92 protein-coding genes (1 of these 92 running past the window's edge) are annotated in these 115,343 nt (G+C 70.5%); 40 read left to right on the top strand and 52 right to left on the bottom strand.

Going from position 1 to position 115,343, the window contains the following annotated elements; all coding sequences use genetic code 11:
* The 3 genes from ACFO0C_RS39035 to ACFO0C_RS39025 all read right to left on the bottom strand — a co-directional run.
* Positions 1 to 1,835: the 5' portion of a caspase, EACC1-associated type gene (locus tag ACFO0C_RS39035; protein ID WP_378071834.1), read on the bottom strand. Its footprint begins 916 nt before the window's first position; the window shows 1,835 of its 2,751 coding nt (coding positions 1-1,835); its start codon is at positions 1,833 to 1,835; the stop codon falls past the left edge of the window.
* Positions 1,836 to 1,846: 11 nt separating this feature from the next.
* A complete protein-coding gene (locus ACFO0C_RS39030) occupies positions 1,847 to 2,233 on the bottom strand; it encodes an effector-associated constant component EACC1 (RefSeq protein ID WP_378071833.1) in 387 nt (128 codons plus the stop codon).
* 292 nt (positions 2,234 to 2,525) lie between these two features.
* Positions 2,526 to 2,939, bottom strand: a complete 414-nt coding sequence (locus ACFO0C_RS39025) for a MarR family winged helix-turn-helix transcriptional regulator (protein ID WP_378071832.1) — start codon at positions 2,937 to 2,939, stop codon at positions 2,526 to 2,528.
* Between the two features lie 164 nt (positions 2,940 to 3,103).
* Between ACFO0C_RS39025 and ACFO0C_RS39020 the strand changes: the two genes are divergently transcribed.
* Positions 3,104 to 4,849, top strand: coding sequence for an ABC transporter ATP-binding protein (locus tag ACFO0C_RS39020; RefSeq protein WP_378071981.1), 1,746 nt, complete (start codon positions 3,104 to 3,106; stop codon positions 4,847 to 4,849).
* Between the two features lie 92 nt (positions 4,850 to 4,941).
* Here the strand turns inward: ACFO0C_RS39020 and ACFO0C_RS39015 are convergent, their stop codons facing one another.
* The 3 genes from ACFO0C_RS39015 to ACFO0C_RS39005 form a co-directional block, all read right to left on the bottom strand.
* Positions 4,942 to 8,046 carry an NACHT domain-containing protein gene (locus tag ACFO0C_RS39015; protein ID WP_378071831.1) on the bottom strand — a complete coding sequence of 1,035 codons (3,105 nt, stop codon included), beginning with the start codon at positions 8,044 to 8,046 and terminating at the stop codon, positions 4,942 to 4,944.
* A gap of 244 nt (positions 8,047 to 8,290) precedes the next feature.
* Positions 8,291 to 8,926, bottom strand: coding sequence for a nitroreductase family protein (locus ACFO0C_RS39010; protein WP_378071830.1), 636 nt, complete (start codon positions 8,924 to 8,926; stop codon positions 8,291 to 8,293).
* 112 nt (positions 8,927 to 9,038) lie between these two features.
* Positions 9,039 to 10,217, bottom strand: coding sequence for a citrate synthase (locus ACFO0C_RS39005; protein ID WP_378071829.1), 1,179 nt, complete (start codon positions 10,215 to 10,217; stop codon positions 9,039 to 9,041).
* 67 nt (positions 10,218 to 10,284) lie between these two features.
* Between ACFO0C_RS39005 and ACFO0C_RS39000 the strand changes: the two genes are divergently transcribed.
* Together ACFO0C_RS39000 and ACFO0C_RS38995 are read left to right on the top strand one after the other, a co-directional pair.
* Positions 10,285 to 11,538 carry a citrate synthase 2 gene (locus ACFO0C_RS39000; protein WP_378071828.1) on the top strand — a complete coding sequence of 418 codons (1,254 nt, stop codon included), beginning with the start codon at positions 10,285 to 10,287 and terminating at the stop codon, positions 11,536 to 11,538.
* A 519-nt stretch (positions 11,539 to 12,057) separates the two neighbouring features.
* On the top strand, positions 12,058 to 12,978 hold the full coding sequence (locus ACFO0C_RS38995) for a hypothetical protein (RefSeq protein WP_378071827.1): 921 nt from the start codon (positions 12,058 to 12,060) through the stop codon (positions 12,976 to 12,978).
* A gap of 504 nt (positions 12,979 to 13,482) precedes the next feature.
* Here the strand turns inward: ACFO0C_RS38995 and ACFO0C_RS38990 are convergent.
* From ACFO0C_RS38990 to ACFO0C_RS38970, 5 genes are read right to left on the bottom strand one after another with little or no spacing between them, the layout of a single operon-like run.
* Positions 13,483 to 14,322 (bottom strand): alpha/beta fold hydrolase, encoded by an 840-nt coding sequence (locus ACFO0C_RS38990; protein WP_378071826.1) that lies wholly within the window; start codon positions 14,320 to 14,322, stop codon positions 13,483 to 13,485.
* Positions 14,319 to 15,194 carry an SDR family NAD(P)-dependent oxidoreductase gene (locus ACFO0C_RS38985; RefSeq protein ID WP_378071825.1) on the bottom strand — a complete coding sequence of 292 codons (876 nt, stop codon included), beginning with the start codon at positions 15,192 to 15,194 and terminating at the stop codon, positions 14,319 to 14,321. Before ACFO0C_RS38985 ends, ACFO0C_RS38990 begins: the two co-directional genes overlap by 4 nt.
* Entirely contained in the window at positions 15,191 to 16,672 is a 1,482-nt protein-coding gene (locus ACFO0C_RS38980) for a flavin-containing monooxygenase (protein WP_378071824.1), read from the bottom strand. Before ACFO0C_RS38980 ends, ACFO0C_RS38985 begins: the two co-directional genes overlap by 4 nt.
* Positions 16,662 to 17,060 (bottom strand): DUF4873 domain-containing protein, encoded by a 399-nt coding sequence (locus ACFO0C_RS38975; protein ID WP_378071823.1) that lies wholly within the window; start codon positions 17,058 to 17,060, stop codon positions 16,662 to 16,664. Before ACFO0C_RS38975 ends, ACFO0C_RS38980 begins: the two co-directional genes overlap by 11 nt.
* Entirely contained in the window at positions 17,057 to 17,749 is a 693-nt protein-coding gene (locus ACFO0C_RS38970; RefSeq protein ID WP_378071822.1) for a TetR/AcrR family transcriptional regulator, read from the bottom strand. The genes ACFO0C_RS38975 and ACFO0C_RS38970 overlap by 4 nt, the downstream gene beginning before the upstream one ends.
* 71 nt (positions 17,750 to 17,820) lie before the next feature.
* Here ACFO0C_RS38970 and ACFO0C_RS38965 point away from each other — a divergent pair, with 71 nt between their 5' ends.
* Positions 17,821 to 18,738 carry an AurF N-oxygenase family protein gene (locus ACFO0C_RS38965; protein WP_378071821.1) on the top strand — a complete coding sequence of 306 codons (918 nt, stop codon included), beginning with the start codon at positions 17,821 to 17,823 and terminating at the stop codon, positions 18,736 to 18,738.
* Between the two features lie 244 nt (positions 18,739 to 18,982).
* Here the strand turns inward: ACFO0C_RS38965 and ACFO0C_RS38960 are convergent, their stop codons facing one another.
* Positions 18,983 to 19,735, bottom strand: coding sequence for a hypothetical protein (locus ACFO0C_RS38960; protein WP_378071820.1), 753 nt, complete (start codon positions 19,733 to 19,735; stop codon positions 18,983 to 18,985).
* 71 nt (positions 19,736 to 19,806) lie between these two features.
* Positions 19,807 to 21,108: a hypothetical protein gene (locus ACFO0C_RS38955; protein WP_378071819.1), complete on the bottom strand. Its 1,302-nt coding sequence runs from the start codon at positions 21,106 to 21,108 to the stop codon at positions 19,807 to 19,809.
* A gap of 50 nt (positions 21,109 to 21,158) precedes the next feature.
* Here ACFO0C_RS38955 and ACFO0C_RS38950 point away from each other — a divergent pair, with 50 nt between their 5' ends.
* The 11 genes from ACFO0C_RS38950 (at position 21,159) to ACFO0C_RS38900 (ending at position 32,812) form a co-directional block, all read left to right on the top strand.
* Positions 21,159 to 21,677: a hypothetical protein gene (locus tag ACFO0C_RS38950; protein WP_378071818.1), complete on the top strand. Its 519-nt coding sequence runs from the start codon at positions 21,159 to 21,161 to the stop codon at positions 21,675 to 21,677.
* Between the two features lie 565 nt (positions 21,678 to 22,242).
* Positions 22,243 to 22,461 carry a hypothetical protein gene (locus ACFO0C_RS38945; RefSeq protein WP_378071817.1) on the top strand — a complete coding sequence of 73 codons (219 nt, stop codon included), beginning with the start codon at positions 22,243 to 22,245 and terminating at the stop codon, positions 22,459 to 22,461.
* Positions 22,462 to 22,592: 131 nt separating this feature from the next.
* Positions 22,593 to 23,690, top strand: coding sequence for a uroporphyrinogen-III synthase (locus ACFO0C_RS38940; RefSeq protein WP_378071980.1), 1,098 nt, complete (start codon positions 22,593 to 22,595; stop codon positions 23,688 to 23,690).
* A gap of 201 nt (positions 23,691 to 23,891) precedes the next feature.
* Complete coding sequence (locus ACFO0C_RS38935; protein ID WP_378071816.1) at positions 23,892 to 24,581, top strand: sirohydrochlorin chelatase; 690 nt, start codon at positions 23,892 to 23,894, stop codon at positions 24,579 to 24,581.
* 95 nt (positions 24,582 to 24,676) lie between these two features.
* A complete protein-coding gene (locus tag ACFO0C_RS38930) occupies positions 24,677 to 26,776 on the top strand; it encodes a molybdopterin oxidoreductase family protein (protein ID WP_378071815.1) in 2,100 nt (699 codons plus the stop codon).
* Between the two features lie 2 nt (positions 26,777 to 26,778).
* Positions 26,779 to 27,126, top strand: coding sequence for a molybdopterin oxidoreductase (locus ACFO0C_RS38925; RefSeq protein ID WP_378071814.1), 348 nt, complete (start codon positions 26,779 to 26,781; stop codon positions 27,124 to 27,126).
* Positions 27,126 to 29,588 (top strand): nitrite reductase large subunit NirB, encoded by a 2,463-nt coding sequence (nirB, locus tag ACFO0C_RS38920; protein ID WP_378071813.1) that lies wholly within the window; start codon positions 27,126 to 27,128, stop codon positions 29,586 to 29,588. Before ACFO0C_RS38925 ends, nirB begins: the two co-directional genes overlap by 1 nt.
* Positions 29,585 to 29,902: a Rieske (2Fe-2S) protein gene (locus ACFO0C_RS38915; RefSeq protein WP_378071812.1), complete on the top strand. Its 318-nt coding sequence runs from the start codon at positions 29,585 to 29,587 to the stop codon at positions 29,900 to 29,902. Before nirB ends, ACFO0C_RS38915 begins: the two co-directional genes overlap by 4 nt.
* A gap of 2 nt (positions 29,903 to 29,904) precedes the next feature.
* Positions 29,905 to 31,254: a nitrate/nitrite transporter gene (locus ACFO0C_RS38910; protein ID WP_378071811.1), complete on the top strand. Its 1,350-nt coding sequence runs from the start codon at positions 29,905 to 29,907 to the stop codon at positions 31,252 to 31,254.
* 243 nt (positions 31,255 to 31,497) lie between these two features.
* Positions 31,498 to 31,962 carry a hypothetical protein gene (locus ACFO0C_RS38905; protein ID WP_378071810.1) on the top strand — a complete coding sequence of 155 codons (465 nt, stop codon included), beginning with the start codon at positions 31,498 to 31,500 and terminating at the stop codon, positions 31,960 to 31,962.
* Positions 31,963 to 32,176: 214 nt separating this feature from the next.
* Complete coding sequence (locus tag ACFO0C_RS38900; RefSeq protein WP_378071809.1) at positions 32,177 to 32,812, top strand: maleylpyruvate isomerase family mycothiol-dependent enzyme; 636 nt, start codon at positions 32,177 to 32,179, stop codon at positions 32,810 to 32,812.
* Positions 32,813 to 32,941: 129 nt separating this feature from the next.
* Here the strand turns inward: ACFO0C_RS38900 and ACFO0C_RS38895 are convergent, their stop codons facing one another.
* Both ACFO0C_RS38895 and ACFO0C_RS38890 read right to left on the bottom strand, forming a co-directional pair.
* Positions 32,942 to 34,846 (bottom strand): hypothetical protein, encoded by a 1,905-nt coding sequence (locus ACFO0C_RS38895; protein ID WP_378071808.1) that lies wholly within the window; start codon positions 34,844 to 34,846, stop codon positions 32,942 to 32,944.
* Positions 34,843 to 35,601 (bottom strand): ABC transporter ATP-binding protein, encoded by a 759-nt coding sequence (locus ACFO0C_RS38890; RefSeq protein WP_378071807.1) that lies wholly within the window; start codon positions 35,599 to 35,601, stop codon positions 34,843 to 34,845. Before ACFO0C_RS38890 ends, ACFO0C_RS38895 begins: the two co-directional genes overlap by 4 nt.
* Before the next feature lie 96 nt (positions 35,602 to 35,697).
* On the opposite strand from ACFO0C_RS38890, the gene ACFO0C_RS38885 reads away from it, so the two are divergent.
* On the top strand, positions 35,698 to 37,581 hold the full coding sequence (locus ACFO0C_RS38885; protein ID WP_378071806.1) for a hypothetical protein: 1,884 nt from the start codon (positions 35,698 to 35,700) through the stop codon (positions 37,579 to 37,581).
* A 244-nt stretch (positions 37,582 to 37,825) separates the two neighbouring features.
* The gene (locus ACFO0C_RS38880) at positions 37,826 to 39,544 is read left to right on the top strand and encodes an MFS transporter (RefSeq protein WP_378071805.1); all 1,719 of its coding nucleotides are present in this window, start codon (positions 37,826 to 37,828) and stop codon (positions 39,542 to 39,544) included.
* 371 nt (positions 39,545 to 39,915) lie between these two features.
* On the opposite strand, the gene ACFO0C_RS38875 is transcribed toward ACFO0C_RS38880, so the two are convergent.
* The 4 genes from ACFO0C_RS38875 to ACFO0C_RS38860 form a co-directional block, all read right to left on the bottom strand.
* Complete coding sequence (locus ACFO0C_RS38875; RefSeq protein ID WP_378071804.1) at positions 39,916 to 40,836, bottom strand: carbohydrate ABC transporter permease; 921 nt, start codon at positions 40,834 to 40,836, stop codon at positions 39,916 to 39,918.
* On the bottom strand, positions 40,836 to 41,813 hold the full coding sequence (locus tag ACFO0C_RS38870; RefSeq protein ID WP_378071803.1) for a carbohydrate ABC transporter permease: 978 nt from the start codon (positions 41,811 to 41,813) through the stop codon (positions 40,836 to 40,838). The genes ACFO0C_RS38875 and ACFO0C_RS38870 overlap by 1 nt, the downstream gene beginning before the upstream one ends.
* A gap of 119 nt (positions 41,814 to 41,932) precedes the next feature.
* The gene (locus tag ACFO0C_RS38865; RefSeq protein WP_378071802.1) at positions 41,933 to 43,306 is read right to left on the bottom strand and encodes an ABC transporter substrate-binding protein; all 1,374 of its coding nucleotides are present in this window, start codon (positions 43,304 to 43,306) and stop codon (positions 41,933 to 41,935) included.
* 389 nt (positions 43,307 to 43,695) lie between these two features.
* Positions 43,696 to 45,060, bottom strand: coding sequence for a UDP-glucose dehydrogenase family protein (locus ACFO0C_RS38860; protein ID WP_378071801.1), 1,365 nt, complete (start codon positions 45,058 to 45,060; stop codon positions 43,696 to 43,698).
* A 301-nt stretch (positions 45,061 to 45,361) separates the two neighbouring features.
* Here ACFO0C_RS38860 and ACFO0C_RS38855 point away from each other — a divergent pair, with 301 nt between their 5' ends.
* The 4 genes from ACFO0C_RS38855 to ACFO0C_RS38840 all read left to right on the top strand — a co-directional run bounded on the left by ACFO0C_RS38855 (position 45,362) and on the right by ACFO0C_RS38840 (position 55,588).
* The gene (locus ACFO0C_RS38855; protein WP_378071800.1) at positions 45,362 to 48,082 is read left to right on the top strand and encodes a cellulose binding domain-containing protein; all 2,721 of its coding nucleotides are present in this window, start codon (positions 45,362 to 45,364) and stop codon (positions 48,080 to 48,082) included.
* A 109-nt stretch (positions 48,083 to 48,191) separates the two neighbouring features.
* A complete protein-coding gene (locus ACFO0C_RS38850; protein WP_378071799.1) occupies positions 48,192 to 51,077 on the top strand; it encodes a glycoside hydrolase family 48 protein in 2,886 nt (961 codons plus the stop codon).
* Between the two features lie 2 nt (positions 51,078 to 51,079).
* Positions 51,080 to 52,189, top strand: a complete 1,110-nt coding sequence (locus tag ACFO0C_RS38845; protein ID WP_378071798.1) for a lytic polysaccharide monooxygenase auxiliary activity family 9 protein — start codon at positions 51,080 to 51,082, stop codon at positions 52,187 to 52,189.
* A 378-nt stretch (positions 52,190 to 52,567) separates the two neighbouring features.
* Positions 52,568 to 55,588: an AfsR/SARP family transcriptional regulator gene (locus ACFO0C_RS38840; RefSeq protein ID WP_378071797.1), complete on the top strand. Its 3,021-nt coding sequence runs from the start codon at positions 52,568 to 52,570 to the stop codon at positions 55,586 to 55,588.
* A gap of 48 nt (positions 55,589 to 55,636) precedes the next feature.
* Here ACFO0C_RS38840 and ACFO0C_RS38835 read toward each other — a convergent pair whose 3' ends face one another.
* Positions 55,637 to 56,269 (bottom strand): L-threonylcarbamoyladenylate synthase, encoded by a 633-nt coding sequence (locus ACFO0C_RS38835; RefSeq protein WP_378071796.1) that lies wholly within the window; start codon positions 56,267 to 56,269, stop codon positions 55,637 to 55,639.
* 23 nt (positions 56,270 to 56,292) lie between these two features.
* On the opposite strand from ACFO0C_RS38835, the gene ACFO0C_RS38830 reads away from it, so the two are divergent.
* Both ACFO0C_RS38830 and ACFO0C_RS38825 read left to right on the top strand, forming a co-directional pair.
* Positions 56,293 to 56,754, top strand: a complete 462-nt coding sequence (locus tag ACFO0C_RS38830; RefSeq protein ID WP_378071795.1) for an NUDIX hydrolase — start codon at positions 56,293 to 56,295, stop codon at positions 56,752 to 56,754.
* A 247-nt stretch (positions 56,755 to 57,001) separates the two neighbouring features.
* Positions 57,002 to 58,486 (top strand): HNH endonuclease signature motif containing protein, encoded by a 1,485-nt coding sequence (locus ACFO0C_RS38825; RefSeq protein ID WP_378071794.1) that lies wholly within the window; start codon positions 57,002 to 57,004, stop codon positions 58,484 to 58,486.
* A 67-nt stretch (positions 58,487 to 58,553) separates the two neighbouring features.
* On the opposite strand, the gene ACFO0C_RS38820 is transcribed toward ACFO0C_RS38825, so the two are convergent.
* Both ACFO0C_RS38820 and ACFO0C_RS38815 read right to left on the bottom strand, forming a co-directional pair.
* Positions 58,554 to 60,098 (bottom strand): alpha-amylase family glycosyl hydrolase, encoded by a 1,545-nt coding sequence (locus ACFO0C_RS38820; protein ID WP_378071793.1) that lies wholly within the window; start codon positions 60,096 to 60,098, stop codon positions 58,554 to 58,556.
* 49 nt (positions 60,099 to 60,147) lie between these two features.
* Complete coding sequence (locus ACFO0C_RS38815) at positions 60,148 to 60,303, bottom strand: hypothetical protein (protein WP_378071792.1); 156 nt, start codon at positions 60,301 to 60,303, stop codon at positions 60,148 to 60,150.
* Between the two features lie 197 nt (positions 60,304 to 60,500).
* Between ACFO0C_RS38815 and ACFO0C_RS38810 the strand changes: the two genes are divergently transcribed.
* Entirely contained in the window at positions 60,501 to 61,928 is a 1,428-nt protein-coding gene (locus tag ACFO0C_RS38810) for an NAD-dependent succinate-semialdehyde dehydrogenase (protein ID WP_378071791.1), read from the top strand.
* Positions 61,929 to 62,031: 103 nt separating this feature from the next.
* On the opposite strand, the gene ACFO0C_RS38805 is transcribed toward ACFO0C_RS38810, so the two are convergent.
* Positions 62,032 to 62,628 carry a GNAT family N-acetyltransferase gene (locus ACFO0C_RS38805; protein ID WP_378071790.1) on the bottom strand — a complete coding sequence of 199 codons (597 nt, stop codon included), beginning with the start codon at positions 62,626 to 62,628 and terminating at the stop codon, positions 62,032 to 62,034.
* 306 nt (positions 62,629 to 62,934) lie between these two features.
* Between ACFO0C_RS38805 and ACFO0C_RS38800 the strand changes: the two genes are divergently transcribed.
* Positions 62,935 to 64,071: a sugar ABC transporter substrate-binding protein gene (locus tag ACFO0C_RS38800; RefSeq protein ID WP_378071789.1), complete on the top strand. Its 1,137-nt coding sequence runs from the start codon at positions 62,935 to 62,937 to the stop codon at positions 64,069 to 64,071.
* Between the two features lie 77 nt (positions 64,072 to 64,148).
* Here ACFO0C_RS38800 and ACFO0C_RS38795 read toward each other — a convergent pair whose 3' ends face one another.
* From ACFO0C_RS38795 to ACFO0C_RS38785, 3 genes are all read right to left on the bottom strand, one after another.
* Positions 64,149 to 64,889 carry an alanyl-tRNA editing protein gene (locus ACFO0C_RS38795; protein WP_378071788.1) on the bottom strand — a complete coding sequence of 247 codons (741 nt, stop codon included), beginning with the start codon at positions 64,887 to 64,889 and terminating at the stop codon, positions 64,149 to 64,151.
* A gap of 11 nt (positions 64,890 to 64,900) precedes the next feature.
* Positions 64,901 to 67,075, bottom strand: a complete 2,175-nt coding sequence (gene helR / locus ACFO0C_RS38790; RefSeq protein WP_378071787.1) for an RNA polymerase recycling motor ATPase HelR — start codon at positions 67,073 to 67,075, stop codon at positions 64,901 to 64,903.
* Between the two features lie 226 nt (positions 67,076 to 67,301).
* Positions 67,302 to 68,282: an ArsR/SmtB family transcription factor gene (locus ACFO0C_RS38785; protein ID WP_378071786.1), complete on the bottom strand. Its 981-nt coding sequence runs from the start codon at positions 68,280 to 68,282 to the stop codon at positions 67,302 to 67,304.
* 66 nt (positions 68,283 to 68,348) lie between these two features.
* Between ACFO0C_RS38785 and ACFO0C_RS38780 the strand changes: the two genes are divergently transcribed.
* Positions 68,349 to 69,593 (top strand): MFS transporter, encoded by a 1,245-nt coding sequence (locus tag ACFO0C_RS38780; protein ID WP_378071785.1) that lies wholly within the window; start codon positions 68,349 to 68,351, stop codon positions 69,591 to 69,593.
* Between the two features lie 138 nt (positions 69,594 to 69,731).
* On the opposite strand, the gene ACFO0C_RS38775 is transcribed toward ACFO0C_RS38780, so the two are convergent.
* From ACFO0C_RS38775 to ACFO0C_RS38760, 4 genes are read right to left on the bottom strand one after another with little or no spacing between them, the layout of a single operon-like run.
* Positions 69,732 to 70,736 (bottom strand): LLM class flavin-dependent oxidoreductase, encoded by a 1,005-nt coding sequence (locus ACFO0C_RS38775; protein ID WP_378071979.1) that lies wholly within the window; start codon positions 70,734 to 70,736, stop codon positions 69,732 to 69,734.
* Positions 70,737 to 70,761: 25 nt separating this feature from the next.
* Positions 70,762 to 71,241 (bottom strand): SsrA-binding protein SmpB, encoded by a 480-nt coding sequence (gene smpB, locus ACFO0C_RS38770; RefSeq protein WP_378071784.1) that lies wholly within the window; start codon positions 71,239 to 71,241, stop codon positions 70,762 to 70,764.
* Between the two features lie 8 nt (positions 71,242 to 71,249).
* Positions 71,250 to 71,543: a hypothetical protein gene (locus ACFO0C_RS38765; RefSeq protein ID WP_378071783.1), complete on the bottom strand. Its 294-nt coding sequence runs from the start codon at positions 71,541 to 71,543 to the stop codon at positions 71,250 to 71,252.
* Between the two features lie 27 nt (positions 71,544 to 71,570).
* Positions 71,571 to 72,002 (bottom strand): DUF1801 domain-containing protein, encoded by a 432-nt coding sequence (locus ACFO0C_RS38760; RefSeq protein WP_378071782.1) that lies wholly within the window; start codon positions 72,000 to 72,002, stop codon positions 71,571 to 71,573.
* 220 nt (positions 72,003 to 72,222) lie between these two features.
* On the opposite strand from ACFO0C_RS38760, the gene ACFO0C_RS38755 reads away from it, so the two are divergent.
* Complete coding sequence (locus ACFO0C_RS38755; protein WP_378071781.1) at positions 72,223 to 72,549, top strand: putative quinol monooxygenase; 327 nt, start codon at positions 72,223 to 72,225, stop codon at positions 72,547 to 72,549.
* Positions 72,550 to 72,594: 45 nt separating this feature from the next.
* On the top strand, positions 72,595 to 75,948 hold the full coding sequence (locus tag ACFO0C_RS38750) for a hypothetical protein (protein ID WP_378071780.1): 3,354 nt from the start codon (positions 72,595 to 72,597) through the stop codon (positions 75,946 to 75,948).
* 170 nt (positions 75,949 to 76,118) lie between these two features.
* Here ACFO0C_RS38750 and ACFO0C_RS38745 read toward each other — a convergent pair whose 3' ends face one another.
* Positions 76,119 to 77,225 carry a cellulose binding domain-containing protein gene (locus ACFO0C_RS38745; protein WP_378071779.1) on the bottom strand — a complete coding sequence of 369 codons (1,107 nt, stop codon included), beginning with the start codon at positions 77,223 to 77,225 and terminating at the stop codon, positions 76,119 to 76,121.
* A 135-nt stretch (positions 77,226 to 77,360) separates the two neighbouring features.
* On the opposite strand from ACFO0C_RS38745, the gene ACFO0C_RS38740 reads away from it, so the two are divergent.
* On the top strand, positions 77,361 to 77,522 hold the full coding sequence (locus tag ACFO0C_RS38740; protein WP_378071778.1) for a hypothetical protein: 162 nt from the start codon (positions 77,361 to 77,363) through the stop codon (positions 77,520 to 77,522).
* Between the two features lie 215 nt (positions 77,523 to 77,737).
* On the opposite strand, the gene ACFO0C_RS38735 is transcribed toward ACFO0C_RS38740, so the two are convergent.
* From ACFO0C_RS38735 to ACFO0C_RS38725, 3 genes are all read right to left on the bottom strand, one after another.
* Positions 77,738 to 79,237: a (Fe-S)-binding protein gene (locus ACFO0C_RS38735; RefSeq protein WP_378071777.1), complete on the bottom strand. Its 1,500-nt coding sequence runs from the start codon at positions 79,235 to 79,237 to the stop codon at positions 77,738 to 77,740.
* The gene (locus ACFO0C_RS38730) at positions 79,237 to 80,547 is read right to left on the bottom strand and encodes an FAD-binding oxidoreductase (protein ID WP_378071776.1); all 1,311 of its coding nucleotides are present in this window, start codon (positions 80,545 to 80,547) and stop codon (positions 79,237 to 79,239) included. Before ACFO0C_RS38730 ends, ACFO0C_RS38735 begins: the two co-directional genes overlap by 1 nt.
* A gap of 76 nt (positions 80,548 to 80,623) precedes the next feature.
* Positions 80,624 to 82,072, bottom strand: coding sequence for an FAD-linked oxidase C-terminal domain-containing protein (locus tag ACFO0C_RS38725; RefSeq protein ID WP_378071775.1), 1,449 nt, complete (start codon positions 82,070 to 82,072; stop codon positions 80,624 to 80,626).
* Between the two features lie 157 nt (positions 82,073 to 82,229).
* Between ACFO0C_RS38725 and ACFO0C_RS38720 the strand changes: the two genes are divergently transcribed.
* The gene (locus ACFO0C_RS38720; protein WP_378071774.1) at positions 82,230 to 82,925 is read left to right on the top strand and encodes a hypothetical protein; all 696 of its coding nucleotides are present in this window, start codon (positions 82,230 to 82,232) and stop codon (positions 82,923 to 82,925) included.
* Between the two features lie 323 nt (positions 82,926 to 83,248).
* On the top strand, positions 83,249 to 85,927 hold the full coding sequence (gene ppdK / locus ACFO0C_RS38715) for a pyruvate, phosphate dikinase (protein WP_378071773.1): 2,679 nt from the start codon (positions 83,249 to 83,251) through the stop codon (positions 85,925 to 85,927).
* A 285-nt stretch (positions 85,928 to 86,212) separates the two neighbouring features.
* On the opposite strand, the gene ACFO0C_RS38710 is transcribed toward ppdK, so the two are convergent.
* A complete protein-coding gene (locus ACFO0C_RS38710; protein ID WP_378071772.1) occupies positions 86,213 to 87,916 on the bottom strand; it encodes a hypothetical protein in 1,704 nt (567 codons plus the stop codon).
* A 190-nt stretch (positions 87,917 to 88,106) separates the two neighbouring features.
* Here ACFO0C_RS38710 and ACFO0C_RS38705 point away from each other — a divergent pair, with 190 nt between their 5' ends.
* On the top strand, positions 88,107 to 88,511 hold the full coding sequence (locus tag ACFO0C_RS38705) for a VOC family protein (protein ID WP_378071771.1): 405 nt from the start codon (positions 88,107 to 88,109) through the stop codon (positions 88,509 to 88,511).
* 524 nt (positions 88,512 to 89,035) lie between these two features.
* Here ACFO0C_RS38705 and ACFO0C_RS38700 read toward each other — a convergent pair.
* Together ACFO0C_RS38700 and ACFO0C_RS38695 are read right to left on the bottom strand one after the other, a co-directional pair.
* Entirely contained in the window at positions 89,036 to 89,449 is a 414-nt protein-coding gene (locus tag ACFO0C_RS38700; protein WP_378071770.1) for a DUF4259 domain-containing protein, read from the bottom strand.
* A 294-nt stretch (positions 89,450 to 89,743) separates the two neighbouring features.
* The gene (locus ACFO0C_RS38695) at positions 89,744 to 89,887 is read right to left on the bottom strand and encodes a hypothetical protein (RefSeq protein WP_378071769.1); all 144 of its coding nucleotides are present in this window, start codon (positions 89,885 to 89,887) and stop codon (positions 89,744 to 89,746) included.
* A 346-nt stretch (positions 89,888 to 90,233) separates the two neighbouring features.
* Here ACFO0C_RS38695 and ACFO0C_RS38690 point away from each other — a divergent pair, with 346 nt between their 5' ends.
* Complete coding sequence (locus tag ACFO0C_RS38690) at positions 90,234 to 90,905, top strand: YceI family protein (protein ID WP_378071768.1); 672 nt, start codon at positions 90,234 to 90,236, stop codon at positions 90,903 to 90,905.
* A 540-nt stretch (positions 90,906 to 91,445) separates the two neighbouring features.
* Here ACFO0C_RS38690 and recQ read toward each other — a convergent pair.
* The 3 genes from recQ to ACFO0C_RS38675 form a co-directional block, all read right to left on the bottom strand.
* A complete protein-coding gene (gene recQ / locus ACFO0C_RS38685; protein WP_378071767.1) occupies positions 91,446 to 93,815 on the bottom strand; it encodes a DNA helicase RecQ in 2,370 nt (789 codons plus the stop codon).
* Positions 93,816 to 93,868: 53 nt separating this feature from the next.
* The gene (locus tag ACFO0C_RS38680; RefSeq protein WP_378071766.1) at positions 93,869 to 95,779 is read right to left on the bottom strand and encodes a SpoIIE family protein phosphatase; all 1,911 of its coding nucleotides are present in this window, start codon (positions 95,777 to 95,779) and stop codon (positions 93,869 to 93,871) included.
* An 80-nt stretch (positions 95,780 to 95,859) separates the two neighbouring features.
* Positions 95,860 to 96,519, bottom strand: coding sequence for a GTP cyclohydrolase II (locus ACFO0C_RS38675; RefSeq protein ID WP_378071765.1), 660 nt, complete (start codon positions 96,517 to 96,519; stop codon positions 95,860 to 95,862).
* Between the two features lie 128 nt (positions 96,520 to 96,647).
* Between ACFO0C_RS38675 and ACFO0C_RS38670 the strand changes: the two genes are divergently transcribed.
* Positions 96,648 to 97,340 (top strand): RibD family protein, encoded by a 693-nt coding sequence (locus tag ACFO0C_RS38670; RefSeq protein WP_378071764.1) that lies wholly within the window; start codon positions 96,648 to 96,650, stop codon positions 97,338 to 97,340.
* A 35-nt stretch (positions 97,341 to 97,375) separates the two neighbouring features.
* On the opposite strand, the gene ACFO0C_RS38665 is transcribed toward ACFO0C_RS38670, so the two are convergent.
* The 5 genes from ACFO0C_RS38665 to ACFO0C_RS38645 form a co-directional block, all read right to left on the bottom strand.
* A complete protein-coding gene (locus ACFO0C_RS38665) occupies positions 97,376 to 98,497 on the bottom strand; it encodes a lysylphosphatidylglycerol synthase transmembrane domain-containing protein (RefSeq protein WP_378071763.1) in 1,122 nt (373 codons plus the stop codon).
* Positions 98,498 to 98,548: 51 nt separating this feature from the next.
* Entirely contained in the window at positions 98,549 to 99,484 is a 936-nt protein-coding gene (locus tag ACFO0C_RS38660) for a class I SAM-dependent methyltransferase (RefSeq protein WP_378071762.1), read from the bottom strand.
* 185 nt (positions 99,485 to 99,669) lie between these two features.
* Complete coding sequence (locus tag ACFO0C_RS38655; protein ID WP_378071761.1) at positions 99,670 to 100,857, bottom strand: glycosyltransferase family 4 protein; 1,188 nt, start codon at positions 100,855 to 100,857, stop codon at positions 99,670 to 99,672.
* On the bottom strand, positions 100,854 to 101,252 hold the full coding sequence (locus ACFO0C_RS38650; RefSeq protein WP_378071760.1) for a 6-pyruvoyl trahydropterin synthase family protein: 399 nt from the start codon (positions 101,250 to 101,252) through the stop codon (positions 100,854 to 100,856). Before ACFO0C_RS38650 ends, ACFO0C_RS38655 begins: the two co-directional genes overlap by 4 nt.
* A 56-nt stretch (positions 101,253 to 101,308) precedes the next feature.
* Positions 101,309 to 102,277, bottom strand: coding sequence for a zinc-dependent alcohol dehydrogenase (locus tag ACFO0C_RS38645; RefSeq protein ID WP_378071759.1), 969 nt, complete (start codon positions 102,275 to 102,277; stop codon positions 101,309 to 101,311).
* Positions 102,278 to 102,384: 107 nt separating this feature from the next.
* Between ACFO0C_RS38645 and ACFO0C_RS38640 the strand changes: the two genes are divergently transcribed.
* Positions 102,385 to 103,149, top strand: a complete 765-nt coding sequence (locus ACFO0C_RS38640) for a CDP-alcohol phosphatidyltransferase family protein (RefSeq protein ID WP_378071758.1) — start codon at positions 102,385 to 102,387, stop codon at positions 103,147 to 103,149.
* Here the strand turns inward: ACFO0C_RS38640 and ACFO0C_RS38635 are convergent.
* From ACFO0C_RS38635 to ACFO0C_RS38615, 5 genes are all read right to left on the bottom strand, one after another.
* Entirely contained in the window at positions 103,146 to 103,706 is a 561-nt protein-coding gene (locus ACFO0C_RS38635; protein WP_378071757.1) for a PadR family transcriptional regulator, read from the bottom strand. The genes ACFO0C_RS38640 and ACFO0C_RS38635 overlap by 4 nt on opposite strands.
* 10 nt (positions 103,707 to 103,716) lie before the next feature.
* Positions 103,717 to 104,514, bottom strand: a complete 798-nt coding sequence (locus ACFO0C_RS38630) for a crotonase/enoyl-CoA hydratase family protein (RefSeq protein WP_378071756.1) — start codon at positions 104,512 to 104,514, stop codon at positions 103,717 to 103,719.
* An 8-nt stretch (positions 104,515 to 104,522) separates the two neighbouring features.
* Complete coding sequence (locus ACFO0C_RS38625; RefSeq protein WP_378071755.1) at positions 104,523 to 106,589, bottom strand: oxidoreductase; 2,067 nt, start codon at positions 106,587 to 106,589, stop codon at positions 104,523 to 104,525.
* Between the two features lie 351 nt (positions 106,590 to 106,940).
* Positions 106,941 to 108,428 (bottom strand): nucleobase:cation symporter-2 family protein, encoded by a 1,488-nt coding sequence (locus ACFO0C_RS38620; RefSeq protein WP_378071754.1) that lies wholly within the window; start codon positions 108,426 to 108,428, stop codon positions 106,941 to 106,943.
* A 125-nt stretch (positions 108,429 to 108,553) separates the two neighbouring features.
* Entirely contained in the window at positions 108,554 to 108,832 is a 279-nt protein-coding gene (locus ACFO0C_RS38615; protein ID WP_378071753.1) for a hypothetical protein, read from the bottom strand.
* Positions 108,833 to 109,008: 176 nt separating this feature from the next.
* Here ACFO0C_RS38615 and ACFO0C_RS38610 point away from each other — a divergent pair, with 176 nt between their 5' ends.
* The 3 genes from ACFO0C_RS38610 to ACFO0C_RS38600 all read left to right on the top strand — a co-directional run bounded on the left by ACFO0C_RS38610 (position 109,009) and on the right by ACFO0C_RS38600 (position 111,439).
* Positions 109,009 to 109,377 carry a hypothetical protein gene (locus ACFO0C_RS38610; RefSeq protein WP_378071752.1) on the top strand — a complete coding sequence of 123 codons (369 nt, stop codon included), beginning with the start codon at positions 109,009 to 109,011 and terminating at the stop codon, positions 109,375 to 109,377.
* A gap of 95 nt (positions 109,378 to 109,472) precedes the next feature.
* Positions 109,473 to 110,363 (top strand): alpha/beta fold hydrolase, encoded by an 891-nt coding sequence (locus ACFO0C_RS38605; RefSeq protein WP_378071751.1) that lies wholly within the window; start codon positions 109,473 to 109,475, stop codon positions 110,361 to 110,363.
* Between the two features lie 170 nt (positions 110,364 to 110,533).
* Positions 110,534 to 111,439: an endonuclease/exonuclease/phosphatase family protein gene (locus tag ACFO0C_RS38600; protein ID WP_378071750.1), complete on the top strand. Its 906-nt coding sequence runs from the start codon at positions 110,534 to 110,536 to the stop codon at positions 111,437 to 111,439.
* Between the two features lie 28 nt (positions 111,440 to 111,467).
* Here ACFO0C_RS38600 and ACFO0C_RS38595 read toward each other — a convergent pair whose 3' ends face one another.
* Complete coding sequence (locus ACFO0C_RS38595; RefSeq protein WP_378071749.1) at positions 111,468 to 112,040, bottom strand: HAAS signaling domain-containing protein; 573 nt, start codon at positions 112,038 to 112,040, stop codon at positions 111,468 to 111,470.
* 165 nt (positions 112,041 to 112,205) lie between these two features.
* Between ACFO0C_RS38595 and ACFO0C_RS38590 the strand changes: the two genes are divergently transcribed.
* Both ACFO0C_RS38590 and htpG read left to right on the top strand, forming a co-directional pair.
* Positions 112,206 to 113,090 (top strand): cobalamin-binding protein, encoded by an 885-nt coding sequence (locus ACFO0C_RS38590; protein WP_378071748.1) that lies wholly within the window; start codon positions 112,206 to 112,208, stop codon positions 113,088 to 113,090.
* Positions 113,091 to 113,149: 59 nt separating this feature from the next.
* Positions 113,150 to 114,997 (top strand): molecular chaperone HtpG, encoded by a 1,848-nt coding sequence (gene htpG, locus ACFO0C_RS38585; RefSeq protein ID WP_378071747.1) that lies wholly within the window; start codon positions 113,150 to 113,152, stop codon positions 114,995 to 114,997.
* 54 nt (positions 114,998 to 115,051) lie between these two features.
* Here the strand turns inward: htpG and ACFO0C_RS38580 are convergent.
* A partial coding sequence (locus ACFO0C_RS38580; protein ID WP_378071746.1) for a carbohydrate kinase family protein occupies positions 115,052 to 115,343 on the bottom strand: 292 nt, incomplete at its 5' end.

Raw genomic sequence — 115,343 nt, 5'->3', positions numbered from 1 at the left:
GCCACCGATAGGTGCGGCGGCCACGGGCGCAGCGGTGCCAGGCCTGTCTCATCGGTGATGATCTCGGTCAGGAACGGCATCCGGGACCCTCCGCCGGTCAGACAGATGCGGTCCGGCGGCTGGTGCAACGAGCGAAGGGCATGGCGCACGTCGCTGAGGAACCGTTGCCTCCAGGACTGTCCGGACAGTTCAGGAAGGGGTTCGCCGAGCGCCGCGGTCATGTCGGCTTCGGTGATCGACCAGCCGCGCAGCAGGATCGCATCATCGACATGTTCGGGGGCGGTGACCCGTACGCGATGGGTTGCGGTCCTGCGGTCGATGAGGATGTTGAACCAGGTCTCCTTCGCCCGCCGGACCACGAGGAGCAGCCTGTCGTGGTCTTGCGGGCGGATGGCGAAATGTGCCACGAAGTCGAGCCCTGAGGTGTCCCGGCTCATGAGACGCCGGAGCAGGGCGACGTCGATGATCGAGGCACCGAGCGACGGCACGTCGGGGCCCGGGATTTCGACCGCTTCGAGGTCCTCGACTAGCGTGATGTCGGTGCTGAACGACCCGACGTCGATGATCACCACGCGACGTCGCAGATCGTCGTCGCCGAGATCGCCGGAGTGCCTCAGCGACAGCAGCACCGCCCGCGACTCGGGCACCAGCTGGAGGTCCAGCGCGCCGAGCCCGTCGGTCAGGGCATTGGCGTAGGCGGTGAGTTCGCGTGAACCGGCCGACCATCGCACCGGGTGCCCAGCGACGAACTGGGTCTGGTCACCGGCGAAGGTCGTGCGCCGGGCGACGCTGTCCCGGATGCCACGGGAGAAGCGCACGATGTCCTGGGTCGTCTCCTCGTCGTCCACGGTGAAGTTCGACTTCAGGCGTGTTCGCAGCGAGTCCGACTCCTCGACGACGGCCGAGGTCCCGATCACCGTGATGGTGCCGGACTCGCCCAGCACGGTGGGAATGCAGGTCTCCCCGGAGTCGAGCTCGACCTCGGCCATCACCTCGCTACGGCCCAGCGGCAGCCGGGTGACCACGGTGTCGCCGTCTCCGAGATCGACACCGAGTACCGTGTCGATCGGTGCCCGGCGTCTGTCCAGATGGGCTGCATTACGGACCAGCGGCAACTCAGCGATCGTGTCGGTGGCGTACGGGCGGGGCGCGTTCAGTCCTCGTGCGCGCATGAGCCGCCTGGTCTGCCCGAATATCTGCCCGAGATTGAGCGTGTCGCCCGCCTCAGGCAGGCCCTGCTGGAGGGTGTCCAGGAGGGCACCGGTGAAGCCGGTGTTGCGGGCACCCGCTCCAGCGAACGCATACTCCTGATCGTTGGCGGCCGCCAGGACGTAGGTGCCTTCCGTGTCCAACGCGCCGTCCAGATCGTCGGCGGCCATGGTGGCGGTGATCGCGGCGCCGGCGAAGCAGCAGTCGAGAATCACCACCCGGCGGCGGGCCGGGAAGCGGCCCTGGTCGACGAGAATCGCCCGCAGGAGGTTGTAGCCGACCGCGGAGAACGCCAGATTTCCCCGATCGGAGTCGGTGAGCAGCAGATGAAGCTCACCGGTCGCCACCGCCTTGGCCCCATGCCCGGCGAAGTAGAACAGCAGAGTGTCCTCCGCCTGTTCGGCCGCGGTGATGAGCGCGTCACTGACCGCGCGGGGACTGGCCGGATCGTAGAGGCGCTGACAGTTCGTGGGGGAGAGGAACCCGATCTCCTGGTCGGTGAGCACCCGGTACAGGTCGTCGAGGTTGCGGCGGACTCCGGGCAGCGGGTTGAGGCTGTTACCGATTCCGTACTTCGATGCTCCGACAAGGACGGCCTGCGATCCCGTCCGACTGGGAAGGTCCATGTCCGCCGCCTCTACCCGGCCTGGCTGGGCGGGACATCGTGCTCCATCGCTTCGGCGACCAGGGCCTCGACACCCCGGATCCGGGCCGCGTCGATCTCGATCAGCTTGCCGCTGCGTCCGGTCAGCCGGACGGTCACGGTGCCGGCCCGTTGACGTTCGCGTTCGATGAGATACTCCGACACCGCCTTCGCGACGCCACGGACGATGCCCAGCAGAACCGTACTCTGGGCCAGCGCCGGCACGATGACCTCGACGTATTGCAACGCGGACATCGTGCCGTCCGGGCCCGTCTCGTCCCGTTCGCGGACACGGCCGCGGAGTTCGGGCTGCGCGCTGAGCGCGGCGAGTAGCCCGCCCGTCGCCCTGTCGTCGTCGGTGCGGAGCTGGAGAGTATCCACGGTCACTCCTCGAATCGATCAACGGACGGCCCGGCCCCATCATCGTGCATGCCGGGGGTATCCAATTAGGATCCACCGGTCGGTCAAGGCGACGACGAACGGGATCCCGGCGAGGGCGGCCAGGGCTATGGTCACCGTCGAGCCGGTGGGCGGTCCATGGACCGGCAGCGTGCCGGCGCCCTGACGGACAGGCTGAACGAGTGTGGGTGCCCGCGGTCGTCGGTCGTGTGCGCTCGTCGACGTTGCCTGACCGCGGCGCGCTGGCTTGTCCGTGTCGGCCGGGTGGGTGCGGTCAGCGGGAGTCGCGGAGCTGGCGGAGGATGCGGGTCAGGTCGGCTCGGTCCGCCGGGTCGAGGCCGGCGAACAGGCGCTCTCCCTCCGCTGCGCGTGCCTCGTTGATGGCCCGCACCGTGGAGACGCCCTCGTCGGTGAGCGTCACCAGGGTGGCGCGGCGGTCCGACGGGTCGGGCTTGCGGACGGCCAGACCTCGTTTCTCCAGATCATCGATGACCTCGGTGGCCGAGCGCGGCGCGATGCGCAGATGCTCGGCGAGGGCGCTGAGCCGCATCTCGCCGTGCCGGGAGAGAACGCCGAGGGCACGGGACTGCGACGGTGACACGTGCCACGGCTCCAGGGCGACCCGGACGTCGATGCGCAGCCGACGGGTCACCGCCCAGAACGCCTCCAGCAGGTTCTCCTCCTCCACGCGGAACAATCTAACAGCGACTACCGTTCCACCCTCATGGTGAGGTAACCTCAGTGTTGTTCCGGGTGACCCGTGCCCGCCTCTTCCGCGATCACGGTGCGCCCCAGCCGTATCAGAGAGGTTTGTTCTTGGCAGATGGAAAAGGCCGCGGCGCGGCACGCACACTGACCCCCGCGGAGAAGGCGCAGGCCCGCGCCGTCCCGCTGCGCCGGATAGGCGCACTGTTCATCGGCCACCGCCGGCAGCTCGCCGTCGTCGTGGCCGTCATCGTCCTCTCATCCGTCATCTCGATGGGTTCGCCGTTCCTGCTGCGCGAGGTCATCGACGTCGCTCTCCCACAGTCCGACCTCCGGCTGCTGTCCCTGCTGGTGGCGGGCATGATCGGCATCGCCGCGGCCACGGCTGCGCTCGGTGTCGTGCAGACGTGGATCTCCACCACGGTCGGCCAGCGGGTCATGCACCGGCTGCGCACCCAGGTCTTCGCGCACCTGCAACGGCAGTCCGTCGGCTTCTTCACCCGCACCCGCACCGGTGAGGTGCAGTCACGCATCACCAACGACATCGGCGGCATGCAGCAGGTCGTCACGTCCACAGCCACGTCCGTCGCGGCCAACCTGACGACGGTGATCGCCACGCTGGTCGCGATGACCGCGCTGTCCTGGCAGCTCACTCTGGTGTCGCTGGTCGCGCTGCCACCGGCGATCTACTGGACACGGCGGGTCGCCCGGATGCGGCAGACCATCACCGCGCAGCGGCAGCGTGAGCTCGCCGACCTCAACGTGATCATCGATGAGGGTCTGTCGATCAGCGGTGTGCAGCTGGCCAAGACGATGGGTGCCGGCGGTCTGCTGACCGAGCGGTTCACCGCGTCGTCGGCCCGTCTGATCGATCTGGAGCTGCGGTCCGAGCTGGCCGGGCGCTGGCGCATGGCCACCATGAGCATCGTGTTCGCGGTCATTCCGGCGTCGATCTACCTGGCCGCGGGGCTGCCGTTCGCCGCTGGGGCGATGAGCATCGGCACGCTCGTCGCGTTCACCGGGTTGCAGGCGGGACTGTTCCGGCCGCTGATGAGCCTGCTCGACGTGGGCGTCACGCTGACCGCGTCGCTGGCGCTGTTCCACCGCATCTTCGAGTATCTGGATCTCCCGATCGAGATACGGGAGCCGGTGGCACCAGTGCGGCTCGATCGGGTGCGGGGCCACCTCAGGTTCGACGACGTCACTTTCGCGTATGGGGACAGTCCCACCGCCGCCCTCGCCGGAGTGAGTCTGGACGTTCCCGCGGGTACGTCACTGGCGCTGGTCGGCGAGACCGGGTCCGGCAAGAGCACGATCGCCGCGCTGATCGCCCGCCTCCACGACCCCACGTCGGGCCGCGTGACCGTCGACGGTGTCGACCTGCGCGACCTGTCACTCGACGACCTGGCCGCAGTGGTCGGCGTGGTCAGCCAGGAGACGTATCTGCTGCACACGACGATCCGGGAGAACCTGCGTTACGCCAAACCCGGCGCGACCGACACGGAGATCGAGCGGGCCGCCCGGGCCGCCCAGATTCACGACCTGATCGCGGCCCTGCCCGACGGCTACGACACGATGGTCGGTTCACGGGGTCACCGCTTCTCCGGCGGCGAGAAACAGCGCATCGCCATCGCCCGGACGCTGCTGCGTGACCCGCGCATCCTCGTGCTGGACGAGGCGACGAGTGCCCTGGACAACGAGACCGAGCGGGCCGTGCAGAGGGCTTTCGACGAACTGTCCCGGGGCCGCACGACGGTGACCATCGCGCACCGCCTGTCCACGGTCCGCAACGCCGACCAGATCGCCGTCATCGACCACGGCCGCATCCTGGAGTCCGGCACTCACGACGCTCTGATCGAGGCCGAGGGTCGATACGCCGCCTTGGCCCGCTGACCACCACCACTGCAGTGGTTCGGCCATCGGTCTTGGTCGCAGACTCGTCCGTCCGTGCGAATGGATTGACGATGTCGGCGGCGTCTACTGGCTCAGTCGTGAGCGATGAACAGCGTCTCCAGCAGGTCCGGGTAGCGTCGGCGTTCCTCCAGCAAGCGTGTCGCGACGGCGAGTTCGATCAGATTGGTGGTGATGCTGTTGTCGATCGTCGTCTGGGCTATCCGGGCCAGTACCAAGGCGGGCACCCGTAAGTTGCGGGCAACGTCCGGTGTGATCAGGCGTTCGCGATTCAGTACCGGGATCGCCGTTGCCACCAGCCGACCCAGCGCCTCGGAGTAACCCGGACCTGCTGCCGCAAACGCGCGGCGGCCGGACATCGCCCGCAACCTGGCCGCGAGACCACTGAGGTCGACGGCGAATGCGTTCTCCTCGACCTGTCGTTTGGGTAACAAGGCGAGGGCGATCGTCCGGACCGGGTCGTCTGCGCGGTCCGGCAGCGGCAGATGGACGTCAGCGTAGGAAATCGGGCTCAGAGCCCGGTCGATCGGAGATGCTCCTGTCACTGGCGCGTGATCCTCCCGTAGGAGGCTTCGGCATCGGGCCAGCACTGTGAGGATATTGCGCAGAGCGGTGTGTACGTCTGTCATCCGTGGGTTCCGGTGCGGCATGTCGGCAATCGCCGCATCGACCCGACGTTGTGCCGGTGCGAGATCGATGCGGTCCAGCACCCCGCTCACCCGGAGGGCAGCGGGGGCCTCTATCCCCGGGGCCGTCGTCAGGATGGTCTTGAGGGAGTTGGCCGCCCGCCGTATTTCGCGGACCAGGCCTGAGAGATGCGCGGTCATGAAGTCGGCGCGTTCCAGGAGGATGTCCTCCTCGCTCGGGGATTCCACACCTGCTACACCGTCGGCCGTGCTGGGCTCGTCAGTGCGTTCGGGATCCGCTCGGAGACCCCATCGCACATACTCGCCGGCGACGAGGGCCAGTTGGTCGGCGATCCTGTGCAGGTCGACCGCGTGCCGGTGAATCGTCGCAGCGTTTCGTGCAGCGAGTTCGCCGAGTGCGATCGATAGCAGGCGCGAACCCTCAAGTTCGGTCATCAGGACTTCGGCCAGCGAGTCGGCGTCAACGATGAGGCGGTTCCGCCATACCCGGCTGATCCGGCCGTCTGTGACCCAGACCGGCCGTATCGGTTTCACCGCCTCTACCTCTGTCCCGGTGGGTAGCCGGAACGTGAGGCCGCCAGCGCCGCGCGGACCCGACCGGATCAGTTCATTGAGCCAGCTGACGAATCTCTCGGCGTCGCGCCGCCAGACTCCGCGTGCAGGTGCTTCCGGATTCGGGGGCTCGGGTCCTTCGATGAACGGTGTTCCGGTCTCTGAGCAGAACAGCTGGTACAGCTCGGTGGTGACCGGTTGGCGCATGATCCGAGTCCCAGCCGATGTGGACACCAGCGTGCGCAACAAACGGCCGATCAGCACGTCTACGGCGAGGATCCGGTCCTGGGCCGCCGCACCCACCCGTAGCCCGCGCTGTAGCGCCTCGTCGAGTTGCGTTCGCAGATTCTCGTCGACCGGTGTGCCGGAATCGACGATTTCGAAAGCGAGGGAACGAGCCGTTGCGGTGCCGGAGCGCAGAGCGCCGGCCACGATCGCGTTCGGGTTGCCATCGGCAGCGTGCAGCAGGATGGTTTCCCGCCACCACGGGTCGTCAACGACCTCGGGAAGCAGACCGTCCATCCCCTCCTCGGTGATGTGCCGGGCGGCGAGATACTCCTGAAAGGTCTGGTGTGTGAAGGTGACGTGCTCCGCGTCGGGTGAAGGCAGCAGCCCGGTGGCCTCCATCTCGTCCAGGAACCGCTCGGCGGACATTGCTGGGGTCACCCCGGCCAGCCACGGCCGTAGGGTCCGCAGCAGGCTCCGGCGATCGGCGCCACGAATGCCCTGGCGCATCCACTCGAAGGCGAGCCGGCCAAGCAGCTGCAAACGATCGTTACCGGACATCGCAACCGGCTGGTCGCGTTGCTCGGCGCGCCGCCACACCATCACGTCACACACCTCGCGATAGAGCATCGCGCGATTCTCCGGCAGCCGGTCGCGGTACCGGTGGACGTTGGCGATCATCGTGAGCAACAGCGGGTTCCTCGTCAGATCGGTCAGACCCGGCATGGTGTTGATCTGCCCGAGTAGGTGGGCGGCTGCCTTCCGCCCACGTCTCTCGGCGCCCGCGAGCTCGCTCGGTTCGGCGTCGTGCTTTTCTGCTGCCACGTACCACTTCCGCAGGAACTCCTCCACCTGGCTGGGGCCGAACGGAAGGATCTGGACGGTGGCCGTGGCCTCGACGAAGGAGCCACGGTAGCCGGGAGGCCGTGAGGTGACGACGACATCGTTCGCCGGATGAGCGGCGATCTGTGTGTTGATCCAGCGAGCGACGACCCGGCGTACCTCCGCCTCACCCGCCTCGTCGAGACCATCGAGCAGAATCACGCAGCGTCCGGCTCGCAGTTGCCGTTCCCACCAGCCGGGCGGTTCGGCGCTCACCGATGCCGGGATCGATTTCCGGATCAAGGCCGGCAACGACACGTCCGGGTCGGCGGCGATCGGCGCCGCTTGGTCGCGGAGCTGGAGAAACACCGGAATGGGGCGTGTTCTCTCCCAGTATGTGGAGGCGGTCTCCCGGGCGACATGGTTGAGCAAGGTGGTCTTGCCGCTTCCGGGTGCGCCGAGTACGGCCAGCACGACCCGCGGTCGCCGGTTGAGGAACTCCCAGATCGAACGATGCCGCCTGGTTGTGCCAGGGCTGGTCACCATGCCGGAGGAGACCTGGCCGGGTGCTCGTGAGGTGAGAACCAGGCGGACCATGACAGCGTCCAGTTCCAGGCTGAACGGCCCTATGATGTCAAGGCCTTTGGCGTCCATGGTGCGGCGAGCCTCGCGGATCCAAGCGCGATAATCTCGGGCGTAGCGTGAGGTCAGCCGATCCGCGAGGGCTTGCAACGACATGCCAGGGCCGGCCCGCTCCGGGTTGTTCTGCCGGTGTTGGAAGAGGCCGGCCCAGACCGTCGCGATCACACACAACGCGAAGACCGGTCCCATGATCCTCAGGTCTCGGGACCAGTGCCAGTGGTCGGGGAGCGCGTTGGTGAGGATGTTGGTTGCCGTTGCGAGGGCGGTTCCGGTGGACAGGGCGATGACCACCGATAGTCGCCCAGAACTGGGGCGGCGGCCGTCTGTCACCGGGCCATGATGGCAGTCCACAGTGTTCGTTTGAAGCTTCCGCCGCAGTTCGGGCCTCGCACCAGGGTCGATTGGTCACATTTAACGGTTTCGATCGCAGATCTGTGGCGACCATACATGCGGGATTGCAGGCAGGCGGTCGTGTTGTGGCCGGGCGCCGCAGCCACCTCTCGGATGGCCACGGCGTTCGGACAACCGTACGAGATCAGGCGGTGGTGAATTTTTCGAAGTGGACGACCTCGTCGAGGGGGCGGCGTTTCGGCTCGGACCAGCGGCCCTTGCTCGGGTGACCGAGAGGGATCAGCGCCATGGTGAGGGCGTCGTCGGGGAGGCCGAGTAGTGCGCGGACCTCCTCCTCGTGGCCGATGTGCAGGGTGGTGAGGGTGGCGCCGAGGCCGTGCGCGCGGGCGGCGAGGATCAGGTGCTGCACGGCTCCGTAGATCGACGAGCCGAGACGCGGGTTCGTCGACTTCGCGGCCCCTAGGAGTACCGGGATGATCCAGACGGGGGCTTCCTCGAGGTGGTTGGCGAGGTGGTCGGCGGCAAGGAAGCTGCGCTTGCTCATCGGACCGCCCTCCGGCGCGCCGAGGATCTGCTCGCGCCGGGACCCGTAGTGGCGCTCCCAGCCTTCCCGGTACCACCCGGCGATCTGCTTCTTCGTCTCCGGATCGCGAACCACGATCCACGCCCAGAACTGGCCGTTCCCGGCCGACGGGCCGCGGATCGCGGCGTCGAGGATCGATCGGATCACGTCGTCGTCGATCGGGTCGGCGGACAGGTAGCGGCGGGCCGGCGTCGAGTGCAGCGCCTCGAGCAGGGGGAGGGCGTTCGGGTCGGTCATGCCCGGAAGCCTACTGGCCGGTAGCCGCAGGTGTGTTGCTTCCCTTCGCGGTCCGGCTCATGGCTGATTTTGATCAGTAACTCGGTGTCCTGTATCGCGGGGCTGGCGGTGATCAGGCGGGCTGGTTGCCGGCGTAGGCGCCGGACGGGCGGAAGCGGCTCGGGCGGTCGCCGTACTCCTCCAGGGCGTGCGCCAGCCAGCCCGCGGTGCGGGCCACCGCGAAGATCGCCTCACCGGCGTCGGCCGCCATGCCGTGATGCAGGGCGAGCGCGGCGAGCGCGAGGTCGACGTTGGCCGGCGTGCCCGATCGCGTACGCATCGCCGCGTCCAGTTGCAACGCGGCATCCTTGACCGGCCCCTCGCCGAGCAGGTCGAACAGGGTCGCGGCGCGCGGATCACCGCTCCGGTAGATCGGATGCCCGAAACCGGGCACCGGCACCCCCGAACGCAGGCGGTCCGAGATGGTGGCGACCGGGCCCGGGCCGTTGACCGCCTCTTCGAGCAGGGGGTACGCGAGACCGCTCGCCGCCCCGTGCAGCGGGCCGTCGAGCGCGGCCAGCCCGGCACTGACCACCGCGTAGGGGTGGGCGCGAGTGGACGCCGCGATCCGGGCGGCCAGCGTCGACGCTGCGATGTCGTGGTCGGCGAGCAGGATCAGAGCGGCGTTGAGCAGGCGCGATCCGGACTCGGAAAGTTTCTCCGAGGTGAGCCGCAGCCACAGCGCGTCGGCGAAGGGCAGCGCCCGGACCGGGGTCACCTTGCGCGGAGGCAGGCCCTGCACCATGGCGGCGAGCAGCTGACGGCCGGTGGCGACCACGGCGGCCGGTGACGTGTCGAAGCGCAACGGGTCGGCGGCCGCCGCGGCGGCGACCGTGACGCGCAGACGGTCGGTGAGACGGGCGGCTTCCGGCAGGCGGCTGGTCACGTCCATGGCGAGGCTGCGCAACTCGGGGTTGACCGGGAACGGGACGTCCTCCAGGTCGCCGGTCCACAGCAGGGTGGCGACCGCCTCGTACGTGCTGGAGCGCGCGAGCACCGTGGCGTCACGCCCGCGGAAGTACAGGTTGTCGTCCTTGATCAGGGTGATGCCGGTCTGGATGCCCGGTGTGGCAGTGCGTTTTCGGCCGGAGAGGAACGCGTCGACGTCGGTTTTCGCGAACAGGCTGTTCTTGCCGTCGGCGTTGCGGCGACTGGTGAGCAGACCCCGGCTGACATACGCATAGACGGTGGCGGGCTTGACGCCCAGCAGGATAGCGACCTCTTCGGTGGTCAGCAGCGCTTGCGCGGTCATGTCGTCATCCTCTCATGTTGACTGGATCAATATTGACATCAACACTTGACGAATCCAGATTGAAGTCATGTTGACAGTCAATCCTGGACTTGCCGGTGTCGTCGCGTTCGACACCGAGATCGCCGAGCCCGACCGGGACGGCGGGGCACTGCGGTACCGCGGTGTCGACATCAACTCCCTCGCGGGATCCGTGTCGTACGGCGACGTGTGGGGCCTGCTCGTCGACGGTGACTTCGTCCGAGGACTTCCGATGGCCGAGCACCTTCCGCCGGTGAAGGACTCGGGCGACATCCGGGCCGATGTGCAGGCCGCCGTCGCGCTCCTGGCACCGCGGTGGGGCCTGCGCCAGCTGATCGACATCTCCGACGAGCAGGCACGTGACGACCTGGCGCGGGTGTCGGCGGCGGTCCTGTCGTCCGTCGCCCGCGCGGCGAGGTCAGCGTTCCCGCCCGTCTCGCGTGCTTCCGGCGCGGCCTCTGTGTCGCACGGTTCGGGCGCGGCTTCCGCCCCGTCTTTCTCGCGTGCTTCCGGTGCGTCTTCCGTCCTGCCTGTCTCGCGTGCTTCCGGTGCGGCCTCCGTTTCGTCGTCACGGGAGGCGGAGCTTCCGGCGGTACCGCGGCGGCTGATCGAAGCCGGACGCACGGCCACGGAGCGCTTCATGATCGAGTGGCAGGGGGAGCCGGATCCACGGCACGTCGCGGCCATCGACCGGTACTGGATCTGCGCGGCCGAGCACGGCATGAACGCGTCCACGTTCACCGGGCGGGTCGTGGCCAGCACCGGTGCCGACGTCCCCGCCTGCATGTCCGCGGCGATCGCCGCACTGTCCGGCCCGCTGCACGGGGGCGCGCCGTCCCGGGCCCTCGGCATGATCGAGACCGTCGAAGCCGGTGCCGACGCGCGCCGTTACGTCCGTCAGGTGCTGGACTCCGGCCAGCGGCTGATGGGTTTCGGTCATGCGATCTACCGAGCCGAGGACCCGCGTGCCCGGATCCTGCGGGAGACCGCCCGCGAGCTCCGCGCACCCCGCTACGAGGTGGCCCGCGAACTGGAACTGGCCGCCCTCACCGAACTGCGCGAACGCAAGCCCGACCGGGTCCTGGAGACCAACGTCGAGTTCTGGGCCGCGGTGATCCTGGACTTCGCCGGAGTGCCGGCCGACATGTTCGCGGCCATGTTCACCAGCGCCCGGACGGCGGGCTGGAGCGCACACATCCTGGAACAGAAACGCCTCGGCAAGATCATCCGCCCGTCGGCCGACTATGTGGGTCCGGGGGAGCGGGACGCCGCCGGTGTGGCCGGTTGGCCCGCGGGCCGGTAGGTCGCGGAGAGGATCGCCACAACGCCGACACTCCGGGCAGCCGCATCCAAATCCGGGACCGCTGGGTTATCGGGTCGGATGGCGCCGCCGAGCACGGCGCTCCGGCCGGCGGTTCACCGGCGGCCTCGCCGATCATGGGGAAGGCGTTCGATGGCTGTCACCTCCCGGGGATCCGAACCCGACGGCCCACGGCCGGACCCGGCCGCCTCCCGGCCGAACGTGACCGCCTCCGGACCGGGCGCGGCGGGGTTGCGGCCGGACGCGGCGGGCCTGGGGCCGGATACGGCGGGCGTGGGGCCGGATACGGCGGGCGTGGGGCCGGATACGGCGGGCGTGGGGCCGGATACGGCGGGCGTGGGGCCGGATACGGCGGGCGTGGGGCCGGATACGGCGGGCGTGAGGCCGGATACGGCGGGCGTGAGGCCGGATACGGCGGGCGTGAGGCCAGACGCGGCGGGGTTGGGGCCGGATACGGCGGGCGTGTGGCCGGGCGCGGTGGGGTTGCGGCCGGATACGGCGGTGTTGCGGCCGCACGCGGCGGGCCTGGGGCAGAGCCTGGCGGGCCCGGGCCCGGGCCGGGGCCGGGATGCGCAGAGTCGGCCGCGTCTGCAGGCGTTGATCTCCGGCCTGGCGGCGTTGCGGATCACGACGGTGGTGCGGGCCCGAACGACCGCGGTGCTGAGCGGCGTGACCGGTGCTCTCCACCGTGAGGTACGCCGCCGACCGGCGTTGAGTACCGCGGTCGGGGCGGCCGCGCTCGGCCTGGTCATCGTCTCGGTGGCGGCCCCCGGTGCGGCGGCTCCCGAGTTCCGTTCGCCGCCGGCCGCCGTCATGTCGGCGCCGTCGATCCCGGTGTCGGCCGCCGCGGTGTACACCGGACTCGCCCCCTACGAACCGCCGGAGCCGGATGACGACCGGGTGTCACCGAGTCCGTCGACCTCCGCGGTGGCCGGCCGGAGCGGTTCGCCCGCGCCGGTCCCGACGGTCACCGACGACGCGGCGACGGTGCTGTCCGGGGTGCGTGACATGCCCGCGGAGACAGCACCGGCCGGCGCCGCGACGAGGTCGGTCGCCGATCCGGCCGTTGGCTCGGCACCTGAGGTGAAGGCGTCCGTCGCGGTTGGTGAGCCGCGTGACGGCGAGAGCATCACCGCGGCGACGCCCGTAACCGGGATCGCCGACATGCCCGACGGGCACGAGGTCTGGTTGTTGTCGCGGCACGGTTCCGGCGGATATCGGGTCGAGGGCGCCTGCCGGGGCGGCCACAGCTTCACCTGCGGTCCGGCGACCCTGGAAAGCGGCGGCGACGCCGACTTCGAACTCACCGCTCTTGTCGTCGACCCGGCGACGGCACGTGGACTGCAAGCCGGCGAGACCCGGGACGGCCTCCCGGCTCATCTGGCCCGCAGTCAGGTCGCAGTCCGCCGCGCAGCCGCCTGACACGCAGTCGCCGAGGGTGTCCATCACATGCCGGCGAGCCTGCTCCCGGCCGTTCTTGAGCGTCTGACCACCGAAAACGGTAGTGAATCGGTCAAGATCCGGCAGCGGCTGCGGGAGGAGCCGGCGGCGCAAACGGCGAGTGGCGGGCAGGGCCGGGGCGGGAGTCCGGGCGGCCGGACGGGGTGGCGGCCGGGAGGGACGGCGGCCGGATGGGACGGCGGCCGGATGGGACGGCGGCCGGATGGGACGGCGGCCGGATGGGACGGCGGCCGGATGGGACGGCGGCCGGATGGGACGGCGGCCGGATGGGACAGCGGCCGGATGGGACAGCGGCCGGATGGGACAGCGGCCGGATGGGACAGCGGCCGGATGGGACAGCGGCCGGATGGGACAGCGGCCGGAAGAGACAGCGGCCGGAAGAGACAGTGGTGGGAAGGGGCTGCGGGAGCGGTCCGGGCGGCGTCCCCCTCGACGCCGCCCGGGCCGTGCCCCCTCAACCGGGTCTCAGACGGCCACCCGGGCCAGCATCGGGCGGACCAGGCCGGCGAATTCGGCCGGGCGTTCGATCTGTGGCATGTGGCCGGTCCGGGCGAACATGTGTGACTGCGCGTGCGGGAACGCCGCCCGCGCAGCCGGCAGGTGACTGCTCGGCAGGATCAGGTCGCGGTCGCCCCAGACGATCATGGTGGGCCGGGTGGAACCGGCCACCCGGGCCAGCAGGTCGGTGCGCCAGGGGGCGGCGACTCCGCGGAGACCGCCCAGCGCCTTCGCGATCTCCAGGTAGACGGGCGCGAAATCCGGCTGGCGGGCGATCTTGATGGCCATCGCGACGCGTTCCGGAGTGACCAACGCACGGTCGGCGAAGATCATGCGTTCCATCCGGGGCGCGGTGAGCCGGTCGATGCGGCGCAGCATCTGGCGGCCCAGGCCGGGTACGGCGAGCATCCGCAACGCGACGGTCACCTCCTTGCCGAAGCCGGCGCTGTTCACCAGCGTCAGCGTCGACACCCGGTCGGGTGTGGCGGCGAGCATGCTCATCGACACGGCGCCGCCGAGCGAGTTGCCCATCAGATGAACCGGCCGGGTCTCGCCGATCGCGTCGAGCGTCGCCCACACCCCGTCGGCGAGGACGTCGAGTGTGGTGCTCGCCGGCATCCGCTGCGACAGGCCGAAACCGGGCATGTCCACGCTGATCACCCGGTAGTCGTCGTCGAGGAGCGGATGCTGCAGCGCCCAGTCCTCGAGGCTGCGGCCGATGCCGTGCAGCAGCACGACGGGCGGCGCGGCCGGATCTCCGCTCTCGTGCAAACGGACGCGGGTACCCCGTACGTCCAGGAATCTCATCTTTTGATCACCGCCGCCGGGCGCGCGCCCCGGGAGGAAGCGGCGACGGTGGCCGCGCGGACGATCCGCGCATGGCCGACCGGCAGAAGCCGGGCCAGCAGGTCCGGCGCCTTGGCGCTGGACGCGATCAGCAGCCGGGCCTTCCGCTTCGCGACGGCCCGCAGGATCTGTTCCGCGGCCTTCTCCGGCGGATAGCTGAGCAGCGCGGCGAAAAGCTTCTTGTTGGGTTCGATCTCTTCTTCCGGTACGCGTGACCCGATCAGCGCGGACTCGGCGATCCTCGTCCTGATCCCGCCCGGGTGAACGGTCGTGACACCGACGCCGTTGTCGACGAGCTCGCCGCGCAGCGATTCGCTGAGCCCGCGCAGCGCGAACTTGCTCGCGCAGTAGGCACTCTGCCCGGGCGGCGCGATCAGCCCGAACAGGCTCGACACGTTGACCAGGTGCCCGCCGGGCGTGGCGGTGAGCGCCGGCAGCAGCGCGTGCGTGAGCAGCATCGGCGCCCGGAAGTTGACGTTCATGACCTGCTCGAACTGGTCGACCGACACCTGGTCGAAGCGCCCGCCGAGCGCGATGCCGGCGTTGTTGACGAGCAGCCCGATCGCCGGGTGCTCGGCCAGCACCAGGGTGGCGAGCCCGTCGACGGCGGCCCGGTCGGCGAGGTCGGCGACGACGGTCCGGACGGTGAGGGCCGGATGCGAGACGCGGATGCGTTCGGCGACCGGTCCGAGCCGGGCCTCGTCGACGTCGACCAGGACCAGGTCGCTGCCGCGATGGGCCAGGCCGTAGGCGAGGTGCTCGCCGATGCCGCTGGCCGCTCCGGTGAGGACGGCGGTGCGGCCGGCGAACCGGTATTCGGGGAGTCGTGTCATGGGACCACCTCTGAGCTGACGGAAGCGGGGCGGACGGGGGTGGGGCTGCGCGTGAACTCCATGTCCCGGGTGACGTCGGCTCGAGGCGTGGTGAGCACGTCACGCAGGTAGTTCTGCCGGACGAGCCACGGATCGCGGTCGCCCTGGCGGGGGAAGATGTCGAGAGCGCGCTGCACGTACCCGGACGAGAGGTCGAGCAGCGGGCGGCCGGTCCCGCCGGGTGCGGTGGGCGCGGCCGACGTGTAGCCGTGACGTTCCATGTGGTCGAGCAGTTTCAGCAGGTAGCGGTGGGACAGGTCGGCGCGCAGCGTCCATGACGCGTTGACGTATCCGATGCAGTAGGCGAAGTTCGGCACGCCGCCGAGCATCAGGCCGCGGTAGGAGGCGGACTTCCCGACGTCGACCGGTGCGCCGTCGACGGACAGCCGGATCCCGCCGACCGGCAGCAGGGACAGGCCGGTCGCCGAGACCACGATGTCGGCGTCGAGTGTCGTCCCCGACCTGAGGCGGATGCCCTCCGGGACGAACGTGTCGATGTGGTCGGTGACGACCGAGGCGCGGCCGTCGGTGATCGACCGGTAGAGGTCACCGGACGGGATCACACAGAGCCGCTGGTCCCAGGGGTCGTAGTGCGGCGAGAAGTGCTCGTCCACGTACGCCGGATTCTTCAGGAAGTGCACGGCGACGGCCCGCAGCGCGCGGCGGACCAGCTTCGGCCGGCGTTTCGCGACCTGGTAGAAGGCCTGCGTGACCAGGATGTTCTTGGCGCGGGCGATACGGTTCGCGGCGTTCGGCGGCAGCAGGCGGCGGGCGACGTCGGCGACCACGTCCCGGTCCGGCAGCGGCGTGACGTACGTGGGGGAGCGCTGGAGCATCGTCACGTGCGCCGCGTCGGCGGCCATGGCCGGCACCAGCGTGACAGCGGTGGCGCCACTGCCGATGATGACCACCCGCTTGCCGCGGTGGTCGAGGTCCTCCGGCCAGAACTGCGGGTGCACCAGCTCGCCGGCGAAGTCCCCGAGCCCGGGGAAGTCCGGCCGGTAGCCCTCGTCGTAGTCGTAATATCCGGCGCAGCCGTAGAGGAACGAGCAGGTCAGCGTCTCGCCGGCGGCGGTGTGCACGGTCCAGCGGGCATCAGCCGACGACCACTGCGCGCTGGTCACCCGGGTGCCGAAGCGGATGTGCCCGGTGATGCCGGCCTCGTCGGCGGTCTCCTGGATGTAGCGGCGGATCTTGTCACCGGAGGCCAGCGACTCGGGTTCGCGCCACGGCCGGAACGGGTAGCTGAGGGTGAACATGTCCGAGTCGGATCGCACGCCCGGGTAGCGGAACAGATCCCAGGTGCCGCCGATCGCGTCACGGGCCTCGAGGACGGCGTACGTGTCCCGCGGCCGCTGTTTCCGCAGCCGCCAGGCGGCACCGATCCCGGACAGGCCGGCCCCGACGATCAGGACGTCGAAGTGCTGCTCACTCGCCATCGGACACCGGCCCGAACCACGGGGGAGTGCCCGTCCCGGAGAGGCGGATGCCACCCCACGGGTCGGGGTCGCTCAGTTTCACCACGGTCTCCGGCGAACCCGGGACGATGATCGTCGCCTTGCGCAGCCCGGCGCCGACACGTTCGCGCAGCATGTCGTGCGGACCGGTGCGGCCGGCCCAGCGGAATCGGCCCTCGATCGGCTCGAACCGGGCGGACATCCGGATCTCGACCGGGACCGCGACGTCGTCGATCCGTAACGTTGCCGGCCCGCGATACTCGTCATCGTTCGTATTGACCGCATCAACATTGATTGCATCAACATGGACCGCGTCAATGTTGACGGGATCCATGTTGACCGCGTCGACGTGGTTCGGGCTGGTGTTCACAGGTCTGTCGCCCACCCTTCGTGTGCGGCGAGTCCACCGGGGATGTCGGCGGCACGGCGCATGCCGGCGATACCGCTCCAGAGGAACGTCGTCAGGTATTCGCCCAGCGCCTCCCGGCTGATGGGTTGCTGCTGGCGCAGCCACCAGTCGCCGACCGACTGCACATAACCGACCACGCCGTACGCCCACGGCAGTGCCGCGCCGGAGTCGAGCCCGCGGGCGCGCAGCCGGTCGCCGAAGATCCGGGCCAGGCCGCTGGCCACGGTGTCCATCACGTCGGCGACCACGTCGCGGTGCCGGGCGATGTCGGGCTGGTGCACGACGAACCGGTACAGGTTCAGGTCGGCCTCGATGTGGGCCAGGTAGACGTCGATGGCCGCGGCGACGACGGCCCGCTCCTCCCGGACGGCCGCGACCGCCGGGACCATCGCCTCCAGCAGGGTGGCGCCCGCCTGCTGGCCGACCGCGAGCCACAGCTCCGACTTGTCGGCGAAGTAGCGGTAGAGGACCGGCTTGCTGACCCCGGCGTGCGCGGCGATGGCGCCCATGCCGACATCCGGCCCGTGCAGGCGGATCGCCTCGATGGCCGCGGTGGTCAGCTCCGCCCGCCGCTGTTCACGATGACCGTCCCAGCGGCCGCGGCGGCCGTCCGACCTGCTGGGATTGACGGGTGGAGTGGCGGAGTTCATAGTACTAGAAGTAACTGTTACCGCCGGTAACGTCAAGTATCTCAGCAGCGTCGAGGTTTCTGGAGGACCGGATGACCACCACTCCCACCGACCGGGACCGCACCGCCACCCGGCTGCTCCGGTCCTCGGCCGAGCACTCCTACGACCCCGCGGTGGAGATCGACTGGGAGGCCCCGTTCGTCGAGGGCAAGTACTTCGTGCCGCCGCACCGCTCCAGCCTCTACGGCACCGCGCTGTGGGAGCGGATGACCGATGAGCAGCGCATCGAGCTGACCAAACACGAGGTCGCCAGCATCGCCGGCCTGGGCGTCTGGTTCGAGACGATCCTGATGCAGCTGCTCGTCCGGGAGTACTTCAAACAGGACCCGACCGCCCCGCACGCCCAGTACGCGCTCACCGAGATTGCCGACGAGTGCCGCCACTCCGTCATGTTCGGCCGGATGATCGCCCGCCTCGACGCGCCGCTCTACCAGCCGACCGGCATCAACCAGTGGCTCGGCAAGTGGATCGCCCACACCGGTGTCGGCCCGCGGATGTACGCCGCCATCCTGATCGCCGAGGAGATCCTGGACGCCCTCCAGCGCGAGGCGATGAACGACGAGAACGTGCAGCCCCTGGTCCGGATGGTGTCCCGCATCCACGTCGTCGAGGAGGCCCGGCACGTCCGCTACGCCCGCGAGGAACTGGCCCGCCAGATCCGTGCGGCCGGCCGGGGACGGCTCGCCTTCGACAAGCTGGTGATCGCCCGAGCCGCCTACCTCACCGGCACCCGCCTGATCGACCCGCGCGTCTACCAGGCCGTCGGCATCGACCCGGAGGAGGGCCGCCGCGCCGCCCGGGCCAACCCGCACCACCGGGAGACGATGCGCTGGGCCGGCGAGCGCATCGTCGGCTTCCTCTCCGACCTCGACCTGATCGGAGGCCCCGCCACCGCACTGTGGCACGCCTCCGGCCTCCTCCCGCGCCCGGCCGCCACCACAGCTGCCTGACCGGTCCGGCCACCACAGCTGCCTGACCGGCCTGGCCACCACAGCTGCCTCACCGGCCTGGCCACCACAGCTGCCTGACCGGCCTGGCCACCACATCCGCCTGACCGGCCCGGCCGGCGTAGCCGCCTGACCGGGGCCGCCTTGCGGCCCGCGATCGGCCGCCGCTGCGAGGCCCGGATCGTCGGCTGCCGCCACCCGTGTCCGCCGGCTCGGGCCGCGGCGGGGCGCGGCTGCCGGTCCAGGGTCAGGCAGCCAGGAGCAGGGCCGCCCGGTCCTCGTCCACCCCGCCTCGCCACGCCGCGAGTGGGAGCGTGATGTCCGAGCGTATGGATCCACGCTGGGTGCGTGACGCCACATGGCGTTCGGCGACCGGCACGAAACGGTCCCACGACGGTGGCAGCGCGGCCCCGCGGAGGACGCCGATCTCGGCGAGGCCGATCAGGATGCCGTAACGCTGATACTTGTCGGTGGCCGGCACGATCCGGGCCCGGGCCATCGCCTTCTCCAGGGCGCCCGGGGTCGTCCCGGCGGGCTGGGCCCGGCAGAGATCGAGCAGCGAACGCAACCGTGCCCGATCCTCGTCGTCCGGTGCCGGCAGGCCCTCGCCGGCGGCGGCCTCCAGATCAGGTAGGTAGTGGGCGGGCAACTCGTTCCACGACCAGCCCAGCGCGAGCCGCACCAGCTCATGTGTCACGTCGAGGTCCGACACCGGGCCCAGGCCGCAGTCCGGGACGTCACCGGCGCCGGCCAGGAAACGGGCCCACCCGTAGGAGACGACCGTCTGCCGCCCCCGGGGCGCGCTCCCGAGCCCCGCGACGAACGCCGCCAGCACCGCCCGCTCGTCGAGAGCCGCGACCAGGGACACGGCGCGGTCGACGATCTCGCGGTCCGTCCACTGCTCGGTGGTGTGCACCGGCCATCCGTCGGCACGTGCCGCGTCGAGGTCGGCCGCGGCGGGTGGGCCGGGCAGACCTTTAACCGATCCGGTACGGGACAACCGGTACCCATAGCACCGCATCAACCGTGCAAGCTCGTCACCAGCCGGAATCCGTCTCGGCGCGCGGGCCGTCATCGCTCCCCCGGTGTGAGTAGCCCGCCGGACCGTTCCAGTCCGCCGGACCGTTCCAGTCCGCCGGACCGTTCCAGTCCACCGGGCCGTTCCAGTCCACCGGGCCGTTCCAGCGTGCCGGGCCGTTCCAGCGTGCCGGGCCGTTCCAGCGTGCCGGAGCGCTCCAGTGCGGTGTGGACCCGGGCGAGCAACGGGCGGCTCCGCGCTGTGCGGGCCATCCGCTCCAAGGCGCGCGAAGTCACCGATCCCGGGCGCCCGGCCAGAATCTCGACAGTGGCCGCCGCTGTCCGGGCCGCCCGTGGGTGCACCGTCCAGGCGGACGGCTCCCCGGCAAGCACGGCGACCCGGGCCAACAGCGCGGTCACCTCAGCGACCGGCAGCGCGGTGATCTCCCCGGAGACGAACGCCGGGGGCGCGGTTGCTGGTACAGCCGGGGGCGCGGTTGCTGGTACAGCTGGCGGCGAGGTCGCCGGTACAGCTGGCGGCGAGGTCACCGGTACGGCCGGGGGCGAGGTCAGCGATAAAGCCGGCGGCGAGGTCACCGATACGCTCGGCGGCTCGGCTGCCGGCGCGGGTAAGTGGACTGCGGCCAGCCAGCACACGCCACGGAGAAGACTGTCGTGGTCGGCGTGGACCGGGCCCGCCGTACCACAGAAGGCCTGAAGAACGTCTCGTATCGCGGCCGGGACCTGTGCGGAGACCGCCACCGCCGTCTCCGCCCGGCGTAGCCAGGCCTTCGACGGCACCGGGCGGGTGAGGGACCCGGCGAGTTCGAGTGCCGCCATCGTCGCGGGATCGTCGCGGACGCCGGCGAGGATCGGATAGATCGCCGTGCTGAACCGGTCGTCGAAGACCGGCGTGGTGTCACCGGACCGGGCCAGCGCCTGGCCGAACCGGTCGGCGAGGGTCTGCCGGACGTGGGCCGGCATGCCGTCGTCGCCGCGGAGCCGGGCGACCAGCGCGGTCAGGGCCGGCGCGCACTCGGCCAGCCAGGCGGCCGGGATCTCCTGGACGATCACCGAGGGCACGACCAGCGGCCCGGCGCCTGCCCCGGGACCGTGGCGGCTCAGCGCCCACACCAGGTCACCGCGCTGCCAGGGCCGTGGCTCGCCGCCGGCCCGGTAGATCCGCGGGCTGGCACCGACGTCGCGATGCCAGCCGGACACGGCCTCCGCATGCCACTGCATCAGCTCGAGCCGATCGCCCTCGGGATCGTCGGGCGCGAAGTCGCACGGGTCGCCCGCTGCCGGGTCGACGGTGAACGGTGCGAGCCCGGGAAGGAGCGAACGCCACTGATCCATGCCCGGCATCATGCCGCCCGGGTACGACAGAAAGCGTTACATTCAAGATCATGAGCGAGGAGCGATCGTACGGCCGCCGCGATCTGATCGACGCCTTTCTGGCCACGCGTGACGGGAACGGGTACGACGGCTACCGGCAGGAGTCGTCGGCCTACAACGCCGCGCTCCGGTCCCACCACGAGGGGATGCTCGGCGGGCTGGAGCGCCTCTACGGCATCACGCTGAGCTGGGCGGGTGTCCCGGACAAGGCGCTGTTCATGCTCTTCCAGTCGACGGCCCGGTCGCTGTTGGCGCTGACCACGCCGTGGTCGGGGTTCCTCGAGGCGGGCCTGCTGTTCAAGCGGCTGGAGGCCGTGGGGGAGCCCGGCGCCCGGGTGATGGCCGCGAGCGACCGCATCTGGGCCCGCAACAACGAGTCCCGCGAGGACCACCTGCTGATCCTCGACGAACTTCTCACCGTCTTCCTGAGCGACGCCGCCGATCGTGTCTTCACCGCCGCCGACCTGCGTGCTGCCGGAACCGACCCGGTACCACCGAGCACCGACGACTTCCCGCTGTACGACGACTGACGAAGGCAGCGGCCGCGAAGGCGGTGGTGGCTGAGGTGGGCGGCGGCCCGGGAGGACGGTGGCTGAGGTGGGCGGCGGCCCGGGAGGACGGTGGCTGAGGTGGGCGGCGGCCCGGGAGGACGGTGGCTGAGGTGGGCGGCGGCCCGGGAGGACGGTGGCTGAGGTAGGCGGCGGCCCGGGAGGACGGTGCCCCCGAAGGCTCCCAGTGATCATGGCGATACCCCTGGTGACTGCCGTGAGCTGCGGTGATGCGCGTCGCACGGGTGCGGAACGGTTTCAGCGAGGTTGCCGGTTCCCTACCGACGGCCGGGCCGGCGGGTGCGGCGGACGGGCGCCCGGTTCGGGACGGTCGGCTGGTGGGCCGCGGCCGCCCGGTGTGCGACATTGTCGCGACGTTGCCCGGCATGGCCGTGGAGCAGACGTGGGGACGGGCGACCGTGGCCTGCACGTGGGGACGCGCGACCGTGGCCTGCACGTAGGGACGCGCGACCGTGGCGTGCACGTGGGGACGCGCGACCGTGGCGTGGACCGGCGACGCGCGACCGTGACCGGGGAAGGGGACGAGATGGACGACGCTCTGGTGGCTTACAACGCCGGGCGGGTGGACGGCGCCGCCGGATTCCGGGACCCGCAGATAGCCGAGGACCCGGAGGTCGGTGCCGATTACCGGGTCGGGGTGCTGGACGGCCGGATCGCGGCGTTTCATCTGATCATGGAGGTGCGGCGGATCCTCGGCGTGGAGGGGTCACTCTTCGAGCGTCCGGACGACGTCACCGGTTCATGATCAACAACTCACAACAGTCGCAGGCACCCAAGTGACCGGCCGTTATTCTGGCTGAAACATTCACTTGGCGGTCCCGAAACCAGGCCTTAGGACTCTTGCACCGGACGGCGGCACAGGATGGGGACCGGATGATCGAGGGCGCATTGGCCGGCTTCACCGTGGCGGTGACCGCGGAACGACGCCGGAGTGAGATGGCCGCTCTACTGGAGCGGCGCGGAGCACGCGTGATCAGTGCACCCGCGATCACGATCATTCCACTGGTCGACGACGAGGCGCTGCACGCGGCGACGGCGGCCTGCATCGGCCTGGAGCCGCATCTGGTGGTCGCGACCACCGGGTTCGGGTTCCGTGGCTGGCTGGAGGCGGCCGAGGGCTGGGGACTGGCCGAGACGCTGCGGGAGTCGCTGCGCAACGCGCGGATCATCGCCCGCGGCCCGAAACCGTGCGGCGCGATCCGTGCGGCCGGGCTGACCGAGGACTGGGCGGCCAAGACCGAGGCCTCCGAGGAGGTCCTCGAAAGGCTGCTCAGCGAGGGCGTGTCCGGGCTCCGGATCGTCGTGCAGGAGCACGGGGAGCCGCAGACCGAGTTCGTGAAAGCGCTGCGCGCGGCCGGCGCGGCGGTCGTCGAGGTGCCGGTCTACCGCTGGGCGATGCCGCCCGACGTGGCACCGGTGCGGCGGCTCGCCGAGCAGGTGGCGGCCGGCCAGATCGACGCGGTGACGTTCACCAGCGCGCCCGCGGTCAAGGCGTTCCTGCAGATCGCCGAGGAGGCCAGGGCGGACGTCGCGAGGGCCTTCGGCTGCCGCACGCTCGCCGCGTGCGTCGGCCCGGTCACGGCCGCTCCGCTGGTCGAGCGCGGTATTCCCACGGTGATGCCGGAGCGTTACCGCCTGGGCGCGCTCATCAAGACGGTCACCGACGAGCTGCCGCGGCGCGCGGTCCGGCTCCAGGTCGCCGGGACGACCCTGGAGGTACGCGGACACGCCGTCCTGATCGACGAGGTGCCCCACGCGCTCGCCCCCGCGGCGATGTCGATCCTCTCCGCCCTGGCCCGCAAGCCCGGCGCCGTCGTCTCGAAGGACCAGCTGGCGGCGGCCCTGCCCCGGGGCAACGACGGTCACGCGGTCGACGTGGCGGTGGCCCGTCTGCGTGCCGCCCTCGGTTCCGCCAAGCACATCGAGACAGTGATCAAGCGTGGCTACCGGCTGCGCATAGACGAAGCCGCCTGACCGGCCGGTTTTCTCCCGGTCACATCTCCGGCGACGAGGCCGGACCGTGGAAGCGCCCGATGTCGATGCCGGGCCACCACCAGACACTGAATCACCACGGCCCGTGACCGGTTATCCGGCCACCTCCGGCCGCCGGATCGCACCGCGCGCCTGATGCCATGCCGGGCCGCTCCCCACCGCACAGCCTTGAGGAGATGTCCCATGAGCGAGAACACCACCCTGATTGCCGTCGCCCACGGCACCCGCTCGCCGGCCGGCCGCCGTCAGATCCAGGAGCTGGCCGCCGCGGTCGCCCGCCGCCGGCCCGGCCTGGACGTCCGCCTCTGCTACGTCGACGTGCAGGAACCCAAGGTCGCCGACGTGGTCGCCGGGGTGTCCGCCGAGCAGGACGCGCACCGCGACGCCGTCGTCGTGCCGCTCCTGCTGTCGGCCGGGTATCACGTCCGGGTCGACATCGCCGAGGCGGTGGCCGGTACCGGGTTCCCGGTGACGGCCCCGCTCGGGCCGGACGACGTCTTCCTGGAGAGCCTGCGCCGGAGCGTGCCGGCCGCCGCCGACGCGATCGTGCTCGCCTCGGCCGGGTCGTCGGATCCGCGGTGGGTGCGGGGCATCCGTGAGGTGGCGGCCGAACTACCCGGCCGGGTCGAGCTGGGTTACACGTCCGGCAGCGGGCCGCGGGTCGCCGACGTGGTGGCGAGACTGCGCGCGGAGGGGGCGAGGAACATCGCGATCGCCGCGTATCTGCTGGCCGAGGGCCTCTTCTACCGGACCCTGCACAGCGCCGGCGCCGACTCGGTGACCCCTCCGCTGTGCCGTCACGCCGACGTCGCCGACCTGGTTCTGCGTCGGTTCGATAGCGCAATCCTCACAACCGCCGGTAGCGGCTTGTAGTCACATCGGTCGCCGAGCGGTTGTAGGGATTCCTGAACAACAGCGTCACCGCCAGGCGTCGTAAGGGTTAACGGCGGGCCGAAAACATCTTCCCTGTGACGGCGACCCAGACGCATTGCCCGTACTGCGCCCTGCAGTGCGGGATGACGCTGACGCCCGAGCTTCCCACGCGACTGGGGATGCCGGGTGTCCGGCTCGAGCCGGCCGAGTTCCCGGTCAACCGGGGCGGCCTGTGCGCCAAGGGCTTCACCGCGGCGGACCTGCTGGACCACCCGGACCGGCTGCTGACGCCGCTGGTCCGGAAGGAGCCCGGCAACCGGGACTCCCCCCTGCGGGAGGCGTCCTGGGAGGAGGCGTACGAGCGGATCGTGACCGCGATCCGGGACAGTCAGGAGGAGTTCGGCCTGGACAGTGTCGGCGCTTTCGGTGGCGGCGGGCTGACGAATGAGAAGGCGTATGCGCTCGGCAAGTTCGTGCGGGTGGCGCTGCGGTCGTCGGCGATCGACTACAACGGCCGGTTCTGCATGTCGAGTGCGGCGACCGCGGCGAACCGGTCCCTCGGGATCGACCGCGGCCTGCCGTTCCCGCTGGCCGACGTGGCCGAGGCGCGGACGGTGCTGCTGGTCGGCGCGAACCCGGCCGACGCGATGCCGCCGTCCATGCAGTACCTGGACACCGGGCGGGCCAACGGCGCCAAGCACATCGTGGTGGACCCGCGCCGCACCAACACGGCCAACGGCGCCCACCTGCACCTCCAGCCGCTGCCCGGCACCGACCTGGTGCTCGCGAACGGGATGCTGCACATCGCGATCCGCGAGGGATGGGTCGACGAGGCCTACATCGCCGAGAGGACCGAGGGCTTCCCGGCGGTACGGTCGGCGACGAACTCCTACTGGCCGGAGCGGGTCGAACGGCTGACCGGCGTCCCGGAGGCGCAGCTGCGGGAGACCGTGCGCCTGCTCGCCACCGAGGGCCCGAGCATGATCCTCACCGCGCGGGGTGCCGAGCAGCACAGCAACGGTACCGACACCGCGCAGGCGTGGCTCAACCTGGCGCTCGCGCTCGGCCTGGTCGGCAGACCCTTCTCCGGGTACGGCACGATCACCGGCCAGGGCAACGGGCAGGGCGGGCGCGAGCACGGGCAGAAGGCCGACCAGCTCCCGGGTTACCGGCGTCTCGACGACCCGGCGGCACGCGCTCACGTCGCCGGTGTGTGGGGCGTGGACCCCGACGAGCTGCCACGGCCGGGCGTCTCGGCGTACGAGATGATCGATGGTCTCGGCGCCGAAGGCGGAGTCAAGGTCCTGTGGGTCCTGGCCAGCAACATCGTCGTCTCCGCGCCACACAGCAACAACGTCGTCGACAAGCTGCGGAGACTCGACTTCCTGGTGGTCTCCGACATCTTCCTGTCGGAGACCGCCGGCCTCGCCGACGTCGTCCTCCCGACCGCCCAGTGGGCGGAGGAGGAGGGCACGATGACCAACCTCGAGGGCCGTGTGATCCGGCGGAAGATGGCGCTGCCGCCTCCGCCGCTGGTCAAGAGCGACCTGACGGTGCTGACCGAGCTGGCCGGGCACCTGGGCCGGGGCGAGTTCTTCACCGACGAGCCGCGTGTGGTGTTCGAGGAACTGCGGCGGGCCAGTGCCGGCGGGATCGCCGACTACGCCGGCATCAGCTACGAGCGGATCGAGTCCGAGCAGGGCGTCTTCTGGCCGTGCCCGGACGAGGAGCACCCGGGGACGCCGCGGCTGTTCGCGGCGAGCTTCCCGACGGCCTCCGGCCGCGCCCGGTTCGTCCGGGTCGATCACCGCGACGCGGCCGAGCTTCCCGATTCGACCTTCCCGTACGTGCTGACGACCGGCCGCAACATGCAGCAGTACCAGAGCGGCAACCAGACCAGGCGGGTGCGGGCGCTCACGGTGGCGCTGCCCGAACCGCGCGCCGAGATCCACCCCGACCTGGCCCGCCGCCACGGCATCGCCGACGGTGACCTGGTCGAGCTCCGCAGCCGCCGGGGCGCCGCGACGTTGCGGGCCCGGCTCAGCGACGGTATCCGCCCGGACACGGTGTTCGCGCCGTTCCACTGGCCGGGTGCGAACGCGCTGACCAATCCGGCACTTGATCCCCATTCGAAGATGCCCGCCTTCAAGGTGTGCGCGATCGCCCTGGCCAAAGCCGAAGACGGGAGCTTCTGACCATGTACTCCACACCTCGCTTTCTGCAGGGCGTGTTCGCCTTCGAGGGCAAGGGCCTCGACGAGCCCGCCCCGCTGAACCCTTCGCTCAGCTGGACGGTGCCGGCCGGCACGACCGGCCAGGCCGTCTACTTCCGCGGCGGCAACGCCAGCGACGAACTGATCTGCGTCGTGCTGGTGCGCGACGGAGCACCCATGCGGTACTTCCCGGTCGGCGCGAAGGGCGACGTCCACGTGCCGCTGCGGGTGCTGGAGGACCTCGCCGCCGGCACCACGGTGGAGCTGTGGCTCGCCGCACCGGCCGGACTGAACGGAACCGTGATCGTGGACCTCGGACTGGTGGAGATCTGATGACCCAGAAGCTCGTAGTCATCGGCAACGGTATGGCGGGCGCCCGCACGGTCGAGGAGATCCTCGCCCGCAACGGCGACTTCTCCATCACGATGTTCGGTGACGAGCCGTACGGCAACTACAACCGGATCATGCTGTCCAACCTGCTCGCCGGGGTGGAGGACGAGGACGGGATCTACCTCAACGACCTGAGCTGGTACGCCGACAACGACATCACCCTCAACGCGGGCGTGAAGATCGAGCGGATCGACCGGTTCGCCAAGAAGGTGTACGCCACGGACGGGACGGCCACCCCGTACGACAAGCTGATCATCGCTACCGGGTCGAGCTCGTGGACTCCGCCGATCAAGAACATCCACAACCCGAAGCGCGGCTTCCACCAGGGCGTCTTCGCGTTCCGGACGCTCGACGACACCCGCGGCATGATCCGCTACGCCCGGGACCACGAGCGCGCGGTCGTGATCGGCGGCGGCCTGCTCGGCCTGGAGGCGGCCCGCGGCCTGCAGAACCACCTGAGCGACGTGACCCTGCTGCACGCCGCGGGCCACCTGATGGAGCGGCAGCTCGACGAGAAGGCCGGCCACATGCTGCAGGCCAGCGTCGAGAACAAGCTCGGCATCAAGGTCATCACCAACGCGATGACCACCGAGATCCTCGGCAAGGACCGGGTCACCGGCGTCAAGCTGGCCGACGGCACGGTCATCCCCTGCGACGTCGTGGTGATCGCCGCCGGTATCCGGCCGAACACCCAGGTCGCCGCGGACAGCGGGCTGACCGTCGAGCGTGGCATCGTCGTCGACGACCAGATGCGGGTGCAGGACGAGGACGACATCTACTCGGTCGGCGAGTGCGCCCAGCACCGCGGCAACCTGTACGGCCTGGTCGCGCCGCTGTGGGACCAGGCGAAGGTACTCGCCGACCACGTCACCGGCCGCGACGTCGAGGCCGCGTACACCGGCTCGAAACTCTCCACCAAGCTGAAGGTCGCCGGCATCGACGTCGCCTCGATGGGTCTCATCGCGCCGGAGACCGACGACGACGAGGTGATCATCTACAGCGAGCCCAAGAAGGGCGTCTACAAGCAGCTCATCATCCGCGACGGCGCGCTGGCCGGCGCGATCCTGGTCGGCGACAACAGCAAGGCCGCCAACCTGATCCAGTCCTTCGACCGGGCGCAGGCCCTGCCGGAGGAGCGGGCCGAGATGCTCTTCGACATCGGCGGCCCGGCCGGCGAGGTCAAGCCCGAGGACATGCCCGACGACGCGCAGGTCTGCAACTGCAACGGCGTCAGCAAGGGCGCCATCTGCGGCGTCGTGCAGGGCGGCTGCAAGACGGTCTCCGGCGTGATGGACAAGACCCGGGCCGGCAAGGGCTGCGGCACCTGCAAGCCGCTGGTCCAGCGGATCGTCGAGTGGGCCGCCGGCGGCGAGGCCGAGGAGGACCCGGCCGCGTCGTGGTACGTCCCGGGCGTACCGATGCCGAAGCCGGAGCTGATGGCCGCGATCCGCCGTTTCGAGCTGAAGAGCGTCTCGTCGGTCTTCGACAAGCTGGTGCCGGGCGGTGAGCACGACGCCAAGAGCAAGATGGGCCTGGCCTCGCTGCTCAAGATGATGTGGGCCGACGAGTACGTCGACGAGCGCGACGCCCGGTTCATCAACGACCGGGTGCACGGCAACATCCAGAAGGACGGCACCTTCTCGGTGGTCCCGCAGATGAAGGGCGGCGTCACCACCCCGGCCGAGCTCAAGCGGATCGCCGAGGTCGCCGAGAAGTACAACGTGCCGATGGTCAAGCTCACCGGCGGCCAGCGGATCGACCTGCTCGGCATCCCCAAGGAGCAGCTGCCGGCCATGTGGGCGGACCTCGACATGCCTTCCGGGTACGCCTACGCGAAGAGCTTCCGCACGGTCAAGACCTGCGTCGGCTCCGATTTCTGCCGATTCGGAGTCGGTGACTCGACCGCGCTGGGCATCGCAATCGAGGAGCGTTACCAGGGCCTCGAAGGTCCCGGGAAGATGAAGCTCGCGGTCACCGGCTGCCCGCGCAACTGTGCCGAGGCGTACGTCAAGGACCTCGGGGTCGTCGCGATCGACGGCGGTAGGTGGGAGATCTACGTCGGCGGGGCCGCCGGCGCCCACATCCGCAAGGGCGACCTGCTCTGCACGGTCGACTCCGCCGAAGAAGTGATCCGACTGACCGGCCGGTTCCTCCAGTACTACCGGGAGAACGCGAACTGGCTGGAGCGCACCTACGCGTTCGTCCCCCGGATCGGCATCGAGCGGATCCGCGAGATCGTCATCGAGGACACCGACGGCATCGCCGCACAGTTGGACGCCGCCGTCGAGGAGGCCGTCCAGTCGTACAAGGACCCCTGGAAGGAGCGGGCCGCCCCGGCCACGCCCGGCCAGTTCCGTACCTCCCTTCCCCTGACCGTTCTCCCCCAGGTTCCGGTGCGCTCATGACCATCGCCCCCATCGCCGAGACCGTTCTCGGCCCCGTCGACGAGATCCCGTTCGGCGAAGGACGTACCTACGCCGTCGGGCCCGACATGATCGCAGTCTTCCGCCTCCGCGACGGCTCCCTGCGCGCGGTGTCCGCGGTCTGCCCCCACAAGGGCGGCCCGCTCGCGGACGGACAGATCGACAACAAGGTTGTCGTCTGCCCCTTGCACCTCTTCGCATGGGACCTCGCCACCGGGTGTTCCCAGTCCGGACAGCCCCCGATCAGCGTCTACCCGGTCCGGGTCGATGACGGTCACATCATTCTGGGAGACTGATAATGACTGCCACACTTCCTACCGTTTCACCGGCGAGACCCGACGCGAAGTCGCTGAAGGGCCACTGGATCGACGACTGGCGGCCCGAGGACCCGGAGTTCTGGGACAACGGCGGCAAGCAGATCGCCAAGCGCAACCTGATCTTCTCGATCTTCTCCGAGCACATCGGCTTCTCGGTGTGGTCGCTGTGGTCGGTCATGGTGCTGTTCCTCGGCCCCGCCTACGGGTTCGACCCGGCGCAGAAGTTCCTGCTCACGGCCGTGCCCACGCTTGTCGGAGCGGCGCTGCGGATCCCGTACACCTTCGCCGTCGCCCGTTTCGGCGGCCGGAACTGGACCATCATCAGCGCGTCGCTGCTGCTCATCCCGTCGATCACGGCAGCCTTCATGATCGAGCCGGGCGTCGATTACTCGACCCTGCTGATCCTGGCCGCGCTGGCCGGCGTCGGCGGTGGCAACTTCGCCTCCTCGATGGCCAACATCAACGCGTTCTACCCGGACCGGCTCAAGGGCTGGGCGCTCGGCATCAACGCCGGCGGCGGCAACATCGGCGTCCCCGCGGTGCAGCTGGTCGGCCTGCTGGTGCTCGCCACCGTCGGTGCCGGCAGCCCCGGCCTGGTGGCCGGCGTCTACATCCCGCTGATCGTGATCGCGGCGGTCGGCTCGGCGATCTACATGGACAACCTGACCCAGGCCCGCAACGAGAAGCGCGGCATGCGCGACGCGACCAAGGAGGGGCACACCTGGGTGATGTCGGTGCTCTACATCGGCACCTTCGGCTCGTTCATCGGCTTCGGGTTCGCCTTCGGCCAGGTGTTGCAGGTGCAGTTCGCGGACATCTTCAACACCCCGGTCAAGGCCGCCTACCTGACCTTCATCGGCCCGCTGCTGGGCTCGCTGATCAGGCCCTTCGGCGGGGCGCTGGCCGACCGGTTCGGCGGCTCGAAGGTCACCTTCATCAACTTCATCGCGATGGCTGCCGGCGCGTCGATCGTGCTCTTCGCGGCGCAGCAGCGGTCGCTGCCGCTGTACCTGGTCGGGTTCATCACGCTGTTCATCCTCAGCGGACTGGGCAACGGCTCGACCTACAAGATGATCCCGGCGATCTTCAAGCAGAAGTACGCCGACGACGAGCACCGGGCCCGGCGGATCTCCGGCGCGGTCATCGGCATCGCCGGCGCGATCGGCGCGGTCGGCGGTGTGCTGGTCAACCTGGCCTTCCGTCAGTCGTTCCTGACCTACAAGGACGCGGACGCGGCGTACATCGCGTTCATCGCCTTCTACGCGCTCTGCGTGCTCGTCACCTGGGTCGTCTACCTCCGCCCGGCGGCCCGCACCAAGATCGCGGTCTGAGGCTCAGTTTTCTCCCCTTTTCGGCCCAGCACTGTACGGGCTGAAGGTCGTCGCATGACCGGCTGAAGGTCGTCGCATGGCCGGCTGAAGGTCGTCGCAATACCGGCTGAAAGGCTGAACTCCCGTGGCTGAGCTGCGGGAGTTCAGCCTTTTGGGTGCGCGTTGCCCGGGTCCACGGACTCCCGTGGTTCCTACGATCCTCCTTGTCCAGAAATTACCCTTTCTTACGGAATCGGTGATCGTATGAACAAGATGACCCGTGCCATCGCCATGACCGGTGTCGCCGTCGCCGCCGGTGTCACCGTGGCAGCCGGACCCGCGGCCGCGTCACCGGGCACCACCGCCGCGCCCGCGGTGTACTCGGCAGCCGTGGCGAGCGCCAAGCCGGCCGCGCCCCCGAAGCAGAGCTTCCAGCGCCGCGACCGGATCTTCGGCTTCTACAACAGCCCGCGCACCTGTCACAAGATCGGCCGGATCGGCCAGTGGAAGAACCAGTGGCAGCGGTACTCCTGCTTCAAGGTCTACCGCGGCTTCCACAGTGGGGACTGGGCGCTGAAGGTCTACTACGGCTGGAACTACAACCACGGCAACAAGCACTGGAACAGCGGCAAGGGCAACCACGGCGGTGGCAGTTACGGCGGTGGCAGCTACGGCGGTGGCGATTACGGGCGTGACAACTACGGCGATTACGGTCAGCGCAAGGGCTGATTCCGTCCGCGCGAAGGGCCGCGCCCGTTCCCGGGTGCGGCCCTCGGCCGTTCCCACGCCGTTCGTACAGCGCATACGCTGGTGGCGGTCTCGCTGGACGGTTTCGCCGGGCGGCTTTCCTGGACGGCTTTCCTGGACGGCTTTCCTGGACGGCTTTCCTTGACGGCTTTCCTGGACGACTTCCCTCGACGGCTTCCCTGGACGGAGGGACGACATGAATCCCTGGCCCGAGATTCACCGGCAGCGGATCGCCGTCGCCGACCTGCTCGACGGGTTGCGTGCCGATCAATGGGAGCAGCCGTCACTGTGCGACGGCTGGACCGTCCGGGACGTCGCCGGTCATCTCACGCTGCAGCAGATCGGGCTGCGGGAGCTCGCCGACATGCTGCGGCACTGGCGGGGTGGCATGAATCCGACCATTCACGACGCGGCGCGCCGCCGGGCCGCTGCCTGGACTCCGGAGCGGCTCGTCGCCGACATCCGTGACACGGCCGCCCTGCGTCGCCGGAACATCGGGGTCACCCCGATGGAGACCCTCATCGACCTGCTGGTTCACGCGCAGGACATCGCCCTGCCCCTCGGTCTCGTGCACCCGATGCCACCGGAGGCGGCCGCCGCGGCCACCCGCCGGACCCTCACGATGCGGTTCCCGCCACCGCCGCCGTCGGTGCGGCTGATGGCCGGGGTCCGGCTGACCGCCACCGACCTGTCGTGGTCGTTCGGGGACGGTCCCGAGGCCCGCGGACCCATCGACGCCCTGCTGCTGACCGTCACCGGCCGCGCGGTGGCGTTGCCCCGCCTCACCGGCCCGGGAGCGGAGATCCTGGCCACCCGCCTGGCCGGCCGGTAGCCCCGGTCCGGCTTGGCCGTGGTCCGGCTTGGCCCTGATCCGGCTCGGCTCGGTGCGGCTCGGCTTGGTCCGGCTGGCTCCGGTGCGGCCGGTGGACGCCTTCGACGGCAACCACCGGCGGGGCCGGGGCTACCGCGGAGCGGGGCGGGGGCGGCGGCCCCAGAGGACGAGACCGGCCAGCAGAACAGCGCCGCCGAGGACGACCATCGCGACGGCGGTACCGGTGCGGGCGGTTCCGGCGAAGTGCGAGGCCACGATCCAGCCGCCGCCGATGTTGAAGACCAGCACCATCAGGCCCTGCGGGATCACCGGGATCCAGCCGGCCATGAGCAGGATCAGCGCCCAGGCGGTGGCTCGGTTCGCCCGGTACCAGTCGGCGTCCCACGTCAGCGGGATCACCGTGTCGGGTGGCCGGGTGCGCTGCCCGGCCGCGGTCAGCACCTCGTTACCGCTGGTGGCGAGCCGGTCGTCGGCCAGCCAGGCGCCGGCGAACCACATTCCGGCTCCGGCGGCGGCACCGATCACCGGGGCCAGCCAGCGCAGATCTCCCGGACCCCAGATGATCATGACCATCGGCGGGATGGCGGCGACCAGGCCGGCTCCGGAGGCGACCAGCACACTGATGATGTCGGTCGGGTTGTCGGCGGACGTCGGATGCCGGGGGTCCGGCACCGGGCGGACCCGCAACAGCGACACCCACACCGGTACGGTCGCACCCGCCCCCAGCACCGCCGGCAGTACCGCGAACGCCGGCAGCGGGTCGACCGCCGGGGCGAGCAGGATCCCGGCGACGGTGAGCAGCAGCGCGATCGGGGTGACCAGCAGCAGCCAGGCCAGACCGCGCCCGCGGACCTCGGCCCGCTCACCACCGGGCGTGGTGAGCGGCATCCACAGCGCGGTCCCGTCGAGCCCGACGAGCCCGGCCGACATGGCGGCCGCCCACAGCGCGGTCAGCACCCCCGCCCACGGCACCAGAATCGACTCGCCGGCCACCATCGGCAGCCCGGCCAGCAGGCTCCCGTAGACCACGGCGAACGCCAGGTACTGCACGCGCAGCGGATGCCGCGCCCAGGCACGAAGCTCACGCCCCGCCACCGCCCACACCGGACCCGGTCCCCACCAGCCCCCGGGAACCCGTCGCCGGGCAGCGGTGGGGGAGGGAGCGGGAGACGGCGTGGGGGCGGAGGTTGCGGGAGACGGCGTGGGGGCGGAAACCCGTCGCGGGCGCCAGCTGGATCCGGTGACCAGCGAACGACGGACCAGCAGGAGGTACGCCAGCGCGAACACCCCCACGATCACCATCAGCCCGCCGATCATGCCGGCTCCACGACCGGCCGGACCGGCCACGGCGGACAGTGGCCAGCTGCCCGGGAACCACGGCAACCAGCGCACGATCTGTGGCGGCGCCCCGCCGAGCAGCGACGTGATCCACGGTGCCACCGCCCACACCGAACCGAGCGCGCCCATCACGGTGCCGGTGAACACGCCGGTGAGGACCGCCCCGGCCGGGCCGCCGGCGTGACCGATGGCCTCCAGGGCGAACGCCGACCCGATCAGCCCGGCCAGCCACAGCAGCAGCGCGCCGAACCCGGCGACCACGACACCCCGCGCGCCGTAGCGGGCGGCGTGCACCGGCAGTGACGCGAGCGCGACCAGCGACACCAGCGGGCCGATGCCGACGGCCGACGCCAGGAGCAGGCCGGCCGCGGCGGGCGCGGTGGCGACCGGTTCCAGGCGCAGGTGTGACGGGCGGACCCGGCCACGCCCGCCGCCGAGCATGAGCGGCAGCACGATCCAGCCGAGCACCCAGGTCCCGGCCAGGATGGACAGGGTGTGGCGGTCCCCGTACACCGCATATCTGATGAGCCACGCGGCCGCGAGCAGACCGGCGATCGCCGCCACCACCGGGCCGGGATGCTCGCGCAGCGAGCGCTGGAACATCGTCGCCCGCATCCGTGCGGGCGTGCCCAGCGCGGTGTGCAGACTCGAAGCGGTGTTCAGGCTCGAAGCGGTGTTCAGGCTCGGCGCGGTCATCGGACGAGCCAGTCCAGGCCGTCGGTGCCGGTGGTCTCGGCGCCGACGAGTTCGACGAACCGGTCCTCCAGCGGGACGCCGCCGGCGACCTCGGCCACCGGCCCGGCCGCCACCACCCGGCCCTGGTGGATGACCGTGACGTCGTCGCACATCTGCTCGACCAGCATCATCGAGTGGGTGGACAGCACGACGGTGCCGCCGCTGTCGGCGAACCGGCGCAGCACGCGGCGGATGCTCGCCGCCGACACCGGGTCGACGGCCTCGAACGGCTCGTCGAGCACCAGCAGGCGGGGCGCGTGCAGCAGCGCCTGGGCGAGGCCGACCTTCTTGCGGTTGCCGGTGGAGCAGTCGGCGAGGGGGGTGGCGGCGGCCTTGGTGATGCCGAGGACCTCGATGAGTTCGCCGGCGCGTTCGGCGGCGGCGGTCCGGGACAGCCCGCGCAGCCCGGCGCTGTAGCGGAGCAGTTCCGCGCCGGTGAGGCGTTCCGGCAGGTCGAGACCGTCGGGCAGGACACCGGTGAGCGCGCGGGCCCCGGCCCGGTCGCGGACCGCGTCGTGACCGAGGATGCTGATCTCGCCGGCGTCCGGGACGACCAGCCCGACGGCCATGCCGATGGTGGTGGATTTGCCCGCGCCGTTGGGCCCGACGATGCCGTGGAAGGTGCCGGGTTCCACGGTCAGATCTATGTGGTCCACCGCCCGGAACGTCCCGAAGGTTTTGCAGAGTCCCCGAATCAGTAGTGCAGGCACTGACATGGCGGTGAGGATAGTCAACAACGTATCGACGGGGGTTCCCATCGGCCTGCGTTGATGGCAGCGTGTCACCCCATGGGATGGAGAAGATCTTTCACTGTGGCCGCGATCGCGGTCCTCGTCGGAGCGTCGGTGGGACCCGCCGGGTCCGCCGCGGCCGCCGGGAAGTACGGCTACCTGAAACCCGGTGGCCAGCCGCGCCTCGTCGAGAAGGTGCCGGTCAACGTGGTCTTCATCGGCTACGAGCCGCAGCAGGTCGGCAAGAAGGCGTTCCTCGGCGAGCTGGCCGGCGGATACGAGCCGGTGGTCCGGTCGCGCCTCAACTACGGGGTGACCGAGAAGCTCGGCATCTCCTACAAGTACGACTACAAGCTCACCTACGCCGACCGGAAGTACGAGGACCGGTTCTTCCGCCAGCTCACCAAGCTCGCGAAGCCGGCCGACCTCACGGCTTTCCAGCAGGCGTACAACGACCAGGCGAACAACGTCCTGGACATCGCGAACAACAACTTCATCGACGCGCCCAGCGTGGAGAAGTGGCTGGCCTACAACGCGCCGTCCGGTGTCGACACGCGCCGTAACACCGTCTTCTTCATCAACTGGTACGGCCGGTCCGACTTCAAACACCACGTCTACACGAAGATCGGCGAGCCGGACCCGGACACCGGCTACGACTTCGGCGCCAACCGGGCCAGCCGCAAGGTGATCGCCTGGGGCGGCACCACCGCCGACGACGAGGAGACCGGTCTCGGCAGCACCCGCCGTGTCTGGTTCCACGACCTGTCGGCCGGTCCCGAGTCATGGACCAGCAACTACGACGTCGACAACAAGGACCTGGACGGCGACGGCGTCGAGGACTACCGGATGCCGCCGACCTGGGAGTACACCGCGGGCGGCTACCGTGCCCCGTCGGCCCTCGCCGGCGACCTCGGCAAGATCACCCGCTACGTGGCGCTGAACCTGCTGTTCACCACGTCGCCGCTGTACCCGGTGGAACTGCCGACGGCCGAACCGCCGAAGACCCTGAACATCGACGACAACACGTACGAGGGCTGGCCCGGCGTCAACGCGTCCGAGGAGTACGTCACCCCGGCGCTGCTGAAGCAGGAGCTGTCCGAGCTGCGCTGGCGCAACAAGCTGTCGTACGACGCGCAGGACCTGCCGTACGACGCGAAGGCCGAGGAGTGCTACCTGGGCACCGCGGTCACCGGCGAGTCCTGCTACCCGGAGAGCGGCTTCCCGGGTTTCGCCAACCTGTACCTGTACAACAAGGAGAACCTGGACCGCGCCCTCGACGACCAGGGCAAGGTCGACTACGAGATCCCGCTGTTCAACTACGCCGTGGGTGAGGGCGTCCCGACGCCGGGTCTCGGGTTCGCCGACGACAACTACGTCGACGGTGACCAGAGCTACGTGTTCTCGTTCATCTCCCCGGACGTGGTCGCCGCCGGTTACGGCCTGACCACCACGCAGATCCACGAGGTCGGCCACCACCTCGGCATGAGCCACCCGCACGACGGCTACGACAGCGCCACGGGTGTCGACTACGGCCCGGGTAACGAGTTCTACTTCGTCAACGCCGGCGACGAGAACAACTCGATGATGAGCTACATCGACGTCAACTGGGACTTCAGCCAGTTCGACCGGGACAACAGCGACCGGTTCCTCACGGCCGCCTACTGGGAGGCCGCGAACCGTCTGGCCGCCGACGTCCCGGCCGGCAAGGGCAAGGCCGCGCTGAAGAAGGCCGACGTCCTGCTCGGCGGCGCGTCGAAGGCGTTCGCCGCGCACAACTACCGCGCCGCGTACGCCCTGTCCGAGAAGGCCTACTACACGGTCGCGGCCGTTCCGGGCGTCGACGCGGCCGGCTTCGCCGCCACCCTCAAGGCCGAAGCCGACCAGGCCCGCCGCACCACCGAACTGCACAGCCCGCACGAGTTCATCGACACCCTGGCCCCGGACAGCCCCCGCAGCCAGCCGTAACCCCCCTTGCCGGTCCTGGTTTCGGCCGGGACCGGCATCTTCTTTTTCTTGTACGGCTACCCGCTCCTATCTCACGAAGACGTTCGCCGGAGCGCATCTGGGAAAGGTGGGAGCGCGCCTGACTTCAACCCCGCTTGACTTCAACCCCGCTTGACTTCAACCAATGTTGAAGGCCGAGCCTGATCTTCATGACCTCGCCTGCTGTTTCAAGCGCCGAACGCCGCTACGCCCGATGACCCGGGCCGTGACATCCCGGAGGACACCGCTGGATCCGAGGGTCCGGGCGATCGGGCTGGCGCTCGCCCTCGGTGGGCTGATGGTCGTCATCGACACGACCGTCACGACGGTGGCGGTGCCCGCGATCGTGTCCGGCCTGGACACCTCCCTGCCGGCCGCACAGTGGGCGACCGCCGGATACCTGCTCGGCCTGGTCGCCGTGATCCCGCTGGCCGGGTGGCTGTCGGTCCGTCACGGTGCCCGCCGCGTCTACCTGGCGGCGCTGCTCGTGTTCACCCTGTTCTCCGCGCTGACCGGCCTGGCCTGGGACGTGACGTCGCTGGCCGTCTTCCGGGTACTCCAGGGCCTCGGCGGCGGCCTGCTCAACCCGGTGGGCCAGGCGATCGGTCTGCGTGCGGCCCCGAGGGAGGCACGCGGCCGCTTGATGAGCCTGCTGGTGCTGCCGTTGGTGATCGGCCCGGTCCTGGGCCCCCTGCTGGCGGGCTGGCTGATCGACACCGCGTCGTGGCGTTGGATCTTCCTGTTCAACATCCCGCTGGGCCTGCTGGCCACCCTGGTCTGCGCCCGCATCCTGCCCCGCGAAGAGTCACCCGGCCCCCGGAAGTCACGCCGGAAGACCAGGACCGGCTGGCTCCCACCGCTGTCTCACCGCCCCGGAGACAGCAGTGAGACCCAGCCGGTTCGGGCCGCTCAGCCGGTTCGGGCCGCTCAGCCGGTTCGGGCCGCTCAGCCGGTTCGGGCCGCTCAGCCGGGCCGGGCCGTTCAGCCGGACCCGGCGGCTCAACCGGACCCGGCCGCTCACCAGGACCGGGCCGGGAGGCCTGACTGGGTCGGGCTCGTTCTGCTGTCCGGTGGTGCGGTGATCGTCGTGGTCGGGGCCACGCTCGTGGACCGGCTCGAGAGCGTCGGGGTCGCGCTGGTGGTGATCGGGCTGGGGTTGCTCGGCGGGTTCGCGTGGCGGGCCCGGCGGGTCGACGACCCGATCGTCGATCTTCGGCTGCTCCGGCACCGGCCGGTCCGGGCCGGGACGGGGGTGCTGGTCCTGTTCGCGGCGGCCTATTTCGGGTCGATGGCGGTTCTGCCGCTGTTCGTCCAGGGGGTGCGCGGGGATCCGGCGTCCGTCGTCGGGCTGATCGGCATTCCGCAGGCGATCGTGGTCGGGCTGGTGGCGCAGGTCGCGACGCGGCTCGTCGACCGGTTCCCGGCGCGGCGCATCGTGCTCACCGGGACGGCCCTCGGCACGCTCGGCGGCTCGCTGCTGCTGACGGCGATCGGCACGGACGCCGGCTACCCGTGGATCATGGCGGCGACCGTGGTGCTCAGCGCCGGCTCGGGAGCGACGCTGATGCCGACGATGACGGTCGCGCTGCGGGATCTCGACCACGCCGAGACACCCCGCGGCACCACCCTGCTCGCGCTGGTCGTGCAGCTGTCCAACGCGCTCGCCGGTGCGGTCACCGCGGTCACGCTCAGCCTCCTGGTGACGAGGGCGATGCAGGGCTCGGGCAGTGGTGTGCCGGGCTCGGGCAGTGGTGTGCCGGGCTCGGGTGGGGGCGTGCCGGGCTCGGGCGGGGGCGTGCCGGCGATGCTGGCCCTCGACGAGGCGGCCCGCGCCGCGCTGCGCCCGGAACTCGCGTCCGCGGTCGCCGGCGCCTACCTGCTCCCGGTCGTCCTGCTGGCCGGAAGCTGGCTGATCGCCTACCGATCACTGCATTCCGCGAGATGACAGAACCAGCCCACGACCCGTCGTTGGCGGTGCTGATGGCGGCAGGGTGGCGTGTCTGAGCGACGGCCGGCGGGCCGCGGCCGGGTGCGAGCCGTCGCTCACGGCGGTCATGGCGTGTGTATGGGCTGTCTGGGCGACGGGTGGCGGGCCGGCTTTGCGGCGGGCGGTGAGCGGGACGGCGGGGTGGGCGCGGTGGGTAGGGCGGTGGGCCAGACCGGAAGAGGCGGGACGGGTTGGTTGTGGTTGGGGGGTGGTGGCCGTACCGGATGAGTGGTTGGAAAGTGATCGGGCGCCGTCGGCGCGGAAAAGGCCGCACCCTCCGCGGAGGATGCGGCCTTTCGCTCTGGTGCGGTGGCGCTGGTGAGGCGGTGTCAGCCCTTGACGCTGCCCGCGAGCAGGCCGCGGACGAAGTAGCGCTGGAGCAGCAGGAACACCGTGACCGGCACGATGATCGAGACGAACGCGCCGGCGGAGAGCAGGTACCAGGCGGTGCCCCGGGTTCCGGAGAGGTTGGACAGCTGCACGGTCAACGGGGAGATCGCCGGCGCGCCGGCGAACGTCAGCGAGACCAGCAGGTCGTTCCACACCCACAGGAACTGGAAGATGCCGAACGCCGCCAGTGCCGGGGTGAGCAGCGGCAGCAGCACCCGGAAGAAGATCGACACGTGGCCCGCGCCGTCGATCCGGGCCGCCTCGATCAGGCTGGACGGCACCTCTTTGATGAAGTTGTGCAGCAGGTAGATCGCCAGTGGCAGCGCGAACGTCGAGTGCGACAACCAGACGGTCCAGAAGGTGCCGTCGATGTCCCAGGACACGAACAGCTGGAGCAGCGGCAGCAGGGTGACCTGCAGCGGGACGATCTGCAACGCGAAGATCGCGATGAACAGGAAGTTCTTGCCGGGGAAGTTCATCCACGCGAACGCGTACGCCGCGAGCGACGCCAGGCACAGCGGGATGAGCACCGACGGGATCGTCATGACCAGCGAGTTCAGGAACGAGTCGGGCAGGTTCGCGCCGGCCTGTTCCGGGTCCAGGACCGCCTTGTAGTTGTCCAGCGTGAACAGCGGGTTGGTGAACGCCGTCCACCAGCCGCTGCGCCGGATGTCCTCCGGTGTGCGGAAGGACGTGATGAGCAGCCCGAATGTCGGGAGCGTCCAGAGCACGGCCAGGACGACCGCGGCGAGCGACGCCCACGGGGAGGTGAGTTTCGCCTTCGCCGTCGCGGCCGCTGACAGCTTCTTGGTCTTCGTCTTCGTGGCCGGAGTGGTGGTGAGCGGTGCTGCGGTGGTCATCACGCCTCCGATCGGCGGAGCTGCCGGATGTTGTAGACGACGATCGGGACGACGAGGACGAACAGCACCACCGCGAGCGCGGCGCCGAGGCCCCGGTTGTCGCTGCGGAACGTCTGGCTGTAGAACTCGTTCGCGATGACGCTGGTGTCGAACCGGCCGCCGGTCATGGTCTGGACGATGTCGAAGACCTTGAGCGTGCCGATCGCGATGGTGGTGACCACGACGATCACCGCCGGGCGGATCGCCGGGAGGGTGACGAACCGGAACATGCCCCACGGGCCGACACCGTCCAGGCGGGCGGCCTCGATGATGTCGTCCGGGATCGCCTTGATGGCCGCCGACAGCACGGTCATCGCGAAGCCGGCCTGGATCCACACCATGACGGCGATCAGCAGGAACGTGTTCAGTGGCGACTCGATGAGCAGCTGCACCGGTTCGCCGCCGAGCCAGACGATGATCTGGTTGATCAGGCCGATCTGCTTGACCGTGCCCTGGTTGGGCCGGTACTCGTACATGAACTTCCAGATGACGCCGGCCGCGACGAACGAGATCGACATCGGCAGGAAGATCAGCGCCTTGGCGAACGACTCCATCCGGGCCTTGTCGACCAGGATCGCGTAGAGCAGGCCGACACCGGTCGCGACGAACGGGGTGACCAGCACCCAGAACGCCGTGTTCCGCAGAACCGTCAGCTGCTCCGGGTCGCTCAGGATGGTCGCGTAGTTCTCGAAGCCGATGAAGTTCTTCAGCGACGCGTCGAAGAACGACTGGTAGATGGTCCGCAGACCGGGGTAGAGCAACCCGACGCTGAGCATCAGCACGGTCGGGGCGAGGTACAGCGCGGCGACCGCGCGGTCACGCTTGCCGGTGAACCGGCCGGCGATGAACAGGATCAGGCCGATGACAGCGGCGAACAGAAGGATCGCCGCGCCCATCTGCAGGATCTTCTGAGATGTCGTGGTGGCGGTGGTGAACACGCGGCCCGTTCCTCCTCAGTGCGTACGGAGGGGTTGAGAGGTTAAGTGAAGAACAGAAGTGATCAGACTGCTAGGGCCGGTCGGGCGATATCCCGACCGGCCCCGGTACAGCTATCCGATCACTTGGGCCACGCGGCCTCGATGGCGTCGAGGGTCTTCTTGGTGTCCTGACCGGTGATCCAGTTGGTGCTCTGCTTCCAGAACGCGTTGGAGCCGACCGCGGCGGGCATCATGTCCGAGCCGTCGAAGCGGAACTGCGCGTTCGGGTCCTGCAGGATCTTCGCCGAGAGCTGGTCGATCGGGTTCACCAGGTTGGCGATGTCCAGGCCCTTGTTGGCGCTGACCCAGCCCGAGGAGACCTTCGCCTTGGCGTTGGCCCACACGTCGGTCGCGAGGTAGGTCTGGAAGGCCTTGACCTCCGGACGGTCCGCGAACGCGAGGACGAACTCGCCACCACCGAGGACCGGCTTCTTGTCGGCGGTCTCGCCCGGCAGGTAGAAGGCGTAGACGTCGCCGTCCTCGGCCACCTTGGTCGACTTGTCGAAGTTGGCCGCGTAGAAGCTGGCCTGGCGGTGCAGCGAGCAGTTGCCTTCGACGATCTGCAGGCCGGCGTCCTGGAACGTGGTGCTGGCGATGCTCTTGACGTCGCCGAGGCCGCCGTTGACGTACTTGTCGTTCTTCAGGTACTCACCGACGGCGTCGAGGGCCTTGGTGGACTCGGCGCTGTTGAACGGCGTCTCGTGCTTGACCCACTTGTCGTAGGCCTCGACACCGTTGAGACGGAGGTAGAAGTCCTCCATCCAGTCGGTCAGCGGCCAGCCGGTCGCCTCACCGGAGGAGATGCCCGCGCACCACGGCTTCTTACCGGTGGCGGCGATCTTGTCGCTCAGAGCCTTGAGGTCGGCGAGCGTGGTGGGGACGGTGTAGCCGTTGTCCTTGAACTCCTTGGGGGAGTACCAGACCAGCGACTTCACGTTGGCGCCCAGCGGGGCGGCGTAGAACTTGCCGTCGACCGTGCCGTAGGCCTTCCAGTCGGCACCGAAGTTCTTGTCGACCAGCGTCGCCGTCTCGGCCGGGGCCTCCTTGGCCTTGCCGGTGGCGACCAGGCGCTGCAGCAGGCCCGGCTGCGGCACGTAGGCGATGTCCGGCGGGTTGCCGGCCTCGGCGCGGATCAGGACCTGGGTCTCGAAGGACTTGTCGCCCTCGTACTTGATGGTGACGCCGGTGCAGTCCTCGAAGGGCTTGTAGGACTGCTTCTGCGGAGCGTCCTCCGGGGTCACGATGCCCGTGTAGATCGAGACTTCCTTGCCCTTGAGATCACCGAACGCGGTGTAGGGCGAGCAGTCGATGGCTGCGAGGGACGAGGCGGGAACCGTGCCGCCGCCTTCATCCTCTTTACTGTCCGCGCAGGCGCTCAGGCCGAGAACCAGGCCCGCGCTCAGGGCACCGGCGAGCGCGACCCGCGATCGCGAACTCCCACGTTGAACGAACATACCGCTCCCTATGTCATGTAGCGCCTCCGGCGTCTTGCGACGCCGCCGTCCGAAGCGCTTCTTGACCAACAGTCAAGAGGTAACCAGCAAGTTGCGCAATGATTTCAGCGCGATCGAGTCGGTAACGATATCGCTGCGACCCTCCGGCACCTTAACCGGTTAAGGAGATTGGCGGAAGAGCCTACCGCTCCTTGACTTGTCCTGCACCATTTTAGCCGTATTTATCCGGACTAAACGGTTATCGCGTATGGTGTGAGCCGGTTTTGTGACGGCCCGTGCCGATACCCCGGTGAACGCCCTGCCAAACCCACGAAAAGAAACCGCCGCGATGGCCAGTGGCCACCGCGGCGGTTGACGTACGTCTACGTGGTTTTATCCGGATACAGCCGCTATCCGGACACCGCCACGTAGCGGTAGCCGAGCCGGCGCATCCGGTCGGCGTCCAGCACGTGCCGGCCGTCCAGCAGGATCGGCGTGCGCATCAGGCCGACGAACTTCGACCAGTCCAGCTCCAGGTACTGCGCCCACTCGGTGACCAGCACGACCGCGTCGCAGTCGGCGAACACGTCGTCGATGGTCTCGCTCAGGTACGCCGACAGCTCCGGCTGCTCGATCCGGAACCGGCCGGTGGCGACCGGGTCGTGCAGCTTGACCCGGGCCCCGCGGGCGATCAGCGAGTTCGCGATGTCCAGCGCCGGCGCGTCCCGCAGGTCGTCGGTGTTCGGCTTGAACGCCAGGCCCAGCAGGCCGATCTTGCGGCCCTTGAGGATGCGCAGCTCGTCCTGGAGGCGCTCGACGGCGATGGCCCGCTGCCGGCTGTTGACCTCGCGTGCCGCCTTCACGATCGGCATCTCGAGGTTGTACTCCGACGCGGTGGCGATCAGCGCCTTGGTGTCCTTGCCGAAGCAGGAGCCGCCCCAGCCCACGCCCGGCTGCAGGAACCGGGAGCCGATCCGCTGGTCCAGGCCCATGCCGCGGGCGACCTCGGTGATGTCCGCGCCCACCTTGGCGGCGAGCTGGCCGATCTCGTTCGCGTAGCTGATCTTCAGGGCCAGGAACGCGTTCGCCGCGTACTTGATCAGCTCGGCCGACGCCAGGTCGGTGGAGACCAGCGGGACCGCGTTGGCGTCCTCCGGCCGCGGCAGGAAGGTCGGCGGCGTGAACGTCTGGTTGATGATCGGCCGGTAGAGGCGGTTGAGCACCTCGAGGCTGCGTGCGTTGTCCGAGCCGATGACGATCCGGTCCGGGTAGAGGGTGTCGGCGATCGCGTTGCCCTCACGGAGGAACTCCGGGTTCGACGCGACGGCGAACTCGACGCCGTCGGGCCGGTCCTCGCGCTGCTCGAACGAGTCACGCAGGATGGCGTCGACCCAGTTGCCGCTGCCGATCGGCACGGTGGACTTGTTGACCACGACGGTGAAGTCGTGGTTCAGGTTCTGGGCGACGGTCTCGGCGGCGCCGCGGAGGTAGCGGAGGTCGGGGCTGCCGTCCTCGGCCGACGGGGTCTGCACCGCGACGAACACGACGTCGGCGCCGGGGACAGCCTCCTCGTACGAGGTGGTGAAGGTGAGGTTCTGCGCCGCCTCGGCGAGCAGGTCCTCCATCCCGGGCTCGTAGATCGGGCACTTGCCGCCGCGCAGCATGTCGACCTTGGCCTGGTCGAGGTCGACACAGGTCACCTCGTGACCGAGGAAGGCCAGGCTGACGCCCGTGGTCAGGCCGACATAGCCGGTACCGATAACGCAAACCTTCATGCAATCTCCTCCACCGCTATGCCGTACCCGCGGTTACGCCACGTATTCGGAAAGTGGCCCAACCGGCCTCTCGCCGGGCCGGCCGGCCGGCGCCTCGGATGGTGCCGACCTGCGTGTTCCGGCCGAATGATACACAGCCCTTCCAGCGACCAAATGTCACCGAATGTCGTCTTCGCTCCGGCGAGGTGAACGGTCGGCCGAACATCACCGAGAAGTTTCCGGCTCTTGACATGAAGATGACAGCGACAGACGCTTCTGGGAGCGCTCCCACTCATGCATTTCAATGGAAGGGTCATCCCCCATGCGAAGGTCCCCCGGCTTCGCCATCGTCGCCGCCCTCGTGACGGCAGCGACGGCCGTCGTCGTCGCCTCCGGTCCGCAGGGTGCAGCCGCCGCCCCCGCAGAGCCCTACACCTGGAAAAACGTTCGTATTGACGGAGGCGGGTTCGTTCCCGGCGTCGTCTTCAACCCGGGCGAGAAAGACCTCATCTACGCCCGCACCGACATCGGCGGCGCCTACCGCTGGAGCCAGTCGGCGCAGAGCTGGACCCCACTGCTCGACTGGGTCGGGCAGGACGACTGGGGACACAACGGCGTTCTCAGCATCGCCGCCGACCCCGTCGACACCACCCGCGTCTACGCCGCCGTCGGCATGTACACGAACACCTGGGACCCCAACAACGGCGCCATCCTGCGCTCCACCGACAAGGGAAACACCTGGTCACGGACGTATCTGCCGTTCAAGGTCGGCGGCAACATGCCCGGCCGCGGCATGGGGGAGAGGCTGGCCGTCGACCCGCGGAACAACCGGAACGTCTATTTCGCCGCCGAGGGCGGAAACGGGCTCTGGCGCAGCACCGACTACGGGGCCACGTGGGCAAAAGTGTCCAACTTCCCGAACGTCGGCAACTACGTCGCCGACCCGTCCGATACGAACGGCTATCTGAATCAGAACCAAGGTCTGACATGGGTCACCTTCGACCCGGCGTCACCGGCTGTATATGTCGGCGTCGCGGACAAGGAGAACCCGGTCTACCGGTCACTGGACTCCGGCGCCACCTGGGAACGAGTCGCCGGCCAGCCCACCGGATACCTCGCGCACAAGGGCGTGATCCAGGGCAAATACCTGTTCATCGCCACCAGTGACACCGGCGGCCCGTACGACGGCGCCGCCGGCCAGGTCGCCCGCCTCGACACCACCACCGGCGTCTGGACCGACATCTCGCCGACCCCGGTCGCCGACCGCTACTACGGCTACTCCGGCCTGACCGTCGACGCCCAGAAGCCCGGCACCCTGATGGTCGCCACCCAGATCTCCTGGTGGCCCGACGCGATCTTCTTCCGCTCCACCGACTACGGCGCCACCTGGACCCGCGCCTGGGACTGGAGCAGCTACCCCAGCCGCACCAAGCGCTACACCATGGACATCTCCGCCAACCCGTGGCTGGACTTCAACAGCACCGCCCAGGCGCCCGAGGAGAGCCCGAAGCTCGGCTGGATGAACGAGTCCCTCGCCATCGACCCGTTCGACTCCAACCGGCTGCTCTACGGAACCGGCGCCACCCTCTACGGCACCACCCAGCTGACCAACTGGGACAGCAACACCACGTTCACCATCAAGCCGTTCGCCAAGGGCATCGAGGAGACCGCGGTCCAGGACCTGGCCAGCCCGCCGACCGGCGCGCCCCTGGTCAGCGCCCTCTACGACGTCGGCGGTTTCTACCACGCCGACCTCGACACGGTGCAGCCGAGCTTCCACGACACCCCCGCCCTGGGCAGCAACACCGGCCTGGACTTCGCCGAGCTCAGCCCGTCGTTCTTCGTCCGGGTCGGCAACGCCGAGGCGGCGCCGCACATCGGCATCTCCAACGACGGCGGCAAGAACTGGTACCAGGGCCAGGAACCGTCCGGCGTCACCGGCGGCGGCACCGTCGCGGTCGGCGCCGACGCCAACGCCGTGGTCTGGTCCCCGGCCGGCGTCGGCGTGCACTACTCCACCACCCGCGGCAGCACCTGGAGCCCCTCCACCGGCATCCCGGCCGGGGCCAAGGTCGAGAGCGACCGGGTCAACCCCAAAACCTTCTACGGGTACGCCGCCGGCAAGTTCTACACGAGCACGGACGGCGGCGCGACGTTCACCGCGTCGGCCGCCGCGATGCCCGCCGACGGCCGGGTCAACCTGAAGGCGGTGCCGGGCGTCGCCGGCGAGGTGTGGCTGGCCGGCAAGACCGGACTGCTGCGCTCCACCAACTCCGGCCAGACGTTCGCCACCATCGGCGGCGGCGTCAGCGAGGGCGTCAACGTCGCGTTCGGCAAGGCCGCACCGGGAGCCACCCGCCCCGCTGTCTTCCTGGTCGGCACGGTCGACGGTCTCGACGGTGTCTTCCGGTCCGACAACACCGGCGCCTACTGGGTGCGGATCAACGACGACAAGCACCAGTACGGCAACGCCGGTGACGCCCTGGCCGGCGACCCGCGCATCTACGGCCGCGTGTACCTGGGCACCAACGGCCGGGGCATCCTCTACGCCGACCGGCAGGGCGGACCGGCCAGCCCGACCCCGTCGGTGTCGGCGTCCTCGTCGGCGTCCCCCTCGACGTCGTCCTCTGCGCCCCCCTCGGCGTCGGCGAGCCCGAATCCGTCGGCCTCCGTGTCGATCTCGGTCCCGCCGTCGGTCACGGTCTCGCCCAGCACCTCGGCCAGCAGTTCCGCCGGCTGCACCGCCACCTACAAGGTGACCGGACAGTGGGGCGGCGGCTTCCAGGGCGAGGTCACCGTCAAGAACACCGGAACCACCGCCACCACCGGCTGGAAGGTCGGCTGGTCCTACACCGCCGGGCAGGTCGTCACCCAGAGCTGGGGCGGCACCGCCACCCAGTCCGGGGCCGCCGTGTCCGTGGTGAACGCCGGCTACAACGGCGCGCTGTCGTCCGGGGCTTCCACCACCTTCGGATTCCTCGGCAGCAACACCGGCACCACCAACCCCGTTCCGTCCCCGATCACCTGCACCACCACCCCGTAGCCCGGGATCCCGGCGGTGCCCGGTACGACACCGGGCCCCGCCACCACCCGGCGGAGAGGAAATCCCCGTGACCCCATCCCCCAGAAGCACCGGCAGGTTCCGACGCAGAGTGGCGCTCGCCGGCGTCGCAGTCCTCGGCGCCGGCGCTGTTCTCGCAGCCGGCGCCCCGGCCTACGCCGCGGCCGGCTGCACCGTCGTCTACAAGGTGCAGAGCCAATGGCCCGGCGGCTTCACCGGCGACATCCAGATCAAGAACACCGGTGACCCGCTGAGCAGCTGGAAACTCGAGTTCGACTTCCCGGACGCGGCACAGAAGGCCGGACAGGGCTGGAGCGGCGTCTACAGCCAGTCCGGCCAGCACGTCACGGTCAACAACGCCGCCTGGAACGGATCACTGGCCACCAACGCGACCGTCGGCACCGGCTTCAACGGCACGTTCGGCACGGCCAACCCGGTGCCCACCGCGTTCACGCTCAACGGCACCGCCTGCAACCAGGCCGCCAACGCACCGACCGTGGCCATCACCAGCCCGGCGGCGAACACCCGCTACACCGCGCCGGCGTCGATCCCGATCGCGGCCACCGCCACGGCGGCCAGCGGGCAGACCATCAGCAAGGTCGAGTTCTACCACGACGGCCTGCTGCTCGGCACCGACACGGCCGCGCCGTACACGTACTCCTGGGACGGGGTGCCGGCGCAGACCGCGGCCTACCACGTGCAGGCCATCGCGTACGACAACGCCGGCACCAAGAGCAGCACCGCCGACGTGCCGGTCTTCGTGGACGCGGCCACCACCCCGGCGATCGTCGCCGACGCCACCTCGCTGGCGATCAACCCCGGTGCCAGCGGCACGTTCAAGCTCGCCCTGAGCAAGGCGCCGACCGCGAACGTCACGGTGGCCGTCGCCCGCAGCGCAGGCTCCACCGCGGTCACCGTCACCCCGGCGACGCTCACCTTCACCCCGTCGAACTGGAGCACCGGCCAGTCGGTCACCGTCGCCGCCGCGAGCACCGCGACGGCCGGGTCCACCGCGACCATCACCGCCAGCTCGACCGGCTACACGTCGGCGCAGCTCGGCGTCACGGTCACCGAACCGGGCTCGGTCGACACCCGGTTCACCCAGCTCTACAACGACCTGAAGAACCCGGCGAACGGTTACTTCAGCCCGGAGGGCGTGCCCTACCACTCGATCGAGACGCTGATCGACGAGGCGCCCGACCACGGTCACGAGACCACGAGCGAGGCGTTCTCCTACTGGCTGTGGCTGGAGGCCGCCAACTCGCGGATCACCGGCGACTGGGCGCCGTTCAACAGCGCCTGGACGACGATGGAGAAGTACATCATCCCGTCGCACGCCGACCAGCCGACGAACGCGAACTACAACGCGTCCAAGCCGGCGACGTACGCGGCCGAGTACCCGCTCCCGTCGCAGTACCCGTCGCAGCTCGACACCAGCGTCTCGGTCGGCACCGACCCGCTGGCAGCCGAGCTGAAGAGCGCGTACGGCACCGACGACATCTACGGCATGCACTGGCTGCTGGACGTCGACAACACGTACGGCTTCGGGCACTGCGGTGACGGCACCACCCGCGTCGCGTACATCAACACCTTCCAGCGCGGCCCGCAGGAGTCGACCTTCGAGACCGTGCCGCAGCCGTCCTGCGACACGTTCAAGCACGGCGGCCCGAACGGCTACCTGGACCTGTTCACCAAGGACGCGTCCTACGCCAAGCAGTGGAAGTACACCAACGCGCCGGACGCCGACGCCCGTGCCGTGCAGGTCGCCTACTGGGCTCTCCAGTGGGCCACCGAGCAGGGCAAGCAGGCGCAGATCTCGACGACCGTCGCCAACGCCGCCAAGATGGGCGACTACCTGCGGTACTCGTTCTACGACAAGTACTTCAAGCAGCCCGGCTGCGCGTCCACGTCGTGTGCCGCGGGCACCGGCAAGAACGCCTCCAGCAACCTGATGTCGTGGTACTACGCCTGGGGCGGTGCCTACGACACCAGCGCCGGATGGGCGTGGCGCATCGGTTCCAGCACCAGCCACTTCGGCTACCAGAACCCGATGGCCGCCTACATCATGTCCAACGTCAGCGCCTTCAACCCGAAGTCGCCGACCGCGAAGGCCGACTGGCAGGCCAGCCTGACCCGTCAGCTGGAGTTCTACCAGTGGCTGCAGTCGTCCGAGGGCGCGATCGCCGGCGGCGCGACGAACAGCTGGAACGGCAACTACTCGGCGCGGCCGGCCGGCACGCCGACCTTCTACGGCCTGGCCTACGTGGAGGCCCCGGTCTACGCCGACCCGCCGTCCAACCAGTGGTTCGGCATGCAGACCTGGTCGCTGGAGCGGCTGGCCGAGTACTACTACACGACCGGTGACGCCAAGGCCAAGACGATCCTCGACAAGTGGGTCACCTGGGCGCTGGCCAACTCCACCATCACCGCGACCAGCTTCGAGATCCCGTCCGACCTGACCTGGTCCGGCGCTCCGGCCACGTGGAACCCGTCGAGCCCGGCGGCCAACACCGGCCTGCACGTCACGGTCAAGAGCAAGGGCACCGACCTCGGTGTGGCCGGCTCGTTCGCCAAACTGCTCACCTTCTACGCCGCCAAGTCCGGCAACACGGCGGCCAAGACGGCGGCGAAGAACCTGCTCGACGCGATCTGGACGCACAAGGACGGCAAGGGCGTCTCGGTGACCGAGACCCGGGCCGACTACAACCGGATGGACGACGTCTACAACGCCTCCACCGGCCAGGGCATCTACATCCCGCCGGGCTGGACCGGGAAGATGCCGAACGGCGACGTGATCCAGCCGGGTGTCTCGTTCCTGGACATCCGCAGCTTCTACCGCAACGACCCGGACTTCCCCAAGGTCCAGGCCTACCTGAACGGCGGCGCCGCGCCGACGTTCAACTACCACCGGTTCTGGGCGCAGGTCGACGTGGCCACCGGTTACGCCGAGTACGCCCGCCTCTTCCCCCAGGGGTGACGATGCGACTTCTCCGAATGGCCGCGGTGGCCCTGTTCGCCGCCGCGGCCGGGATCCTGGCCCTGCCCAGCACTCCCGCCCAGGCCCACGGCGCCATCCAGGTGCCCGGCAGCCGCACCTGGTTCTGCTACCAGGACGGCCGCAACCCGCAGACCGGCGCGATCGAGCCGAAGAACGCGGCCTGTGCCGCGGCGGTCGCGGCCAGCGGCGTCAACTCTCTCTACAACTGGTTCGCCGTACTCCGTTCCGACGGGGCCGGGCGGGTCAACGGGTTCCTCCCGGACGGTCAGCTGTGCAGTGGTGGCACCGGTGGCCCGTACAACTTCACCGGGTTCAACCTGGCCCGGACCGACTGGCCGACCACCCACCTGACGGCCGGGGCGAACATCCAGTTCAAGTACAACGACTGGGCCAAGCACCCCGGCACGTTCTACCTCTACATCACCAAGAACGGCTACGACCCGACCAAGCCGCTCGCCTGGAGCGACCTCGAGCCGACGCCGTTCGACCAGGTGACCAACCCGCCGGCCAACGGCGGGCCGGGCACCGACGACGGGCACTACTACTGGAACGGGACCCTGCCGGCCGGTAAGACCGGCAAGCACCTGATCTACTCGGTGTGGTCGCGTTCGGACAGCACGGAGACGTTCTACGGCTGCTCGGACGTGGTCTTCGACGGCGGCAACGGCGAGGTGACCGGCATCGGCGGCAACACCAGCCCGTCGCCGAGCACCCCGACCAGCCCGTCGCCCAGCCCGTCCACCAGCGTGCCGGGCAGCCCGTCGCCCAGCCCCAGCACCTCGACCAACCCCGGCGGCTGCACGGCGATGTACAACATCGTGTCGGCGTGGAGCGGCGGCTTCCAGGGCGAGGTCATGGTGCACGCCGGGACCAGCGCGGTGAACAACTGGAAGATCACCTGGACCTGGCCGGGCGGGCAGCAACTCGCCCAGGTCTGGAGTGGCAAGGCGACCAGTAGCGGGTCCCTGGTCACGGTGACACCGGAGAGCTGGAACGCGAGTGTGCCGGCCAACGGCTACGTCACGTTCGGGTTCCTGGCGTCGGGTACCTCGGCACCGACGGTGCAGAACCTGGCGTGCACCACGGCGTAGCCCTCCGGCCTCGCCGTAGCCGAACACCCGGGTGAGCACGTTGCCACCCTGGGCGACAGTTCCCCCGGCAGAGTGACTGACGTCGCGCTGTCGGGGGCGCTGTACACCGGGGGCGCTGTACACCGGGGGTGGCTTGACGGCGAACCGTGAGAATGTGGTTACGGCACCGACCTCGTCGACAGCCTCTACCTGCCGGGACACCGTCCGGGCCGGCGGGTCCGCGATGCTGGAATCGCCCGCTGGGGATGTTAAGGGGCGCCCACGACCCCCCGTGGCCCGTGGACGCCGGACCATGGTGCCGATCTCCGTTTGCAAATCGATTGCACGTGAGCAATTGTTCTAGGCTCGGAGGCGGGGACGACCGGGGGACGACCGACGATGCACTGGCGGCTGCTGGGTCCGATGCGCCTGTCGGGCAATGCCCCGCACCACCCGGACTCCCCACACCCCGACCCGCCGGGTGTCGACCTCGGTCCCGGCAAGCAACGCTGCCTGCTCGCCTCCCTGCTGCTCACCCCGCGCCAGACCGTACCGTCCGGCACCCTCATCGACCGGATCTGGGGCGACAGACCGCCACGGTCGGCCACCCCGCTCGCGCCCTACGCCGCCCGCCTGCGCCGCATCCTCGACCCGGTCCCCGGCGCCGGCAGCATCCGGTTCGCGTCAGGCGGCTACCTGATCGACTGCGATCCCGACCGGGTCGACCTGCACCGGGCCCGCCGCCTGGTCTTCGAGGCCCGCGCCGCCGAGGAGGCCGGCGACGACGACCGCGCCGGCGGGCTCCTGCTCGACGCCCTCGACGGCTGGGACGGCCACGCCCTCGCCGGAGTGCCCGGCGACTGGGCGGCCCGCGTCCGCGAAGCCCTCGCCCGCGAACGGCTCGACGTGCTCACCCGCCTCGGACGCACCGCCCTGCGCCTGGGCCGCGCCGAGGAGGTCGCCGAACGGCTCGCCCCGTTCGCCGCCGAGAACCCCACCGTCGAGGGTCTCGTCGCGGTGCAGATGTGTGCCCTCGTCGCGTCCGGGCAGCCGGCACAGGCGCTGGAGGCGTTCGCCCGTACCAGAGATGCCATCGCCGACCGGTTGGGCAGCGAACCCGGACCCGAACTGACCGCCCTGCACACCGGAATCCTGCGCGGTGACGCGCCCCAGGCGGCGCCCGCCGCCCGCCGCGGTTCGGGGTCTGGCGGTTCGGGGTCTGGCGGTTCGGGGTCTGGCGGTTCGGGGTCTGGCGGGGAACTGTCGCAGCTGCCCGCCGACGCCATCGCCTTCACCGGCCGCCGTGCCGAACTCGGGGAACTCGACCGCGCCCTCACCGGCGGCCTACGCCTCGCCGTGGTCACCGGCCCGCCCGGCGTCGGCAAGACCGCTCTCGCCGTGCACTGGGGCCACCGGGCCGCACACCGCTTCCCCGACGGGCAGCTCTACCTCAACCTGCGCGGATTCGACGGCAGCGACGAGGTGATGACCCCCGACGAGGCCGCCCGCACCCTGATCACCGTCCTCGACCCCGGCCGTCCCGTCCCGCACGGCCTCGACGCCCGCACCGGGCTGCTCCGCGGCCTGCTCGCCAGCCGTCGCCTGCTGATCGTCTTCGACAACGTCCGCGACGCCGCCCACGTACGACCGCTGCTGCCCGGCGCCGGCGAGTCGGTCACCATCGTCACCAGCCGTGACCGGCTCACCGGCCTGGTCGCCTCGCATGGCGCCGTGCCGGTGCCCCTCGACGCCCTCGACCCGGGCGCCGCCGGGGAACTGCTCGCCGGACGGCTCGGCGCGGCCCGCCTCGCCGCCGAGCCCTGTACCGCCGCGGCCCTCGTCGCCGCCACCGCGGGGCTGCCGCTCGCCCTGGTCACCGTCGCGGCGCGGGCCGCCATCCGGTCCGGGGAGGCGCTCGGTGAACTGGCCGCCGAACTCACCGGATCCCGCCTCGATGGGCGCCGACTCGACGGGGTGCGTCTCGATGGGTTGAGCCTCGATGGCGCCGATGGGGATGACGAGACGGATCCGCGGACCGTGTTCTCGTGGTCCTACCGGTCGCTGAGCCCGGCCGCCGCCCGGCTGTTCCGGCTGCTCGGTGCCAACCCCGGTCCGGACATCTCGGCCGCCCTCGCGGGATCTCTATTCGGCGAGGGCTGTGCCGGCGAGGGCGGTGACGGCGAGAGCTGTGCCGGCGAGGGCGGTGCCGGCGAGGGCGGTGCTGGCGAGAGCTGTGCTGGCGAGAGCTGTGCCGGCGAGGGCGGTGCCGGCGAGAGCGGTGACGGTCGGGGTGTCGTTGGTCAGGGTGTCGCGGGCCCGGATGTCGGCGGCCTCCTCGACGAGCTCGTCACCGCCAGCCTGCTCAGCGAGCACCGGCCCGGCCGTTACGTGATGCATGATCTGCTCCGGGCGTACGCCGCTGATCTCCTGCCCGAGACCGAACGCGGCCCGGCGGTGCGCCGCCTCCTGGACCACCTGCTGCACACCGCGCGCACCGCCGCCTTCAACCTGGACCCGAAACGGCGGCCGCTGACGTTCCGGCCGCCCGCCGCCGGGGTCCGGCCTGAGCCGCTGAGCGGCGAGGCCGACGCGCTGCGCTGGTTCGCCGCCGAGCACGCCGGACTGATGGCCGCCCTGCGGCAGGCCGCCGACCTCGACGACTACGGCTGGCAGCTGCCGTGGGCGATGGACGACTTCCTGGACCGGCAGGGCCACTGGGACGACTGGGCCGCAGCCGAACGTATCGCCGTCACCGCCGCCCGCCGCCGCGGCGAGACCCGCGCCGAAGCCGCCGCCCACCAGTCCCTCGCCCGCGGCTATGTGCAGGTCGGCCGGTACGACGAGGCCGAACCCCACTACGCCGAGGCGGTGCGTCTCTACGAGGGGTTCGGTGATCCGGGCGGCCGGGCCAACATCCTGTTCGGCATCGCCTGGATGCGCGACCAGCAGGGACGCAACGCCGAGTGCCAGGAACTGGTCCGGCAGTCGCGACCCCTCTACCGGGAAGCCGGTGACGTCGTCGGCGAGGCCCGGGCCCTCAGCGCCCTCGGCTGGTCACTGGGCCGCGACGGCCGCCACGACCTCACCCTGCGCTACTGCCGGGAGGCGCTCGAACTGCATGACGAACTCGGTGACCGGCACGGGCAGGCCGCCACCTGGGACAGCATCGGCTGGGCGCACCATCATCTCGGCGACCACGACCTCGCCGTGCGGGCCTACCGGCGGTCGCTCGACCTCTACCGGGCCGCGGGCGACCTGGCCAACGAGGCCGACATCCGGGAGCACCTCGGCGACACCCACGCCGCCTCCGGAGACATCGCGGCCGCCGCCGGGGAATGGCGGACGGCGCTCACCCTGCTGGAGAGACTCGATCATCCGGGTGCGGCCGGGCTGCGGGACAAACTGCGCGCACTGGACTGAACTTGGATATGTCCGGATCTCGGTATGGATCTTTGTCCGGGTCCGGAGTCAGAGTGCGCCGGCGCTGAAACGGCTCGGGTCGCCGGCGCCGACACGCAGGATCTCCGGCTCGCCCTCGGACAGGTCGATCACCGTGGTCGGCTCGGTGCCGCAGTCCCCGGAGTCGATCACCGCGTCGATCGCGTGGTCCAGGGTCTCCTTGATCTCCCAGCCCTGCGTCATCGGTTCGGTCTCACCCGGCAGGAGCAGCGTCGACGAGACGATCGGCTCACCGAGTTCGGCCAGGATCGCCTGCGCTGTGGTGTGCGCGGTGATCCGTACCCCCACCGTCTTCTTCTTGGGGTGCAGAAGCCGCCGCGGCACCTCCTTCGTCGCCGGGAGGATGAACGTGAACGGCCCCGGCGTCGAGGCCTTCACCGCCCGGAACAACGCGTTGTTGATCGTCACGAATTGGCCCAGCTGAGCGAAGTCGTGACACAGCAGCGTGAAGTGGTGCCGGTCGTCGAGATGCCGGATCGCCCGGATCCGGTCCAGCGCGTCCTTGCTGCCCATCCGGCAGCCCAGCGCGAAACACGAGTCGGTCGGATAGGCGACCAGCCCGTCGGAGCGGATCAGCTCGACGATCTGATGGATGCTGCGTGCCTGCGGGTTGTCCGGGTGCACGTCGAAGTACTTGGCCACTCCCGACAGCTTAGGCTTCGGTGATGGCGAGCGTTCACCGCCCGGCGGTAAGGGTGATCTGTTTCGACGCCGACGGCCGCGTCCTGCTTCTGCGCTGGGAGGATCCGGTCTCCCGGGCGCGCCTGTGGGAGCCACCCGGCGGCGGCATCGACCCGGGCGAGACACCACTGGAGGCGGCCCGGCGTGAGCTCGCCGAGGAGACCGGTCTCGACCCGGGCGCGATCGGGGCCCGAGCCGTCGACGTGCAACGGGACACGGTCTGGAAAGGGACCCACTTCGTGGGCCCGGAGCAGTTCTTCGCGGCCTTCTTCCGCACGTCACGGCCGCCGGTGGTCCGGGAGGGCCTGCTGGCGTACGAGCAGAGCGAACTCCTCACCCACGCCTGGATCGACCCCGCCGACCTGGACGGCCTGCCTGACCGGCTGGAGCCGCCGGTTCTGCCCGCTCTTCTCCCTGAGTTCCGCTCGTGGGCCCGCCAGGCGTGAGCGGTGTTGTGCCGGTGCTGGTCTGCGTCGGTGCTGGTCTGCGCCGGCGCTTCTCGTGCCAGTGCTTTCGTGCCAGTGCTTTCGTGCCAGTGCTTTGGTTTGGACGCTTGTCGTGCCTGCTCTTCGGTGGCGTCGACGGGCAGCTGTATCTGGTCGTCGGCCGGCGTCGAGGGGGTGTGAGGGAGGACACGGGGGCGGGTGTCTGATTTGGGGGATTTGGTTCGAACGTATGTTCGAATATGGTGGGGTGCGGGACAGGATGCAGGAGCTCACCGATCTCGCGGCCGAGGCCGCCGAGACGCGGTTGGCCCCGCTGTCCCAGGATGACCTTCTCGTCTTCCTAGACAGCGTGCACACCGCCCAGCAGATGCTCCACGCCGCCGTCCTGCACGCCGTCCACGAGGCCGAGCGCCGCCAGATCCCCGCTGCCCAGCACGCGCCCTCGCCGCAAGCCTGGCTCCGCGGTCGGCTGCGCATCAGCGCCAGAGCCGCCCACAGCCTGCTCGCCCAGGCCTCCACCGTCGATCGTGACCGCACCGTCGACGAGGCAGTCAGCGCCGGCCGGGTCAACGCCGAGCAACTCGCCGTCATCACCAACGCCCTCACCGAGCTCCCGACCGACCTTCCGGCCGGGATCCACGGGCGGGCGGCGGCCGTGCTGTCCGAGTGGGCCGACCGGCTCGACCCCAACGGGCTGCGGATCGCCGGTCGCCGCGTCCTGTCGCACGTAGCCCCCGAGGTCGCCGACGCCGTCGAGGAGCGGTGGCTGCAACGCGTCGAGAGCGAAGCCCGTCGACACCGCTACCTTTCCCTGAGCCCGGCCGGCGCCGGTCGCGTCCGCATCCGCGGCCTCCTCGACACCGAGGCCGCAGCCGTCGTCACCGCGGCCCTCGACCCGCTCTGCAAACCCGATCCTGTCGGCAGACTCGATTCTGTCGACAGACTCGACCCGGCCGGCAAGCCCACTCCGGCCGGCTCCCCGCCCGAGGCCGACCCGCGCACCCCTGGCCAGCGCCGTGCCGACGCCCTCATCGACGTGTGCCGGCTGGCGCTCGCCGAGGGCACACTGCCGGACAGCGGCGGTGACCGGCCGCAGATCACCGTCACCGTCCCCTACGACCCGTTACTGGAGAAGCTCGGCACCGGCCGGCTCGACAACGGTGAGCCCGTCTCCGCCGCCACCGTCCGGCGCCTTGGCTGCGACGCCCGCGTCCTGCCCGTCATGCTCAACGGAGACAGCCAGATCCTCGACGCCGGGCGCGCACGCCGCACCGCCACCGGCCCCATCCGCAGAGCTCTCAACGTCCGCGACGGCGGTTGTGCCTTCCCCGGCTGCGACCGTCCACCCCGCTGGTGCGATGCCCACCACATCATCAGCTGGCTCGACGGCGGGCCCACCGACCTCGGCAATCTGGTGCTCCTATGCGGTCACCATCACCGTCTCGTCCACGAGGAGACCGGCTGGCAGATCCGTACCGGTGGCGACGGCAGCCCCGAGTTCCTGCCCCCGACGTGGCTCGACCCCCACCGTGTGCCGCGCCGCAACGACTACCACCGTGCACACGTCACACGCCGGGCGTCCCAGGACGCCGCGACCGGGGAAGCCGCACCACGTCGCGTCGCCGCTCCTGAGCGTGATGCCACGGCGAGCCGCATCAAGAACGGCGGACGATCCACCGGACCGGCCGGCCGGAGTACTGGGCGTGGCAGCGACGTGCGACCGCAACGCTGACCGGCACCTATGTTGACCCAACCAATGTTGACCGGCACCCATGTTGACCGGTACCAAACTCGGCGGATCAGCGGGCGGCGGGGGCCAGCCATGCGGCGGTGTCCGGCGGCAGCAGACCGTCCGGCGTCAGCGGGCCGCTCGCCAGCAGCAGGTCGCCCGCGGGCAGCGGTACCGGGTCGGTGCCCATGGCTACGGCCATCGTGAGGTTCGGGCGTTCGGCCAGCAGCCGATCGTCGTAGTCGACGTTCAGGGTCATCGGATCGCCGGCGGAGAGGAGACCCTGACGATGCAGCCGACGGCGTAGCGACACCGCGGTCCGTGTCAACGGCAGCGTCGGAGAGTCGAGATGCCGGGACCAGCCCGGCGGAACGGGCAGCCATGGTGGTGCGGAGCCGGGCGGGGAGAAGCCGTCCGTCCACGGCAGGGGCACCCGGCAGCCGTCACGGGAGAAGCCGGACCGTCGCCACGCCGGGTCCTGCCTCGCCTCGGCAGGGACGTCGGCCTCCGGCAGGCTGTACTCCTGGCCCTGGTAGAGGTAGGCCGCGCCGGGTAACGCCAGGATGGTCAGCAACGCGGCGCGAGCGCGTGCCGGGTTGCCATAGCGGGTGGCGGTACGTACGACGTCGTGGTTCTCGACGACCCAGGTCACCGGCCGGCGGGAGAGCAGCCGGTCGGCGGTATCACGCCAGGCGGTCACCTCCCACGGGGCCACCAGGAACTCGAAGGCGAACGCCTGGTGCAGGCGGTCGTCGCCGACGTATCGGGCGGCCCGGTGCGGGGCCAGGTTGACCTCGCCGATCAGAGCGCGCGGTGGGTCGTACCCCTCGGTGATTCTGCGCCATCGGCGGTAGATCTCGATCGTTTCGGGCTGGTCGCAGGCGTGGGGGTTGCCCCGCAGCCGGCCCGGCTCCGGCTCGGCACCGGGCGGGAGCGAGGGTAGTCCGGGCGCCTTGAACAGGCCGTGGGCGACGTCGATACGCAGGCCGTCGACGCCGCGGTCCAGCCAGAAGCGGATCACGTCATCGAAGTAGGGAGCGGTCCGCGGGTCACGCCAATTCCAGTCCGGTTGTTCGGGCGCGTAGAGGTGCAGGTACCAGGAGCCGTCGGGTGTCCGGGTCCAGGCAGGGCCGCCGAAGACGCTGGGCCAGTTGTTCGGCGGCTGGCTGTCCGGCAGGCGGCTGTCCGAATGCTGGCTGTTCGGGGTCCCGTCCGCCGGGGCTGATGCGAACGGGGCGGATGCGAAGTGGAAACGGGCGCGTGCCGACGGGTCGCCGGCGAGCGCGGCCTGGAACAGCGGATGCTGATCGGAGCAGTGGTTGGGCACGATGTCGGCGATCACGCGTAGGCCCAGATCGTGGGCGCGGGTCACCAGAGCGTCGAAGGCCGCCAGGTCACCGAAGAGGGGATCGACGTCGGTGTAGTCGCTCACGTCGTACCCATGATCTGCCTGGGGTGACCGCTGGAACGGTGTCAGCCAGATCGCGTCGGCGCCCAGCCCGGCGATGTGCTCGAGATGGGCCGTCAGGCCCGCGAGATCGCCGACGCCGTCCCCGGAGGCGTCGGCGAAGGAACGCGGATAAACCTGATAGACGACGCCGTCGGTCCACCACACCGCCTGATTGTCGCACCGCTCACCGGGCGTTCAGCGGCAGTGGCTGCCGTCAGCGGCGGTGGCTCCGGTTCTGGAAGCGGGCGAACAGGTTCCGGAGCCGTTGCTGGTTCTCCGGCTTGGCGAGCTGGCGGCGGCCCTGGTCGGCGAGCTGCCGGCCGCGCGGACTGTTCAGGAAGGCTTGGATGCGCTGCGTGATGGAAGGCATGTCTTCCATGTGCCCAGCCGGGCCTGAGCGGAATCATAGGGCTGGACGGATTTACGGGTTGGGCAGACCAGGGGCTGGGCAGATTCAGGGCTGGGCAGATTCACAGGCTGGAATCACGGGCTGGGCGGAATCATGGCGGCGCGTCCTGTTCCGGGGAATGCTGGGGCGTGGATGTGCCGTGAGGGTGAGGAGCTGCTGTGGAGACCGACCTGTTCATCGCCGGGAAGTGGGTGCCCGCGTCGTCGGGTGGCCGGTTCGACGTGCACGACCCGGCGACGGGCGACACCATCGCGTCGGTCGCCGACGGCGGGGAGGCGGACGCGATCGCCGCTGTGGATGCGGCGGCCGCGGCGGGTCCGGCGTGGGCGGCGGCCCCTCCGCGGGTACGGTCGGAGGTGCTCCGCCGAGCGTTCGCATTGATGACCGAACGCGCTTCGGAACTGGCGAAACTCATCAGCCTGGAGAACGGTAAGGCGCTCACCGACGCGAAGGGCGAGGTGACGTACGCGGCCGAGTTCTTCCGCTGGTTCGCCGAGGAGGCGGTGCGTGGGGAAGGCGCGATCGCGACCGCCCCGTCCGGGGCGAACCGGATTCTGGTCGTGCGCCAGCCGGTCGGTGTGTGCGTGCTGGTGACGCCGTGGAACTTCCCGGCCGCGATGGCGACCCGCAAGATCGGCCCGGCGCTGGCGGCCGGGTGCACGGTGATCCTCAAGCCGGCCAGCGACACGCCGCTGACCGCGCTGGCGATGGCCGCGATCCTGGCCGAGGCCGGTGTGCCCGAGGGCGTGGTGAACGTGGTGCCCTCGCGTAGTTCGGGCAAGGTGGTGTCGGCGATGCTGCGTGACGCCCGGGTGCGGAAGCTGTCGTTCACGGGTTCGACCGAGGTGGGCCGGATCCTGCTCGCGCAGGCCGCGGAGAACGTGGTGAACACGTCGATGGAGCTGGGCGGCAACGCCCCGTTCCTGGTGTTCGCGGACGCCGACCTGGACGCCGCGGTGGACGGGGCGATAATCGCGAAGATGCGTAACGGCGGGGAGGCGTGCACGGCGGCGAACCGGTTCTTCGTGGAGGCGCCGGTGGCCGACGAGTTCGCCCGGAAGCTGGCGCAGCGTATGTCAGCGCTGGTGGTGGGACCCGGGACGGACGAGAAGACGCAGGTCGGCCCGCTCGTCAACGAGGACACCGTGGCGAAGGTGGACAGCCTGGTGCGAGGCGCCCTGGAGGGCGGCGCGGAGGCGGTGACCGGTGGGAGCCGGCCGACGGGGCCTGGGTTCTACTACCCGCCGACGGTGCTGACCGGGGTGGCCGCTGATGCGCCGATCCTGCGGCAGGAGATCTTCGGCCCGGTGGCGCCGATCGTGACGTTCACCGGCGAGGCGGAGGCCGTGCGGCTGGCCAACGACACGGAGTACGGCCTGGTGGCGTACGTCTACACCGGTGATCTCGCGCGGGGCATGCGGGTCAGCGAGGCGATCGAGGCGGGCATGGTCGGCATCAACCGTGGCCTGGTCAGTGACCCGGCGGCGCCGTTCGGCGGGGTGAAGCAGAGCGGCATCGGCCGGGAGGGCGGCCACGACGGTCTTCTGGAGTACCTGGAGTCGAAGTACATCGCCGTCAATTGGTGAGCCGGTCGGCAGTCAACGGTTGGCACCGTCAACGGTTGACTGCCGACCGATTGGCACCAGCCGTTGGGCCGTCAACCGGCGGTGCCATCAACTGGCGGTGCCATCAACCGGTGATGGTCTTGCGCATGCGGACGAGCGGGACCGGGGCGCCGCCCCGATCGTCGTGCAGGTGCTCGACGACGACGAAGCCGGCCGCGGTGTAGAGCGGCTGTCCGGACATGGTGCCCATCAGCTCCAGTGTCCGGAAGCCCTCCGCCGCGGCGGCTTCCTCGCAGGCGGTGAGGATCATCCGGCCGATGCCGCGTCGTGCGTGTGCCGGGTGGGTGTACATGGCTCGTACCTTGGCGGTGTCCTGCGCCGGGTCGAGCAGTGCGGCGTCTCGTCCGGCGGTGTGGTCGCCGCCGTAGAGGGTGGCGCGCCGGCTCCATCCGCCGCAGCCCCGGATGGCTTCGCGACCGCTTTCGCCTTTGCCATCTACTTTTTCGCCGTCGACATCGCCGTCTACTTCGCCGGCATCTTCGACGACGGCGAAGTAGGTCCGGTCATCGACGAGTTGCGTGTCCAGGCCCATGATGGCCGCGCTGGCGGCGATCTGGTCCTGGCTGAGGAAGCCTTTCTGTAGTTCCGTGATCGCCGCGGCCATCAGTTCCCGAAGCGCGGGCAGATCGTCGTGAGTGGCGAGCCGGACCGTCAGAGTCATGCGGCCCATTCTGCCGGGCGCTGTGCGCTTCGGGCGGGCAGGACGGTCCTGACGGCCGATTCCGGTCGGATTCCGTGCTGCCGTTCGGCCGGTTCCTGCGGGACTGACGGACGAAATCGGGGGGCCGAAACGGAAACGAAACTAACCGATCACAGACGGTGATTGTTGGCAGTCACCGCTGAGAAATGAATAATCTTGTTCTCCGGCCCCCCACCCGATGATGATCACGTTGCGCGTTGACCGATACTTGGCGGACCGTTCAGCGCCCACCGCAGCTCGGGTCACCCTGAGAGGACATCTATCGCCATGCGCAAGTCTTTGGTCGCCCTGGTCGCCGCCGGCCTCCTGACGACTGTCACGCTCACGGCCTGTGATGACGCGGGCGACACGGGGGGAACGGGGAGCGACAGCGCGACGACGTCGAACGGTGGGAGCGAGAACATCACCGGCGACGCCGGCATCGGGGTGATCCTGCCCGACACCAAGAGCTCCGCACGATGGAGCACGGCCGACCCTGCGTATCTGCAGGCGGCGTTCAAGAAGGCGGGCGTCGCGGCGCAGATCGTCAACGCCGAGGGCGACAAGGAAGCGTTCAAGCGGCTCGCCGACACTCTGCTGGACAAGGGCGCCAAGGTTCTCATCATCGCGAACCTCGACGCGGTCAGCGGCAAGGCGGTCATCGACGACGCGCACTCGCGCAACGTCCCGGTGATCGACTACGACCGGCTGACGCTGAACGGCAACGCCGACTACTACGTGAGCTTCGACAACGAGAAGGTGGGCATCCTTCAGGCGCAGGCGCTCCAGCAGTGCCTGGCCGCCAAGGGTGGCACCGACATCCCGGTGATCGCCGAGCTCAACGGCTCGCCGACCGACAACAACGCGCACCTGTTCAAGGACGGCTACGACAGTGTGCTGAACCGGCTGTACGACACCAACGAGTTCGCCAAGGGCCCGGACCAGTACGTTCCCGAGTGGGACAACGACGAGGGCCGGGAGATGTTCGCGCTGATGCTCAAGCAGTATCCGAACATCGGTGGTGTGCTGGCCGCCAACGACGGTCTCGGTAACGCGGCCATCGAGGTGCTCCGGGAGAAGGGCCTCAACGGCCAGGTGCCGGTGACCGGCCAGGACGCGACGGTCGAGGGCCTGCAGAACGTGCTCGCCGGCGACCAGTGCGTGACCATCTTCAAGGACGTGAAGCTGGAGGCGGACGCTGCCGCCGAACTGGCTGTCAAGCTGTACAAGAACGACAAGCCGGCGCTCCAGGACAAGCTGAAGGACCCGGAGTCCGGCCTCTACATCCAGTTCAAGAAGCTGGAGCCGCAGGCCATCACCAAGGCGAACGTGAAGGCGGTCGTCGAGGCCGGCTTCGTGGAGGCCGACACCCTTTGCACCGCCAAGTTCAAGAAGGCCTGCCGGGACGCCGACATCATCAAGTAAGCAGCACCTGATCAAGTAAGTACGCCTGATCAAGTAAGTAGCGCCTGGTTTTCCAGCAAACGGCCGGCAGGCCGCCTTCAGTCCGCGATTCTGATCCGGACCCGGCGGTTCTGCCGGCCCTTGCTTTCCACCTTGATCACCTCGACCCGGCCGACCTGCGCGGTCGACGCGACGTGGGTACCACCGTCGGCCTGCACGTCCAGCCCCACGATGTCGATCACCCGGATCTCCGGATGGTCGAGTGGCGGCAGCGCGTCCTGGGTGCGTACCAGGGTCGGGATCTCCAAGGCCTCGGCCCGTGGCAGCACCCGCGCGACGATCTTGCGATCGGCCCTGATCTCCGCGTTCACCGCGTCCTCCAGGTCCTGCTTCCAGCTACCGTTGAATCCGCCGGGCGGCGCCTCCGGCAGGTTGAAGTCCATCCGGGCTTCGCCCGGCTGCATGTTTCCGCCGGTCACCAGGGCCCCGAAGTCCCGGAACACCGTGCCGCAGAGGATATGCAGACCGGAGTGGGTACGCATGAGACTGGTCCGCCGCTCGTCGTCGATCGCGCCCCGCACCGTCGTCCCGGCCGCCGGAACCGGATCACCCGGGGCCGGGATCAGGTACTGTTCGTCGCCCTTCCGGGTGTCGACGATGCGGGTACGCACCCCCTCCCAGAGCAGCACTCCGTGGTCCGGTGGCTGGCCGCCTCCACCGGGGTAGAAGGCGGACCGGTCGAGCACGATGCCCGCTTCCGGGTCAGCCGGGTCGGACCACACCACGGTGCAGTCCCATTCGCGTACGGTCGGGTCGCTCCAGTCCAGACGTTCGGTCACGAAACCGAACTCTAATCCTTCAAAAGCACCAGCTGGCGCGTTGCACGGGTCATGGCCACGTACCGGTCGACGGCTCCTTCGATGCCGCCGCCCCACGAGTCCGGCTCGATCAGGACGACCAGGTCGAACTCGAGCCCCTTGGCCAGTTCCGGCGTCAGTTCCCGGACGCGTGCCCGGCCCTGTGCCGGTTCCGCTTCCCGGTCCGGCCGGTGACCGATCACGTGACCGATGGCGCGACCGATGACGCACGCGGTCCCTTCGGCGTGTTCGGCCAGCCACGAGTCAAGGATCGCGTCCAGTTCGGCGACCGCGCCGTGGCGTACCGGGACGCCGCTGGACCGGATCGACACCGGCACATTGGCGTCCGGCAGCGCCGCCCGGATCACCGGCTCCGCCTCGGCCATGACCTCCTCGGGGGTGCGGTAGTTGACCGTCAGCGATGCCAGCGTGATCCGGTCCATCCCGGCCCGTTCCAGGCGTTCCCGCCACGACTCGGTGAACCCGTGCCGTGCCTGCGCCCGGTCGCCGACCACGGTGAGGCTGCGCGACGGGCAGCGCGACAGGAGCATCTGCCACTCGGCGTCGGTCAGTTCCTGCGCCTCGTCGACGACGACGTGCGCGAACGGCCCGGCCAGCAGATCCGGGTCGGCTGCCGGGAGCGCGCTGCCCTCGGCCAGTACCTCCCGCAGATCCTGCTGCCGGAGCATGGTCATCAGTCCTTCGCCGTCGTCGTACTCGTTGGAGGCGATCAGGTCGTCGACGACGCGGTCCATCTCCCGCCGTCCGGCCGCGACCGCGGCACGCTCCCGGCGCAGGCGCTCGGACACCGACGCGTCGCCGAGCCACTGCCGAACCGCGTCGAGTAGCGGCAGGTCGGACAGGGTCCATGCCCGTGGGTCCGGCCGCTGCAGTGAGCGGATCTCGTCAACGGTCAGCCATGGCGCGCACTTTCGCAGGTAGGCGGGCACCGACCAGAGGTCGGCGACCAGGTCGGCGGCGTCCAGCAGGGGCCAGGCCCGGTGCAGGCCGGCCCGTAGCTCGCCGCTGCGGGCCAGTTCCGTCTCCGCGGCGCCGGACCGTTCGGCGAGGACGGCCAGCAGTTCCTCCCAGATCTGGTCGCGGGCCTCGTTGTGCGGAGTGCCCGGGTCGGGTGCCTCGAATGCCGCGGCCCAGTCCCGGGCCGTGACGCGCACGTCGCCGTCGTCGGTGGTGACCGTCATCGGCTGGGCCGGCGGTTCCTCGTAGAACCGGACCGCCGCCTCCATCGCCCGGACGAGCCGAGCCGACGACTTGAGCCGGGCCGTCTCAGGGTGGCTTTCCGGCGCAGCCCCGGCCCCCTCCGGAACCAGGTCGCGCAGCATGCACGTCTGCACGTCCTCCTCGCCGAGGTTGGGCAGGACGTCGGCGACGTACGCGAGATAGGGCTGGTGCGGCCCGACGAACAGGACGCCACCCCGGCCACGGCCCAGTCGCGGGTCGGAGTAGCGCAGGTAGGCGGTCCGGTGCAGGGCGACAACCGTTTTTCCGGTGCCGGGCCCGCCGTCGACGACCAGCACACCGGCTGCGCCGGCCCGGATGATGGCGTCCTGGTCGGCCTGGATGGTGCCGAGGACGTCACGCATCCGCGGCGACCGGCTGTTGCCGAGGCTCGCGATGAACGCCGACTGGTCGTCGAGCGCTGCCGCGTGTTCCTCGAACTCGTCGGCGGTGAAGACCTCGTCCCAGTAGTCGCTGACCCGTCCGTCGCTCCACCGGTACCGGCGGCGGGACTCCAGACCCATCGGGTTGGCGTGGGTGGCCCCGAAGAACGGCTCGGCCGCGGGCGATCGCCAGTCCACGAGCAGACGTCCGCCCTCACCGTCGGTGAGGCCGAACCGCCCGACGTAGACGGTGTCGCCGTTCGCGTACACCATGCGGCCCAGGCACAGGTCGAGGCTGAAGCGCCGGAGCGCCCGCAGCCGGGAGCTCAGCCGGTGGACCGTGTCGTCCCGGTCCACCGCCTGCCGTCCTTTGCCGGCCGGGGCCCGGCGTTCGGCGTCGAGGTTCTCGGAGAGGTCGGCGATCGACTGGGCCAGGCTTTCCGCCATTCCGGCGAAGTGTTTCTCGTCCGCGGCGATCAGTGCCGGCGCGGCCTTGGCGGCGAGCCGCTCGGGCAGAGCGAAGGCGCTGGTGGTGGAGGTTGTCACGGTGTCCCCGTTCCCGCAGAGTCGTGCATGAGCAGAGTCGTGCCAGCGCCGTGCATGAGCCAGCGCCGTGCATGAGCAAAGTTGGGCTTGAGCAGCGATTCTGCGCCGGATACGAGGGCTTGTGGCAAGGCCCCCCATGTGCTATACGTTAGAAGTGGCGGAGGGATGTTGAATCCTTGTCCGCCCTTTTTTCTTGGCACGGTGCACGGCGATCAGCTGGGTACGGTCAATGCCCGCCGTCGATGAGTGAATCACCCAGTGCCGTCCTGCGGTAGAGCACCGACCGGCCCGACCGCGCCCGCTCCACGAGCCCCGACCGGCGCAGCACCGCCAGATGGTCCCCGACGGCGCCGACCGTCATCCCGAATGCTCTCGCCAGCTGGCTCGTGCTGGCGGTGTCGGCCAGTGAGTCGAGTAGCAGTGCCCGCGACCGTCCGAGCAGCGACGCCAGGTGTTCCGGCGCCGCTGGCGGTTCCGTCTCGAGCAGAGTCGCCACCCCGCGAGCCGGGTAGACAATCGCTTTCGGCCAGGGCTCGTCCCCGTACACGGCGATCTCCGGCCAGATGAACACCGACGGGATCAGCAGCAGGCCGTCGCCGCCGAGCACGATGGTCCCGTCACCGCGCCCGGCCAGGTCGATGCCGCCGTCCCGCCAGCGCACCTTGGGGTGCAGCCCGGCCAGTGCCGCCGCCCATCCGGATCGGCCCAGCTCGCCGGCCCGGTGCGTGACGTCACGTTCGCACAGCAGCCGCATCCGTGGCCAGTCGTCCCGCAGCAGCGTCGCCCAACCGGCCGCGAACGCACTGGCCAGCCGCTCCAGCACGTCCGCTCCACGAAGTACCGCCCGGGCCGCGTCCCTCGTGTCGGGCCGCCGTTCCAGGTAGAAGTCGATCTCTGCCCGGGCCGCCTCGTCCGGCGCGGCCCGTAACGCTGCCAGATCGTCGTCGATGGTCTGCCCGATCCGCCGCGGCGGCGGGCACAGGAACGTCGCGCCTGATCGTGACGTGTGCAGTGCCAGGATCGCGTCCACCGCCGGGTCCGCCGCCCGCAGTGTCTCGAATCGGTCACGCAGCCGGCCCAGCCAGGCTTCCGGTATCCCGCGGTTGTGCGGCCCGGCCAGCGCCCGCATCACGTTCTGCAGTTCGAAGACCGGCGACAGCGCGAACCGGGTCCGCAGCAGATCCTCCGTACCCACCTCGAACCGCACGCCCCGACCTTACGCCCAGGAGCGAAACATTCGCCTCCCCGGCAAGCCGTGCGCACGCTCTTGCGTATGACCGTCGCCGCACGCCCGGCCACCTACCGCGAGGTGTTCGCGGAGCCGAGTTTCCGCACCCTGTTCGTGGCCCGCATCTTCGCGATCAGCGCCACGTCGCTGCAGATCTTCGCGCTGTCCGTGCTCGTGTACATGACCACCGAGTCGCCGCTGCTCAGTGCGGTGGCGTTCGGCGCCGGGTTCCTCCCGCAGTTCGCCGGCGGCCTGCTTTTCGGCTCGCTCACCGACCGGTTGCGCCCGTGTCCACTGATCGTCACCGGCTACTCCGTCGAGGCGGTGCTCTCCGCCGTCCTCGGGCTGGCCGACCTGCCGGTCGGTGTCGCATTACTGCTGGTGGCGGCGATCGCCTGCTTCACGCCGGTCTTCGCCGGGGCGGCCGCGAAGGTCATCGCCGAACGGCTCACCGGTGACGCGTACGTCCTGGGCCGCTCGGTCTCCAGCATGTCCTCGTCCTTCGCCCAACTGCTCGGTCTCGCCGGCGGCGGCGTAGCAGTGGCGGCGCTCGGCGCCCGCCACGCGCTTCTCCTGGCCGCCGCGTTCTTCCTGGTGGCCGCCGTGATCGTCCAGGTCGCCCTGCCGTCCCGCCACCGCGCGCCCGGTCCGGCCGACGACCGGCGAGGCGCTGTCAGGGATGGCGGCGCTGTCAGGGACGGCGCTGTCCGCGGCGGTACGATCCGCGACAGCTGGTCCGGGGCCATCGCCATGCTCGCCGACCCCACGATTCGCCGGCTGCTGCTCGCCCAATGGCTGCCGTCGGCGATGGTGGTGGGCGCGGAGGCGCTCCTGGTCGCCTACAGCGCCGCCCGTGGTTTCCCGCCGGGCGCGGGCGCCGTCCTGATGGCCGGCCCCGCCGCCGGCATGCTCCTCGGCAACTTCGTGGTCGGCCGTTTCGTCCGCCCGGCCCGGCGCGAACGCCTCTCCGGCCCGCTGGTGCTCCTGCTCGGCGCACCGCTGCTACTACTACCAGCAGGCCCGCCGTTCCCGGTCACCGCGGCCCTGCTGGTCGCCTCCGGTTTCGGGTTCGCCTACAGCCTCGGCCTCCAGCGGGCCTTCCTCGAGGCGGCACCCGAAGACCGTCTCGGCCAGCTGTTCGCCCTGCTCTCCACCGGGCTGATGGCGTTGCAGGGCACCGGCCCGCTGCTGGCCGGCGCTCTCGCCGAACTCACCACCCCGGCCACCGCGATCGCGTGCGCGGGTGCGGCGACGATGTTGGTCGCGGTCACTACGAAAAGACCGCGCTAGGGGTACGGCCACCGCCCCGGCAATCGCACCCGCACTGGCAATCGCCCCCGCCCCCGCCCCCGCCCCGGCACCGGCACCGGCGCCCCGCCCCGGCACCCGCGCCCCGCCCCGGCACCCGGCCCGCACGACCCGGCGGGGTCAGGCGAGCAGTTCGCGGACGCGTGGGACGACCTGGGTGGCGTACAGCTCGATGCAGGTCGTCAGGTGCTCGTGGGGGAGCGGCCCGTGCGAGTACTTCAGGTCGAACCGGTCGACGCCGAGCGCCTGGACGGTCGCGGCGATCTTCCGGGCCACCGTCTCGGGGGATCCGACGTGCCAGGCTCCCTCGGTGACGTCGGCCTCGAAACGGTCGCGGGTCGCCGGCGGCCAGCCCCGTTCGCGGCCGATGCGGTCCAGGTTGCGGCGGGCGTGCGGCCACAGGATGTCGACGGCCTCCTGGTCGGTGGCGGCGACGAATCCGGGGCAGTGCACGCCGATCGGCTGCGGCTCCTGCTCGAGTTCCTTGAGGGCACGCCGGTACAGGTCGGTGTACGGCGCGAACCGGGCCGGCGCACCGCCGATGATCGCAAGGACGAGCGGCAGGCCGTACTGGGCGGCGCGGACCACGGACTCGGGGCTGCCGCCGACACCGATCCAGGTGCGGATGCTCCCGGACTCGGTCTTCGGGTAGACGTGCTGGTCGCGCAGCGGCGGCCGGATCGAACCCTCCCACGTGACCGGGCCCTCGTCGAGCAGCGCCGACATCAGGTCGAGCTTCTCGGCGAACAGCCGCTCGTAGTCGGCCAGGTCGTAGCCGAACAGCGGGAACGACTCGGTGAACGAGCCACGGCCCAGCATGATCTCGGCACGGCCGCCCGACACGGCGTCGAGTGTGGCGAAGCGCTCGTACACCCGTACCGGATCATCGGAGCTCAGCACCGTGACCGCCGTGCCCAGCCGGATCCGCTCGGTCCTCGCGGCGATCGCCGCGAGGACGATCTCCGGTGAGGAGATCGCGTAGTCGTCGCGATGGTGCTCGCCGACGCCGAAGAAGTCGACGCCGAGCCGGTCGGCGAGCACTCCCTGCTCGACCACGTCCCGGATGACCTGCGCGTAGGGTTTGCCGTTGACGTCGCCGAAGGTGTCCAGACCGAATTCCACCAGCGGATCCTACCGGCGGCCAGGGAGCCTACCGGCGGCCCTTCAGGCGCCTGCCCATCTCCTTGGCGATCTCCTTCTTGGCGTCCCTCTCGGCCATGACCTGCCTTTTGTCGTACGACTTGAGGCCCCGTGCCAGGCCGAGCTCGATCTTGGCCCAGCCGTCCTTGAAGTAGAGCGACAGTGGCACGAGGGTCAGGCCCGACCCCTCCTTGAGCTGGTTGAGGATCTTGATGATCTCGACCTTGTGGAGGAGCAGTTTGCGGGTGCGGCGCGGGGCGTGGTTCGTCCACGAGCCGAAGCCGTACTCGGCGATGTGCAGGCCGTAGAGCATGATCTCGCCCTCGTGCTCCTGCGCGAACGTGTCGACCAGTGAGGCCCGGCCCAGGCGCAGCGATTTCACCTCGGTGCCGGCCAGCACCAGGCCTGCCTCGTACGTCTTGAGGATGGCGTAGTCGTGCCGCGCCTTCTTGTTCGACGCGATCAGCTTGACGCCCGTCTCCCTCGGCATGCTAAACCTCACGCATCGGGGTCGGTCCCGTTCAGGTCCTCGGGGATCGGCCGGCGCATCGAGTAGGTGACGCTGCTCAGCCGGTGCGGCTCGTCCTTGACGTGGATGACCGCCCGGTCGTACGCCTGCCAGCCCGCCTGGCCCGCCCGGTTCAGGTGGCGCAGGTCGTCGAACCGCTCGTCGGTGCCCCAGCGCAGCACCCCGGTTGGATGGTGGAACGTCGCCGTCCAGTCCATGAAACGGTCGGCGCCGAGCGTGCCCGCCGCGCGGTATTCCAGGCGCGCGTATTCCCAGTTGTCCACGCCGATGATTATGCCGCCCGATTCGACCTATTGCTGCTCGGAGATGACCGTCCGTCCGTCCAGATGCCGGAACCCTGCCGCCACCAGGTCTTTCAGAGCATTCTCGTCGACGTCGGCGAGTCGTTTCAGGTACAGGCACGACTTGCCGGTGGTGTGCGGGCCGAGCCGGTCCAGGAGGTCCTGGTAGCCGTCGAAGCCGGCCGACACGTACAGCGTCAGTGCCTGTTTGCGCGGTGACAGCGCGACCGCCGGCCAGTCGCCCTCCCGGCCGGTCGCATACCGGTAGTGGTAGACGCCGAACCCGATGATCGCCGAACCCCACATCACCGGCTCGGCACCGGTGACCTCGGCCATCAGCGCGCAGGTCGCCTCGGCGTCGGCCCGCCGTCTCGGATCGGCGACGGCGGCCAGGAACGCGGCCACGTCACCCTCGTTGCGTGTCGTCTTCGGCTCCGCCATCCGCCCAGCCTAGGGCCCGGCCGCCCGGTTGTCGCTCTCCCGATCGGTGGCCGCCGGTGGACCCTCGCCGGTGGGATCTCGCCCGTGGGGATCTCGCCCGTGGGGATCTCGCCCGTGGGGATCTCGCCCGTGGGGATCTCGTCAGTGGCGATCTCGTCGGCGGACCCACGCAATCGGCCCGCCAGCCGTGATGGAATGGGATCTCCTCGAGGGAGGTCCGATGATCTTCATTACCGCGAAGTTCCTGATCAAGCCGGAGCACGCCGACGACTGGCCGCGCATCGCCGCCCCGTTCACGGCCGCGACCCGCGCCGAGCCCGGCTGCCTGTGGTTCGACTGGTCCCGCAGCCTCGACGATCCCGCCGAGTACGTGCTGGTGGAGGCGTTCCGGGACGGTGACGCCGGCGCCGCGCACGTCGGCTCCGACCACTTCAAGCAGGCCCAGCGTGACCTGCCGCCCTACCTGGCCGCCACGCCACGGATCATCAGCCAGTCCGTCGACCAGTCCGACTGGTCCGAGCTCGGCGAGATGGCCGTCGGCCGCTGACCGGGCCGGATATTCGATCTCTCGCCGGCCGGTCGGCTGGGCACAATGGGCGGCGTGCTCGTAGCTACCCGTGATCTCCTGGCCTCGCTGGAACCGTTGACCCATCGCGGGCGGATGAATCTCCTGGCGACGTGGGCCCGTGTGGCGCCCGACCGTGCCCAGGTCTGCGCCGATCTGCGTGGTCAGGGTCCCTACGAGAGGATGCTCGCACTGGTCGCGGCGCTGGTCGTCGCCGACCCGGCCGGTGTCGCCGAGGCGGGGCACGATCCGCAGGCGTCGATCCGCGCCGTCGCGCTGACGGCGGCGCTGCGTGCCGGATTTCCGATCGGCGACCACGCGGCCCGGCCCGCGGCCGAGCGGTACCTCGTCTATCGGACGCTCCGCCGCGAGCCACTGCCCGTGATCGGTGGTGCCGTGATTGCTGATGCCCTGATTGCCGATGCCCTGATTGCTGATGCCCTGATCGGCGGGGTCCGGGCCGAGTTCGGCGACGAGGAGGCCGCCGCGCTGCTGCCGGGCTGCGGCACCGATACGGTACGGGCGTTGCTGCCGGAGCTGGAGCATGCGCTGAGTCCGGGGCGGCTCGTGCGGCGGCACTCCGGGGCATTGCTGGACCGGGTCGGGGAGCGCCTGGCCGCGGCACCGGCCGAACGGCGTGACCGGATCTGGTCCGAGACCGCCGGCGCGGTGCTGCGCTGTGACCCGGCGCGGGCGCTGGACCTGCTGGAACGGTACGCACCCGAGGACTCGCTGCCCGGCCCGTTACGGGCGTACGGCGTCCTTGCCGCATACGACGTCCGTCGTGTCGTACGCCTGCTGACCGAACCGGGACGCACGGCCTGGCTGCGGCGGACCGTGCTGCCGAGGGCGCTGCTGAGCCGTCTCGCCGCGCTGCCGGCCGCGGAGCTGGTGCCGCTCGCCGTCCGGTGCCGTGACAACGACCGGGCGCTGGCGGCGTTTCTTCGCGCCGTCGCGCCGCACCGGCGTGGCGAGCTGTACGACCTGGCCATGGCCGAGGTGGACACGGCGGCACGGGCACCGGCCGCCGTGATCATGGAGGTGCTGCCCGCCGCTGTCCGGATCCGCGAGGCGGCCCGCATGCTGGCGACGGCGGAGGTCCGGGAACGGGAGTCCACGGTGTTCCAGTGGAGCGCCTACCTGGCCTGGCCGGAGGCGTCCGCCGCGCTGGAGGCGGCGTTGCGGTCGGGGGACGCGGGTGTACGCGCGACCGGCTACGCGCTGATCGTCGACGCCGCCCGCCGGTCCCGTGACACCGGCGTGGTCGCCGAGGTGGTCGGCCGGCTCGGCCGGCTGAGCAACGAGCAGGATCCGGTCCGTGCGGCCGCGCTCACCGCCCTGGCCCGGGTGGCGCCGCTGCTCACCGCCGGCACCGCGGACGGGCTCACCCGGCTCACCACCGACGCGGTCGAGGCCCGTGACGGGTCGGCCGCCACCATGCGGGCGCTGAGCGGGCTCGCCGCCGACGTGCTCCGGCATCACGTCGCGGAGCCGGAGCTGCGGGAGTGGGCGCTGCTCACGATCGACCTGGTGACCAGCGGGTCGCATACGCCGGTGCTGCGCCGGTTCGACTCGGTGCTGCGCCGCGGCGACGAGACGGCGGTCTTCGAGCGCCTGCGCGGCTGGGTCGAGGCCGCCATCGCCCGGGGCCGGTACGGTCCGCTGTTCGCGCTGACCCACGCGCTCGGCGGCCGTGCCCGCGATGTGTCGCCACTGCAGGACCTGCTGCGCCGTGCGGCCGGGCCGGACACGCTGCCGTCGGTCGCCCGTACGGCGATCGGGTTGTGGCTCGACGACCCGCGGACGCGCGCGGACCGGGTTGCCGACGTCCTCGCCGCCGACGCCAGCGCGGTGACGATCCATCTGGTGTGGTGGATCGTCTGCCGGTCCCGCGCCGATCTGCTCGACCAGGTGCTGGACAACGTCCCACGCGGCCGTTTCGTGGAGACGGGGACCCGCTGGGTGCCGGCCGAAGCCCATCACGTCGAGCAGTGGCTGCCCCGCCAGCAGGCCCGGTTCGTGGCCTTGCAGGAACTGGTCATCGCCGACCCCGGGCAGACGGTGTGGCAGCGTGCGAGGGCGATCCGTGCGGCCGCGGTGGTGCCCGGGGCCGGGCGTGAACTGGCCCTGCGCCACGTCGACGCCGCCGAGGTGCCGATCGCGGAGGCGGCGCTCGGCGCGCTGGCCTGGAGTGACCGCCCCGCCGACGCGCTGCCGGTGCTGGTGGGACACGCCGGTGGGGACCGGGCGCGGGTGGCGCTGTACGCGGCGGGCCGGGCGGTCCGGTACGTCCCGCCGTCGCGGCTGCCCGAGGTGCTCGGCCCCGTGCTCGCCGGGCCTGCCAAGATCACCAGCCGGAAGGAGGCGGCACGGCTGCTCGCCCGCTACGGGCCTCCGCACATGATGGCGATGCTGCTCGACGCGTACACCCATCCGGCCGCACACCGGGACGTGCGTGCGGCGATCGTCGCCGCCGCCCGGCAGCGCCTGTGGACCGACGCGAGCTGGGCCATCCTGGAGACGGCGCTCGCCGGCAGCCGTGAGGAACGCTACGCCGTCCTGGGCGCCCGGGCGTACGCCGTCCCGGAGCACAGCCGCCGGCGCTACGGCCGGCTGATCGTCGGGGCGTGCAGGTCCGCCGACCGGGAGGTGCGGCGCACCGCGTTCGGGCAGTTGAACGAGTGGGCACCGTGGCTGGACGACATCATCACGCTGGTGGTGGACCGGATCACCGACCTCGGCGAGACGACCGATCTCGGGGAGGTCGTCGAACTCGTGACGGCGGGCGGCGACGAGGTCTTCGGTGCCACACTGGGCCGGCTCGTGGAGCGCGACGCCGCCGACGACCTGCCGGGTGGCCCGGACGCCGACCGCCCGGCCCGGCGTCGTGCCGAGCTGCTCACCCAGGCCGTGTCGATCCGTTCCGGCGCGCGCCCGTACGACGCGGACCGGTCCCATTTCGTCGACCGGGCGCGCTGGCTCGCCGACCGGCCCGGATTCGTGACCGCCGCCGTCCGGCTGCTGATCGATGTCGGCCGGTTGGACGGTCTGGACGAGGTCGCCGACCGGTGCGCGGGCCGTCCGGTCCTGGCTGTGCGCGCCGCCGGCTACCTCGGCGAGCGCCTGCCGGATCTGGCCGCGGCGGTCAGCCCCGAGGCCGTCGCCGCCGCCGTCACCCGCCTGTCGGGACGCGGCGATCCGGCGGGTGGGCTGCTCGCGTTGGCGCTGGTCGCCGTCGGTGACGAGTTCGGCTGGAAGGCACCGTGGTGCGACCTCGTGCACGAGCTGCGCCGGCACCCGGACGCCGAGGTACGGGACGAGGCCTACGGCGTCGACATGGCCGCCGTGAAGTACGTCTGGACGACCGGCCCCCTGCCCTGACCCGGGCTGCCCTGACCCGGGCTGATCTGGCTCCTGGCTGATCTGACCCCTGACTGATCTGACCCCTGAGCGATCTACCTCTTGACTGATCGGCCCCTGAGCGATCTGGCCTTTGAGTGATCTGGCCCCGCGGCCGGTGGGCGCGGCTCGCACCCACCGGCCGGACCGGGTCAGGCGATGGCGGCCTGGACGGCGGGCAGCCATCGGGCGGCGATCTTCACGTTGCCGGCGTCGTTGGGGTGCACGCCGTCGTACGTGTCGGTGGTGGTGTTGAATCCGGTCCACTGGTCGACCACGGTGACCGGTGACGCGGCGGTACTCAGCGACGCGGCCCAGGCCGGGATGGCGGCGTTGAGGGTGACGACCCGCTGCCCGCAGTCGGTGCAGGTGGACGGGTTCAGCGGGATGATCTGCGCGACGATGATCTTCATTCGTGGGTTGGCGGCGCGCATCTGGCCCACCAGCGTGGTGTAGGCGTTGAGGATCGTGGCGGCGGGGATGTTGCTCCACGCGTCGTTGGTGCCGAAGTGCATCAGGACGACGTCCGGCCCGGTGGCGCTCAGCCAGCCGGGCAGCAGGCTCTGACTGGCCACGTTGGTGACCAGGTAACCGCCGTGGCCCTCGTGCTCGCCGTCGTAGGCGAAGCCGCAGCCGTCGCCGGGCAGCGTGCCCACGAAGTCGACCTGGGCAGCCGGGAGCTGCTGCCAGAGCAGGGCTCGCCAGCAGCCGGGCGAGCCGGTGATCGAGTCACCCAGCGCCATGATCTTCTTCTTGGTGCCGGGTGTCGTGCTCGTCGACGGCGACGGGGATCCGCTGGGCGACGGGGATCCGCTCGGTGACGGGGATCCGCTGGGCGATGTGGTCGGCACTACGCCTCCGGTGCAGCTGACGCCGTTGAGGGTGAAGGCGGTGGGCACCGGGTTGCTGCCGGTCCACGAGCCGTTGAAGCCGAATGACGCCGTGCCGTTGGCGGCCAGGGCGCCGTTCCAGGCCGCGTTTCGGACCGTGACGGTGGTGCCGGACTGGGTGACCGAGCCGTTCCACAGCTGGGTGATGGTCTGCCCGGCCGGGAACGTGAACACCAGCGACCAGCCGTTGACGGGGTCGCCGAGGTTGGTGACGTCGACCGCCGCGCCGAAACCGCCGGGCCACTGGCTGCTGACGGTGTACTTCACGGCGCAGCCGGACGCGGCGTTGGCGCTGGTGGCGACGGCGACGCCGCCGAAGGTGAGCAGGGCGGTGGCGAGGCCGAGGACGGCCCATTTTCGTCTTTGCACGGATGCCTCCGGGGATGTGCTTGACGGGCGTGCGGGGACGGAGCACGCTGGGAGCGCTCCCAATTAACGCACATCAATGCGCGTTGGGAGAACGGCAATCCGTCGATTCGTCGCCGCGCACCGGAGAGGCTGTTCGTGAAGGCGCAAGGGTTCGTGAAGGCGCAAGGGTTCGTGAAGGCGCAAGGGTTCGTGAAGGCGCAAGGGTTTGTGAAGGCGCAAGGAGAGGCGCTGGTGCTGAGCGAGACGTGCGGCGCGATGGGATGGGTGCCGCATGGGTGGGCGGCTGTGGTGGAGTGAGGTCAGCAGCGCGGGGGCGTCGCGACCTCACGGCGGTCGCCCGCCGGGAGAGCGGGGAGACCGGGCGGCTACGGGCCCGGCTCCCCGCGTCCCGGGGTAGCTCAAGCGTCCGCGCATCGCTCACGCGGGCCGGCATCGCTCACGCGGACCGGCATCGCTCACGCGGACCGGCATCGCTCACGCGGACCGGCATCGCTTAGCCGGGCCGGCATCGCTCAGGCGGGCCGGGACAGCAGCGGCTCCGGGCCCAGGTTGCGGATCGAGGCGTCGAGGACCTGCGCGGTGTGCGCCAGCGCGATCGTGCCACCCTGTCGGCCGACCGCCGCCGCGACCTGCATCAGGCAGCCCGGATTGGCGGTGACGAGTAGCTCGGCGCCGGTCGCGAGCACCATGCGGGCCTTGCGGTCGCCGAGTTCGGCAGCGGGCTCCGGGTTGAGGACGTTCCACACGCCGGCCGACCCGCAGCAGATCTCCGCCTCGGCGATGGTCCGTACCTCCAGTTCGGGGATGCCGCGCAGCAGCGCCCGCGGCTGGACCCGCACCCCCTGGGCGTGCCCCAGATGGCAGGCGTCGTGGTAGGCGACCGACATCGGCAGCGGATGCCGGCGGGCGACCGGCCCGAGTTCGACGAGCAGTTCGGACAGGTCACGGACCTTCGCGGCGAACGCGGCCGCCTTCGAGGCCCAGCCCGGATCGTCGGCGAGCAACTCGCCGTACTCCTTGAGCGACGAGCCACACCCGGCCGCATTGACCACGAAATAGTCCATGCCAGTCTGCTCGAACGTGTCGATCAGCCGCCGGGCGAACCGTTGCGCCTCCGCGCGCCGTCCGTTGTGCACGCTTAGCGCACCACAGCAGCCCTGGCTCGGCGGGATCAGCACCTCACATCCCTCGGCGGCGAGGATCCGTACCGTCGCGGAATTGACGTCCGGAAAGAACGCCGACTGAACACAACCGGTCAGCATGCCGACGACCGCGCGCCGCTCACCGCGGGCCCGGACGCGGGCCGGCGGGCGCGGCACGCTACGCAGCCGCGGCGCGAGCGAGTCGAGGGTGGCCAGGGTGGGCGCTAGACGTCGCAGGAGACCGGTGCGGGCGAGGGCCTTCTGCAGACCCGATCTCTGGTACGCCCGGAGCGGCCCCCGCAGCAGCCGGAGCCGATTCGGGTACGGGAACAGCGCGAAGATCGCCGCCCGCAGCGCCCGTTCCCGTGGTCCGCGCTGGTGACGGCGCTCGACCTGGGCGCGGGTGTCCTCGATCAGCCGGTCGTAGCGAACTCCCGACGGACATGCGGTGACACAGGCCATGCACCCGAGGCAGTTGTCGAAGTGACCGACCATCGAGTCGCTCAGCGGTTCGCCGGACAGCCCCTGCCCGATGAGGTGGATCCGGCCGCGCGGCGAGTCCATCTCCTCGCCCCACAGCACGTAGGTCGGGCACGTGGTCAAGCAGAACCCGCAGTGAACACAATCGGACACAAGATCAGCACTGGGTGGATGGTGAGCGTCGAACGCCGTCCCGTTCTCGGCGGCCCGCAGCACGTCGGTCGTGACAGCGCCAGCACCAATACCTGCACCAGCACCAGCGCCGGCACCGAAACCGGCATCAGAACCGGCCCCGGGCAGCGCCTCGGCGGGCGGGGTGCCGGTCCCACGGGTGGCGTCGACCGGGTTCGGCGAGTTACCGGCCGGATCAGGGGCGGTGGTCTCGGGCATCAGATGCCTCCCACGAAACGGCCGGGCGCGAAGCGGTGGTCCGGGTCGAACTGGTCTTTCACCCGGCGCATCAGGTCGATCCCGGGCACCGGCCCCCACATGTCGATCCGTTCCCGCACGGAATCCGGCGCGCTCAGCACCACCACATGCCCGCCGGCCGCCGCTGCGACCACCCGCAGCCGGTCCACGACACGTGCCACCTGGTCGCTCGACCCCGGCCCGGCCCCCGGAGCAGGGGTGGGAGCGGGGAGGGTGGCCGCGGGGGAGACGGCGGCGGAGGCGGCCCCCGGGGAGACGGCGGCGGAGACGGCCCCCGGGGAGACGGCGGCGGAGACGGCCCCCGGGGAGACGGCGGCGGGGAAGGCGGCGCCGGCGTAGAGGACACCGCTTCCGGCGGAGCCCCGGATCGTCAAGCCGGCGTCGACAGCGGCGCTGATCAGGGCGGGGACACCGGAAAGGGTGCTGGTCGTTTTGAGGGACAGGGTGTCCGGGCCGGCCGGGCACGGTGGTGTGTTCCACCAGGGCGGTGGTGTGGTGGACACCTCTCCGTCGAGGAGACGGGCCAGGGCGGCGGCACGGTCGCGGACGCCGGTCTCGGTGCCTTCGATGAGGACCGCGATTTCCGGTTCGGTGCCGGGGGCGGCGTTGACCTCGAGGGCGCTCACTGCGGACTGGCCGGCCAGGACGTTCGCCGCGTGGGTGGGTGGGGCGACCGCTCGTACGAATGCGGTGAAAAGAGGGACCGGATGCAACCGGAAGACGCATTCGGTGATCAGGCCGAGTGTGCCCTGCGATCCGGTGTAGAGCTTGCCCAGGTCGTATCCGGCGACGTTCTTGACCACCTTGCCTCCGGATCTGGTGATCCGGCCGTCCGGCCGGACGACGGTGATGCCGATCAGCAGGTCGCGGGCCGTGCCGTAGCGGAGGCGGCGGGGTCCGCTGGCGTTCGCCGCGACCGTTCCCCCGGCCGTCGCCGCCGCCGGCGCGTCGAGGGCGAGCTGCTGGCCGGGCAGGTTGTGCAACTCGGCCATCGGGGTGCCGGCCCGGACCACGGAGATCAGGTCGCCGGCGGCGTGCTCGACGACCCCGGTCAGCCGTCGCGTGTCGATGATCAGGTCGAGCTCGCGTGGTGGCGGACCGTGGTGGATCTTCGTGCCGCCGCCGCGGATCACCACCGTGAGGTCTCGGGTCGCGGCGATCAGCGCGGCCGCCTCCTCGGTGCTGGCCGGCGCCGCGACCAGCCGGGCCGGCACCCCGGCGACCACATCGCCGTCCCCCGCCTTGACCGCGAGATCGTTGAGCACGCTCATGAACGGCCCCCGGAAACGCTCTGGGTGACGCAAACGCTCTGGATGACGGCGACAGGCCGGGAATCGGGAGGCGGCATCAGAAGACCTCCGCCACGCCGGACTCCCGCAACGGGTGGGCGCCGCGATGGTGGCCCGGCCTCTCGCCGCACAACCGTGGCGTGGGGAAGACCTTGCCGGGATTGGCGATGCCGTCCGGGTCGAACGCGCACCGGACCAGCTGCATCGTGTCCAGATCGTCGTCGGTGAACATCCGCGGCATGTAGCGGGCCTTGTCGACGCCGACGCCGTGCTCGCCGGTGATCGAACCACCGTGCTCGATGCACAGGTCGAGGATCGCCCCGGAGACCGTCTCGGCGCGGCCGGCCGCTCCCGGCACGCCGTCGTCGAACAGCACCAGCGGATGCAGGTTGCCGTCGCCGGCGTGGAACACGTTCGCCACCCGGACCCCGTGCTCGTCGGCGACCTCGTTGATGCGGCGCAGCACCGTCGGCAGCGCGGTCCGCGGGATCACGCCGTCCTGGACGATGTAGTCGGGGCTGATCCGGCCGACCGCCGCGAACGCCGACTTGCGCCCCCGCCAGATCAGCTGCCGCTCGGTGTCGTCGGCGGCGACCCGGGTCTCGAACGCGCCGTTGGCCGCGCACAACCGGCTGACCTCGGCGAACTGGGCGTCGACCTCGGCCGACGGCCCGTCCAGCTCGACGATCAGGACCGCGCCGGCGCCGGCCGGGTAGCCGCAGTGGACGGCGGCCTCGGCGGCCTCGATGGCGAGCGCGTCCATCATCTCGATCGCGGCCGGGACCACGCCCGCCGCGATGATCGCCGATGTGGCGGCCCCGGCCTGGTCGGTGCCGGCGAACGCGGCCAGCAGCGTGCGGACCGTCTGCGGCAGCCTGGTCAGTCTGACGGTGACCTCGGTGGCGACGCCCAGCGTGCCCTCCGAGCCGACGAAGGCGCCGAGCAGGTCGTACCCCGGAGTGTCGGGCGCCGCCCCACCGAGCCGGACCAGATCGCCGTCGGGAGTGACGACCTGCAGGCCGGTGACATGGTTGGTGGTGAACCCGTACTTCAGGCAGTGCGCGCCACCCGAGTTCTCCGCCACGTTGCCGCCGATCGAGCAGATCTGCTGGCTGGACGGGTCGGGCGCGTAGTAGTAGCCGAACTCCCGGGCGGCGTCGCTGACATGCAGGTTGATCACGCCGGGCTGGACCACGGCGCGCTCGTCCTCCGGCCGCACCTCGAGGATCGACCGCAGCTGGGACGTGACGATCAGGACGCCGTCGGCGTGCGGAAGGGCCCCGCCGGACAGCCCGGTGCCGGAGCCCCGGGCCACGAACGGCACCCGCTCCTCGGCACAGGCCCGGACCACGGCGGCGACCTGCGCGGCTGTCCGGGGGAGGACGACGACCGCGGGGATCACCTTGTAGTGGGCGAGGCCGTCACACTCGTAGGTCCGCAACCGCTGGCGGTCGGTGATCACCTGGTCCGGGGCCAGCTCGGAACGCAGACGCGACAAAAGGGTCATCCGAACCTCCTCGGCAACTCTGCCCACCGCCACGCTAACCGTGATCGCCGCCCCGCGCGACAAGGGAATCGAACCTGTGGATAAGCGGGTGGTGGCCGTCCTGCCACCGACTGTGGATACTTTTCCGCCTGGTCGGGACGTCTGGCAGGATGGCCGGATGTTCCTGACCGCCAGACCCGTCCGTGCCGCGCTGGGCGCCGCCTGTGCCCTGGTGGTGATGGCCGCCGGGTGCAGTTCCTCCGACGACGGCGAGCCGGATGCCGGGCTGATCACCGTGACCACCATGCGGGGTTCGTTCCTCCAGCCGGCCGAGATCGGTCCGGCGTGGGCCGCCCCCGAGGAGAGCGCCGCGCCGACCACGCTCGTCAGCTTCTGCGGTGGTGGCAGCACCCCGCCGCAGGTGCCACCGGGCGCCGAGCTGGTCTCGTCGAACGCCGCAGACGAGGGGGAGAAGGGCGCGCAGACGCTCCAGCAGTCCGCCCTGGTCTACGCCGACGCCGACAGCGCCTCGGCCGGGCTGGGCCTGCTGCGGACCGTCGCCGACCAGTGCGAGAAGACGTCCGAGGTCCCGGCGGCGGTGACCGCCGATCGCAACGAGCCGGCCTACACCGAGACGGTCGAGGTCCGTGAGCTCGACGAGGGCGTCTGGTCCGGGTTCGTGATCGTGCGCCACAAGCTGTATGAGGCGGCCCACCCCGGCACCGCCGACGTCGCGGTGGCCGTGCTGCGGACCCGCAACGTGGTGCTCGTCGACAGCTACGCCATCTACCAGTTGAACAACGCGAGTCCCGCGCCCAACTTCGAGGCCGACTGGAAGAAGCTCGTCGGGTCGGTCGTTCAGCGCGTGGGATAGACACGGCGACGATCGTCGTCTAATGTTCGCGGTGCGCCGTTGCGAGTTCTTCCCCCGTGGAATTCGCAGCGGCGCCCTTATTTTCTGCCGTGAACCGTGCCGGCGCCCCCTTCTCCACCACGCGATCAGCAGCCGGCGGGTTGTCGGCGGGCAAGTCCGCTGCTCGTTACTGCTCGGAGAGAGCGTGTACCGCTCAGTGATGGCCGTACCCGTGTGGAAAAAGCCACGGGACTGTTAACTATTCACCCCGGTCGTGCTTAGCCTTACGAATCCCAGGGCAGGAGTTGGTATCCGCCGCGGATTCTTAACCGGGAGGTAGAGGCATGAAGTTCGTCTACGACTTCGCCGAGGGCAACAAGGACCTCAAGGACCTTCTGGGTGGCAAGGGCGCCAATCTCGCGGAGATGACCAACCTGGGCCTGCCCGTGCCTCCCGGCTTCACCATCACCACCGAGGCGTGCCAGCAGTACCTGCGCAACGGTACCCACGTCGACGGCCTGGCCGCCGAGATCGACGCGCACCTCGCCGCGCTCGAGGAGAAGATGGGCCGCCGCCTCGGCGACCCGGCCGACCCGCTGCTCGTGTCGGTGCGGTCCGGCGCCAAATTCTCCATGCCCGGCATGATGGAGACCGTCCTCAACGTGGGCCTCAACGACGAGTCCGTGGACGGGCTGTCCCGGCAGGCCGGCGGCAACGACCGGTTCGCGTGGGACTCCTACCGCCGTCTCATCCAGATGTTCGGCAAGACCGTGTGCGACGTGCCCGGCCACGAGTTCGAGAAGGCCCTCGACGACGCGAAGTCCGCCAAGGGCGTCCGCGACGACGTGCAACTCGACGCCGACGATCTGCGGGCGCTGGTAACCGCGTACAAGAAGGTGTTCGCCAAGCACACCGGCCACGAGTTCCCGCAGGACCCGCGCGAGCAGCTCGACCTCGCCACCGAGGCGGTGTTCCGTTCGTGGAACGCCGACCGCGCCGTCCTCTACCGCCGGCAGGAGCGCATCCCCACCGACCTGGGTACAGCCGTCAACGTGGTCGCGATGGTCTTCGGCAACCTGGGCGCCGACTCCGGCACCGGTGTCGCCTTCACCCGCGACCCGGCCACCGGCGAGCAGGGTGTCTACGGCGACTACCTGTCCAACGCGCAGGGCGAGGACGTGGTCGCCGGCATCCGTAACACGCTGCCACTGGCCGACCTGGAACGGCTCGACAAGCGCTCCTACGACGAGCTGATGCAGATCATGGCCACTCTGGAGGGCCACTACCGGGATCTGTGCGACATCGAGTTCACCATCGAGCGCGGCAAACTGTGGATGCTGCAGACCCGTGTCGGCAAGCGCACGGCCGCCGCCGCGTTCACCATCGCCGCCCAGCTCGTCGACGAGGGCGTCATCGACCTGGACGAGGCGCTGCACCGGGTCACCGGCGCCCAGCTGGCACAGTTGATGTTCCCCCGCTTCGATCTGACCTCTGATCCGTCATCGGTGACGCGTGGCATCGGCGCGTCGCCGGGCGCCGCCTATGGTCAGGTCGTCTTCACCTCGGCACGCGCGGTCGAGGTCGCTGCCTCGGGGACGCCGGTCATCCTGGTCCGGCGCGAGACCAACCCCGACGACCTGCCCGGCATGATCGCCGCCAACGGCATCCTCACCAGCCGAGGCGGCAAGACGTCACACGCCGCCGTCGTCGCGCGAGGCATGGGCAAGACCTGCGTCTGCGGCGCCGACGAGATGGAAGTCTCCTCGTCGTCGTTCACGATCGGTTCGGTGACGGTCCGTGAGGGCGACACGATCTCCATCGACGGCACCAGCGGCCGCGTCTACCTCGGCGAGGTCCCGGTCCGGCCCAGCGAGGTCGTGCAGTACTTCGAGGGTGACCTGGAGCCGGCCAGTGCCAACGATCCGCTGGTCGCGGCGGTGCACCGGATCATCACGCACGCCGACGAGAAGCGCCGCCTGACGGTGCGCACCAACGCCGACACCGGCCCCGACGCGGCCCGCGCCCGCCGTTTCGGCGCTCAGGGGATCGGCCTGTGCCGCACCGAGCACATGTTCCTCGGCGACCGCCGTGAACTCGTCGAACGCCTGATCCTGGCCCGCACCGAGACGGAACGCGACGACGCCCTCGCCGCGCTCCAGCCGCTGCAGCGGGCCGACTTCCTCGACATCTTCCGCGAGATGAACGGGCTGCCCGTCACCATCCGGCTGATCGACCCGCCGCTTCACGAGTTCCTGCCGTCGCTGGAGGAACTCGCCGTGAAGGTCGCCGTCCAGCACGAGCACGGCCAGCGTGTCGAACACGACGAGCAGATGCTCGCCGCCGTCCGGCGCATGCACGAGCAGAACCCGATGCTGGGCCTGCGCGGCGTACGCCTGGGTCTGGTCATTCCCGGTCTCTTCGCGATGCAGGTCCGGGCCATCGCCGAGGCCGCCGTCGCCCTGGCCGCCGAGGGCGGCCGGCCGCGCCCCGAGATCATGGTCCCGCTCGTCGGCGCCGTCCAGGAACTCGAGACGGTCCGCGCCGAAGCCGAGAAGATCATCGCCACGATCGTCGGCGACGCGGACGTCGACATCCTGATCGGCACCATGATCGAGGTCCCGCGGGCGGCGCTGACGGCCGGCCAGATCGCCGAGGCCGCCGAGTTCTTCTCCTTCGGCACCAACGACCTGACCCAGATGGCCTGGGGTTTCTCCCGCGACGACGTCGAGGGCGCGTTCTTCTGGCGCTACCTCGAACTCGGCATCTTCGGCATCTCCCCGTTCGAGTCGATCGACGCCGACGGCGTGGGCCGCCTCGTCCGCATCGCCGCCGAGGAGGGCCGCGCCGCCCGTCCCGGCCTGAAACTGGGCGTCTGCGGCGAACACGGCGGCGACCCCGACTCCGTCCACTTCTTCCACGAGGTCGGCCTCGACTACGTCTCCTGCTCCCCCTTCCGCGTCCCGATCGCCCGGATCGAGGCCGGTCGCGCCGCCGTCACCGCCGAAGGCTCCGACCACCGCTGACGTTCCTCCTCAGCCCGGGTGGTGGGTGCGGCGCGGTTCGTTCCACACCCACCACCCCCTTATCCGGTACGCCGTGCCCCCTCCCGCCGGACCACACCTCTCGAACTACACCGCGACGCCCCCGCAACACCGGACCGCAGCGCGCCCGCCGGGCTGAATGCGGCCCAAGACGCCTTAAGACCCGCCAGAATCGGTCAGTCACCTGAATCGGTCAGTCACCTGAATCGGTCAGCCAGCGCGTCGTTGGCCCGCCGGCCACTCACCGCCCATCTGCGGCTTCGGCGGTCAGCCGTCGCTCGCCCCGCCGGCCGGGTGGGCGCCGTCGACGACCGGCGGTGTGACTCCGGGTGGTGCCGTGCAGGTCGCCGCCCGGACGACGGCGTCGTGCAGGTCGGCGGCGATCCGCGGCCCGGCGAGGGCAAGTAACTCGGCGGCGGCGTGCTCCAGCATGGCAGCCGCCACCGTCCAGTCGGCGCGGGCGGCCGCGCCGACCCGGCGGACCGCTTCGGCCGGTCGGTGCCGGAAGAGCAGGACCGCCAGCTCCGGACAGCGCTCGACGGTGACATCCCGGGACCGGCCGGCCCGGCCGCGGCGCCGGGCCGGGCCTGGCTCGATCGGCACCGGGCCCGGGCTGCCGGGCAGCGGACCCGTGCCGCCCAGCAGCGGGTGTGGGCCTGTCGGCGCATCGGTGGCGTCCGGCAGCGGGTGTCGGCCTGGCGGCGGGTCTGTGGCGTCCAGCAGCGGGTGTCGGCCTGTCGGCGCATCGGTGGCGTCCAGCAGCGGGTCCGGGTCGGCATATCCGGCGTCGGCCAGGATCAGCAGCGCCTCGCGGTCTCCGCCGGCGGTCGCCTCGGCGCGCACCCGGGCGGCCAGCGCGGCGACGATCGGAGTGTCCGCGTTCTGCCGGACGATCTCGGCATACGCCGGAAGCCGCCGCACGTCGAATCCGTCCGGAACCGGCTCCGGGGCCAGACTGTCGGCACCGAGCCGGTGAGCCCGCGTGGTCCGTGCCGTGATCCGGGCATACAACCGATACACCGGATCGCCCACCGGTAGCTCCGCAGCCCCGAGCACCTGCTCGTTCGCCGACACCACCGCCGCGACGACCGGCCCGGCCGCCGCCGGATTCCGCCGGACCTCGTCGTGCGCCGCGGCCGCCTCCGGATCCGGGCGGCGCCCGGCGAGACGCTGCTCGGCATACACCGCCGACCCGTGACACACGAACGCCGCCCGATGGACCTCGCCCAGCGCCGGCAGCCCGGCGAGCAGCGCATGCCCCAGCCCCGTGGCGAACGGCAGCACCCCGACCGCGGTGTCGAACCGGGCCCGGTGATCCGGTCGCAGGTAGGCCAGGACCTCCCGGTCGTGACCGTCACGCCCGCCCGGCCAGGACCACGACGGCATCCGGGTCAACAGATGCCGCTGCCGGGACCAGGCCTGCGCCTCCCGCTCCAGATCGTGCGCGGCCAGACCGGCCCCGACCAGCGCGCACTGGGCGACCGCGGCCTCACCGGGGTCCTCGATCAGGGCGGCGAGCGCGGCTGCCCGGCCACAGTCGGTGCCGGCCAGGTGTCCCACGAACACCCGCAACAGCCGGGCCAGCGAGTACGGGTTCCCGGCGAGTGGCGCGGATGGGAGCAGTGCCCCGAGCCGGACCGCCGGATCGGTGAAGAGATGGCGGCGGGTGTGCGCCTGCCATCGCACCCGGATCTCCCGCAGACAGCCCTCCTGCTCGTCACCGGGAGCCGGTGAACCCTCCGGAGTGAACGGCGCAGCGCCCCCGCGCCCGCCGGCCCCGGAGCCGCTCAACCCGGCGCGCACCAGACTCAGATAAAGCACCAGGGGCAGGTCGCCCCCGGCTGCCTCGGCCGCTCCCAGAGCCTGATCGACGAGCTGGCGGAAGCGTTCGTCGGAACCGGTGCGGTCTAGCAGCGACAGCCGAAGCCGCCGGTCGAGCACGGTGACGCCGGGTCGTCTGGTCGCCGCCATCGTGCCTCCCCATCGATTCAATTCACTGCGCCGGATGCTACCGGCGGGGTACGACATCGAACGCGTCCGTCGCTTTCCCGGCTGCGGCCGACCGCTCGGGCGGGTGGTGGCGGGCTGATCCCGCGGAAAATGTCGGGGGGTGGGTCTAGCGTCCGAGGGGACGGAGTCAATGACGACGATGGAGCGACTCATGACGTCTCTGCTCAACCCGTACCTGACGTTCGACGGCAAGGCGCGCGAGGCCGTCGAGTTCTATCACTCGATCTTCGGCGGCGAGCTGAAGGTCAACACGTTCGGCGATTTCGGCGCTCCCGACCCGGCGTCGGCCGACCTGATCATGCACGCTCAGCTGGAGACACCGCAGGGCTACACCCTGATGGCCTCCGACTGTCCGCCCGGTATGGAGTACAAGCCGGGCGAGAACATCACCGTCAGCCTGAGTGGCGCCGACGGTGACACGCTGCGCAACGCGTGGGAGAAGCTGTCCGCCGGCGGCCAGGTGCGCGTCCCCTTGGAGAAGCAGATGTGGGGCGACGAGTTCGGCCAGTTGGTCGACCGTTTCGGCATCCCATGGATGGTCAACATCACCCAGTGACACCGGCACCGGGGCGCGCGCCGGATGCTGTTCGCGCCCCGGGCCGGTCCCGAGCGGCGGCCCCCGGTCCGCAGCCCCCGGTCCGCAGCCCCCGGTCCGCAGCCCCCGGTCCGCAGCCCCCGGTCCGCAGCCCCCGGTCCGCAGCCCCCGGTCCGCAGCCCCCGGTCCGCAGCCCCCGAGCGGCGGGCCGAACATCCCGCTAGCGCCCAATGGCCGTTCGCTTCCTGCTGGCCTGCCGTTCGGTGCCCGCTGGCTGCACCTCGCTGGTTGGCTGCGTCCTGCCGGCTGGCTGCGTCGTGCTGGCTGGCTGTATCTCGCTGGCTGGCTGCGTCGTGCTGGACGTTCGGTGCCCACGCGCCTGGGCGCCTCCGCTCAAATTGCGGACTCGGGGGCCTCGCGGATGGGGTGCAGGGTGGCGAGGGTTTTGGGGAGGCTGTCCTCCCACGGGTCAGACTGCGGACTCGAGGGCCTCGCGGATGGGGCGCAGGGCGGCGAGGGTTTTAGGGAGGCTGTCCTCCCACGGGTCAGACTGCGGACTCGAGGGCCTCGCGGATGGGGCGCAGGGCGGCGAGGGCCTTGGGAAGGCTGTCCTCCCACAGGTCGCTCCATTCGGAGTCGTCGCCGGACACGCGGTCCAGGGCTCGCAGTGCCAGCGCGGGCAGGTCGTCCGGCAGGTCGAGGGTTTCGCCGGCGGCCAGGAAATCCGGGGCGTAGGCGGTGGTGAGCGGCGTGCCGGTGGGCAGAAGCGAGGCGATCACGGCTGCTGCCGCGACGGCCTGGTTCGCGGCGTCGGCCTCGAGGTATTCGCCGTCGTGCAGCACACTGTCGAGAGTCTCCCGGATCAGGGTGGAACGGCGAGCCGGGTCCGCGTCCTGCAGATCACCGCTCCAGTCGGCGGCGTCATCGTTGTCGAACGGCCCGAAATCCCAGGTGCCCATCTGTCCTCCGGTGTTTCCTCGTCCGGCCTCCGGGGCCGGGCGCGGTCGTGTGTGGCCGGTCAGGTGCCGATCCCCTGCCGGCCAGGTGTCGTAGCCGTTCCGGCCAAGTGCCATATCCGTGCTAAGCGTCGTATCCGTGCTGGTCAAGCGTTGTATTCGTTCCGGCCAGGTGCTGTGTCCGTGCTGAGCGTCGTATCCGTGCTGGTCAAGCGTTGTATTCGTTCCGGCCAGGTGCTGTGCCCGTGCTGAGCGTCGTATCCGTGCTGGTCAGGGGCCGGTGGTGGCCGGCGTTGATCAGTGTGGCTGGTAGGCGGCGTCGATCAGTGGCCGGTAGGCGGCGTTGATCAGAGCCCGGTGGTCAGCGTCGACCAGTGTGGCCGGACGTCGCGTTTCGCGGGCTGCTTCGGCGACGTGCCCGGCCGCTCCCGGAATGATCACACACGGGTGACCGGGGTCGGGAACCGGCGCGCGGGTTCACGCTCGGTGTTCGAGGATGACGAGACTCACGCTCCGTGTCGCTCTTCCGACACGCTCCGCCGACGGCGCGGGATCGCCCCGAATTGTTTCCCTCATTGTGTTTCGGCAGTTCAAAACACGTACTATTTGGGTTGGAAACACCGTTTCGGGGCGAGTTGATCCGCTGTGGCGCCCACCACGTACCGCAATCGGGGGGTTAACTATCTGAATATTGTGGTGCATAGAATCCTCGCGAAATCAGCATCGGGCGGGCCGGGGGGCTCGTGCGCCGCCGTGCGGCAGCGATGCTGCCGAGGGGGAGAGCTACGTGACCGTCGAACGGCCGGTCCGCAACTGGAACGGCTTGATCATTCCGGATCCAGGGGTCTACACACTGGATGAGGCACACAAGCGAATCGGTTTCGTGGCGCAGCACATGATGGTCAGTCCGATCCGGGGGGAATTCGCGCAGGGCACCGCGACGATCGTGGTGGGGACCGATCCGCTGCGGTCGACGATCAGCGCGTCGATTCGGACGGACAGCATCAACACGCACAACCCGGAACGGGACGCCCATCTGTCCAGTCCGGACTTCCTCGACGTCGGGCGCTATCCGACGATCGAGTACCGCAGCACCGGCATCGCCTGGGAAGCCGACAGCGACCCGATCTTCAACTGGGCACGCCTTCGCAACAATCCGCTGGGCCGCCGGGGAACCATTGCCGATCTACCACCCGCGGCGACCCGGGCGTCCGGGCGTTTCGTGATCCAGGGCTACCTGACGGTCAAGGCGGTGACCCGGCCGATCGACATGCAGATGGAGTTCGGAGGCGCCCGCCGCGATCCCTACGGCCGGGAGATCTTCGGCTTCAGCGCCGCTGCCGAACTCGACCGCGAGGACTACGGCCTCCTCTGGAACGTGGCCCTCGAGTCCGGCGGCGTCCTGGTAGGCAAGAAGATCCGCATTGAGCTGGCAGGCGAAGCCATCCGCAACACGTGACCGGAGCCCATCGAAGTTCCCTGACCAGAAGCGATCGGCAACCCCGCCACCCACGACATCTGGTCAGAAGCCATCGGCAACACCACTCTGCTGAGGGCTGCGCGCAGCTCCTGACCAGCGGAAATCCGCGACTCATCACAGCCACTCCCTGACACGCCGACCCGGATCCCGGCATGCGCTGGCCACCGAGGCGGGCGCGATGCGGCACGCGGGCGGAGCCTGCCAGGCTTCGACCGCGGGCCGCAGCTCGGTTGGACAGATCCAGCAGAATGGCCGCGAGCCGGGTGGCGGTCTGTCGGTAACGGGAGCCTGGTGGAACGGCAGCCTGGTGGAACGGCAGCCTGGTGGAACGGCAGCCTGGTGGAACGCGAGCCAGGTGGAACGGCAGCCTGGTGGAACGGCGTCGGGTTGGCAGCTCCTGTTTCGGGGCTTTGTGTGGCGTGTCGCCGTTGATGGGCCGACATGGCGGGCCTGGATGGCGGGGCGGACGCTGATGTCGGCGTGATCGTCAGGGATCGACTATCACGCCGGTCAGTGGGGTCAGCCCTCGTAGTAGGGGTCGTAGTCCTCATCCGGCTCTGGCGGGAGCGGCGGTAGGTCCGGGTCGTCGAAGGGCGTGACCCCGGGGTAGCTGGACCGCGGCGGCCCGGATGCGGAGAAACGAGACGCCGAGTCGCGGGACATAGACGGTTTGGATGCGACCGAACGGGACGCGGAAGGCTGGGTGGTGGACCGCCGGGCGGCGGTGGACGGAGTCGACGGCCGGTCGGGGGCCACCGGGAAGAGTGAGTCGGGCGCATCCGCCGAGAATCCGGCTGCGGGAGCGGGTGGGGCCGCAGGAGCCCGCCCCGGCGAGGACGAAAGCGGCGAAGAGGAAAGCGACGACGGCGGAGAAGAAAGCGACGACGGCGACGACGACGGCGGGGACGACGGCGGGGACGACGGCGGGGACGACGGCGGGGACGACGGCGAGGAGGAAGGTGATGCAGGTGGAGTGGCGTCGGTGGGGGTTTCTCCACGGACTGTGGCCAGCACGGCCTCGCCGAACTTCGTCAGCTTGCTCTGGCCGACTCCGCTGACCGTGCCCAACTGGGCCAGCGTTGCCGGGGCGAGGGCGGCGATCGATCGCAACGTCGCGTCGTGGAAGATCACGTAGGCGGGGACGCCCTGCTCCTTGGAGGTGGCGCCTCGCCAGGAACGCAGGCGCTCGAAGAGGGCCGCAGCCTCGGGAGTGAGATCGACCGGGGCCGCCTTGGAACCGGAGCCTGAAGAACCGGAGCCTGAAGAACCGGAACCCGAACCGGAACCCGAACCTGAAGCCGACGCCCGCGAACCGCTGCGGGAAGAACTGCGCGGCGCCTCCCGGCGCATCAGCAGTTTTCGCTCGCCGCGCAGCACCTCGCCGCTGCGGGCGGTGAGGGTGAGCGTCTGATGGTTGGGCTCGACGGCCAGGAAGTCGCCGGCCAGGAGCTGGCGGACCACGTTGCGCCACTCGACCTCGCTGAGGTCGCTGCCGATGCCGAAGACGGACAGGTCGTCGTGGCGGAAGCGGGTGACCTTCTCGGTGCGTTTGCCGAGCAGGATGTCGATCGAATGCTGCGACCCGAACCGCTGGTTGCGCTCCTTGTGCAGGCGGAACACGGTGGACAGCAATTTCTGGGCGGGGACCGTCGCGTCCCAGGACTCCGGCGGTGCCAGGCAGCTGTCGCAGTTGCCGCAGGTGGCGGGGGCCGTCTGGCCGAAGTACCGCAGGATCTGCGCGCGCCGGCAGGTGATGCTCTCGCAGAGGGCGAGCATGGCGTCGAGGTGGCTGGCGGCGTTACGCCGGTACGCCGCGTCGCCCTCCGAGTTCTCGATCATGCGGCGTTGCTGCATGACGTCCTGCAATCCGTAGGCCAGCCAGGCCGTCGACGGCAGACCGTCACGGCCGGCGCGCCCGGTCTCCTGGTAGTAGCCCTCCAACGATTTCGGCAGGTCGAGATGGGCCACGAACCGCACGTCGGGCTTGTCGATGCCCATCCCGAACGCGATCGTCGCGACCATGACCAGACCGTCCTCCCGCAGGAACCGGGACTGGTTCGTCGCCCGGGTCCGTGCGTCGAGACCCGCGTGGTACGGCAGCGCCGCGACCCCGTTCTGGACGAGGAACTCGGCGTGTTTCTCCACCGACGCGCGGGACAGGCAGTAGACGATCCCGGAGTCGCCGTCGTGCTCGGTGCGCAGCAGGTCGAGCAGCTGGCGGGCCGGATTGTTCTTCCCGACGATCCGGTACTGGATGTTGGGGCGGTCGAAGCTGGCGGTGAAGTGCCGTGCCTCGGTGAGCTGGAGCCGGGTGGCGATCTCGTCACGGGTGGCCGGGGTGGCGGTGGCGGTCAGCGCGATCCGCGGCACGTCGGGCCAGCGCTCGTGCAGCATCGACAATGCCAGGTAGTCGGGCCGGAAGTCGTGGCCCCACTGGGACACGCAGTGCGCCTCGTCGATGGCGAACAGCGAGATCTTCCCCCGGTCGAGCAGGCGTTGCACCGCGGCGGTGCCCAGACCCTCGGGCGCGACGTAGAGCAGGTCGAGCTCACCGGCCACGAACTCGGCCTCCACCAGCCGGCGCTCGTCGAGGTCCTGCGAGGAGTTGAGGAAGTTGGCCCGCACGCCGAGGGTGCGCAGCGCGTCGACCTGATCCTGCATGAGCGCGATCAGCGGCGAGATCACCACACCGGTGCCGGGGCGGACCAGGGCCGGGATCTGGTAGCACAGCGACTTGCCGCCACCGGTCGGCATCAGCACCAGCGCGTCGCCACCGCCGATCACGTGCTCGACGATGTCGGCCTGCTCCCCACGGAACGATGGGTAGCCGAAGACACGGTTGAGAGCGTCGGTGGCACTGGACACGGAGAGCAGAGGGGCCTCAGTCACCCCGCGAAGTCTAGAGAGCCGGACGGACGACCGGAGTACGCCCTGTGGATGAACTAGAGCCCTGTGGATGACGCGAGCCCGACCAGGTCGAGGATCCGCCGCGACGGACTGCCCGGGGCCGACACCAGGACCAGCGGTGCCTTCCCGATCAGGTGCTGGGCACTGACCTCGTGCAGCACCGACACCCCGGCACTGGCCAGATGGCTGACACCGGACAGGTCGACGGTCATCGCCACGGTGCCGCCGCGGCTGCGGCGGAACAGCTCCGACCGTACCTCCGCGGCGGTGACGGCATCGATCGGACCGTCGATCCGGATCCGCGCCTCGTCACCACCGGGAAGTTCGGTGATCGTCAGATCGCCGTCGCGGGGGAAGGCCCGCGGCGCGTCGTCGAAGCTGGTCAGCAGGCGTGCCGGGCGCAGCAGCGGATGCCGCACGGTGGCGACCGTCCCGTCCACGCCCGGTTCCACCCGCAGGCTCTGCACCAGCTGGGCGGTGAGCGCCAGCCCGCGTCCCCGGGTCGGCTGCCGCTCCGGCGCCCGCCAGCCGCCGTGGTCGGTGACGGTCGCCTCGACCACGCCCGACGTCAGCAGCCGCGCCTCGACCTCGACCGACTCCCCGCCGATAGCGTGCTCGATCGCGTTGGTGGTCAGTTCACCGAGAGCGTGCTGGAGCACGAAGACGTCCTCGTCGGCGGCGCCCGCGGCGGCCAGCCAGGCGGCGATGTCCCGGCGCGAGCCGCCCAGGGATTCCGGCTGCGCCGGCAGATCAAGAGCCAGCGGGGGTACGGGCGCCACGCGCTGAGCGGCGAGGAGCGTGATGTCGTCGGCGTGCCCACCGGAGCGGACGAGCAGTTCGAGGGTCTGCGTGCACACCCGTTCGGCGGGGATCGCCGCCGGGTCGTGCAGGGCCCGCCCGGCCGCCGCGTCGGTGGCCACATGCGCGAGCTCGGCATCCGGGTCGGCACCGGCCCCGGGCCGTTCGAGGACCCCGTCGGTGTAGAGCAGCAGCGTCTCCCCGGGGCCGAGCCGCCCGCCCCGGACCGGGAACGAACCACCGGTGCCCAGCGGCGTGCCCCGCGTGCCGTCCAGGTAGCGGGCCTTCCCGTCGGCCGGGATGAGCAGCGGCGCCGGATGCCCGGCCGTGCAGTACGACAGCTCCCCGCTACCGGGGTCGAGCACGACCAGGCTGACCGTCGCCGCGTACGCCGCACGCACCCGCCCGGCCAGCCGGTCCACCGCGGTGAGCGCCTCCGCGATGCCGGCGCCCGCGTCGAGCCGCTCCTGCAGGACCGCCCGCAGCTGTCCCATCACCCCGGACGCGGTCACCCCGTGCCCGACGACGTCCCCGGCGACCAGCGCGATCCGCCCGTCCGGAGTGGTCACCGCGTCGAACCAGTCGCCGCCGGCCCGGCTGTCCGCGTCGGCCAGCAGGTAGGCCGCCGCCACCTGGAGGCCGGGCAGCACCGGCAGCCCGGCCGGCAGCAGTTCCCGCTGCAGCGCGTTGATCACGTCGCGGGTCTGCTCGTAACGCCGCCGCTGCCGGTCCGCCTCGGCCTCGGCGGCCTGCCGCTCCCGGGCCAGCTCGGTGACGTCGAACGCGGCCCCGATCACCCCGCGCACCGCACCGTCCGCGTGTCGCCACGGGACCAGCGCGAACGTCGCGAACATCTCGCCGACGGTGCCGTCCGGCTGGGCCAGGTGCACCCGCCACTGCTTGCCGCTGATCGTCTCCCCGGTCCGGTAGACCTCGTGGAACGCGTCCAGGAACTGCTGCCCGGACAGGTCGCTGAGCACCTCGCGGATGGTCCGGCCGACGATCCGGCGGCCGGGCAGCACCGCCCGGGTGGCCGCGTTGCTGCCGACCACCAGCAGGTCCGGCCCTTCCGACACGATGACGATGAAGGGCAGCTGATCGACCGCGGCGATCATCGCCCCGAGATCGCCTGCCTCCGGAATGTCCAAGCCCGTAGCCCTGCCGTCCGTCACCCTGCCGTCCGTCACCATGCCATCGTGCCGGACCTACCGCGGGAAGGCTCTGAACGTCACTCTGCCAGGGGGAGATCGATGGTGTGGGCGGTGTGCGACGCCTTGACGCTGAGGTAGCGGACGTTGGCCGCCGACAGGTGCACGCCGGTCGGGATCCGCTGCGTCACGTCGATCCCCAGGTCGGCGAGCTGGCCGGCCTTGTCCGGGTTGTTGGAGAGCAGCCGGATCCGGGTCGCACCCAGCCCGAGCAGCATCTGCGCGGCCGCCGTGTAGTCGCGCTCGTCCTCGCCCCGGCCCAGCGCCACGTTCGCCTCGTACGTGTCGAGGCCGTCGTCCTGCAGCGCGTACGCGTCGAGTTTCGCGTACAGCCCGATGCCGCGGCCCTCCTGTCGCAGGTAGAGCAGGAAGCCGCCCTGCTCCGCGATCCGTTCCACCGCCTCGCGCAGCTGCGGTCCGCAGTCGCAGCGCTGGCTGCCGAACACGTCACCGGTCAGGCACTCGCTGTGCGGCCGGACCAGTGGGGCCCGCCCGCCGGCCGCGGACTTGGTCAGGGCCCGTTGCCAGTCACCGAGACCGAGCGCGAGATGCTCCTTGCCGTCGGCCAGGCCGTCGAAGGTCATCACCCGGGCGGTGGTCGCGTAGCCGTCGGGGAACCGCAGCGGCACAGTCACCTGCCGTCGGATGCCGGCCTTGGTAACGGTCGTGGCTTCGAACATCGGTCCTCCTCGTGTGGTTCCCGCCGAACTCGGCGCACCGTCTGATCCGCACCGTCTGATCCTCTGCCCAGAGTTCGGCCCCCGCACACGGGGATTATGGTGGGGGCCGATACCTGGAGGCATCATCGGTGGCTGAGCGTCCTTACACCTTGCTGAGTTGTGGCATGTCCATCGACGGATATCTCGACGACGCCACCGAGGAGCGGCTGCTCCTGTCGAACGACGCCGATTTCGACCGGGTCGACGCCGAGCGCGCCGGGTGCGACGCGATCCTGGTCGGCGCCGCGACGATCCGGCAGGACAACCCGCGCCTGCTGGTGCGCTCCGCGGCCCGCCGCGCCGAGCGGGTCGCCCGCGGGGCGGATCCCGACCCGGTGAAGGTCACCGTGACCAGCAGCTGCCACCTCGACCCCGGGGCGTCGTTCTTCACCACGGGCGAGGCCGACAAGCTGGTCTACTGTGCGACGTCGACCGTGGACGGCGCGCGCAAGCTGCTGGGCGACCGGGCCACCGTCATCGACGGCGGCGACCCGGTGGACGTCCGGGTGGTCGCCGCCGACCTGGGCGGGCGTGGTGTCCGCCGGCTCATGGTCGAGGGTGGCGGGCACATGCACACCCAGTTCCTGGCCGCCGGTCTCGCCGACGAGCTGCAGCTCGTGGTCGCGCCGTTCTTCGTCGGTGACTCGCGGGCGCCCCGCTTCGTGCACGACGGCGTGTTCCCGTGGGGCCCGGACAATCGGGCGACCCTCGCCGAGGTCCGTCAGATGGGCGACGTGGTGCTGCTGCGTTACGCGCTCTCCGAGCGGTTCGGGCACGGCTGAGCCGCCGCACCGCTCCGAGACTTCTAACGCTGCGGTCAAGCCGCGACACCACCGGAGTAGGCGGGCTGCCGGGCGCCCACACGTACCATCGCCGGAATCGTGCGGGCGACCGGAAGCGGCACGACCACCGGGACCGCCGCCATCGCCGGTGCCGGCTTCTGCGCCGGCTGCGGCTTCTGTACCGGCTGCAGCTCCCGCACCGGCTGCGGCACGGCCTGCCCGGTCCGCCGGGCCATCAGCCGCACCACCAGGACGGCAGCACCCGGAGCGGCGGCGACGAACGCCAGGATGCCGTAGGCGACGGCGATCGTCAGACCCTGCGCGGCGCTCAGGCCCGCGGCGCCGAACGCCCAGGCCATCACGCCTTCACGGGGGCCCCACCCGCCGATGTTCACCGGCAGGCCCATCGCGATCAGCGCCAGCAGCAGCAGCGGCGCCAGCTCCAGCAGCGAGGCGGCACTGCCGGCGGCCCGCGCGGCGACCAGGAACGTCGCCAGATGCCCGGCCAGCACCGCCGCCGACGCCACCAGCACGCCCGGCCCGTTGCGCCGCGACAGCAGACCAGCGCGGATCTCGTTCATCCCGGTCCGGGCCGCGCCGGCCGCCTTCGAACGCCCGGCCCGCAGCCGGCGGAGACCGAGAACGATCAGGGCGCCGGCCACCGCGGCTCCACCGGCGACAGCGGCCACCACCGGCCCGTGCGCGGCCAGGAGATCAAAGACCGGCGAGGGTACGGAGACCAGCACCGCCACACCCACCAGGAGCAGGACGATCTGTCCCGCCGTACGCTCCAGCACCACGGCCCGGACCCCACGTCCCAGGTCGCCCTCACCCTTGCCGTGCCGCACCGCCCGGCCGACGTCGCCGAGGATCCCGCCCGGCAGGGCCGCGTTCAGGAACAGTGCCTGGTAGTAGTCGGCGGTCGCGTCCTTCAGCGTCAGCCGCATCCCGAGGCCGCGGGCCACCAGGCACCACCGCCACGCGCTGAGCAACGTGGTGGCGGCGCCGATCCCCAGCGCCGCCAGCAGCGCGCCCGCGTCGAGAACCCGCAGCCCGTCCAGGAACGCGCCGGTCCCGAGCCGCCACATCACCAGAGCCAGAATGCCGGCGCCACCCACCAGGCGCAGCCAGGCCCAGATCGATCGGTTCACGTCCATCGTCCCCTCGTAGCTTCCGAGGACTAGTACGCCCGGTCGGCGGCCCAGGGTTCACTCGAAGATCGCTAAAACATCCTTGTGACCCACGGAAGCATGCGGAAGTGCTGCCAGACGCCGTTCCAGGTAGGGTCCGACCGGTAGGTCAGGGCGTTCCTCGGCGGCCGCCCCGGCCCAGCCGCGAAGCCATTCGGCGGTCAGCGCGGGCATCGCCGGGCCGAGCCGCCACGGGCTCGGCCGGACCGTGACAGCCGCCCCCACCTTCGCGAACGCCTCCGCCGCGACCTGCGGGGCATCCGGCCCGAGCAGCCGCCGCCCGTCGACCGTCCGTCGCTGGTGCGCGTTGAACGCCGCCTCGACCTCGGAGTCCAGCGGATCGTGCGGCGCCAGCTGCACCTCGCCGGTCACCGACAGGGTGAAAAGCACCGACACCCGCGCCTGGGCGCACACACCGGCCAGCCGTTCCACCTCCTCGGCGGTGAGCAGGTCCAGCAGCGCCGAACAGGTCACCAGATCGGTGCCGGCCAGGTCGGCCGGGGTCAGGTCGGCGACGTCCAGGCGCTGTGTGCTGACCGTCACCCCGTCCGGCATACCCGCGGCGGCCCGCAGCAAAAGCGCGGGATCGCGATCCGTCATGATCCAGTGCTGGCCGGAGCCCAGCCGCGGCGTCAGCCACCGACCCAGCGAGCCGGTGCCGCAGCCCAGGTCGCGGACCGTCCGCACGGCGCCCGGCAGCAGGTCGACGAGGTCGAGGGCCCGCGCGGCGGCGTCGGCGGGTTCGCGCAGCGACAGCCAGGCGGCGCTGAACTCACCGGCCTCGTCGCTGATGGTCGCCCCGTCGGCGCCACCCGCCTCGGTGTGGTCGGCCGGCCCGGTCTCGCTGAACGCGCCGCCGATCCTGGGCCCGGCCCCGGGCAGCGGCCCACCCAGCCGGCCGGTGCCGGTCACCAGAAGCGTCTCGGACTCGATCTTGCCGTGCACTTCGGTCATGTGTGCCTCCTCGGCATCGTCGTTCTCCTCGGCATCGTCGTTTTCAGGCATCGTCGTTTCAGGCATCGTCGTTTTCAGGCATCGTCGTTGTCATTGGCATCGTCGGTCTCATCGGCCACCTCCGCCGGCCGGCGTCTCCGGGCCGTTCGTCAGCGCCGCTTTCTCCGGGGCGGCCTTCGCTGCCATCAACTGCCGGTCAGCACCTGGGCCAGGCTGCGGGCGGTCTCGTCCCAGCCGGTCAGTGTCGCGCGGCGTGCGCGGGCGTGCGCACGCCATTGTTCTCGCAGCTCACCGTCGGTGAGCCAGTCTCGCAGGGCGGCGGCCAGGGCGTCCCGGTCGTTCGGCGGGATCAACCGGCCCGGGATCCCGCCGCCGGGCGCGGTGCCGAGCGCCTCCGGTACCCCACCGACCTCGGCGGCGACCACCGGCAGGCCACGGGCCAGGGCTTCCGTCACCACCATGCCGTAGGTCTCGGCCCGCGACGGCAACACGAACAGATCCGCCTCCGCATAGACCTCGTCGAGCGCCACACCGGCGAGCGCACCCGCGAACCGGACGGTGTGCCGGTCCTGCCCGCGAACCGGACGGGTGATCCAGGACGGTGCCAGGGCACCGGCGGTGGACAGGGCCAGGGTCGCCGGGGGTGGGACGGCGAGGGCCGGGATCCGGCCTGCGCCCGCGACGGTGCAGGTCCAAGAAAGGTCCGGGAGCTGCTGCAAGGCGGTCAGCAGGAGGTCCTGACCCTTGCGCGGGGTCAGGGACGCCACGTTGAGCAGGCGGTGACCGGTGGGGGACGGGGTGGCGAGCGGGGACCGGTCGACTCCCGGTGCGACCGCGTGGACGCCGGTCAGGTCGTGCAGTTCCTCGACTCGGCGGGCGGCCGGTTCGCTGGTGGCGATCACGGCGGCGGCCAGGCGCAGGGTGCGGGATTCCAGGGTTCGGAGCTCGGCGGCGTCACTGTCGGTGAGGCCGGTCTCGTCACTCAGCGGAAGGTGGACCAGGACGGCCAGGCGCAGGCGGGTGGCGTGCGGTTCGAGCACGCCGGGGACACCGCAGGCGATCAGGCCGTCGATCAGCACGAGCGAGCCGGTGGGGATGTCGCCGAGCAGAGCGGCCAGAGCCTGGCGGTCCGGTTCGGCGGGACGCGGCCAGGCTCCGCCGAGCAGATGCTCATGCACGTCGAACGCCGGGAGAGACGCGGCGGACGCTGGGAGAGACGCGGCGGACGCCGGGAGAGACACGGCGGACGCTGGGAGAGCCGGGGTGGGGGAGGAGAGCCGCCTCAGAACCTCGCGGTCGTAGCGATTGCCGCCGCTCGGTGCCGCCGGGTCGTCGACCGACGCCGGCAGCACCGCGAACAGCGGGAGGATCACAGGTCGCGCTCGTAGGACGCCCAGGCGATGTGTGATTCGTGGAGGGTGACGGAGATGCCGGTGAGGCCGGTGGCGCCGGCGCCGAGCTCGCCCGCGTGGGCGCGGACGGCGAGGCGGTCGGCGATGACCTTGGCCAGGAACTCGGTGGACGTGTTGACGCCGGAGAACTCCGGGTCGTCGTCCAGGTTGCGGTAGGAGAGCCCGGAGCAGATGGTGTGCAGCTGCTCGCTCGCCCGGCCGATGTCGACCACGATGTTGTCGTCGTCCAGCTCCGGGCGGCGGAACGTGGCGTCCACCACGAAGGTGGCGCCGTGCAGGCGCTGCGCCGGTCCGAAGACCTCGCCGCTGAAGCTGTGCGCGATCATGATGTGGTCGCGGACGGTGACGCTGAACAAGGGCTACTCCTCAGGTGTGGTTCGGTGCGGTACTACGGGTACCCGATCCGGAAAGATCAAATCGGGTGGTCGTCCGGGTGGTCGTCCGGGTGGTCGATGACGTGGCAGAGCGCCTTGAGCGTGCCGTCGGCCAGTCGCGGCAGGACCGCCGGCAGCTCCTCGAACGGGCTGTGGCCGGTGATCAGCGCGTCGAACCGGGGATCCTTGAGTAACTCGAGGGCCACCTGGAAACGCTCGGCGTAACCCCGGTGGCGGGTCGGGGAGATGCCGCCGACCTGGCTGCTGCGGATCGTGAGGCGGCGGCTGTGGAAGTTCTCCCCCAGGGGTACGGAGATCCGCCGGTCACCGAACCAGCTCAGCTCGACCAGGGTGCCCTCGGTGCGGAGGAGTTCCAGGCCCTTGTCGAGGCCCGCTTCGGTGGCGCTGGCGTGGATGATCAGGTCGCGGTCGGCGCGCGCTGTGGCTGGCTGCGCAAAACGGATATCAAGTGACTTGGTGAGATTTTCCCGGTTGGGGTCGATGTCTACGAGTTCCACATCCGTGGCCGGGAGGCCGGCCAGGACCGCGGCGACCGACGCGCCGACCATGCCGCCGCCGATCACCGTGATCCGGTCGCCGATCTGCGGGGCCGCGTCCCACACCGCGTTCACCGCCGTCTCCACCGTGCCGGCCAGTACCGCGCGGGCCGCGGGCACGTCGTCCGGGATGACGGTGACCGCGTCGGCCGGAACCACGTAACGGGTCTGGTGCGGGTACAGACAGAAGACCGTCTTCCCGATCAGCTCCGGGACACCCGCCTCGACGACGCCCACGTTCAGGTAGCCGTACTTCACCGGGGCCGGGAAGTCGCCCTCCTGGAACGGCGCGCGCATCGCGGCCCACTGGCTCTCCGGCACCCGCCCCTGGAAGACCAGAGTCTCCGTGCCACGGCTCACCCCGGAGTGCAGTGTGCGCACCACCACGTCACCCGGGCCGGGATCCGGCACGTGCTCGGGGCGTATCTCCCCGGTTCCGGGGCAAGTCATCCAGAAAGCACGAGCCTGCAAAGCGGTTCCTTTCGACACTGAACCAAAACTCCCCGGAGAGCGTGTTGATCGGGGACAGCGGCTAAACCCTACGTCCAGGAGGAACGGTGACGATCAGTACCGCCACGACCACGACGAGTCCCCTCCGGGCTCCGCTGGCCGGGTTTGCCGCCCAGCTTCTCCTGCTCGCCGCCCTCGCCGCGACGGTGGGGCTCGGCACCTGGGGCCTGCTCGCCGGCGTCGCCTACGGAGCGGTCCTGTGCGGGCTGCTCGGCTACGCGTTACAGCACACCGGGATGACCCGGCTCGGATGGGCGAACACGGTCACCCTCTCCCGGGCGATCCTGACCGGCGGCGTCACCGCGATGGTGTTCACCCCGGACGCCCCGGTCGCCCTGCTCGTCACCGTCGCCGCGGTCGCCTTGGCCCTGGACGGCGTCGACGGCCAGGTGGCCCGCCGCACCGGCACCACCACCTCGCTCGGCGCGCGGTTCGACATGGAGATCGACGCGTTCCTGATCCTGGTGCTGAGCGTCTTCACCGCCGCCCAGTACGGCTGGTGGGCGCTGGCGATCGGTGGCTTCCGCTACGTGTTCGTCGCCGCGTCGTGGGCGCTGCCCTGGCTGACCGCCCCGCTGCCCCCGCGTTTCGGCCGCAAGGTCGTCGCCGCGCAGCAGGGCGTCATGCTCGCCGTCGTGGCCAGTGGCCTGCTCCCGACGTGGCTGTCCGTCTTCGCCCTGGCCGTCGCGCTGGGCTCGCTGACCTGGTCGTTCGGCCGCGACATCGTCTGGCTCCACCAGGCGTCCCGGGTCCGCGAGGCGGCCCGCAGCCGCTGGTCCGCCCCGCACCGCGAGCACGCTCTGGTCGGTTAGCCCGCGGGAAAGCGACGATCCAGGACCGTGAGGGCCAGGCGGCCCCACGTCAGGTTCTCGCGCTCGAAGATGATGCCCCTCTGCAAGGTCAGGTACGGGCCGATGCGGTTGCCGGTGGCCAGGAAGTCGTCCTCGCTGCGGCCGGCCAGGATCTCGGCGAGGCGCTGCTCGTAGGAGTCGAGGCGGCGGGCGCTCGACTCCAGCCGGGACTCGATCGACGACCGGACGCTGGCCACGTCGGCGTGTGCCAGCGCCTCGATCTGGACGAGCAGCTCGTCGCGTACCGTCGTCGGTTTGGGATCCTGCCTGGTGAAGGCCGTCAAGGCCGCCCGCCCGGCCGCGGTGAGCGAGAAGAGCCGCTTGTCCGGCCGTTTCTCCTGCGCCACCACCCGGGCGGCGAGCAGGCCGTCCGTCTCCATCTTGTCCAGCTCGCGGTAGAGCTGCTGCGACGTGGCGGTCCAGAAGTTGGCGACCGACACGTGGAATTGCTTGGCGAGCTCGTATCCGGAGGCCTCCCGGTTGATCAGGGCGGCCAGGACGGCGTTGCGTAGCGACACGGGACCCAGGTTACGAGCCGCGCGGGCGGAACTCGGGAGCCGTCTTCGTCATCGCGGCCTTCTGCACGATCTTCGTGTTGCGGCGCAGGAGCAGCAGCCGCAGCTGCTCGCGGCGCTCCCGGGCGAAGGTGCGACGGGCGCTGGACGTGACCGCGCCGTCGAACAGCCTCTTCGCGGCGGCCACCGCGTCCGGGGACCGGGTCGCGAGCCGCTGGGCGAAAGCGGTCGCCGACTCGACCGGGTCGTCGTGGACCTCGGAGACCAGGCCGATCCGGGCGGCCTCGCTGCCGGAGACCTCCTCGGCGGTCATGGTGAGCCGCTTCGCGACGTCCAGGCCGACCACCTCGGTGAGGCTGCGCACACCGGTCATGTCGGGGATGATGCCCCACTTGCCCTCGAGCACCGACCAGCGCGAATCGGGCGTGGCGAACCGGAAGTCCGCCGACAGCGCGATCTGCAGACCGCCGCCGAAGCAGTGCCCGTGCACGGCCGCGATCACCGGCACCGGCACCCGCCGCCACGCCCAGCACGCCTCCTGGAACAGGTTCGTGCCCCGCCACGGCGCCGGGACGAACGCACCGACGATCCGGCGCGGGTTCTTCATCGTGCCCGGGATGTCCAGCCCGGAACAGAACGACGGGCCGTCGCCGGCGATCACCACGGCCCGGATCGTCCGGTCGCGGCGCAGCCTGCGGGCCGCGGCGACCAGCTCGGTGAGGGTGTCGAGGGTGAGCGCGTTCAGCTTCTCCGGGCGGGACAGGCGCACGTGGGCGATCCCGTCCTCGATCCGCGTGGTCACAAGAGGCATGGGTTTCCTTACAACTTCGCGGCGAGTTCGGTCGCCTGTTTGATCGCTCGTTTCGCGTCGAGTTCGGCGGCCACGTCGGCGCCGCCGATCACGTGCACGTCCACACCGCGCGCGGTCAGCGGCACGACCAGGTCGTTCACCGACTCCTGGCCGGCGCAGACGACGACGGTGCCCACCGCCAGGATGCGCGCCTCCCGCGGCGACTTCGGGTCCTTCGGGTTCACCGGCACGGTGATGTGCAGGCCCTCGTCGTCGACCCGCACGTACTCCACCCCGCCGAGCATGGTCACGCCGGAGTCCTGCAGCGTCGCGCGGTGCACCCAGCCGGTCGTCTTGCCGAGACCCTTGCCGAGCGCGCTCGCCTTGCGCTGCAGCAGGTACACCTCGCGGCGCGGCGGGGCTTTCACCTTCGTCGCCAGCCCGCCCCGTTGCTGATCGGGATCGGTCACACCCCAGCGCTGCATCCAGTGTTCGGCGGACTCGCCCGGCTCGTGCAGCAGGAACTCGGCCACGTCGAAGCCGATCCCGCCCGCCCCGATCACCGCTACCGTTTCGCCGATCTCGTGTGTTCCGTTCGCGTGTGTTCCGTTCGCGTGGGTTCCGTTGATGACCTGCTGGTAGGTCAGCACGCTCGGATGGTCGATCCCCGGGATCGGCGGCACCCGCGGGACCACGCCGGTCGCCACGACCACGTGGTCGAAATCGGTCAAGTCGTCGACAGTCGCCCGCTTGCCGAGGTGCAGCGTGACCCCACGCGTCCCGATCATGTGCCGGTAGTAGGCCAGCGTGTGCGCGAAATCCTCCTTGCCGGGGATCCGCGCCGCCAGCGTGAACTGCCCGCCGATCCGGTCGGCCGCCTCGAAGAGATCAACCCCATGACCGCGGCCGGCCAGTTCCACGGCGGCCGCGAGGCCGGCCGGGCCCGCCCCGACGACCGCGATCCTCTTCCGGGTACGGGTGGGGAGAAGAACAAGCTCGGTCTCGTACGCCGCACGCGGGTTCAGCATGCAGGTGGCGCGCTTGTTGCCGAACGTGTGATCCAGGCAGGCCTGATTGCACGCGATGCACGTGATGATCTCGGCGGCCCGGCCGCTCGCCGCCTTGTTGACGAACTCGGCGTCGGCCAGCAGCGGGCGCGCCATCGACACCAGGTCCGCGTCACCGGCGGCCAGGATCTCCTCGGCGATCTCCGGCCGGTTGATCCGGTTCGACGCGATCACCGGCACGCCCACCTCACGCCGCAGCTTGCCGGTCACCCACGCGAACGCGGCCGGCGGCACCGACGTCACGATCGTCGGCACCCGTGCCTCGTGCCAGCCGATACCCGTGTTCAGGATCGACACGCCGCGTTCCTGCAGGCCACGGGCCAGCTCGACGGTCTCCTCCCACGACTGGGCGTCGTCGACGAGATCCAGCAGGCTGATCCGGTACTGCACGATGAAGTCGTCGCCGACCAGGTCCCGGGTCCGCTTCACGATCTCCAGCGGAAACCGCATCCGCTTCGCGGCGGATCCACCCCAGGCATCGGTACGGGTGTTCGTGCGCGCCGCCAGGAACTGGTTGATCAGGTAGCCCTCGGACCCCATGATCTCCACACCGTCGTAGCCGGCCCGCTTCGCCAGCTCCGCCGCCCGCGCGAACGACGTCGCCGTCCGGTCCACCTCACGGCTGCTCATCGCCCTCGGCTTGAACGGCGTGATCGGCGACTTCCGCCCGGACGCCCCCCTGCTGAACGGGTGGTAGGCATACCGCCCCGCATGCAGCACCTGCAGCAGAATCTTCCCGTCGTGCTCGTGCACCGCCCCGGTGACCGTCCGGTGCGCCCGGGCCTGCCGCGCCGTGGTCATCTGGCTGCCGAACGGGAGCAGCCAGCCCCGCCACGTCGGCGCGTAGCCGCCGGTGACGATCAGGGCGGTGCCGCCCCTGGCCCGCTCCGCGAAGAAGGCGGCGAGCTTCGGCAGGTCCCGTCGCCGGTCCTCCAGCTTGGTGTGCATGGACCCCATGACGACGCGATTGCGCAGCGTCGTGTGCCCCAGATCGAGCGGGCTGAGCAGCGTTTCGAACGCACCGGCCATGTCGTCTGCCTCCTCGCAGCCACCATCTGGCCGCAGCATAGACAACAAAACACCTATGCAACAAGTTGCCTATAAGCCAGATCGCCAGCTGTAGTCCAGCACGGTTGTCCGGGGTGGGAGGGGTGTCTGGGTGACGGCTGAGGTCGTCGGCCGTCGCGTAGCACGGTTGTTCCCGGCCCGAGGGGTGTCTGGGTGACGGCTGACGATCTCGGCTGTCGCTGGTGCGGTGATCGGCCGGGCGACGGCTCGTGGGTGGAGGCGGTGCTTGTGCTGCGCGAGCGGGCCTCAGCTGACGACGGGGCCCGCGGAGCGTACCTCCGCGGGCCGTTGATCTTTGGTGGATGGACCTGGTCAGGGTTTGGCCGGTGGTTCCGTCGCTGCCGGAGTCCCCGCGGGTTCGGGGGTTTCGGCTGCCGACGGTGCGTCCGGGACGGGATCGGCCTGGGCGGTGCCGTCGGTGGGTGCCGGCGAGGTGGGTGCAGGGGAGACGGGTGCAGGGGAGTCGGGTGCGGGTGGGGTGGTGTCCGGGGTGGGGCGGGACCAGCCGTTGAACAGCAGGTTCAGGAGGAAGACGACGATCACCGTGGTGGTGATCGAGCTGCCGAAGATGATCTCCAGCTCGTCGGGCATGCGGGTGTAGAAGGCCGGCGCCACCACCGGGATCATGCCGACGCCGATCGAGACCGCGATGATCAGCAGGTTGTTGGTGCCGTCGAACTCGACACGGCGGAGGCTTCGGATGCCGACGGCGGTGACCGTCGCGAACATGACCAGGGCGGCTGCCCCGATGACCGGGCCCGGGACCGCGGCGATGATCTCGCCGAGTTTCGGGATGAGGCCGAGCAGCACCAGGATGACACCGGCCGCGGTGACCACGAAGCGGCTGCGGACGCGGGTGACCTGGACCAGGCCGACGTTCTGGGCGAACGCGGTGTCGAGGAACGAGTTGAAGACACCGGCGAGGATGCCGGAGAGGCCGTCGGCGGCGAGGCCGCGGGCGATGTCGTTCTCGGACGGGCGCCGGCCGACCGCCTCACCGACGGCGAGCATGTCGGCGGTCGACTCGACGTAGATGATCAGCATGACCGTGCACATCGACACGATCGCGGCGGCCTGGAACTCGGGCGGGCCGAAGTAGAACGGGCGGGCCAGGCCGAACCAGCTCGCCTCGCCGACCCCGGAGAAGTCGACCAGGCCCATCAGCGCGGCCACGATCACGCCGAAGATCAGGCCGATCAGCACCGACAGCGAGGCGAGGAACCCGCGGGCGAACCGGTTGACCAGGATGATCAGGAGGATGATCGCGGCGGCCAGGGCCAGTTTGTCCAGGGCGCCGTAACCCGGGGCGTCCTCGTTGGTGCCGGCGATCAGCCCGGCCCCGGCGTCGATCAGGGACAGGCCGATCACGGTGATCACGGTGCCGGTGACCAGCGGCGGGAACAGGTGGATGATCTTCGCGAAGGGCCTGGCGACGAGCAGGCCGAAGACGCCGGCGGCCAGGAACGCGCCGTAGACGGCGGGCAGACCGTACTTCGCACCGATCAGGATCATCGGGTTCAGGGCGGCGAAGGTGGCGCCGGCGACGACCGGTAGCCGTACGCCGAGGATCCTCCCCACGCCGAGGCTCTGGATGATCGTGATGACGCCGGCGACGAACAGGTCGGCGTTGACCAGGATCGCGATGGTGGTCGCGTCCAGTTTGAGCGCCCCGCCGACGATCAGGGGTACGGCGACGCATCCGGCGTACATGACGAGGACGTGCTGGAGACCCAGGACCGCCAGACGGCCGACCGGCAGCATCTGGTCGACCGGGTGCTTGTTCCCGACCGCGTGAGACATGGGCAGAACCTTCCAAGTGGAAATGGTTCCGCGGATTCTCGGCACGCGATGTTTACGGCAGAGATCCCAGTGTTGCATCGCGGTGAACTTCTTCTATGTCTGAGCCCTGTGCCGGAGTCTGAGCCTTATGTCTGCGCGCATCCCGGGCCGGCGGCGACCCCGTCGACGATCCGGTACTTCGAGATGTCGCCCCGCACGTAGCCGGTGAGCTGCCGGATCGACGTCGGCGCCGCTCCGTTGTTCATCAGGTAGCCGACGATCGCCGTGTCCACGGTCCGGCAGGTGGCCTGGTCGGCGACTGCCTGGGTACGGGACTGAAGCTTCGATGGGTTCAACGCAACGTAAGAAACGCCGCCAATACTCATCGTAATCGCACTGGCCATTGCTATCTCGATCAAACGCACCGGGAGAGGCTAGCCATGATCACTCACGGTGGTCATCTGGCTGAACGGTCGAGATCATCAACCTCAAGGGCAACGCTGTGTAACAAACCCGACGGGGCGAATGAATCGACGTGATTCGCGATGTCGGTGATACCTTGATTACTCGGAGCAACGGTCTGATTGCGCTGGAGGATCCCATGCGTCGTGCCGCTGTCGTTCTCGCCCTCGTCCTCGCCGGGCTGTGGATCGCGTCGCCCGCGAGCGCGTTCGCTCACAACGCGGTGCACAACCCGGCCATGCACACGCTGCTGGACGGGCTCACCCTGCTGGTCGTCTCCGCTCCGGTGTGGACGGCGCTGCTGTGGAGCGGGGGCAGCCGCTGGCTGCTGGCCGCACTGATCGGGGTCGTCCAGATCCCGGTCGCGATCATCGGGTTCGTGCCGATCGCCAACCCGTACCTGCACCTCACCCTGTTCGGTATCGCGCTCGGCCTGACCGCGGTCTCGCTGCGGGTGGTGCGCGGCCAGGCACGGGCCGCCGCCGTGGCAGCATCACGGACCCGGTAAGGGTCGAACGGATGACCGGGTTCTCTCAGCGGCCCGGTCATCCGATGTGATGTCGGCGTAACCTCGCTGTCAGTGAGGCTGGCCACAATGAACACGTGGTGACCGAGACGATGTTGCCGGTCAACGGCATCCAGATGTGCGTGGAGACATTCGGCGAGCCCATCGACCCTCCGCTGCTGCTCCTGGCGGCGGACGCCAGTTCGATGGACTGGTGGGACGACGAGTTCTGCCGGCGCCTGGCGGCCGGCCGACGGTTCGTCATCCGCTACGACCACCGGGACACCGGCCGGTCGACCTCCTACCCCGCGGGCGAGCCGGCCTACTCCGGCGCCGACCTGATGTACGACGCCATCGGCGTGCTCGACGCACTCCGCGTCCCCGCGGCGCACCTGGTCGGCTTCTCCCTCGGCGGTGCCCTCGCCCAGCGCGTCGCCGTGCACCATCCGTCCCGCGTGCTCAGCCTCACCCTCATCTCGACCAGCGTCGACGGTGAACCCCCCGGCAACGCGACGGTCACCGTCGGCGGCCCGGTCGCCCTTTCCGCGGGCACGGTCACCGCCGTCGTGCGTACGGTCGAAGCGCCTCCCGCCACCGATGAGACCGACTGGTCGAACCGGAAGGCGGCGGTGGCCCGCATGATCGACGAGGTACGTGCCCGGGGCGGCCCGTTCACCCCGGGGGAACCCCAGCTGCGCCGCCTCGCCGAACGCGTCTTCGACCGCTCCGCCGACCTGGCCGCGAGCCGTGTCAACCATCGGCTGGCGGGGTACGGCCCGCCGGTCCGCGACCTGCTCGGCGACATCGAGACCCCGACCGTGGTCCTGCACGGCACCCTGGACCGGCACATAGCGGCCGGCCATCCGGAGGAGCTGGCGCGCTGCATCCCGGGAGCCCGCCTGGTATGGCTCGACGGGGTGGGCCACGAGTTCCCGCCCCGCGCGGTCTGGACCCAGGTCCTGACCGAAATCCTGGCCCTGGCCGCCTGACCCCGCCTGCCTGAACCCCGCCTGCCCGACCCCGCCGCCCTGACCCTGACCGCCTGACCCCGCCCTCCTGAACCCCGCCGGCCTGGCTCCACCCACCCCGGCGCTGCATTGACGACCGGGCGGAGGTCCGGCGCGGTGGGTCACTTGATCCGCTGTGCGAGCATCGCCGCGTGCGAGAAGGACGGGACCGGTTCGGGTGGTTCGTGATGCTGCCCGGTGCGGTGATCGTCGCCGTGCCGCTGGTGTTCCCGGTGGGGAGTCTGCTGCCCACCATCCGGCCCTGGCTCGGCCTGGCCGTTCCGGTTCTGGCCGGTCTCGCCGCCTGGCGCCGCTCCCGGCCCGCGCTGGCCGCCGTCATGGTGCCGCTCGTCGCCTGGCTCGGCGTCTTCGGCGGGCACCTCCTGCCGGACGGCGACGAGCCCCACGATCTGGTCGCCGTTCAGCACAACGTCAGCGACGAGAACCCGGATCCGGCCGGCACCGTCCGCACGCTCGTCGCGGGCCATCCGGATCTGGTGGCGATGGAGGAGATCACCCCCGAGGCCGCACCCGCCTACGCTGCCGCGTTCCCCGCCGAGTACGCGCACCACACGATCCATGGGACCGTCGCGCTCTGGTCCCGGCACCCGCTGATCGAGGCCGCGGCGCTGGACATCCGCCCGGCCGGCCTCGGCGACGACTGGAACCGCGGTCTGCGCGCCGTCGCCCGCACCCCGCACGGTGACATCGCCGTCTACGTCGCGCACCTGTCATCGGTGCGGCCGTCGCCGACCGGTCTCGACACGGCCCGCCGCGACGACAGCGCCGCCCGGCTGGGCGCGGCACTGGCCGCCGAACCACACGAGCGCGTGATCCTCCTCGGCGACCTGAACGCCACCACCGGCGACCCGGGGCTGCGGCCGGTCACCGCCCACCTGGCCACCGACGGCTCGGATTTCGCGTTCAGCTTCCCGGCAGCCCTGCCGATCGCCCGCATCGATCACGTCCTGGCCCGGACCCTCACCGTCACCGCGGTCCGGACGCTGCCGCGAACCGGCAGCGACCACCTGCCGATCATCGCCGGCCTGCGTCTCTGACGCCCGGATCAGGGGAGGGCGGGCGGGGTCATGGCCGGGCGGAGCTGTGCAGGGTCAGGCCCGCGACGATGGAGCCGGTGCACGCCGCCGCATACAGCATCAGGAAGCCCAGGCCGGAGAAGATCGAGACGCCGGCCAGCATGATGAGCAGCAGCAGCGTGCCGGCGAGCGGAGCGGTGGCCAGGAGCCAGGCCGCCGCTTTCTGCACCGGGCTCCAGCGCGGCGAGACCGTGGCGATCATCAGGCCGGCGGCCTGGCCGACCAGTGGCAGCACGACGGCGCCGCCGGTGAGCAGGCCGACGGCCACCCGCTCGGAACCGCCCGCCGGGACGGCCGGGGCCGGGAGCGGCGCGGCCGGCAGGCGCAGGTGGGTGGGCGTGCCGCTACGGCGCACCGCGGCGACCAACTGGTCGGGCGGCCCTAACCGGCTGAGCACCCGCGACGGCTCGTCGGCCAGGTCGCGGCGCATCGCGATGTAGCCGGCCACCGTGTTCATCAGGTCGTCGCGGGTCTCCGGTGGCAGGTCTCCGGCGGCCGCCCAGAGCGTGGCCAGGTAGTCGAGAACGAGAACGTCGTCGTGGGCCGGCGGTGCCGTCGTCATCAGAGTCCCCCAGTTGTCCCGTTTCCCCGTGGCCCGGACCGGCGGGCCGGCCGCCGATCCGGTGCCGTCGAGCATTCCCGCCCGGGCACCGCCGCCACATCGGTCCAAGGTGGTAACTACGCGCCGCGGCATCATCCTTCAGTCGTAGTCCGGGAGTATGGGGTCATGCGCCTGGTGTCCCTGCTGCCGTCCGCAACCGAGATCGTCTACGCCCTCGGGCTCGGCGACGACCTGGTCGGCGTCACGTTCGAGTGCGACGAGCCGGCCGACGCCCGCTCGACGAAGACGGTCGTGGTCGGCGGGCGCGACACCAGCGGCATGACCCCGGCCGAGATCGACGACTACGTGCGCACCCAGATGTCGGCCGGCGGTGACCTCTACACGCTGCACGCCGACGCGCTCGCCGGGCTCGACCCCGACCTGATCCTCACCCAGGATCTCTGCCGGGTCTGTGCGCTGCCGTCGGGGCACGTCGACCGGGCGCTGAGCCACCTGGGCTGCTCCAGTGACGTCCTGTCGCTCGATCCCCACTCCCTCGACGAGGTCCTGGAGACCTTTTCCGCGGTGGCGGACGCGGTGGGCGTACCGGAAAGGGGTGTCGACCTGGTGAACGGCCTGCGGGAGAGGCTGGCGGCGGTGCGTGACGCGGTGGCCGGGAGGCCCCGGCCCCGGGTGGCCGTGGTGGAATGGGTCGATCCGCCGTTCACCGCGGGGCACTGGGTGCCGGATCTGATCGTCGCGGCCGGCGGCGAACCGGTCGCCGCGATGGCCGGGCAGCGTTCGGTGCGGGTCTCGTGGGCCGAGCTGGCCGCTCCGCGGCCGGAGATCGTGCTGGTCACGCCGTGCGGTTACCACCTGGAGGGCGCGATCCGGCAGGCCGGTGCGGTGGTCCCGCATTTCCCCGCCGCGTCGGTGTGGGCGATCGACGGCGACGGCCTGGTGGTACGACCGGGGCCGCGTCTCGTGGACGGGGTGGAGGCGATCGCCGCGATCCTGCATCCGGAAGCGGTACCGCCGGCGCCCGCCGGGTCGGTGCACCACGTCGCCTGACGGGCCGACCGGCGGGCGTCCTACGATCGGGTGCGTAACACCGGACATGACGGAAACGGGTGACGATGGAGACGTTGGAGTTCCAGGCAGAGGCGCGCCAGCTGTTGCAGCTGATGGTCCACTCGATCTATTCGAACAAGGACATCTTCCTGCGCGAGCTGATCTCGAACGCGTCCGACGCGCTGGACAAGTTGCGCCTGGCGAAGCTACAGGACGGGCTCGAGGCGGACACCTCCGACCTGCACATCGAGATCGAGGTCGACGCCGAGGCGCGCACGCTGACCGTCCGTGACAACGGGATCGGCATGACCCGCGAGGAGGTCGTGGCGCTGATCGGCACGATCGCCAAATCCGGCACCGCGGAGCTGCTGGGCAAGCTCAAGGAGGCCAAGGAGAGCCCCGAGCTGATCGGCCAGTTCGGTGTCGGGTTCTACTCGACGTTCATGGTCGCCGACAAGGTCGAGCTGATCACCCGCAAGGCGGGTACCGAGGGTCACGGCACCCGCTGGGAGTCGGCCGGCGAGGGCACGTTCACGATCGACGACGCGCCGGACGCGCCGGTCGGCACCGCCGTGACGCTGCACCTGCGCCCCAAGGACGAGGACGACGCCCTCTACGACTACACCGACGCGTGGAAGATCAAGGAGATCGTCAAGCGGTACTCCGACTTCATCGCGTTCCCGATCCGCAAGACCAGCGGTGACGAGGTCGAGACGCTCAACTCGCAGAAGGCCCTGTGGGCGCGGCCGCGCAGCGAGGTCACCGACGCCGAGTACCACGAGTTCTACAAGCACATCAGCCACGACTGGACCGATCCGCTCGAGATCATCAACATGAAGGCGGAGGGCACCTTCGAGTACGAGGCGCTCCTCTTCATCCCGTCCCGTGCCCCGCACGACCTGTTCCAGCGGGACGCCCGCCGTGGCCTGCAGCTCTACGTCAAGCGCGTCTTCATCATGGACGACAGCAAGGAGCTGATCCCCGACTACCTGCGCTTCGTCAAGGGCGTGGTGGACGCGGCCGACCTGTCGCTGAACATCTCCCGCGAGATCCTGCAGCAGGACCGGCACATCCAGATGATCCGGCGCCGCCTGGTCAAGAAGGTCCTGTCCACGATCAAGGACCTGATGAGCAGCAGCCCGGAGAAGTACGCGACGTTCTGGCGCGAGTTCGGCCGGGCGGTCAAGGAGGGCCTGCTCGCCGAGCCCGACAACCACAAGCCGATCCTGGAGATCGCGTCGTTCGGCACCACCGAGGGCACCGAGCCGACCACCCTGACCGCCTACATCGAGCGGATGAAGGAGGGCCAGGAGGAGATCTACTTCCTGACCGGTGAGAGCCGCTCCCAGGTGGAGAACTCGCCGCACATGGAGGCGTTCCGCGCACAGGGCTACGAGGTGCTGGTCCTCACCGACCCGGTCGACGAGATCTGGGTCGACGTGGTCGGCGAGTTCGACGGGAAGAAGCTGCGGTCCATCGCCCGTGGCGCGGTCGACCTGCCCAAGGACGAGGAGAAGCCGGAGCCGGAGGGTGACTTCGCGCCGCTGCTGGGCTTCCTCACCGAGAAACTGACCGAGCAGGTGAAGGAGGTGCGGCTGTCGCACCGGCTGACCACCTCGGCGGCGTGCCTGGTCAGCGACGCCGACGACATCACCCCGGCGCTGGAGAAGATGTACCGGGCGATGGGGCAGGAGGGCCCGCGGGTCAAGCGCATCCTCGAGCTCAACCCCAACCACCCGCTGGTCTCCGGCCTGCGTGCGGCCCATGAGCGGAGCGCCGGCGACGCGGCCCTTCCGGACACCGCGGAGCTGCTGTACGGGACAGCGCTGCTCGCCGAGGGCGGTGACCTGGAGGACCCGGCCCGGTTCGCCAAACTCCTCGCCGACCGTCTCGCCCAGACGGTCTGACCTCGCTGTTCCTGGCCGCCGCCGTCTGTTCTCCAGGCCTGGTGACGCCGGCGGTCAGGGCAGGTGGGACAGCCAGGCTCGTGGGCCGGCGTGCGTGACGCGGACGGCGGCGATCCCGGAGGCGTAGCCGATCGCGGCCGGCAGGTCGTCGCCGCGGGCCAGGGCGACGGCGAGCGCGCCGTGGAAGGCGTCGCCCGCGCCGGCGGTGTCGACAGCTGCGACACGGGGGACAGGCACTTCTCCGCTGCCACCGTCGCTGAACCAGCGAACTGGATCCGGTCCGTGCGTGATCACGACAGCCGGCGCCGCGACGGCCGCTGCGATCGCGGCGTCGGTCGCGGCGGCG

The sequence above is a fragment of the Actinoplanes subglobosus genome, assembly GCF_042650585.1.
Taxonomy (GTDB): domain Bacteria; phylum Actinomycetota; class Actinomycetes; order Mycobacteriales; family Micromonosporaceae; genus Actinoplanes; species Actinoplanes subglobosus.
Note: the sequence above shows the minus strand (reverse complement) of the source record. Positions and strands in the feature narration are given on the sequence as shown.

What these genes read in the sequence shown, in the direction of transcription:
- ACFO0C_RS38800 (WP_378071789.1), top strand. Translation starts at nt 62,935, where the DNA reads ATGCGCAAGTCTTTGGTCGCCCTGGTCGCCGCCGGCCTCCTGACGACT.
- ACFO0C_RS38735 (WP_378071777.1), bottom strand. Translation starts at nt 79,237, where the DNA reads ATGCCCGAGACCACCGCCCCTGATCCGGCCGGTAACTCGCCGAACCCG.
- ACFO0C_RS38645 (WP_378071759.1), bottom strand. Translation starts at nt 102,277, where the DNA reads ATGACTTGCCCCGGAACCGGGGAGATACGCCCCGAGCACGTGCCGGAT.
- ACFO0C_RS38720 (WP_378071774.1), top strand. Translation starts at nt 82,230, where the DNA reads ATGTTCCTGACCGCCAGACCCGTCCGTGCCGCGCTGGGCGCCGCCTGT.
- smpB (WP_378071784.1), bottom strand. Translation starts at nt 71,241, where the DNA reads ATGCCGAGGGAGACGGGCGTCAAGCTGATCGCGTCGAACAAGAAGGCG.
- ACFO0C_RS38830 (WP_378071795.1), top strand. Translation starts at nt 56,293, where the DNA reads ATGGCGAGCGTTCACCGCCCGGCGGTAAGGGTGATCTGTTTCGACGCC.
- ACFO0C_RS38620 (WP_378071754.1), bottom strand. Translation starts at nt 108,428, where the DNA reads ATGTCTCACGCGGTCGGGAACAAGCACCCGGTCGACCAGATGCTGCCG.
- ACFO0C_RS38610 (WP_378071752.1), top strand. Translation starts at nt 109,009, where the DNA reads ATGCGTCGTGCCGCTGTCGTTCTCGCCCTCGTCCTCGCCGGGCTGTGG.
- ACFO0C_RS38840 (WP_378071797.1), top strand. Translation starts at nt 52,568, where the DNA reads ATGCACTGGCGGCTGCTGGGTCCGATGCGCCTGTCGGGCAATGCCCCG.
- ACFO0C_RS38625 (WP_378071755.1), bottom strand. Translation starts at nt 106,589, where the DNA reads ATGGCCGGTGCGTTCGAAACGCTGCTCAGCCCGCTCGATCTGGGGCAC.
- ACFO0C_RS38970 (WP_378071822.1), bottom strand. Translation starts at nt 17,749, where the DNA reads ATGAACTCCGCCACTCCACCCGTCAATCCCAGCAGGTCGGACGGCCGC.
- ACFO0C_RS38755 (WP_378071781.1), top strand. Translation starts at nt 72,223, where the DNA reads ATGATCTTCATTACCGCGAAGTTCCTGATCAAGCCGGAGCACGCCGAC.
- ACFO0C_RS38630 (WP_378071756.1), bottom strand. Translation starts at nt 104,514, where the DNA reads ATGCCTCTTGTGACCACGCGGATCGAGGACGGGATCGCCCACGTGCGC.
- ACFO0C_RS38985 (WP_378071825.1), bottom strand. Translation starts at nt 15,194, where the DNA reads ATGACACGACTCCCCGAATACCGGTTCGCCGGCCGCACCGCCGTCCTC.
- ACFO0C_RS39000 (WP_378071828.1), top strand. Translation starts at nt 10,285, where the DNA reads ATGTTGACAGTCAATCCTGGACTTGCCGGTGTCGTCGCGTTCGACACC.
- ACFO0C_RS38910 (WP_378071811.1), top strand. Translation starts at nt 29,905, where the DNA reads ATGACTGCCACACTTCCTACCGTTTCACCGGCGAGACCCGACGCGAAG.
- ACFO0C_RS38905 (WP_378071810.1), top strand. Translation starts at nt 31,498, where the DNA reads ATGAACAAGATGACCCGTGCCATCGCCATGACCGGTGTCGCCGTCGCC.
- nirB (WP_378071813.1), top strand. Translation starts at nt 27,126, where the DNA reads ATGACCCAGAAGCTCGTAGTCATCGGCAACGGTATGGCGGGCGCCCGC.
- ACFO0C_RS38875 (WP_378071804.1), bottom strand. Translation starts at nt 40,836, where the DNA reads ATGACCACCGCAGCACCGCTCACCACCACTCCGGCCACGAAGACGAAG.
- ACFO0C_RS38675 (WP_378071765.1), bottom strand. Translation starts at nt 96,519, where the DNA reads ATGTTCGAAGCCACGACCGTTACCAAGGCCGGCATCCGACGGCAGGTG.
- ACFO0C_RS38730 (WP_378071776.1), bottom strand. Translation starts at nt 80,547, where the DNA reads ATGAGCGTGCTCAACGATCTCGCGGTCAAGGCGGGGGACGGCGATGTG.
- ACFO0C_RS38805 (WP_378071790.1), bottom strand. Translation starts at nt 62,628, where the DNA reads ATGACTCTGACGGTCCGGCTCGCCACTCACGACGATCTGCCCGCGCTT.
- ACFO0C_RS38760 (WP_378071782.1), bottom strand. Translation starts at nt 72,002, where the DNA reads ATGGCGGAGCCGAAGACGACACGCAACGAGGGTGACGTGGCCGCGTTC.
- ACFO0C_RS38710 (WP_378071772.1), bottom strand. Translation starts at nt 87,916, where the DNA reads ATGGCGGCGACCAGACGACCCGGCGTCACCGTGCTCGACCGGCGGCTT.
- ACFO0C_RS38925 (WP_378071814.1), top strand. Translation starts at nt 26,779, where the DNA reads ATGTACTCCACACCTCGCTTTCTGCAGGGCGTGTTCGCCTTCGAGGGC.
- ACFO0C_RS38845 (WP_378071798.1), top strand. Translation starts at nt 51,080, where the DNA reads ATGCGACTTCTCCGAATGGCCGCGGTGGCCCTGTTCGCCGCCGCGGCC.
- ACFO0C_RS38700 (WP_378071770.1), bottom strand. Translation starts at nt 89,449, where the DNA reads ATGGGCACCTGGGATTTCGGGCCGTTCGACAACGATGACGCCGCCGAC.
- ACFO0C_RS38665 (WP_378071763.1), bottom strand. Translation starts at nt 98,497, where the DNA reads ATGGACGTGAACCGATCGATCTGGGCCTGGCTGCGCCTGGTGGGTGGC.
- ACFO0C_RS38965 (WP_378071821.1), top strand. Translation starts at nt 17,821, where the DNA reads ATGACCACCACTCCCACCGACCGGGACCGCACCGCCACCCGGCTGCTC.
- ACFO0C_RS38895 (WP_378071808.1), bottom strand. Translation starts at nt 34,846, where the DNA reads ATGACCGCGCCGAGCCTGAACACCGCTTCGAGCCTGAACACCGCTTCG.
- ACFO0C_RS38815 (WP_378071792.1), bottom strand. Translation starts at nt 60,303, where the DNA reads ATGCCTTCCATCACGCAGCGCATCCAAGCCTTCCTGAACAGTCCGCGC.
- ppdK (WP_378071773.1), top strand. Translation starts at nt 83,249, where the DNA reads ATGAAGTTCGTCTACGACTTCGCCGAGGGCAACAAGGACCTCAAGGAC.
- ACFO0C_RS38660 (WP_378071762.1), bottom strand. Translation starts at nt 99,484, where the DNA reads ATGACCGAAGTGCACGGCAAGATCGAGTCCGAGACGCTTCTGGTGACC.
- ACFO0C_RS39005 (WP_378071829.1), bottom strand. Translation starts at nt 10,217, where the DNA reads ATGACCGCGCAAGCGCTGCTGACCACCGAAGAGGTCGCTATCCTGCTG.
- ACFO0C_RS38855 (WP_378071800.1), top strand. Translation starts at nt 45,362, where the DNA reads ATGCGAAGGTCCCCCGGCTTCGCCATCGTCGCCGCCCTCGTGACGGCA.
- ACFO0C_RS38595 (WP_378071749.1), bottom strand. Translation starts at nt 112,040, where the DNA reads ATGACGACGGCACCGCCGGCCCACGACGACGTTCTCGTTCTCGACTAC.
- ACFO0C_RS38900 (WP_378071809.1), top strand. Translation starts at nt 32,177, where the DNA reads ATGAATCCCTGGCCCGAGATTCACCGGCAGCGGATCGCCGTCGCCGAC.
- ACFO0C_RS38865 (WP_378071802.1), bottom strand. Translation starts at nt 43,306, where the DNA reads ATGTTCGTTCAACGTGGGAGTTCGCGATCGCGGGTCGCGCTCGCCGGT.
- ACFO0C_RS38750 (WP_378071780.1), top strand. Translation starts at nt 72,595, where the DNA reads ATGGGCGGCGTGCTCGTAGCTACCCGTGATCTCCTGGCCTCGCTGGAA.
- ACFO0C_RS39010 (WP_378071830.1), bottom strand. Translation starts at nt 8,926, where the DNA reads ATGACCGACCCGAACGCCCTCCCCCTGCTCGAGGCGCTGCACTCGACG.
- ACFO0C_RS38990 (WP_378071826.1), bottom strand. Translation starts at nt 14,322, where the DNA reads ATGAGATTCCTGGACGTACGGGGTACCCGCGTCCGTTTGCACGAGAGC.
- ACFO0C_RS38945 (WP_378071817.1), top strand. Translation starts at nt 22,243, where the DNA reads ATGGACGACGCTCTGGTGGCTTACAACGCCGGGCGGGTGGACGGCGCC.
- ACFO0C_RS38935 (WP_378071816.1), top strand. Translation starts at nt 23,892, where the DNA reads ATGAGCGAGAACACCACCCTGATTGCCGTCGCCCACGGCACCCGCTCG.
- ACFO0C_RS38915 (WP_378071812.1), top strand. Translation starts at nt 29,585, where the DNA reads ATGACCATCGCCCCCATCGCCGAGACCGTTCTCGGCCCCGTCGACGAG.
- ACFO0C_RS38725 (WP_378071775.1), bottom strand. Translation starts at nt 82,072, where the DNA reads ATGACCCTTTTGTCGCGTCTGCGTTCCGAGCTGGCCCCGGACCAGGTG.
- ACFO0C_RS38860 (WP_378071801.1), bottom strand. Translation starts at nt 45,060, where the DNA reads ATGAAGGTTTGCGTTATCGGTACCGGCTATGTCGGCCTGACCACGGGC.
- ACFO0C_RS38950 (WP_378071818.1), top strand. Translation starts at nt 21,159, where the DNA reads ATGAGCGAGGAGCGATCGTACGGCCGCCGCGATCTGATCGACGCCTTT.
- ACFO0C_RS38955 (WP_378071819.1), bottom strand. Translation starts at nt 21,108, where the DNA reads ATGGATCAGTGGCGTTCGCTCCTTCCCGGGCTCGCACCGTTCACCGTC.
- ACFO0C_RS38590 (WP_378071748.1), top strand. Translation starts at nt 112,206, where the DNA reads ATGCGCCTGGTGTCCCTGCTGCCGTCCGCAACCGAGATCGTCTACGCC.
- ACFO0C_RS38780 (WP_378071785.1), top strand. Translation starts at nt 68,349, where the DNA reads ATGACCGTCGCCGCACGCCCGGCCACCTACCGCGAGGTGTTCGCGGAG.
- ACFO0C_RS38890 (WP_378071807.1), bottom strand. Translation starts at nt 35,601, where the DNA reads ATGTCAGTGCCTGCACTACTGATTCGGGGACTCTGCAAAACCTTCGGG.
- ACFO0C_RS38705 (WP_378071771.1), top strand. Translation starts at nt 88,107, where the DNA reads ATGACGTCTCTGCTCAACCCGTACCTGACGTTCGACGGCAAGGCGCGC.
- ACFO0C_RS38980 (WP_378071824.1), bottom strand. Translation starts at nt 16,672, where the DNA reads ATGGCGAGTGAGCAGCACTTCGACGTCCTGATCGTCGGGGCCGGCCTG.